Annotated in this window: 124 protein-coding genes and 1 pseudogene (2 of these 125 only partly in view); 11 read left to right on the top strand and 114 right to left on the bottom strand. The window is 43.6% G+C overall.

Features of this window, described 5'->3' with window-relative positions; all coding sequences use genetic code 11:
- From QNO02_RS12290 to QNO02_RS12230, 13 genes are all read right to left on the bottom strand, one after another.
- A protein-coding gene (locus tag QNO02_RS12290; protein WP_289392175.1) for a bifunctional cytochrome P450/NADPH--P450 reductase crosses the window boundary here: on the bottom strand, positions 1–2,078 show its 5' portion. 1,096 nt of this gene lie to the left of the window's left edge; 2,078 of the gene's 3,174 nt are visible here — the first part of the coding sequence; its start codon is at positions 2,076–2,078; its stop codon lies off the left edge, out of view.
- Positions 2,079–2,376: 298 nt separating this feature from the next.
- Positions 2,377–2,931: a glutathione peroxidase gene (locus QNO02_RS12285; RefSeq protein ID WP_289392174.1), complete on the bottom strand. Its 555-nt coding sequence runs from the start codon at positions 2,929–2,931 to the stop codon at positions 2,377–2,379.
- Between the two features lie 214 nt (positions 2,932–3,145).
- A complete protein-coding gene (locus QNO02_RS12280) occupies positions 3,146–3,871 on the bottom strand; it encodes a LutC/YkgG family protein (RefSeq protein ID WP_133384452.1) in 726 nt (241 codons plus the stop codon).
- Positions 3,861–5,381, bottom strand: a complete 1,521-nt coding sequence (locus QNO02_RS12275; RefSeq protein ID WP_249910966.1) for a LutB/LldF family L-lactate oxidation iron-sulfur protein — start codon at positions 5,379–5,381, stop codon at positions 3,861–3,863. Before QNO02_RS12275 ends, QNO02_RS12280 begins: the two co-directional genes overlap by 11 nt.
- Positions 5,378–6,106 carry a (Fe-S)-binding protein gene (locus tag QNO02_RS12270; protein ID WP_091031478.1) on the bottom strand — a complete coding sequence of 243 codons (729 nt, stop codon included), beginning with the start codon at positions 6,104–6,106 and terminating at the stop codon, positions 5,378–5,380. The genes QNO02_RS12275 and QNO02_RS12270 overlap by 4 nt, the downstream gene beginning before the upstream one ends.
- A 113-nt stretch (positions 6,107–6,219) precedes the next feature.
- Positions 6,220–6,981 (bottom strand): DeoR/GlpR family DNA-binding transcription regulator, encoded by a 762-nt coding sequence (locus tag QNO02_RS12265; RefSeq protein WP_249910968.1) that lies wholly within the window; start codon positions 6,979–6,981, stop codon positions 6,220–6,222.
- A 1-nt stretch (position 6,982) separates the two neighbouring features.
- Positions 6,983–8,476, bottom strand: a complete 1,494-nt coding sequence (locus QNO02_RS12260; RefSeq protein ID WP_289392171.1) for a rhamnulokinase — start codon at positions 8,474–8,476, stop codon at positions 6,983–6,985.
- A 236-nt stretch (positions 8,477–8,712) separates the two neighbouring features.
- A complete protein-coding gene (locus QNO02_RS12255) occupies positions 8,713–9,228 on the bottom strand; it encodes a DUF2500 domain-containing protein (protein ID WP_289392170.1) in 516 nt (171 codons plus the stop codon).
- Positions 9,229–9,338: 110 nt separating this feature from the next.
- Positions 9,339–11,141 carry an oligoendopeptidase F gene (gene pepF, locus QNO02_RS12250; protein ID WP_289392169.1) on the bottom strand — a complete coding sequence of 601 codons (1,803 nt, stop codon included), beginning with the start codon at positions 11,139–11,141 and terminating at the stop codon, positions 9,339–9,341.
- Positions 11,142–11,602: 461 nt separating this feature from the next.
- Positions 11,603–11,962 (bottom strand): winged helix-turn-helix transcriptional regulator, encoded by a 360-nt coding sequence (locus tag QNO02_RS12245; protein WP_062833989.1) that lies wholly within the window; start codon positions 11,960–11,962, stop codon positions 11,603–11,605.
- 266 nt (positions 11,963–12,228) lie between these two features.
- Entirely contained in the window at positions 12,229–12,792 is a 564-nt protein-coding gene (gene hxlB / locus QNO02_RS12240) for a 6-phospho-3-hexuloisomerase (RefSeq protein ID WP_047842632.1), read from the bottom strand.
- Between the two features lie 4 nt (positions 12,793–12,796).
- Positions 12,797–13,429: a 3-hexulose-6-phosphate synthase gene (gene hxlA / locus QNO02_RS12235; RefSeq protein ID WP_036670570.1), complete on the bottom strand. Its 633-nt coding sequence runs from the start codon at positions 13,427–13,429 to the stop codon at positions 12,797–12,799.
- 377 nt (positions 13,430–13,806) lie between these two features.
- Complete coding sequence (locus QNO02_RS12230; protein WP_036670568.1) at positions 13,807–14,889, bottom strand: lactonase family protein; 1,083 nt, start codon at positions 14,887–14,889, stop codon at positions 13,807–13,809.
- Between the two features lie 214 nt (positions 14,890–15,103).
- Here QNO02_RS12230 and QNO02_RS12225 point away from each other — a divergent pair, with 214 nt between their 5' ends.
- A complete protein-coding gene (locus tag QNO02_RS12225) occupies positions 15,104–16,033 on the top strand; it encodes an AEC family transporter (protein ID WP_133384446.1) in 930 nt (309 codons plus the stop codon).
- Here QNO02_RS12225 and QNO02_RS12220 read toward each other — a convergent pair.
- The 5 genes from QNO02_RS12220 to QNO02_RS12200 all read right to left on the bottom strand — a co-directional run bounded on the left by QNO02_RS12220 (position 16,011) and on the right by QNO02_RS12200 (position 20,039).
- Positions 16,011–16,601 carry a DUF2062 domain-containing protein gene (locus QNO02_RS12220; RefSeq protein WP_133384445.1) on the bottom strand — a complete coding sequence of 197 codons (591 nt, stop codon included), beginning with the start codon at positions 16,599–16,601 and terminating at the stop codon, positions 16,011–16,013. The two genes, QNO02_RS12225 and QNO02_RS12220, sit on opposite strands and share 23 nt — an antisense overlap.
- Positions 16,602–16,659: 58 nt before the next feature.
- On the bottom strand, positions 16,660–17,118 hold the full coding sequence (locus QNO02_RS12215; RefSeq protein ID WP_076216163.1) for an OsmC family protein: 459 nt from the start codon (positions 17,116–17,118) through the stop codon (positions 16,660–16,662).
- A 20-nt stretch (positions 17,119–17,138) separates the two neighbouring features.
- A complete protein-coding gene (locus tag QNO02_RS12210) occupies positions 17,139–17,906 on the bottom strand; it encodes a DeoR/GlpR family DNA-binding transcription regulator (protein WP_249910972.1) in 768 nt (255 codons plus the stop codon).
- 137 nt (positions 17,907–18,043) lie between these two features.
- Positions 18,044–19,174, bottom strand: a complete 1,131-nt coding sequence (locus QNO02_RS12205; RefSeq protein ID WP_091031500.1) for an NADH-dependent flavin oxidoreductase — start codon at positions 19,172–19,174, stop codon at positions 18,044–18,046.
- Between the two features lie 187 nt (positions 19,175–19,361).
- The gene (locus QNO02_RS12200) at positions 19,362–20,039 is read right to left on the bottom strand and encodes an SOS response-associated peptidase (RefSeq protein ID WP_091016984.1); all 678 of its coding nucleotides are present in this window, start codon (positions 20,037–20,039) and stop codon (positions 19,362–19,364) included.
- A gap of 228 nt (positions 20,040–20,267) precedes the next feature.
- Here QNO02_RS12200 and QNO02_RS12195 point away from each other — a divergent pair, with 228 nt between their 5' ends.
- Together QNO02_RS12195 and QNO02_RS12190 are read left to right on the top strand one after the other, a co-directional pair.
- A complete protein-coding gene (locus QNO02_RS12195; RefSeq protein ID WP_076216169.1) occupies positions 20,268–20,789 on the top strand; it encodes a zinc metalloprotease in 522 nt (173 codons plus the stop codon).
- Positions 20,790–20,833: 44 nt separating this feature from the next.
- Complete coding sequence (locus tag QNO02_RS12190) at positions 20,834–21,505, top strand: hypothetical protein (protein ID WP_249910973.1); 672 nt, start codon at positions 20,834–20,836, stop codon at positions 21,503–21,505.
- A 134-nt stretch (positions 21,506–21,639) separates the two neighbouring features.
- On the opposite strand, the gene QNO02_RS12185 is transcribed toward QNO02_RS12190, so the two are convergent.
- From QNO02_RS12185 to QNO02_RS12140, 10 genes are all read right to left on the bottom strand, one after another.
- Positions 21,640–23,550: an AraC family transcriptional regulator gene (locus tag QNO02_RS12185; protein ID WP_289392164.1), complete on the bottom strand. Its 1,911-nt coding sequence runs from the start codon at positions 23,548–23,550 to the stop codon at positions 21,640–21,642.
- Between the two features lie 236 nt (positions 23,551–23,786).
- On the bottom strand, positions 23,787–24,875 hold the full coding sequence (gene msrB, locus QNO02_RS12180; protein ID WP_249910975.1) for a peptide-methionine (R)-S-oxide reductase MsrB: 1,089 nt from the start codon (positions 24,873–24,875) through the stop codon (positions 23,787–23,789).
- Between the two features lie 16 nt (positions 24,876–24,891).
- Positions 24,892–25,473: a redoxin family protein gene (locus QNO02_RS12175; RefSeq protein ID WP_091031508.1), complete on the bottom strand. Its 582-nt coding sequence runs from the start codon at positions 25,471–25,473 to the stop codon at positions 24,892–24,894.
- An 18-nt stretch (positions 25,474–25,491) separates the two neighbouring features.
- Positions 25,492–26,217 (bottom strand): cytochrome c biogenesis CcdA family protein, encoded by a 726-nt coding sequence (locus tag QNO02_RS12170; protein ID WP_289392760.1) that lies wholly within the window; start codon positions 26,215–26,217, stop codon positions 25,492–25,494.
- A gap of 34 nt (positions 26,218–26,251) precedes the next feature.
- Positions 26,252–27,292 (bottom strand): sensor histidine kinase, encoded by a 1,041-nt coding sequence (locus QNO02_RS12165; RefSeq protein WP_249910977.1) that lies wholly within the window; start codon positions 27,290–27,292, stop codon positions 26,252–26,254.
- Entirely contained in the window at positions 27,289–27,993 is a 705-nt protein-coding gene (locus tag QNO02_RS12160) for a response regulator transcription factor (RefSeq protein WP_017688950.1), read from the bottom strand. The genes QNO02_RS12165 and QNO02_RS12160 overlap by 4 nt, the downstream gene beginning before the upstream one ends.
- Before the next feature lie 77 nt (positions 27,994–28,070).
- Positions 28,071–28,586, bottom strand: a complete 516-nt coding sequence (locus QNO02_RS12155; RefSeq protein WP_249910978.1) for a hypothetical protein — start codon at positions 28,584–28,586, stop codon at positions 28,071–28,073.
- Between the two features lie 167 nt (positions 28,587–28,753).
- Entirely contained in the window at positions 28,754–31,303 is a 2,550-nt protein-coding gene (locus QNO02_RS12150; protein ID WP_249910979.1) for a beta-mannosidase, read from the bottom strand.
- A 247-nt stretch (positions 31,304–31,550) separates the two neighbouring features.
- The gene (locus QNO02_RS12145) at positions 31,551–32,582 is read right to left on the bottom strand and encodes a LacI family DNA-binding transcriptional regulator (protein WP_249910980.1); all 1,032 of its coding nucleotides are present in this window, start codon (positions 32,580–32,582) and stop codon (positions 31,551–31,553) included.
- Between the two features lie 189 nt (positions 32,583–32,771).
- On the bottom strand, positions 32,772–33,719 hold the full coding sequence (locus tag QNO02_RS12140; protein ID WP_289392163.1) for a DMT family transporter: 948 nt from the start codon (positions 33,717–33,719) through the stop codon (positions 32,772–32,774).
- 165 nt (positions 33,720–33,884) lie between these two features.
- On the opposite strand from QNO02_RS12140, the gene QNO02_RS12135 reads away from it, so the two are divergent.
- Complete coding sequence (locus QNO02_RS12135) at positions 33,885–34,760, top strand: LysR family transcriptional regulator (RefSeq protein WP_249910982.1); 876 nt, start codon at positions 33,885–33,887, stop codon at positions 34,758–34,760.
- 45 nt (positions 34,761–34,805) lie between these two features.
- Here the strand turns inward: QNO02_RS12135 and QNO02_RS12130 are convergent, their stop codons facing one another.
- The 5 genes from QNO02_RS12130 to QNO02_RS12110 form a co-directional block, all read right to left on the bottom strand.
- The gene (locus QNO02_RS12130) at positions 34,806–35,003 is read right to left on the bottom strand and encodes a hypothetical protein (RefSeq protein WP_249910983.1); all 198 of its coding nucleotides are present in this window, start codon (positions 35,001–35,003) and stop codon (positions 34,806–34,808) included.
- Between the two features lie 37 nt (positions 35,004–35,040).
- On the bottom strand, positions 35,041–35,523 hold the full coding sequence (locus QNO02_RS12125; RefSeq protein ID WP_091031530.1) for a tetratricopeptide repeat protein: 483 nt from the start codon (positions 35,521–35,523) through the stop codon (positions 35,041–35,043).
- 426 nt (positions 35,524–35,949) lie between these two features.
- Positions 35,950–36,807 carry a heme o synthase gene (cyoE, locus tag QNO02_RS12120; protein ID WP_091031533.1) on the bottom strand — a complete coding sequence of 286 codons (858 nt, stop codon included), beginning with the start codon at positions 36,805–36,807 and terminating at the stop codon, positions 35,950–35,952.
- Between the two features lie 158 nt (positions 36,808–36,965).
- On the bottom strand, positions 36,966–37,532 hold the full coding sequence (locus QNO02_RS12115) for a hypothetical protein (protein WP_091031535.1): 567 nt from the start codon (positions 37,530–37,532) through the stop codon (positions 36,966–36,968).
- Positions 37,533–37,777: 245 nt separating this feature from the next.
- Entirely contained in the window at positions 37,778–38,131 is a 354-nt protein-coding gene (locus QNO02_RS12110; RefSeq protein WP_091031537.1) for a DUF3243 domain-containing protein, read from the bottom strand.
- Between the two features lie 247 nt (positions 38,132–38,378).
- Between QNO02_RS12110 and QNO02_RS12105 the strand changes: the two genes are divergently transcribed.
- On the top strand, positions 38,379–38,588 hold the full coding sequence (locus QNO02_RS12105) for a hypothetical protein (protein ID WP_249910984.1): 210 nt from the start codon (positions 38,379–38,381) through the stop codon (positions 38,586–38,588).
- A gap of 121 nt (positions 38,589–38,709) precedes the next feature.
- On the opposite strand, the gene QNO02_RS12100 is transcribed toward QNO02_RS12105, so the two are convergent.
- The 13 genes from QNO02_RS12100 to QNO02_RS12040 form a co-directional block, all read right to left on the bottom strand.
- Positions 38,710–39,627 (bottom strand): NAD(P)/FAD-dependent oxidoreductase, encoded by a 918-nt coding sequence (locus QNO02_RS12100; protein WP_289392162.1) that lies wholly within the window; start codon positions 39,625–39,627, stop codon positions 38,710–38,712.
- A 348-nt stretch (positions 39,628–39,975) separates the two neighbouring features.
- Positions 39,976–41,607: an S-layer homology domain-containing protein gene (locus QNO02_RS12095; RefSeq protein WP_289392161.1), complete on the bottom strand. Its 1,632-nt coding sequence runs from the start codon at positions 41,605–41,607 to the stop codon at positions 39,976–39,978.
- Between the two features lie 94 nt (positions 41,608–41,701).
- Positions 41,702–42,301, bottom strand: a complete 600-nt coding sequence (locus tag QNO02_RS12090) for a nitroreductase family protein (protein ID WP_036670536.1) — start codon at positions 42,299–42,301, stop codon at positions 41,702–41,704.
- A gap of 148 nt (positions 42,302–42,449) precedes the next feature.
- Complete coding sequence (locus QNO02_RS12085) at positions 42,450–42,704, bottom strand: YczO family protein (protein ID WP_133384427.1); 255 nt, start codon at positions 42,702–42,704, stop codon at positions 42,450–42,452.
- 136 nt (positions 42,705–42,840) lie between these two features.
- Positions 42,841–43,704: an AraC family transcriptional regulator gene (locus QNO02_RS12080; RefSeq protein ID WP_289392160.1), complete on the bottom strand. Its 864-nt coding sequence runs from the start codon at positions 43,702–43,704 to the stop codon at positions 42,841–42,843.
- A gap of 65 nt (positions 43,705–43,769) precedes the next feature.
- On the bottom strand, positions 43,770–44,318 hold the full coding sequence (locus tag QNO02_RS12075; RefSeq protein ID WP_133384425.1) for a glutathione peroxidase: 549 nt from the start codon (positions 44,316–44,318) through the stop codon (positions 43,770–43,772).
- 309 nt (positions 44,319–44,627) lie between these two features.
- Complete coding sequence (locus QNO02_RS12070) at positions 44,628–45,104, bottom strand: GyrI-like domain-containing protein (protein ID WP_289392159.1); 477 nt, start codon at positions 45,102–45,104, stop codon at positions 44,628–44,630.
- 128 nt (positions 45,105–45,232) lie between these two features.
- Positions 45,233–46,129, bottom strand: a complete 897-nt coding sequence (locus QNO02_RS12065) for a carbohydrate ABC transporter permease (protein WP_502921865.1) — start codon at positions 46,127–46,129, stop codon at positions 45,233–45,235.
- Between the two features lie 16 nt (positions 46,130–46,145).
- Complete coding sequence (locus QNO02_RS12060) at positions 46,146–47,027, bottom strand: carbohydrate ABC transporter permease (protein WP_091031550.1); 882 nt, start codon at positions 47,025–47,027, stop codon at positions 46,146–46,148.
- Between the two features lie 266 nt (positions 47,028–47,293).
- Positions 47,294–48,610 (bottom strand): ABC transporter substrate-binding protein, encoded by a 1,317-nt coding sequence (locus QNO02_RS12055; protein WP_289392157.1) that lies wholly within the window; start codon positions 48,608–48,610, stop codon positions 47,294–47,296.
- 168 nt (positions 48,611–48,778) lie between these two features.
- A complete protein-coding gene (locus QNO02_RS12050) occupies positions 48,779–49,630 on the bottom strand; it encodes a response regulator transcription factor (RefSeq protein ID WP_289392156.1) in 852 nt (283 codons plus the stop codon).
- Between the two features lie 184 nt (positions 49,631–49,814).
- Positions 49,815–51,635, bottom strand: a complete 1,821-nt coding sequence (locus QNO02_RS12045; protein ID WP_289392154.1) for a sensor histidine kinase — start codon at positions 51,633–51,635, stop codon at positions 49,815–49,817.
- Positions 51,636–51,850: 215 nt separating this feature from the next.
- Entirely contained in the window at positions 51,851–52,618 is a 768-nt protein-coding gene (locus tag QNO02_RS12040; RefSeq protein WP_289392153.1) for a helix-turn-helix domain-containing protein, read from the bottom strand.
- A 152-nt stretch (positions 52,619–52,770) separates the two neighbouring features.
- On the opposite strand from QNO02_RS12040, the gene QNO02_RS12035 reads away from it, so the two are divergent.
- Complete coding sequence (locus QNO02_RS12035) at positions 52,771–55,020, top strand: FAD-dependent oxidoreductase (protein WP_289392152.1); 2,250 nt, start codon at positions 52,771–52,773, stop codon at positions 55,018–55,020.
- Positions 55,021–55,079: 59 nt separating this feature from the next.
- Here QNO02_RS12035 and bglB read toward each other — a convergent pair whose 3' ends face one another.
- The 33 genes from bglB to QNO02_RS11870 form a co-directional block, all read right to left on the bottom strand.
- Positions 55,080–56,150: a beta-galactosidase BglB gene (gene bglB, locus QNO02_RS12030; RefSeq protein ID WP_289392151.1), complete on the bottom strand. Its 1,071-nt coding sequence runs from the start codon at positions 56,148–56,150 to the stop codon at positions 55,080–55,082.
- Between the two features lie 35 nt (positions 56,151–56,185).
- Entirely contained in the window at positions 56,186–58,741 is a 2,556-nt protein-coding gene (locus QNO02_RS12025; protein ID WP_289392150.1) for a hypothetical protein, read from the bottom strand.
- A 5-nt stretch (positions 58,742–58,746) separates the two neighbouring features.
- Positions 58,747–59,565, bottom strand: a complete 819-nt coding sequence (locus QNO02_RS12020; protein ID WP_434060068.1) for a carbohydrate ABC transporter permease — start codon at positions 59,563–59,565, stop codon at positions 58,747–58,749.
- Positions 59,566–59,570: 5 nt separating this feature from the next.
- Positions 59,571–60,476: a carbohydrate ABC transporter permease gene (locus tag QNO02_RS12015; protein ID WP_105598307.1), complete on the bottom strand. Its 906-nt coding sequence runs from the start codon at positions 60,474–60,476 to the stop codon at positions 59,571–59,573.
- Positions 60,477–60,567: 91 nt separating this feature from the next.
- Complete coding sequence (locus QNO02_RS12010) at positions 60,568–61,839, bottom strand: ABC transporter substrate-binding protein (protein ID WP_289392147.1); 1,272 nt, start codon at positions 61,837–61,839, stop codon at positions 60,568–60,570.
- Positions 61,840–61,861: 22 nt separating this feature from the next.
- Positions 61,862–62,743, bottom strand: coding sequence for an AraC family transcriptional regulator (locus QNO02_RS12005; RefSeq protein ID WP_076216236.1), 882 nt, complete (start codon positions 62,741–62,743; stop codon positions 61,862–61,864).
- A 237-nt stretch (positions 62,744–62,980) separates the two neighbouring features.
- On the bottom strand, positions 62,981–63,781 hold the full coding sequence (locus tag QNO02_RS12000; protein WP_353959109.1) for a phosphotransferase: 801 nt from the start codon (positions 63,779–63,781) through the stop codon (positions 62,981–62,983).
- 11 nt (positions 63,782–63,792) lie between these two features.
- Positions 63,793–64,068 carry a hypothetical protein gene (locus tag QNO02_RS11995; RefSeq protein ID WP_289392145.1) on the bottom strand — a complete coding sequence of 92 codons (276 nt, stop codon included), beginning with the start codon at positions 64,066–64,068 and terminating at the stop codon, positions 63,793–63,795.
- A gap of 175 nt (positions 64,069–64,243) precedes the next feature.
- On the bottom strand, positions 64,244–64,783 hold the full coding sequence (locus tag QNO02_RS11990; protein WP_289392144.1) for a GNAT family N-acetyltransferase: 540 nt from the start codon (positions 64,781–64,783) through the stop codon (positions 64,244–64,246).
- A gap of 205 nt (positions 64,784–64,988) precedes the next feature.
- The gene (locus QNO02_RS11985) at positions 64,989–66,176 is read right to left on the bottom strand and encodes a glycoside hydrolase family 5 protein (protein WP_289392143.1); all 1,188 of its coding nucleotides are present in this window, start codon (positions 66,174–66,176) and stop codon (positions 64,989–64,991) included.
- Positions 66,177–66,383: 207 nt separating this feature from the next.
- Positions 66,384–66,800 carry a hypothetical protein gene (locus tag QNO02_RS11980; protein ID WP_289392141.1) on the bottom strand — a complete coding sequence of 139 codons (417 nt, stop codon included), beginning with the start codon at positions 66,798–66,800 and terminating at the stop codon, positions 66,384–66,386.
- 26 nt (positions 66,801–66,826) lie between these two features.
- Positions 66,827–67,855: an alpha/beta fold hydrolase gene (locus QNO02_RS11975; RefSeq protein WP_289392140.1), complete on the bottom strand. Its 1,029-nt coding sequence runs from the start codon at positions 67,853–67,855 to the stop codon at positions 66,827–66,829.
- A 51-nt stretch (positions 67,856–67,906) separates the two neighbouring features.
- Positions 67,907–68,542, bottom strand: a complete 636-nt coding sequence (locus QNO02_RS11970) for a hypothetical protein (RefSeq protein WP_091031595.1) — start codon at positions 68,540–68,542, stop codon at positions 67,907–67,909.
- Positions 68,539–68,895 (bottom strand): GNAT family N-acetyltransferase, encoded by a 357-nt coding sequence (locus tag QNO02_RS11965; RefSeq protein ID WP_289392139.1) that lies wholly within the window; start codon positions 68,893–68,895, stop codon positions 68,539–68,541. The genes QNO02_RS11970 and QNO02_RS11965 overlap by 4 nt, the downstream gene beginning before the upstream one ends.
- Before the next feature lie 21 nt (positions 68,896–68,916).
- A complete protein-coding gene (locus QNO02_RS11960) occupies positions 68,917–69,072 on the bottom strand; it encodes a hypothetical protein (RefSeq protein WP_289392138.1) in 156 nt (51 codons plus the stop codon).
- Between the two features lie 176 nt (positions 69,073–69,248).
- Complete coding sequence (locus tag QNO02_RS11955; protein ID WP_289392137.1) at positions 69,249–69,716, bottom strand: NUDIX domain-containing protein; 468 nt, start codon at positions 69,714–69,716, stop codon at positions 69,249–69,251.
- A gap of 20 nt (positions 69,717–69,736) precedes the next feature.
- Positions 69,737–70,681 (bottom strand): serine hydrolase domain-containing protein, encoded by a 945-nt coding sequence (locus tag QNO02_RS11950; RefSeq protein ID WP_289392136.1) that lies wholly within the window; start codon positions 70,679–70,681, stop codon positions 69,737–69,739.
- A 46-nt stretch (positions 70,682–70,727) separates the two neighbouring features.
- The gene (locus QNO02_RS11945) at positions 70,728–71,171 is read right to left on the bottom strand and encodes a GNAT family N-acetyltransferase (RefSeq protein ID WP_289392134.1); all 444 of its coding nucleotides are present in this window, start codon (positions 71,169–71,171) and stop codon (positions 70,728–70,730) included.
- A gap of 59 nt (positions 71,172–71,230) precedes the next feature.
- Positions 71,231–71,689: a GNAT family N-acetyltransferase gene (locus tag QNO02_RS11940; protein ID WP_289392133.1), complete on the bottom strand. Its 459-nt coding sequence runs from the start codon at positions 71,687–71,689 to the stop codon at positions 71,231–71,233.
- The gene (locus QNO02_RS11935; RefSeq protein ID WP_289392132.1) at positions 71,686–72,255 is read right to left on the bottom strand and encodes a P-loop NTPase family protein; all 570 of its coding nucleotides are present in this window, start codon (positions 72,253–72,255) and stop codon (positions 71,686–71,688) included. The genes QNO02_RS11940 and QNO02_RS11935 overlap by 4 nt, the downstream gene beginning before the upstream one ends.
- Positions 72,252–72,794, bottom strand: a complete 543-nt coding sequence (locus QNO02_RS11930) for a GNAT family N-acetyltransferase (RefSeq protein ID WP_289392131.1) — start codon at positions 72,792–72,794, stop codon at positions 72,252–72,254. The genes QNO02_RS11935 and QNO02_RS11930 overlap by 4 nt, the downstream gene beginning before the upstream one ends.
- A 2-nt stretch (positions 72,795–72,796) precedes the next feature.
- Positions 72,797–73,294, bottom strand: coding sequence for a GNAT family N-acetyltransferase (locus QNO02_RS11925; RefSeq protein WP_289392129.1), 498 nt, complete (start codon positions 73,292–73,294; stop codon positions 72,797–72,799).
- A gap of 480 nt (positions 73,295–73,774) precedes the next feature.
- Complete coding sequence (locus tag QNO02_RS11920; protein ID WP_289392128.1) at positions 73,775–74,242, bottom strand: DUF2691 family protein; 468 nt, start codon at positions 74,240–74,242, stop codon at positions 73,775–73,777.
- 48 nt (positions 74,243–74,290) lie between these two features.
- Positions 74,291–74,821 (bottom strand): AAA family ATPase, encoded by a 531-nt coding sequence (locus QNO02_RS11915; RefSeq protein ID WP_289392127.1) that lies wholly within the window; start codon positions 74,819–74,821, stop codon positions 74,291–74,293.
- A 12-nt stretch (positions 74,822–74,833) separates the two neighbouring features.
- Positions 74,834–75,319: a GNAT family N-acetyltransferase gene (locus QNO02_RS11910; RefSeq protein ID WP_289392756.1), complete on the bottom strand. Its 486-nt coding sequence runs from the start codon at positions 75,317–75,319 to the stop codon at positions 74,834–74,836.
- A 73-nt stretch (positions 75,320–75,392) separates the two neighbouring features.
- On the bottom strand, positions 75,393–75,743 hold the full coding sequence (locus tag QNO02_RS11905) for a DUF952 domain-containing protein (protein ID WP_289392126.1): 351 nt from the start codon (positions 75,741–75,743) through the stop codon (positions 75,393–75,395).
- Positions 75,744–75,772: 29 nt separating this feature from the next.
- Complete coding sequence (locus QNO02_RS11900) at positions 75,773–76,303, bottom strand: AAA family ATPase (RefSeq protein WP_289392125.1); 531 nt, start codon at positions 76,301–76,303, stop codon at positions 75,773–75,775.
- Positions 76,304–76,496: 193 nt separating this feature from the next.
- Complete coding sequence (locus tag QNO02_RS11895) at positions 76,497–77,561, bottom strand: polysaccharide deacetylase family protein (RefSeq protein WP_249911016.1); 1,065 nt, start codon at positions 77,559–77,561, stop codon at positions 76,497–76,499.
- 218 nt (positions 77,562–77,779) lie between these two features.
- Positions 77,780–78,832 (bottom strand): ABC transporter substrate-binding protein, encoded by a 1,053-nt coding sequence (locus QNO02_RS11890; RefSeq protein WP_289392124.1) that lies wholly within the window; start codon positions 78,830–78,832, stop codon positions 77,780–77,782.
- Between the two features lie 105 nt (positions 78,833–78,937).
- Positions 78,938–79,912 carry a galactofuranose ABC transporter, permease protein YjfF gene (gene yjfF / locus QNO02_RS11885; RefSeq protein ID WP_017689006.1) on the bottom strand — a complete coding sequence of 325 codons (975 nt, stop codon included), beginning with the start codon at positions 79,910–79,912 and terminating at the stop codon, positions 78,938–78,940.
- Positions 79,902–80,945 (bottom strand): ABC transporter permease, encoded by a 1,044-nt coding sequence (locus tag QNO02_RS11880; protein ID WP_289392123.1) that lies wholly within the window; start codon positions 80,943–80,945, stop codon positions 79,902–79,904. The genes yjfF and QNO02_RS11880 overlap by 11 nt, the downstream gene beginning before the upstream one ends.
- A gap of 4 nt (positions 80,946–80,949) precedes the next feature.
- Positions 80,950–82,461 carry a sugar ABC transporter ATP-binding protein gene (locus tag QNO02_RS11875; protein ID WP_289392122.1) on the bottom strand — a complete coding sequence of 504 codons (1,512 nt, stop codon included), beginning with the start codon at positions 82,459–82,461 and terminating at the stop codon, positions 80,950–80,952.
- A gap of 85 nt (positions 82,462–82,546) precedes the next feature.
- The gene (locus QNO02_RS11870; RefSeq protein WP_289392121.1) at positions 82,547–83,569 is read right to left on the bottom strand and encodes an ABC transporter substrate-binding protein; all 1,023 of its coding nucleotides are present in this window, start codon (positions 83,567–83,569) and stop codon (positions 82,547–82,549) included.
- A 243-nt stretch (positions 83,570–83,812) separates the two neighbouring features.
- Here QNO02_RS11870 and QNO02_RS11865 point away from each other — a divergent pair, with 243 nt between their 5' ends.
- From QNO02_RS11865 to QNO02_RS11855, 3 genes are read left to right on the top strand one after another with little or no spacing between them, the layout of a single operon-like run.
- Positions 83,813–85,624: a cache domain-containing sensor histidine kinase gene (locus QNO02_RS11865; protein ID WP_289392120.1), complete on the top strand. Its 1,812-nt coding sequence runs from the start codon at positions 83,813–83,815 to the stop codon at positions 85,622–85,624.
- Positions 85,625–85,629: 5 nt separating this feature from the next.
- On the top strand, positions 85,630–87,219 hold the full coding sequence (locus QNO02_RS11860) for a response regulator (RefSeq protein ID WP_289392755.1): 1,590 nt from the start codon (positions 85,630–85,632) through the stop codon (positions 87,217–87,219).
- On the top strand, positions 87,212–88,177 hold the full coding sequence (locus QNO02_RS11855) for a sugar ABC transporter substrate-binding protein (RefSeq protein ID WP_289392119.1): 966 nt from the start codon (positions 87,212–87,214) through the stop codon (positions 88,175–88,177). Before QNO02_RS11860 ends, QNO02_RS11855 begins: the two co-directional genes overlap by 8 nt.
- Positions 88,178–88,630: 453 nt before the next feature.
- Here the strand turns inward: QNO02_RS11855 and QNO02_RS11850 are convergent, their stop codons facing one another.
- The 6 genes from QNO02_RS11850 to QNO02_RS11825 all read right to left on the bottom strand — a co-directional run bounded on the left by QNO02_RS11850 (position 88,631) and on the right by QNO02_RS11825 (position 92,345).
- Positions 88,631–89,155: a GNAT family N-acetyltransferase gene (locus QNO02_RS11850; RefSeq protein WP_289392118.1), complete on the bottom strand. Its 525-nt coding sequence runs from the start codon at positions 89,153–89,155 to the stop codon at positions 88,631–88,633.
- Positions 89,156–89,193: 38 nt separating this feature from the next.
- The gene (locus QNO02_RS11845; RefSeq protein ID WP_289392117.1) at positions 89,194–89,517 is read right to left on the bottom strand and encodes a hypothetical protein; all 324 of its coding nucleotides are present in this window, start codon (positions 89,515–89,517) and stop codon (positions 89,194–89,196) included.
- 45 nt (positions 89,518–89,562) lie between these two features.
- On the bottom strand, positions 89,563–90,009 hold the full coding sequence (locus QNO02_RS11840) for a GNAT family N-acetyltransferase (protein ID WP_289392116.1): 447 nt from the start codon (positions 90,007–90,009) through the stop codon (positions 89,563–89,565).
- 182 nt (positions 90,010–90,191) lie between these two features.
- A complete protein-coding gene (locus tag QNO02_RS11835; protein ID WP_289392115.1) occupies positions 90,192–91,130 on the bottom strand; it encodes a hypothetical protein in 939 nt (312 codons plus the stop codon).
- Between the two features lie 34 nt (positions 91,131–91,164).
- Positions 91,165–91,992: a methyltransferase domain-containing protein gene (locus tag QNO02_RS11830; RefSeq protein WP_289392114.1), complete on the bottom strand. Its 828-nt coding sequence runs from the start codon at positions 91,990–91,992 to the stop codon at positions 91,165–91,167.
- Positions 91,993–92,069: 77 nt separating this feature from the next.
- Positions 92,070–92,345 carry an rRNA adenine N-6-methyltransferase family protein gene (locus tag QNO02_RS11825; protein WP_289392113.1) on the bottom strand — a complete coding sequence of 92 codons (276 nt, stop codon included), beginning with the start codon at positions 92,343–92,345 and terminating at the stop codon, positions 92,070–92,072.
- A 157-nt stretch (positions 92,346–92,502) separates the two neighbouring features.
- Between QNO02_RS11825 and QNO02_RS11820 the strand changes: the two genes are divergently transcribed.
- Positions 92,503–92,952, top strand: a complete 450-nt coding sequence (locus QNO02_RS11820; protein ID WP_289392112.1) for a DUF1569 domain-containing protein — start codon at positions 92,503–92,505, stop codon at positions 92,950–92,952.
- A gap of 212 nt (positions 92,953–93,164) precedes the next feature.
- Here QNO02_RS11820 and QNO02_RS11815 read toward each other — a convergent pair whose 3' ends face one another.
- The 15 genes from QNO02_RS11815 to QNO02_RS11750 form a co-directional block, all read right to left on the bottom strand.
- Positions 93,165–93,746 (bottom strand): HAD-IA family hydrolase, encoded by a 582-nt coding sequence (locus QNO02_RS11815; protein WP_289392111.1) that lies wholly within the window; start codon positions 93,744–93,746, stop codon positions 93,165–93,167.
- Positions 93,747–93,978: 232 nt separating this feature from the next.
- Complete coding sequence (locus QNO02_RS11810) at positions 93,979–94,458, bottom strand: DinB family protein (RefSeq protein WP_289392110.1); 480 nt, start codon at positions 94,456–94,458, stop codon at positions 93,979–93,981.
- A 35-nt stretch (positions 94,459–94,493) separates the two neighbouring features.
- Positions 94,494–95,297 (bottom strand): AAC(3) family N-acetyltransferase, encoded by an 804-nt coding sequence (locus tag QNO02_RS11805; protein WP_289392109.1) that lies wholly within the window; start codon positions 95,295–95,297, stop codon positions 94,494–94,496.
- Between the two features lie 134 nt (positions 95,298–95,431).
- A complete protein-coding gene (locus tag QNO02_RS11800) occupies positions 95,432–95,890 on the bottom strand; it encodes a DUF5662 family protein (RefSeq protein ID WP_240767979.1) in 459 nt (152 codons plus the stop codon).
- 272 nt (positions 95,891–96,162) lie between these two features.
- Positions 96,163–96,261, bottom strand: coding sequence for a DUF6886 family protein (locus tag QNO02_RS30285; RefSeq protein WP_353959118.1), 99 nt, complete (start codon positions 96,259–96,261; stop codon positions 96,163–96,165).
- Positions 96,262–96,387: 126 nt separating this feature from the next.
- Positions 96,388–96,906 (bottom strand): phosphotransferase-like protein, encoded by a 519-nt coding sequence (locus QNO02_RS11795; protein WP_289392108.1) that lies wholly within the window; start codon positions 96,904–96,906, stop codon positions 96,388–96,390.
- A 53-nt stretch (positions 96,907–96,959) separates the two neighbouring features.
- Positions 96,960–97,442, bottom strand: a complete 483-nt coding sequence (locus QNO02_RS11790) for a DinB family protein (RefSeq protein ID WP_289392107.1) — start codon at positions 97,440–97,442, stop codon at positions 96,960–96,962.
- Between the two features lie 30 nt (positions 97,443–97,472).
- Positions 97,473–98,126, bottom strand: a complete 654-nt coding sequence (locus QNO02_RS11785) for a DUF4367 domain-containing protein (protein ID WP_289392106.1) — start codon at positions 98,124–98,126, stop codon at positions 97,473–97,475.
- 39 nt (positions 98,127–98,165) lie between these two features.
- Positions 98,166–98,720, bottom strand: coding sequence for a helicase (locus tag QNO02_RS11780; RefSeq protein WP_289392105.1), 555 nt, complete (start codon positions 98,718–98,720; stop codon positions 98,166–98,168).
- Between the two features lie 187 nt (positions 98,721–98,907).
- The gene (locus tag QNO02_RS11775; protein WP_289392754.1) at positions 98,908–99,453 is read right to left on the bottom strand and encodes a YfiT family bacillithiol transferase; all 546 of its coding nucleotides are present in this window, start codon (positions 99,451–99,453) and stop codon (positions 98,908–98,910) included.
- A gap of 279 nt (positions 99,454–99,732) precedes the next feature.
- Entirely contained in the window at positions 99,733–100,134 is a 402-nt protein-coding gene (locus tag QNO02_RS11770; protein WP_289392104.1) for an NUDIX hydrolase, read from the bottom strand.
- A gap of 56 nt (positions 100,135–100,190) precedes the next feature.
- Positions 100,191–100,748 (bottom strand): HAD-IIIA family hydrolase, encoded by a 558-nt coding sequence (locus QNO02_RS11765; protein ID WP_289392103.1) that lies wholly within the window; start codon positions 100,746–100,748, stop codon positions 100,191–100,193.
- Between the two features lie 606 nt (positions 100,749–101,354).
- A complete protein-coding gene (locus QNO02_RS11760; RefSeq protein ID WP_289392102.1) occupies positions 101,355–101,855 on the bottom strand; it encodes a hypothetical protein in 501 nt (166 codons plus the stop codon).
- 262 nt (positions 101,856–102,117) lie between these two features.
- Positions 102,118–102,519 (bottom strand): GNAT family N-acetyltransferase, encoded by a 402-nt coding sequence (locus QNO02_RS11755; protein WP_091031691.1) that lies wholly within the window; start codon positions 102,517–102,519, stop codon positions 102,118–102,120.
- Between the two features lie 185 nt (positions 102,520–102,704).
- Complete coding sequence (locus tag QNO02_RS11750) at positions 102,705–102,926, bottom strand: helix-turn-helix domain-containing protein (protein WP_179086413.1); 222 nt, start codon at positions 102,924–102,926, stop codon at positions 102,705–102,707.
- Between the two features lie 153 nt (positions 102,927–103,079).
- Here QNO02_RS11750 and QNO02_RS11745 point away from each other — a divergent pair, with 153 nt between their 5' ends.
- Positions 103,080–103,367, top strand: coding sequence for a hypothetical protein (locus tag QNO02_RS11745; protein WP_036609138.1), 288 nt, complete (start codon positions 103,080–103,082; stop codon positions 103,365–103,367).
- Positions 103,368–103,471: 104 nt separating this feature from the next.
- Here QNO02_RS11745 and QNO02_RS11740 read toward each other — a convergent pair whose 3' ends face one another.
- From QNO02_RS11740 to QNO02_RS11675, 14 genes and pseudogenes are all read right to left on the bottom strand, one after another.
- Positions 103,472–104,068, bottom strand: coding sequence for a lysozyme inhibitor LprI family protein (locus QNO02_RS11740; RefSeq protein WP_133384378.1), 597 nt, complete (start codon positions 104,066–104,068; stop codon positions 103,472–103,474).
- A 238-nt stretch (positions 104,069–104,306) separates the two neighbouring features.
- Positions 104,307–105,290 carry a phosphotransferase gene (locus QNO02_RS11735; protein WP_133384377.1) on the bottom strand — a complete coding sequence of 328 codons (984 nt, stop codon included), beginning with the start codon at positions 105,288–105,290 and terminating at the stop codon, positions 104,307–104,309.
- Positions 105,291–105,516: 226 nt separating this feature from the next.
- Positions 105,517–105,978, bottom strand: a complete 462-nt coding sequence (locus tag QNO02_RS11730; RefSeq protein WP_289392099.1) for an NUDIX hydrolase — start codon at positions 105,976–105,978, stop codon at positions 105,517–105,519.
- Positions 105,979–106,224: 246 nt separating this feature from the next.
- Positions 106,225–107,025, bottom strand: a complete 801-nt coding sequence (locus QNO02_RS11725; protein WP_289392098.1) for an inositol monophosphatase family protein — start codon at positions 107,023–107,025, stop codon at positions 106,225–106,227.
- A 162-nt stretch (positions 107,026–107,187) separates the two neighbouring features.
- Complete coding sequence (locus QNO02_RS11720; protein ID WP_289392097.1) at positions 107,188–107,820, bottom strand: hypothetical protein; 633 nt, start codon at positions 107,818–107,820, stop codon at positions 107,188–107,190.
- Positions 107,821–107,997: 177 nt separating this feature from the next.
- A pseudogene (locus QNO02_RS11715) lies at positions 107,998–108,463 on the bottom strand (VOC family protein).
- Positions 108,464–108,576: 113 nt separating this feature from the next.
- Positions 108,577–109,344, bottom strand: a complete 768-nt coding sequence (locus tag QNO02_RS11710) for a nucleotidyltransferase domain-containing protein (RefSeq protein ID WP_133384373.1) — start codon at positions 109,342–109,344, stop codon at positions 108,577–108,579.
- 202 nt (positions 109,345–109,546) lie between these two features.
- Positions 109,547–110,326 carry a Cof-type HAD-IIB family hydrolase gene (locus tag QNO02_RS11705; protein WP_289392096.1) on the bottom strand — a complete coding sequence of 260 codons (780 nt, stop codon included), beginning with the start codon at positions 110,324–110,326 and terminating at the stop codon, positions 109,547–109,549.
- Between the two features lie 196 nt (positions 110,327–110,522).
- Entirely contained in the window at positions 110,523–111,149 is a 627-nt protein-coding gene (locus QNO02_RS11700; protein WP_249911046.1) for a Type 1 glutamine amidotransferase-like domain-containing protein, read from the bottom strand.
- Positions 111,150–111,368: 219 nt separating this feature from the next.
- On the bottom strand, positions 111,369–111,773 hold the full coding sequence (locus tag QNO02_RS11695) for a DUF4259 domain-containing protein (protein WP_289392094.1): 405 nt from the start codon (positions 111,771–111,773) through the stop codon (positions 111,369–111,371).
- Between the two features lie 216 nt (positions 111,774–111,989).
- Positions 111,990–112,634, bottom strand: a complete 645-nt coding sequence (locus QNO02_RS11690; protein ID WP_289392093.1) for an HAD hydrolase-like protein — start codon at positions 112,632–112,634, stop codon at positions 111,990–111,992.
- A 239-nt stretch (positions 112,635–112,873) separates the two neighbouring features.
- Positions 112,874–113,593, bottom strand: a complete 720-nt coding sequence (locus QNO02_RS11685; protein ID WP_289392092.1) for a ferritin-like domain-containing protein — start codon at positions 113,591–113,593, stop codon at positions 112,874–112,876.
- 149 nt (positions 113,594–113,742) lie between these two features.
- Complete coding sequence (locus QNO02_RS11680; protein WP_289392090.1) at positions 113,743–114,324, bottom strand: class I SAM-dependent methyltransferase; 582 nt, start codon at positions 114,322–114,324, stop codon at positions 113,743–113,745.
- 284 nt (positions 114,325–114,608) lie between these two features.
- On the bottom strand, positions 114,609–115,343 hold the 3' portion of the coding sequence (locus tag QNO02_RS11675) for a Gfo/Idh/MocA family protein (RefSeq protein ID WP_289392087.1). The gene runs 363 nt beyond the window's last position; the window shows 735 of its 1,098 coding nt (coding positions 364–1,098); its start codon lies beyond the right edge, outside the window; it ends in the stop codon at positions 114,609–114,611.

Below are 115,343 nucleotides of genomic sequence, written 5' to 3'. Positions count from 1 at the left end.
ATCTCCAGGTGACGTGTGCTGCGTTCACTGCCCGCGTCGTGAAGCTCCCTGTTCTCGAGTACTTTTGCCACATGGGCATCATACGTATCCGCAAGCGGTGTTACGGCGAGCCCACTGACAAACTGTACAGATAGTGAGCTGCGTTCACTATTGGAGCTTGTGTTTAGCTTCAGTCCCATCGTTCGTGCGAGATCCGGCCATAATTGCTCTGTCCAATCCCCCACCTGTTTCTCGAAATCTCCGCTAGCATCTGACTCACCCAGCGGTGATAACCGCTCTGCTCCTCTGGAAGATAACTGTTCATCTATTAAACGCGGAATACGCTGATAGGTGCTGGCCCAGTTGTGGTCACCGCATCCAAGAACAGCGAAACGCACACCTTTGAATTCATTGGCATCCGCATGTTCGATCCACTCGACAAACATCTTGGCATTACTTGGCGGCTGACCGTTATAGGATGCACTGACAATAATGACGGCACCCTCCTTTGGCAGTTTGCCAACACGATCATCCAGCGCAGCGACCTCACTCCGGAAACCCTGATATCTGGCGGTATCCGCAATTTCACGTGCAATGCCTTCAGCTGTACCCAGATTGGAACCGTACAGAACAAGCATCGGTGTGTGGTGTGCATTTGCTGCATCCGGCTCCGTTCTTTTGGCAACCGGCTTTGGTTCTTCGACCGCTACACCCGGAACGGCCATGACTGGCTGCCCCCCACGCGCACGTACACGAATTGTGAAGTTATCCGGTTTAAGCGTCAGCGTTTCTTTCACCTTTAATTGATAATCCGAATGATCTATGAAGTCAAAATGCTTCAACACCATGCCCAGTACCAGCGTTGCTTCCTGAAGTGCAAACTGCTGACCAATGCAGGCCCGTTGACCATTACCAAAAGGTTTATAGGCATCATGCGGCACTTTGCTCGGATCTTCGAACCGTTCCGGGCGGAATTCCTCTACGTCGTCTCCCCATGCTTCGCGGTCACGATGCAGCTTGGGAATAAGTACACTGACGCTGTCTCCTTTTTGCAAAGGATATTGACCCGCAAGTACCGTGTCCTCTTTAGCATACAGAGAAAATGCCGGGGCCGTCGGCCATAACCGCAATGCTTCATTCAAAACCATACGAACGTACTTCAGATTGCGAACCTGGTTGTACGTTGGAACCGGATCTTTCAGAATCTGATCCACTTCTGCTTGGGCTTTAGCCAGCGTATCCGGATTTTTCATCAGATAATAAACGGCGAAGGATAACAGTCCACTTGTAGTCTCATGTCCAGCGATCAGGAATGTAATAATCTGATAACGGATGTTCTCATCATCCAGTGTTTCTCCCGTTTCCGGGTCCTTGCCGCTGAGCATGTGGGACAACAGATCATCTGCCCCTTCCTGCGGTTTCTCTTTGCGCTCGGCAATAATGTGATCCACCAACGAGAACATGGAACGGATATCCTGTTCAAACTGTTTCTTTTTGGTGATCATCAGCTTGTCTTGCAGACGCAGTCGTTGCAATGAACTCATGGATTCATCCAACGCCCGAACCATGCTTGTAATGAATGGATGTGGTTCTTCCCGGTAGAAGCTGTTAAACCGATAGTTGAACCCACACAGGCCAATCGTGTCGAGCGTAAGACGTGTCATATCATCCGGAACGTTAACCGTCTCATCCGGGTTCAATCGTGACCATTTCTGAACCAACTGCACAGCCAGATCAATCATTTTGTTGTGATATCCCTGCATGGCACGTTGACTGAAACTTGGCAGCAGTACGTTATGGGCTTTTTTCCAATTCGGTTCTTCGGTCCAACTCGTAAACAGTCCATCTCCTGCAAAAGCACGAACCTTCGCAAGGGGTGCCCACACACGTTTGTCGAATTTGGATTCATCCGTTACCTCGGCGACCAGTTCGTGACCGGAAATATACAATTCACTTCGCCCAGGGTACTCCATTCGAAAGATCGGTCCATATTCCTCAGCAAGTTTCACCAAAGATTGTACGGGCTCTTCAAAGTTCAATTGCGGCAAATTGCCCAGTGGGCCAAATGTTTTCGGTTGAGGCACTGAAATTGGTGGCATGACACTCACTCCTTCTTTCCAAGTTAAGAGTTCTACAACTAAAAATAATGACTTGATTTACAGACGCGATTACACTTACTCTTCAGATCAACAGATTCAAGTTATTTTTTGCAGTTTTTCATATTTCATCCAGATAACGATAAAACCATCAAAGAACTAACTGACCGAAATGGTATATTGGTCATTTTTGATTAAAAAAAATGGAGGACTTCGTTATCTTCTTTTACCCTAACATTTCCAGTTCTAATCTTCAACAGTCCCAAAGTCATAGGACCTCAGGACAGGGATTAAGGTATACTTATAATTTCTTTAACAGAATTTGAATAGCCGACTCCATCTCTGATGGAGCAACTGTCGTTTCATAACGGCCATGGACGTTCCCATTGCGGTCAATCAGGAATTTGGTGAAATTCCATTTGATCCCGTCTCCTTGATACAATTCTGGATGCTTCTCCTTCAAAAAGGTGTCCATCCACTGTCCTTCTTGCGTATCCAGATCATAACCTTTAAACGGCGCTTCTTCAATCAGATAACGGAACAAAGGATGCATCGATTGCCCAACAACCTCGACCTTCTCCAATATCGGAAAAGATATCTGAAATTGACTCCTGCAATACTCGGCTACCTCAGCGCTACTGCCAGGTTCTTTCTCGTTAAACTGGTTGCATGGAAACGCCAGAATCTCCAGCCCCTGTTCACCATATTTCTCATACATCTGCTGAAGTTCACTGAATTGCCGGGAGTAGCTACACCGACTTGCTGTATTCACAATAAGCAGAACTTTCCCTTTAAAAGCAGAAAAATCACCTTCGTGGCCACCCATAAACGGAACTTGGTAAGAAAATATACTCATCTGTATTCATCCTCCTCTTTCTCTTTTGTATCTCATATGAATTCTATCTTGAGATGGATTATACACCTCTATTGTTAATAGGTTAAATATATAATTAATATAATCTTAATAGTTTCTGACTATAGTAGACAAATAAAAAACTGCCCTCAGCAGACGAATTCTGCATCTAGGACAGTTATCAAAATCATGATGCGCCATCACGTTCAACACACCGTTAACCCATAATTAAACCATATACAATGCCTGGTCCGTGTACCCCAATGGTTAAATCATTTTCAATATCGGAAGATCGGCTTGGCCCTGAAATAAAGTGGATGCCTGCTGGAAGGTTTTCTCTTCCCGCTTCGTCAAATCGATCCAGCGTCTCACCCAGTCTGGTGTACAGTCGATCTACTGGAATAATGATGATGAGTACCGTAGGCAACAGACTCACTGAACGACCTTTTTCCGGTGAAGAAAGTACAGTGACCGAGCCTGTGTATGCTGTCGCATAATCTGCCATGACCACACCGATATCCGCCTCAGCTGCCCGAGCCTTCCAGTTCTCATCCGCCTGACTATTCCACACTGAGATCTGCACATCCGGAAGCTGCTCTTCCAATCCGAGATCTTGTAACGCCTGTTCATTCTGGCGAATGATATATTTGGCACTCAGCTCATGAGATTTGGTGGCAATAAATCGGGACACTTCTTCCATGTTTTGAACCCGGGCAATGTGTGCGCCTACACTCACAAAGTTATCTGTAAATGCTTGAATACGCTTCTCTTCATCCCATTCCAGCCCAGTCCAAAAGTCGGGTGCTCCCCGAAAGGGTTGGGTCGGCGCATGGCGTTGCCTTGGTCTTCTCAATTTCGAAGCAATGTCATTCATGAACTGCTCCTGTTTCTCCATGGACTTCTTCTCCAATTGCGCGAGCCATTGCTGATGTTCAGTTACCATGCTTAGTACCCTCCCCTTCTTCTCGTTCACGAATAATCTGCTCCATACGGCTGCGAACGGAAGAATCCATGGCGGGTTGCTCCTGGTTCAGTTCCTGATCCAGCTTGTTCCATTGTTGCCGGAAGGATTTCTTGGCGAGACTTGGGGCAACCCGATAATTGTTCCAACCTTTGAGAGGACCCAACTTGAGAGAAATGCCGTTGTTGCGTACAACTGCCTTCTGCCCGATCTGTCCCAGGCGTATGGCCGCACTGAAACGTTTGGAATTGGATACAACAGCGGCAAATCCCTTCATGCCCATGCTTTCCATTTTGTTACCATGGCCGTCTTCCACTTTACGCCTGCGTAAATAAACGAGCATATCATGCAATGGAATTTTGACCGGACATGCTTCATAACAGGCTCCACAAAGACTCGAAGCACCCGCAATATCGTTCCATTCATCAATGTTGCCATTGAGTGCAGGTGTCAGTACCGCGCCAATGGGACCACTGTATGTCCCACCGTAGGCATGACCTCCAATATGACGATATACTGGGCAAGCATTCAGACAAGCACCACAGCGAATACAATTCAGCAACTCCTGGAATTCAGGATCACCGAGCTGAAGAGATCGACCGTTATCCACGATAATAATGTGCATTTCATCGGGTCCATCTCCATCCGCTGTACGACGCGGACCTGTGATGCCTGACATGTACATCGTCAGTTTCTGACCTGTTGCGGAGCGCGGCAACAAGGTTGCCATGACCTCCAGATCCGTCCACGACGGGATGATCCGCTCCATGCCCATCAGTGTAATCTGCGTTTTCGGAACAGTGGATACCATACGGGCATTGCCTTCATTTTCGAACAAAACCATGGAACCTGTCTCTGCAATCGCAAAATTGCAGCCGGTCATGCCGATATCTGCTTCCAAGAATTTCTCGCGTAACTTTTTACGTACAAATCCAGCGAGCACCGTTGTGTCCGGCTCCAGAATTTCACCCGCTTCCTTCGATAACAACTCTGCAATCTGATAGCGGTTCTTATGGATGGCTGGAATGACAATATGAGACGGGGCTTCGCCTGCCAGCTGAATAATGTATTCACCCAAATCAGTCTCAATGGCTTCAATGCCCGCCGACTCCAGCACATGATTCAGATGTACTTCCTCCGACACCATCGATTTGGACTTTACCACCGTAGAAGCCTGCTTGTGAGCCGCAATATCCAGCGCAATCGCCGCTGCTTCCACCGATGTATCTGCAAAATGAATATGAACCCCGTTCGCACGGGCGTTATTCACAAATTCATTCAGATAATAATCCAGATACGCAATCGTATGCAGACGAATCTGACGGCCACGCTCCCGCCATTCATCCCAGTTTCCATGTTCTTCTGAGGCAGATTTCTTCCCGTTACGCAATCGTTCTGTCGTGAATTTGACCGCTTTACGCAGAAAATCATCATTCAAGGCCAGTCCGGCACGTTCTTTGACCGTAGTATCCATAACTCCCGGTTGGCTCATCCTGTTCGCACCCCCTCATACAGTAGTTCCGCCAGATGCATCACACGCACCGGTTCATTCCGATAACGCAGATTACCTGCGATATTCATCAGACAGGCCATGTCCAGACCAACCAGCACTTCAGCTTGTGTCTCTTTGACATGATCAACTTTCTCCGTCACCATCGCTCCCGAAATATCGGACATTTTAATGGCAAACGTACCCCCGAACCCGCAACAATCCTCAGCGAATGGAAGTGGAACCAATTCCAGACCTTTTACTTGAGAGAGCAGCGCCATCGGTTCATCCTTCACACCAAGCAGACGGCTGCCGTGGCAGGATGGATGATAGGTTACTTTGTGCGGAAAATGTGCGCCCAGATCGGTTATCCCGAGTACCTGAACAAGGAATTGAGTAAACTCATAGGCTTTGGCTTCCAATCGTTTTGCCTTTTCCAGCCACACCGGTTCATCCGCGAACAGTTCCGGATAATGATGAATCATATACGTACACGATCCGGATGGACAGACTACAAAATCACTGTCGTCAAACGCTTCAAGAATCGTTTTGGCCGCTACCCGAGTCTCATCCCAGTACCCGCTATTGTAGGAAGGCTGACCGCAGCAGGTCTGAATCGGCGGAAAATCCAGCCGAACGCCATGAGCGGCGAGCAATCTAACCATGGCTTCCCCCACTCGGGGATAGATGGCATCGCTGAGGCAGGTAATGAATAAGGAGACCTTCATAATTACACGCTCCTATTAACTGATTAGTAGATAAATTGACTAAGAATATTTGCACTAAACACTCCGTTTCGTGTAAATGTTTAGTTCAATTTATATAGATAAAATTTAAAAGCTTAAACCGTAATAATCCCTATGTCGTATCCACTCAAACGGTCAGTCTGTTCAGCCTCCAATGGCTGATTGGTAATGATCGTATGGACTGCATTTAACCCGGATACTCGGGCAAAAGCACGGACACCAAATTTACTGGCATCTGCAAGTAAGATGACTTGATCGGATATGCCAACCATCTTCTGCTTTAGCCTTGCCTGGAGTTCATTGGATTCACTGATTCCGCCACCTTCGAGATGTACACCTTTGCACGACATGAACATTTTATCCACGTGATACGTTTCCAGAGAACGCTCCGCGAGCGGCCCAACAAAAGACAACGAGCGAGCTGCCAGCTGGCCCCCTGTTGAGATGACTTCAACCTTGTCACGGCTGCTGAGTTCAGTGGCGATTTGGATCGAGTTGGTTAAAACCGTCAGCGGGAAATCCGGCATGTTCGCTGCCATATAACCTGCCGTTGTGCTCGCATCCAACAGAATGCGATCACCCGGATGAATCATCGCCAGAGCCGCTTGTGCAATGCGCTTTTTCTCTTCCGCATGGGTTGTCTCCCTGATCCGGTAAGGGATCTCCGGTTGATCTTCCTTCACACTCACTGCACCACCGTGAGATCGGCGAAGTCGTCCTGCCTGTTCCAGCCGATCCAGATCCCGCCGGATGGTTTCCTCCGTCACCCGGCAGCGCTCACTAAGCTCGGATACACGCATACTGCCCTTTACGTTCACCATCTCCACAATTCGGTCATATCGCTCGGCTGCCAGCATGTTACACCTCACTCCCCGCTTGTGAATTAGATGAAACCGTCACACGCAGAAATCTGCCGTAAGCATCTTCCCAGATTGACCTGTCCTGCGACTCATACGCAGTTACCGAAAATGAATCACGAATGGCCTTACGTGCCTCCCAGATATCTTTAAAAGCTCCGCTCGCCATCCATTGCACAGCCATATTCCCGATGGCACTTCCCTCTGCCGGACCTGCCCATACCGACTTGCCAATGGAATTTGCAGTCCACTGACATAACAGTCGGTTCTGGATACCTCCACCGACCATATGCAATCCGTTGAACGTCTGTCCCGATAATTGTTCCGTCCATTCCAGGACTCTCCTATACTTCAATGCCAGGCTCTCCAGAATTGCCCGGGCAATAGCCCCCTGATCCTCTGGTACCACTTGCCCTGTATCACGGCAATACTGACGTATTCGGGTCGTCATATCTCCTGCTGGCATGAACAGTTCATCATCCGGATCAAACAAACTGGCAAATGGAGGTGCCTGTTCCGCCTTTGCTAATAACGCATCATAGCTAATTCCCTGCCCTTGGCGGTCCCACTCCCGCATACTTTCCTGCAAAATCCATAAGCCCATAATGTTCTTCAGCAGACGGAATGTTCCACCCGCCCCGCCTTCATTCGTGAAGTTCAAGGCCAGACTCTCGGTACTAATCGCAGGATGATCTATCTCCGTACCCATCAGGGACCAGGTTCCACAGCTCAGATAAGCAAAAGAACGTTCCGTTGCAGGAACAGCCACAACGGCTGAACCCGTATCATGCTCCGCAACAGCGATCACGGGAATCGGAGACAATCCCAGATCGTTACAGATACTGCTTCGCAATTGTCCAACACGGGTGCCTGGCAGCACGGCTTCACCAAACAGTTTCTCCGAAATACGAATATGCGCCAGCAACTCACTATCCCACTGCCCCGCTGATGGATTGTATAATTGTGTTGTGGTTGCATTGGTGAACTCATTCACCGCTTCCCCTGTCAGGAAATAACGTAGCAAATCCGGAATCATGAGAAAACGCTCTGCTTCATGAAGTAACGGGGAACCGCTGCGTTGAAGCGTTGCCAATTGATACAAGGTATTAAAGCTAAGAAACTGAATCCCTGTACGTTCGAAGATTCGCTGAGAGCTCAGCTCTTGGCGTACCTGATCCATCATGCCGTTAAACTGTGTATCACGGTAATGATACGGGTTACCCAGCAACTCACCATTACTGCCAAGCAAACCAAAATCAACGCCCCAGGAATCGATCCCCAGGCTCTCCGGCTTTTCTCCCTGCTGTTTCACAAGGGTAAGCCCTTGCAACAATTCATGATGTAATCGCAGAATATCCCAGTGCATCCGCTCGCCAACCTTCACCGGTTCATTCTTGAACCGATGAATTTCGCTTGTTTCGATCCCACGATCATTTAGATGTCCCAGTAACGCTCTCCCGCTCCCAGCGCCCAAATCATAAGCCAGCACACTCACCGCGCTTCACCAACCTTTCGAACCCATCCTATTTTCCAAACGGCATCTCTTGAATTCAGTCCGTAACCCTGTACTTTATTCTGTATTTATTGTTTGTTTGTTTTTGTTTAATACTGTTTTACTTTATTTTACGAGTATATCACCATTGTAAGCGTTTGAATACCCTTCGGTTTTTCTTTCTTTTGGGCATAGCAAAAACGACTCTCTCCCAGCTGGGAGGAGCCGCAGTTCTTTTTTTACGTATAAAATTGACCTTTGCTTACCCCCGACTGGGGCTGTACATCTCTCTCAAAATGCTTGAATCGTGTCCCCTGATACGTCAGCATTCCTCGATCATTTTCCACCATCATGCCATAATGGTTTCCGCCAACAATCAGTTCAGTGCGCTCCCCATTGTCGAATTCAAATGTAACATAATACCGGGTAGTCGCACTGCTATCGCCGCCTCCACCTGAGACTTCGGTTCGTTTGGCCACCACCGTTGAATGCAGGGTTAACAAGGCCGCTGTGTTATTCGATGACCACGTGCGTACCCCTGAAATAATTACAAAAACAATAACTCCCGCAATGATGAGAAATATGCCGCCAATGAAAATCGAAGCAAATGCATTCATTGTAGCAAACTCATTGAATCCCGAAAAAAAACCACCCTGATTTCCTTCAAAACCTGGTACTCCATTCATGTCGTCAAACACACCAAAGCCGTCTACGCTTAATCGGCCCATCGATGAGGACACGCTCGTTAACGCCATTCATCATCGTTCCTTTCCCCTTGCAAAAATAAGATGCACCGCCCCCACGCAAGGAAGGCGGTGCATGCAGACAACCCGTTCTGCCTTGTCCGTATACTATATGAACCAGATCAGGAATACAGACGTTCAAGTTCGTCGACCAGACTGCCGACATAAGCAACCGCGGAGCGAATCGGCTCAGGTCCGGACATATCCACACCCGCAAGCTTCATTAACTCCTGTGGTGTGAGACTTCCACCAGCTTTGAGTGCATCAAGCCAGCGATCTACCGCAGGCTGTCCTTCTTCCCGAATCTGCTGTGCTGCCGCTGTGGAAGCCGTCAAGCCTGCCGCATAGGTATATGGATAAAGTCCCATATAATAATGAGGTTGTCTCATCCACGTGAGCTTGGCCCCTTCATCAATTACCAGATCAGGTCCCCAGAATTCGGAAAGGATGTCTCCTTTGAGCTGACTTAACGTCTTCGCCGTAATGGGCTCATCTTTGGTTGCGCGTGCATAGACCCTGCGCTGTAATTCACCTTCCAGCAGATGTGTAACAAAGTTATGGTAATACGTATTCAACAGTTGCAAAATGACCCAGCGACGCATTCTCGGATTATCGGAACGTTTCAATAGATGATCTGCCAGCAGCATTTCATTCATGGTCGATGGTGCCTCAATGAAATAAAGAGATGGCCGTGTATTCGTGAGCCGTTGGTAACGTCCCGCAAGCATGAAGTGGCCTGCATGCCCCACTTCATGGGCAAGTGTAAATGCTCCACGCATATTGTTTGCCCATGAAATTAAGATATAGGAGTGTGAACCATATATAGAGGAGCAAAATGCCCCTGTGGATTTGCCTGCATTATCTGCGTAATCCACCCAGCGATCACTGAATGCGCGCTCTACGATCTCGCCATACTCCGGCCCAAGCACATCAAGTGCTTCTCGAATGAGTGTGCACGCCTCATCATATGTAATGGCAGGGCTAAATTCAGGATCAAGCGGCGCCTTCAGATCACAAAACATCAGTTTGTCCAGACCCAGCTCACGTTTCTTGAGAGCCGCCAGTCTGCGCATATGAGGTGCGAGTTCCCGCTGGATAATATCCAGAATATTATTGTACATCTCTTTGCTCACTTGCTGTGGGCTGAGAAGCATATCTGTAACATCGTCGTAACCACGCAGCCTGGATAATACAACCTGTTTCTTCACTTCGGTTGCATAACCTTCTGCGAACGTATTTTTGTAATCATTTAATTTCGAGCTGAATGCAGCATAAGCAGAACGGCGCAGCTTGGTATCAGATGACATCTCATAATTATTTTCATAGAATGACCAGGACAGTGGACGATTATTGTCCTCTCCATCAAGAGCATCGTCAAACGTCATGTCTGCCAGTTTACCGCGCAGATAGATACGGTATGGCGAATCCAGCACCTCTCCAAGTGAAGCGAGTACCTTCTCGGTCTCGGGCGTAAGCCGATGTTCTTTTTCTCGAATCAAACGCTCCAAACTGCGCGCATACGGTTCCAATCCCGGAAGTTCTTCAAGGTAACGTTCAACGGTTCCCTCCGGCAGATCAACGATCTCCGAATTGACAAAAGACAAGGACGACGACAGATTTGATAGGATATCTCCTGCTTTAGCTGAATTCTCAATATTGACCGGATTGGTGCTGTCCTCTGACTGCTTCAAGCGGGCATAAGAAGCCGTCTTGGCGATCCGCTCCTGCAAAGCTTCACGAGCATCCAGACAAGCCAGCAATTGTTCAGCGCCTTCGCCAAGACGTCCTTTGAACGTTTCGATCTGGGCAGCAGCCTGAGGAAGTGATCGAAGCTCCTGCTCCCACTCTACATCGTTTACAAACAAGTCTCTCAGATCCCAAGTGGTTTCTGGGTTTACCTCAGCACGTGTACGTATTTTTTCCATCTGTATATGTCATCCTCCTTGCATTTCCAATATCTCTCATCGTATCATATTCCAGTGCAAGGGAGTATAGATTGGACTAAAGATTATTCACACTTACCACTCCGATGACAGAACAACCTTCCGATCGCTCTTATCCCCAGATTTTTTGATTCCCTTTTTCAAAGGTGAAAATCCGGTGATAAAGGCGACCGCTCCGCTTCTTCAGGTTCTTTCTGTCCTCTACGTTCTCGTGTGAATGTTTAGTTCCATCTATACAAAAGGGGTATCTAAGATAAAGGCCAGTATGTGCTTGCGATGTAGCTTTCTTTCAGAAAGCTTTTAGCTTCGCTTCTTCAAGCTGTTTCTGTCCTCTCCGTTTCGTATAAACTTTTGCTCATGTGACCATGGTTTGAAAGCAACTAAAAAACCGCTGGTTTATGGAAGAATCCATTTACCTAGCGGTCATTCTGAATATAACTTATTTAGCTTTCTTTCCAGATTACATTTTCGCCGTAATTTTTACCCCAGTTATACATCGCGTGCAGGACGGGCATCAGGCTTTGACCGTGATCTGTCAACGTATACTCCACCCGAGGAGGTACCTCTGCATACACCTTGCGCTCAATCAACTTGTCTTCCTCCAGCTCACGTAGCTGATTGGTCAGCATCTTCTGGGTAATATGAGGGATTAGGCGTTTCAGCTCACTGAAACGTTTGGTACCTTCCAGACCCAAATGCCACAAAATAATCAGTTTCCATTTGCCACCGATCACCGCAAGGGTCAATTCCTTCTCACAGTTGATTTCTTTCAGATTAATCCGTTCCTTGACTTCGGCTGCCATGGCTCCGAGCCCCCTCATCTTCAATCTTATATCGCGTATATTACACATATCACGGGGACACTTCACACGAGGTAAGCTTTCCGCTCCATGCATGATGTAATAAGTACATTCATTCAATACAGCTATCTATTAATTCTACTACAGCCTGGTCGGGATGCAAAGTTTAACTGTAAATCACGGATAAAACCTAACAGATGAATGACTATGTATCGCAGAAAAGACCAGAACCCTTCATAATCAAAGGATTCCGGTCTTTCATCTATTCACTATTCCAGGTTCGCGTGGCGGCCAAACATATCCGCTCCGGTCATCCCCTTCATTTCCATCATCGTAAGGATGAGAGCATCCATACCGATTAACAGTCCTTGTTCAAACAACGAGCCCATCGGCTGAATGGTTACTGCCGCTCCGGAAGTTGCTGTGTCCTCTTTGGCTGAAGCCGGGAGACGCACTACCGTAGTCGCCAATTTCCCAATCGTGGACTCTGGCTTAATCGTAATGAGACCTACAGGTGCACCAGCTTGACTAGCCTTTTGAGCCATGGCTACCAGACTGCCTGTCTCTCCTGAGCCAGAGCACAGCAAGAGGAAATCCTTCGAGCTGATCCCAGGTGTTACGGTCTCGCCCACCACATATACACGAAGCCCCATCTGCATCAGTCTCATGGCAAAAGCCTTTCCCATAAGTCCTGACCGGCCTGCTCCTGCTACAAAAATCTGTTCCGCAGCCAAAATGTGTTCAGCCATCGCTTGCATCTCTGCATCATCGATCTGGCTTAACGTACGTTCCAGCTCCTTCAAGATGTCAGCTGCGTACTGTGTTTTGCTCATCTGCTTACCCTTGTTTAACGAGACGTTGCATTTCAGCTGCAACTGCCGCTTTGTCTGCTTGTCCTGTGATACCGCCGCCTACAATAACCAGATCCGGTTGTGCTTTGATTACTTCTGGCAATGTTTCCAGCTTAATTCCACCAGCAACAGCAGTTTTAGCATTTTTCACAGCTGCTTTGATCGTTTGCAGATCTTCGAACGGGCTTTGTCCTTCAGCTTGCAGGTCATAACCTGTGTGTACACAGATGTAATCTACGCCAAGCGCATCAATCTCACGAGCACGTTGTTCAAGGTTAGGCACGTTGATCATGTCCACAAGAACTTGTTTGTTTTGTTTTTTCGCTTCTGCTACTGCACCTTTGATCGTACTGTCATTGGTTGCCCCAAGCACAGTGATCAGATCCGCACCAGCCTCAGCTGCTTTCATGATTTCATAACCACCAGCGTCCATGATTTTAAGGTCTGCAAGAACTTGCAGATTAGGGAATGCTTCTTTCATCGCTTTTACCGCGTGCAAACCTTCATTAATAACGATTGGAGTACCAATCTCAACGATATCAATATATTGTTCAACCTCTTTAACCAGTGCGATACCTTCAGGGATATTTACCAAGTCAAGCGCCAATTGCAATTTCATCATTTATTTCTCCTTTGTTGTTCAAGTATGATTCGTTCCTGTAAAAATAATAATCAGATATTTAGCCTGCACCAATTTGTCTGTTCAGATGCATGCAGTGTTTGTTTTGGCTACTCACTCATTGTAGACCCTGACTATCCATTCAGGAAGTACGCACTTTGAAGTGGGGTAGTTACTTGGGCGATACTATTGATAATTGTTGGTTGTTAGGTGAATCAAATATAGAATTAATCCTCTATTCCAATCCGCCCGCTTACAGCCGAGCAGCAGCCTAATCATCCAATTAGATATTCAATATAAAAAGACCCCGCCACATGGCAGGGTCGTTATCGTTATCATTTTCAATCCAGCCAGGGCTGGTTTAGAAATTTATCATTTTACAGATATACTGGTTTCACGCATACCGGCTTGGATACACCTGTGCTGTGACCTGTGTATTTCAAACGTCCGCTCTCCTGATCTACCGTGAATGTCACGAGGTTGTTTGTATCGCGGTTAGCTGCGATCAGCAATTTGCCGTTAGGTGTCAGAGCAAAGTGACGCGGGTGCTCACCTTCAGCAGATACATGCTCAACCAGTGTCAGGTGACCTTTGTCTGCATCTACTGCAAATACAACGATGCTGTCATGTCCACGGTTAGAACCATATACATAACGTCCATCATTGGAAACAGTGATTTCAGCTGTTGTATTCTCTTTGCCATCATATCCATCAGGCAGTGTAGATACTGTAGACAATTCAGTCAACGTGCCCGCTGCTGCATCATATTTGAACGAAGTAATGGAAGAATCCACTTCATTGATGACATATGCGAATTGACCATTCGGGTGGAACGCCAAGTGACGTGGGCCAGCTCCCGGATGTGTTTTGGTTTCACTGTGCAGCACAAGTTCATTTTTGTCTGCATCAATGGAATAGATCGCGATGTTATCTGCGCCCAGATCCTGTACCATCATGTATTTACCATCCGGGCTGAAGAATGCGGAGTGAACATGTGGCTTGTCCTGACGCTCAGGATGCGCACCTTGTCCTTCATGTTTCTTCTCGTCCAGAAGCGCTCCAACTTCACCGTTATCCGTCAAGGCTTGCAGACCTACCAGACCACCGTGGTAGCTGGAGAGAATCAAGTATTTGCCGGAAGGATCACGCTGGATATGACATGGTGGTGCTGAAATGGAGTCATTCCGGTTCAGCAACGTTAATTTTCCTGTAGAAGGATCAATGCTCAGAGCTACAGCTTCAGACATTTTGTTGCCTTCTGCTGACGCTGTTTCACCAATCGCATACAGTTTGTTTCCTTCAGCATCCACGTTGACAAACGTTGGGTTTTTCACGCCCGCTATGCCGTCAAGCTTGGACAAGCTGCCTGTATCCTCATTCAATTCATATGCATAAATGCCCTCATTTTCCGCTTCGGCGTAAGAGCCGGCCAGTACGAGCAAGCGTTTTGATTCACTCATTACAGTTTCCTCCTCTATGTGTATGTAATCTTGTTGCACCTCTTCTATAATAAATCTGCCATATCAAAATAGCAATCCGCTGTCGCTGCACATCAGGGAAATCCTTAGTTAAGCAAGGCGATTACTACACATCATCATACTGAAATCCATTCATATGAGATGCATCTTCTGCTATGATAAGATAGGTTTTTCATCCAGAAGGGACTGAATTGCATTGCTTCACTCATTTTTACTCACCTTATACCATGTGTTCCTGCCGATATCACTTCCCGTGATTGGAGGTATTCTGTTAAAACGCTTCAAAAATTGGGATACCCGGTCGCTCTCGACCTTTTCCCTTTATATTTTGAGCCCTGCACTCATCTTCAATACATTGCTGCATGCAGAGATTACCTGGACGGACGTCACCAGCACGTTCTGGTTCTCTATTATTAATCTGATTGCTCTGTGGGCACTCGCCGAGCTGTTAAGCCGGGTTTTCCGTCTGGGTGCAAGCGAAAAAGCGGGCCTCACCCTCGTCTCCACGTTTACGAACTGCGTGAATTACGGGCTCCCGCTTGTACTGCTTGCCTTTGGTCAGCTTGGACTGGACAAGGCTTCCGTCTACGTCATTGGACAGATGATCATTGTTAATACGGTAGGTATCTTTTTTGCCGCGCGATCCGAATTCACGGTGAAAGATGCGATTCTGTCCGTTTTCCGCATGCCATCCATCTATGCTGCTGGCATCGCCATTGCGCTGCGTGCGTCCAATCTGAGCCTGCCTGAAGCGCTGGATGGAGGGATTTCCATGCTGGCTGCGGGCTACTCTCCTGTCGTTCTCGCCATTCTGGGAGCACAGATGCTCAGACCAAAAGGTGCAACGGCACCTTGGTTGCCCAATGTACGCCGAGCTTTCTGGACCGGGCTTGTAGTCCGTCTCGCAGCTGCGCCGATCCTGTCCTGGCTGATACTGACCGCGCTTCAGGTCGAAGGTACGTTGTTCAGTGTGCTGCTGATCCTCGCATCGATGCCGACCGCAGTGAACGCCGTTATTTTGGCTGAACAGTTCAATGCTTCTCCGCAGTTTGTATCCCGCTGCATTCTGTGGACCACAGCTGCATCCATGTTGATGCTGCCCATTATGATTGTGATGGCTTCCTGATTAATACCGGAGGTGATACCGAAGCGCTATCCGCTTGTCGGCGTTTCTCCAGCCGGCGTTCATAACGCCGGTTGAGCGCTCTGACGTAGAAGAATTTTACGACAAAGTACGAAACCACACCCAGAATGACACCAAATACGGACATGCCTGCCAGAATATCCAATCCACCAAGCAACAATTCACTCACGGCCGACCAGTTTCCGCGAAACAGCTCCATGAATGCACTCTCATGTACCAGTCCCTGTCCCATGCTGTGAGCAGGCAATATCCATGAGCCAATTTGTTTGGCGAGTGGCATCAGAATAATAGGTAAAAACGTAAGTTTCCCGATCACATTACCAACAATCGCTGCTGGCACCGAACCCCCAGACAGTCGCACAATCGGATAAAATACGAGATATATCAGGGAAGCGGTCGAGATCACGATCAGTTCCAGTCCGAACCCTATAGCAAATCCGGTAGATACTTTATGGGCACCTCCGGGAGCACGTAACAATTTGAGAAAATTCAGCTTCATAGCACGTGTTAAACGTACCCAGCGGTTAGTCTTGCGCTTCTGTGTGTTCATACCGAATTACTCCTTATTTTACACAAATGACAATTTGAATTGTCTATTCTTCAGTATATCACACCGCGTTAGCTCCTGTAGTAACAATGACCGGCTGTGTCTCCATCTGGACATTACCTGCCACCGCTCGGGAGATCATACAGGAGGATTCAGCCTTATGCGCCAAGCGCTCAGCCTTGGTCAGATCCGCCTCTGAAGCATCTTGGCTGAGTACAATCCGGGGTCTATGTACGATCCGTTCGTACGTAAATACGTTATTTGTAACATCTACCGTTGCTTCCGATTCAAGCGTCAATTCATCTGGCGTAATATCCGAACGCTCCAGCATCGCTGCCAGCGTGATCAGGTAACAAGTGGAGGCTGCACCCAGCAGCATCTCGTCCGGGTTAGTTCCCGTACCGGGTCCGCCCATCTCCTGCGGAATCGATATGACCGTTTTTAACCCACCTGCATCGATTGTTCCCTCACTGTTACGCCCACCATTCCATACCGCTTTCAGATGAAAAGGATGTTTCATGACATTCATTCCCTTCTTGTTTACACACGTATACACGTAATATTCTGCTCCATCAATGCGCTAACGTGCTCTTCATCTACGCCCTGATCTGTAATCACTTTGCCCACACTGCTCATCTCAGCAACTCTGGTAAACGCCTGTATGTTAAATTTGCTGGAATCTGCAAGTAAAATGACCTCATCTGCAATATGGATCATTTTCTGCTTCACCAAGGCCTGTAATTCATTGGATTCACTGATGCCTTTGGTCAAATGTACTCCTTTGCAAGACAGAAACACTTTGTCCACATGATAAGCATCCAGCGAACGTTCCGCCAGCGGTCCTACAAAAGACAGTGACTTCGAAGCCAATTGCCCACCTGTGGCAATTACACGAATCTGCTCCTTGTTACTCAGCTCTGCGGCCACTTTAATCGAATTGGTTAGTACCGTCAGTGGAATGTTCGGCAATCCTGCCGCCATATACCACGCGGTTGTACTTGCATCCAGGGCGATTCGGTCACCAGATTCCACCATTTTCACCGCTTCGCTTGCAATTCTGCGCTTCTCTTCGGCATGGGCTACAGCCCGTTCCGGATACGGAATCTCCGACTGTAACTCTTCCTTGTATTTTACGCTGACCGCCCCGCCATGGGACCTTCTGAGCCTGCCCGCCTGTTCGAGCTTGTCCAGATCACGACGAATCGTCTCTTCCGTCACCCCGCAGCGCTCACTAAGTTCGGTCACACGCATGCTGCCTTGCGTATCCACCCATTCCACTATTTTCTCATACCGTTCAGCTACGAGCATATTCCTTCACTCCAAACCGTTGATTATCCAGTTGATCCTGTTCATCCATCATACCACAGAGCGATGACAAGAAGAATCTGGACCATGTGCAAAAAGAGGGAGCTTTCGCCCCCTCCATTCCAGTTCTGAAGTGTATCTTATTTATCTTCTGCCATAGGGAACCAGCCTGGCGTGTGGATGATTGCATTCCACAATCCGTCAGGGATAACCAGACGTTCCTGATCGGATTTGGTCAGAATCGTCTCGATGTCTTCTTCACGTCCGCTCTCGATTTTCTCAACCCAATCCGGTTCAATAATCAACTCACGTCCAATGGCAAGTAGTGGTACTCCCGTTTGAAGTGCCTCAGCAGCCTGATCAGCCGTATGAATTGAACCTACGCCAATTACAGGCAATTTGCCGTTCACACGATCCAAGATGAATTCCATTCTAGAACGTGTATCTGCTTCGCCACGTCTTGGCTTGGACCAGAATTCGTTCAGGGAAACGTGCAGGTAATCCAGATTTTTATCTTTCAATGCATCCACCAGTGCATACGTGTCTTCCATTGTGAGTCCCGGTGTTTCCGGTTCTTCCGGGGAGAAACGGTATCCAATGATGAACGGCAGTTTGGTATGTTCGGCAACCACTTTCTGAATCTCATCCACTACAGCAAGCGGGAATGTCAGACGTTTCTCGACACTTCCGCCCCAACGATCTTCTCGTCGGTTGGAATGAGGGGAGAAGAATTGCTGGATCAGATAACCATTAGCACCGTGAATCTCAACACCATCAAATCCGGCTTCAATGGCACGACGTGTCGCTTCCCCGAAATCTTTGATAATGGAAGTAATCTCGGCATCCGTCAATTCTCTAGGTTCAGGAGATCCTGGACGTTCACTTGCAACCGCACTAGGAGCAACCACTTGACCCGCAGGTACAGCTTGTTCAGGTGTCAGACGGCCCGCATGGAAAATTTGCAACACGGCAACCGAGCCTTGTTGTTTCATGGTGTCAGCCAATCGTTTCAGGCCAGGAATGAAGCGGTCATCATATACGCCAAACTGAGCTGGGAAACCAATGCCATGCTCTGTTACATGCCCTACAGCCGTAAGCGACATGCCAGCACCACCGGTGCGACGTGCATAATAAGCAAGTTCTGCATCGGATATGGTACCATCAGCATTCGAGGACATATGAGTCATGGGAGCGAGCACGATACGGTTTTTCAGTGTAATACCAGTCGGCAGTGAAACTTGTTCAAACATCTGGTTAAACTTTGGATTCATTCGTGGTTCCCTCCTGATTATAAATATCTCTTTTAATAGATATATGGATATGTGCGTTCACTTACTGTAATGATTATAGTTACGTTTCACTGCAATTGCAACTTTTCATTTTCTGAAAGGAAAAAAAGAGCAGAGTGTCTCCAGACTCTCAGCCCTCTTCATCTTCTTCACATCATCCAAAGGATATTCAGAAACTCCGAACGTAAGCCAGCTTCTGATCCATCTCTTCCACGCATTCGTAACAATCGTGTTCATCGTTGGCGACCATTGGGGTGACTGGATACAGATTCATCTCTGTACTGTTATACGATTTTAATAACGGTAGCAACTGAGTCACCCGTGTATTAGCCGGATCAAGCCAGGTGTTGATCTCTTCCTCAGAGAGGATCGCTGGCATTTTACTGCCAAACTCGCGTGTAACCATATTCGCTCCTGTCATAAGCATCGTGCAGGTACGAAGCGGCTCTTTCCGTGTATCTCTCCACACCTCGTATAACCCAGCAATACCGAAGAGACCACGATCCGGCATGACAACACGAACTGCATAACTTTTTTTGCCCTCTTGCCGCCAGTAATATAATCCATTGCAGGGAATGACGCAGCGCTTGGTCTCTACCAGTTTGTAATAGGAAGGATTCTCATGCACCGTCATAAGATTTGCGTTAACGGCATCACGACCCCAGAATGGAATGAACCCCCACCGGAACTCATCCAATACACGCTCACCATCCTGATGTAAAATAATCGGCGTATGCTGGGTTGGGCTGATATTGTATCGGTTTTTGTAATAATACATCACTCGCTGAATCTTGAAATGATCTCTGACTTCGTCCAAATCGGCTGCCAATGAAAAACGGTTGCACATGCTCAAGCACTACCTTTCCCTGTGAGAAGTTGAACGTATTGTTTGTTATTTCAGGGAAATTATGCATGCATATCGAACAGAAAATGACTTATTTTGACACCATTAGGGTCTGATCAAGATATATTTCATGTTTTTCACGACAAAAACAACGACCTCGGACTCATTTCAACTCAAATATTACTTGTTACTATAATAGAGAATAAAATACATTTATTGGAGGTTTTAAGTATGAAAAGGAAGTTTTTGATGAGCATCATGTTGCTCTCAGCGATTGCGATGTTTGGCAGTACCATCTATGCGGCAACCTTTCTGACCTACGGTTATCCCAGCACCACCATTCCCATTCGTACGTATAATTACGCCTCCGCATGGCAGACTCCCATGGACGCTTCCCTTACCAACTGGAACAATGCAGGTGCCAAAGTTAAATTCACCAAAACAAGTAACTCCCCAAACACCATCACCGCAGGAAACTTTAATAATACAGCATATGGTGTCAACTACGCCTCCGTATCCGGCAGTCAAGTCGTAAGCTTCCGCATCGAACTCAATGCATCCACGATCACCCCTGACGCAACCAACTTATCCAACTTCATTCAAAGCGTATTTGTCCACGAACTCGGACACTCCATCTGGCTCGGTGACAACCCAACAACAAGCAGTCCTTCCATTATGTCTTACTCCCGCAACCGCAATTCCATGACCCAACCCCAAACTTTTGATATCAATAACGTAAGATCCAAGTACTAATCCGTTACGAACTTATCCCAAAAATCCAAGGAGGATCCCTATCCATGAACAAAAATCGAGTATTAACGCTGCTTCTCTCTTCCATTTTCATTTTATCTGCTGTTGGATGTTCTTCTGTTACACCTACCGCGTCCACATCCGATGCACCCATGACCATTATTGCTTCTGAAGATTACCCGAGTTATGCCAGCATTGGCGACCTGTCCGAGAGAGCAAATACAATTGTGAAAGGCAGTGTTGTTGAGACTCGTGTGGAAGCTTTAAACGATATTGTACAAGTTACTGATGCTGCAAATGAAAACGAGTTAAACCCCGCGTCCGATCCGGGCGGAGAGCCATCTTCTTTTGACAAAATCTATACGATCCACACGATTCAGGTCGCTGAATCCTATAAAGGCGGTTACACTGCCGGGGAAAAACTTGAAGTGAAGCAACTTGGCGGACAACTAGGCAACACCGAGATTATTAATGATGACAACCTCAAGCTGATTCCTACCAAAGACTATGTACTCTTCCTGGAAACGTATGAAGACACCCCTGCCAGCCTGCTCAACTCCGTTCAAAGTCTCTACGTGATCAAACCTGCCGTCAAGTCGAATCAGCCAGGTCAGCAACAATCACCGTCAGAAGTCATTGTGAGTGCAAATCCCGAGAATGACCTCACACTGCAACTGGAGGATCTGCAAGAAATTCAGAACGAACAAAAGAGCGAATAAACTCTTATACGGTAATCACACTGCTACTTCATCTCCCTGCAGGCAGCTAATCCCCTTCAACTGTTCAGTCCTACATAGAAATATGAAAACCGTGCTGCTCAGCAAACTGGGTAGCACGGTTTTTTTGGAGTATCTTACTTAGACGGTGTATTAAGTCCAATAATCCATTCAGCCAGATCCTGTGTCTGTTTCAACAAGGCGATAGGGTCACGGAACCAGGATTGTTCTTCCGTCCAAATGTACACATTTCCATTTTTGATTGCAGGTAATGAACCCCAGATCGGATCTGCCTGAAGGTCTTTCAACTGAGACTTGCTGGTCAGCACAATGTAATCTCCAGCGTATTTGGAGAGCAGTTCTATGGAGAATTCATGATAGGCGCCCTGCATCAACTCGGATGGAATGTTCTTTGGTGCTTGCAATCCAAGCAATTCGTAGATGTTACGCCCTCCCCGACCCGACTGATTGCCAAATATGAAGACTTGGCGATCATATTCCTGCATAACGGAGAATGTAGCGTCAGCTGGAACAACGCTCTGCACCTCCTGCTTGATTTTGGCAATCTCCTCATCAAAATCAGCCAGCCACTTCTCTGCTTCCGCTTCTTTGCCAAGGACTTTACCGAAATAATTCACTTCGTCCTTGAGTGTTGGAAAAGTGATGGATGCGATCGAAACGGTTGGAGCAATCTTGCTGTATTTCTCATAAGCCGCCTTGTCCGGATTCAATGTAATAATGAGATCAGGTTCCAGCTCCATCAATTGTTCAACGGAATCCCCTATCGTTTCAAGACCATCCATGTGACCTTCCAGGTAAGGACTGTTCATTAGAAATTGGCCTCCACCAATCGGTTTTACACCAAGAGCAAGCACCGTTCCCAGATAATCAATGGCAGCAACTCGCTCCGGATGTGCAGGAATTTCTACCTCACCAAAAGTCGTATTTACCATTTGCGTTTCCACGACTGCCGGTTGTTCGGGTTCAGCCGCAACTTCGGATGTTTCAGCCCCCTGCTGGGCTGTTCCACAAGCACTCAATGTGAGTACAAGCGCAAGCGACATGATCGCTGATTTAAAATGGTTAAACATGTTGATTTCCTCATCTCCCGTATATTGATAATGATTATCATCATCAATTAAAGGATAACGTTCATCCCCTCCTGTTACAATGGATTCATTTGTTTCATTTAATGTACTTTCTGAAACTGATTTCGAGTTATCCTGCTGCTTCAACCGATATTGCCCCGGTGTGATACCGGTCTCTTTTTTGAATATACGATTGAAATAAAACGGGTCCATATAACCCACATACGCGGCAATCTCCTGTAATGAAGCTTCTGTGGAAGCAAGCAGACTCCTTGCCTCACCCATTCGTAACCGAATCACATATTCTGTCGGTGTACATCCCGTCTGTTCCTTGAATTTGCGTGATAAATATTGCGGACTGTAATTCAAGGATTGGGCAAGCGAGTCAAGTGAGATCGTTTCCCGGAAATGAGCTTTGATATATCGCAAAACCTGATCGGTAAGCGAAGGCTGTTGAACTTCGTCAAACATGCGACTCCGCTGTAACAATACAATCTGTACCAGTTGAAAGAAGTACACTTTAACCTGAATTTTGCCCACTCGCTCCTGCCCTGACCAGCATTCATGTATATTCCGCACCAGCTCACGCAGTTCAAGTGCATGATCCGGCGCTGTCGCCCAGGACTCTTCAAACGGATTGTGCTGGTTCAACATTATTCGATACTCCATAAGCACGTTGGAGGGCAAGGTTGATTTGTACAAAATCAGATGTACCTCTGTAACTCCGGTCGCTTCAAGTGTTAGACGCCTTCCTTTTCCCCCGTGCAGCAGCAAGAACTGGCTTGTAGTCCATACCTCTTCATCCAGCCAGACCTGCCCCCTGCCTTGAACATACACAAATGCACTGGTTGGTAACACATAATTGCGTATGAACTCGTGTGTTGCGAGTGATATAAGACGCACATCTAGCACGCGAACCTGTACCTGATCCCACAGCTTGATGTCATTCTGAATTCCCATATAAACTCCCTCTCCTAAGCAATCAAACACACACAATACCTTGGCATTGTGACTAAAAACCCACCTATAATTGATAATGATTATCAATTATAGCAATGATGGAACCATCTTAGAAGCCTACCTCCATTTTTGTTAGATGCCGCGAAATAAAAAACGGTCGAAATCCCTTATAGAGAGATCTCAACCGTTCTAAAATTATGGCCTTACTATGTTTTGATAAAGTCAGCTGCCCTTCTCTACTCGATAAATGACAGTAAATACCCGTATCTTTCTTCCTCCATCTTGTCTAACGGAATAAACCGGATCGATGCACTGTTAATACAGTAACGTTTGCCGCCGCGATCTTCGGGACCATCATCGAACACATGACCGAGGTGGATGTCACCTGCCCGGCTTCGTACCTCCGTGCGATCCATACCAAAGCTCGTATCCGTTGTATAGGTAACAACCTCAGGTACAATCGGTTTTGTAAAACTCGGCCACCCGCAACCGGAATCATACTTATCCCGGCTGGTGAATAACGGCTCTCCCGTTGCAATATCCACATACAGACCGGGCTCCTCATTATCCCAATATTCGTTACTGAACGCATGCTCCGTATCATTGTTTACCGCAACCGCATACTGTTCGTCTGTTAATCGTTCCTTTAATTGTTCATCTGTTGGACGTGGATATTGAGCGGGATCAATTCCAATCTCCAGGTCATCCAGGACAGTCATATCAATGTGACAATATCCGTTCGGATTTTTTTCCAAATAATCCTGATGGTACTCCTCCGCCAAATAATAATTCTGCAGAGGCATTACTTCCGTTACGATGGGTTGGTCATATTTTTCTTGCTCTGCCTCTACAGCTTGCTCAATGATTTTGGCATCTTCAGGCAACGTATAATATATTCCTGTCCGATACTGAATGCCACGATCATTGCCCTGCTTATTCAAGCTGGTAGGATCAATAACTCGAAAATAAGATTCAAGCAATTTCTTCAAAGATACTTGCTGCGGATCATATTTTACATGAACGGTCTCCGCAAACCCCTGGTCCCCGCGAATAACCTCCTCATAGGTTGGATTCTCTCCTTCACCGTTGGCATAACCGGAAGTCACATCCTGGACCCCCGGAATACGAGCCATATATGCCTCCACACCCCAGAAACAGCCTCCTGCCAAGTACAGGTTACTCAGGTTTTCCTCGGAGACACTCGATGCCTTGACAGGTTGAGTGGATATCGAAGATGAAGCTGAATGGCTCTCAACCCTGTTTCCACAAGCAGACACAACTATCGCTATAACAAGGAGGCACAAGCCGAGCAGCGTCCTTTTCATGACACTTCCTCCCTTCTCACAAAATCTCTTGTAATGATTCCATGATCTGTTCATTGGATGCATGCCCTGGCTGCGATTTCGTTAAAATACCATCAGAGCCAATATAAAAAGAACTAGGATACGCTCTTACACCAAATTCCTTGGCCCATACACCTTTCTCATCCAAAAGAACAGTTATGTTATCATATGGCTGTTGGTCAAACCATTCGGTAAACGCTTGGGAGGATTTCTCTCCTTTGTAGTCTGGCGTCACAATCGTAATGACTTGAAAATCATTGTTTTGACCCGCCAGATTGTTCAGGTCTTCCAAACCCGCAAGACAGATGGAACACCAGGAAGCCCAGTATTTCACATACACTTTCTTGCCTTGAACATCAGAAAGTCCAACCGTGTTTCCTTTCAGATCAAGCAATGAAAATTCAGGAGCCGTCTCTCCCTTGTTCATCATGGTTGACGAACTCATATCGGATGTTGATGCTGGGGCTGATGATGACCCCGTTTGTTTTGATTCAGTTTGCTGTGATCCACATCCGCTCAAGATCAACAGGACTCCAGCAAATACGATTACAGATACCACCCATCTCCGTGCAATCTTCATACCGAATTCCTCCAATGATTATTGAAACCAGGTCACCAAGCTGTTTAGTCGGTCTGTCATTAACAATAGTCCCATGACAATAAGAATACAGCCGGAAGTTATTTTGATAACACCCATGTACCTGTATAAACGACGTATCCGCTTCATAACATATTCCGAAAAAATGGACAGAATCAGGAAAGGAATCGCTAACCCAAGGGTATACAGGAACATGAGAAACCCACCATAGAGTGGAGAGCCTTCACCTGCGGCGATACCAAGAATGGCCGCCAGCACGGACCCAATACAAGGCGTCCAGCCGAAACTAAACGTCAGACCCAGCAGGAACGCTCCGACATACCCTCCCCGTCTGGCATGATCGCTTGACAACTTTCTCTCCCGTTCCAGCCAGGATAGTCGAATCAACCCGGTTTGATAAATCCCGAAAAGCACCACGATGGCTCCGCAGATGGCAATAAACACAGGACTTGAGATCATATTCCCAACGATGCCGGAACCAAAACCGAGTAATACAAATACCAGGGACAGCCCAAGAACAAATAAAAATGTCCGCAAAACAAGTGTGGACCGCAACTGAACCGAATTGTTGTCGGACTGCTGCTGATTCGTACCGTTGACCATGCTTCCGGACAGATAAGACACGTATACCGGGATCAGCGGCAGAATACATGGCGCAAAAAACGATAACAATCCTGCACCAAAAACGCCGAAAAGGAATACTAAATCACTGGTCAAGTCATTCACCACCTGAATAAATACTACGTTTGATTAACCAAGGTTAACGACTGACGTAGATTGGAAGCGTGAACCAGAAGCAGCTTCCTTCTCCTTTTGTACTCTGAACCCCGATCTCGCCACCATGGAGTTCCACAATCGATTGAGCGATGGCAAGGCCAAGCCCGCCCCCCCCATTGCTCTTGCTACGTGATTTGTCAATTCGATAAAAACGTTCAAATATACGCGAAGTTTCCTCCGCTTCAATGCCTTCCCCTTCATCCGTAACTGAAATTTGTATAAACGGCCCCTTTTCTTCGGCAGCCAGAATGATTTTTCCATCAACAGGAGAGTATTGAATGGCATTTTGCAGCAAATTGGAAAGGACCCGCTTCATTTGTGCAGGCATCATGACCGCGGCTGGTAATTTATCGGGCAAATCGATTTCAACGTTCAGCGTTTTCTCGGCGAGATGAAACGAAAAACTCTCCAACGTACTGAGCAGCAACTCATCGACGTGACAAGGCTGAGGGTCAAATACCTCCCCTTGCGCTTCCAGGCTGGATAATTCGAACAAATCTTGAATAAGCCCTCCCAAACGCTTCGTCTCAAGTCGTATCGTGTTCAGGTAACGTTGAAAGGTTTCTTTATCCTGAATGACATCATCCTCCAACGCTTCGACGAATGACTGAATGGATGCCAAGGGAGTCCGTAAATCATGGGAAACATTGGCGATCAACTCTCGTCTCGCGGTTTCTGAGTGATGCAGATGATCAAAGCTTTCCTTCAGCTTGGAACTCATTTCATTAAATTGCTGTGCCAGGAGCTTAAATTCCTGCGTACCGATGAGAGGGACTTCCGTATGGAAATCCCCTTCGGCAATTCGTATCGTCTGCTGTGTAATTCGCGCAATTGATTTCTCTAATGGCTTAGTCAGCAGATATTGAAGAATAAACGAAAGTAAGCCTACCCCTGCCGTTATAGCCGATAACCAATACAATTGTTCGATCGTAAGCAGCATTTTGGAATAACTGATGAACAAACAAATTAATAATACGCCAATGCCTGTGAGACTGGACAACACCAAGTATGTGCGAAGTTTCATGAACTGCCACCCGCAAACTTGTAGCCTATACCCCAAACTGTTTTAATATATTTTGGATCAGAAGGGTTCTGTTCGATCTTCTCTCGTAATCTCCGAACATGTACAGTCACCGTTGTTGTATCTCCCTCATAGCTAAAATCCCAAATCTTGCTTAACATCTGGTTACGGGAGAACACCTGACCCGGGTGACTTGCCAGCAAATACAACATCTCAAACTCTGTAACTGTCAATTCAATGGCCTGCCCGCTGATGTGCACTTCCCGCTTGGTAAAATCAATGGTAAGCCCTTCATAATTGATCGTATATTCAGATGTTGTAACAGGTGATGCCTGCGCAATTCGCATTCTCCGCAGGATTGCCTTTACACGTAAGACAAGTTCTCTCGGACTAAAAGGTTTGGTCAGATAATCATCCGCCCCCATCGTCAGTCCCATCAGACGATCCTGTTCCTCACCCCGGGCCGTCAGCATTACAATGGGCACATCCTCAGTTTGCCGAATCTCGTTGCAAACTTCCCAGCCATTCTTATGCGGCATCATCAGGTCGAGCACGATCAAGCTTGGCGTTTGGCTGTGCCACAGCTCTATAGCCTCCAGACCATCCTTGGCCGTCACGACGAGATAACCTTCCCGTTCCAGATACCTGCGACAAACGTCGGTAATATTTGTATCATCATCAGCAACCAGTACACATTCATTCAAACAAACCCACCCCATATTCCAGAAAATACATTTGAGCCAATCATATCATATGGTGATGGCGATGCTTAGCCCTTAAATTACTTCATTCCCATGGCTGGCATCATGTACTGTTTAATTACAGACTCAGCCGCATAAGAATTCCCTTCATGGATGACAGGCATCGATTTCAAGTTAACTTGCATACCGTCTACCATGATTTTTTTCGATCCAATCCACAACTTAATCGTTTTCCTCGCAGGCATCATCGTTTCTTCCATCATCATGTCGTCTTTCATCATCTTATCGTCTTTCATCATCATGTCATCTTCCATCATTTTGTCATCTTTCATCTTCATGCTATCTTCCATCATGTTGTCGTCTTTCATCATCTTGTCGTCCATTTTGCCCATATACATCAAAGTTACAGATCTGTCCTTGCTGTCCCACATAATGCTGTAATCATACATTTTGGCTGCCTGTCTCAATTGAACAAGCTCCATGCCATCCTTTTTAATTGTTTTCATATCTGCAGCACTTGCCAATCCAGAAAAGGCCATAGACATCATCAATACCGCTGCTACCATCGCTTTTTTGCTCTTATTTGTTTTCATCATTCTTATCACTCTCCATTCGTTTATTACTTACATGGATTACAATAAGCAAGATTGCTTACGATTCTCTAAGCGAAGTATTACGAAACCATTACGATATATAAATGAGGTCAGGTCTCAATAAAAAAAACGGTTGAAATCTCTCTTACGAGAGACTCCAACCGTGTCTTCTAGGTCAAACGAATAAAATCAATCATGGATCGAACCTCGATCGGTCCCGGATTTGATATCACATCATTAGACTGCAATCCCTCTCTGGAAGTGAACTGCACCTTCACCGGAATGCCAGGAATCAAGTCGAAGAAGTTATCCGAGAAGACACCCTCCACATCCGAAGATAGCCATACCTGTTTAGCAAGCACGTCACTTTCCAGTACCAGATGAACGCCGTTCTCATCCGCTCCCCCGCTTACATTGATGTTTGCAGGCTGCAGAGCAAGGTCTTTGGACGGTACAAAATAGTGTTCCTGTACGATATTCGCCGCACCTTCCTGTTTCAGATCCAGGCGCAGCAGCGTGTTAGCTGTATCATGACCTTCAAGCCACTCCGCGTTACGTAATGACAGCACTCGTTCACCTGTATTAGGTGCCAGGGTCACGTCATGTGTTTCATCACGATACACCGCTCCATCGAACCCGAGCAAACGAATCTGTAACTGCCCTTTTACAGGTTGTAATTGATCCGAGATGATATATATATCTGTTGTATCTTCTTTTGTTCCATCTACCGATACCAACACATCGCTGAAGCTGCGTTTCGCATAATATTGCAATGCTTTCCAACGACCAAGGTAGTCCATACCTGCCCATGAAGCCACCGGCCAGCAATCATTCATTTGCCAGTAAAGTGTGCCCATGCAGAATGGTTTGCGGCGACGGTGCGCTTCAATGGCCGTCTTCATCGCTTCCGCCTGAAGCACCTGGCTCATATACAGGAACGATGGGAAGTCCTTCGATTCATGCATGTACATATCCATGTACTGTTTGATCAGACGATTGCCTGCCCCATTCTTTTGATGAGCCAGCATGACTTCCGATTCCAGAGCCAGATCCTCTTCTTCTGCGTAAGTGCGTACTGACTTGTACTCCGGGAAAGACTGGAATCCGTATTCACTCATGAAACGACCCACATGCACGTTGTAGTTCTCGAATGGTTCTACATTGTGCCACACGCCCCAGTAGTGGATATCCCCTTCGGCTGTGGATGGGTGCGCATGTTGCGTCTCATCCCCTGTCAGGGATACCAGTGGTGAGGAAGGCCAGTAATCCACACCTGGAGCATACGCTTCAACCACTTCTGGCAGCAGATCATGGAAGATGGCTTCGTAATCGGCCCAGATGCTTTCACGCTGCTCGGCAGTAAATTCCTTTTTCCAACCCCAGCCACCATTCTCAACATAGTGCGCCCACGCCGAATCAATCTCGTTGTTCCCACACCAGAGTGCAATACTTGGATGGTTGCGCAGACGTTTCACATTATCAATGGCTTCATGTCTTACACTGTTCAGGAACGCTTCATCTCCTGGATACATGCTGCAAGCAAACATGAAGTCTTGCCATACCAGGATTCCATATTCATCACATAGTTCGTAGAACACATCCTGCTCATAGATTCCGCCACCCCACACGCGCAGCATATTCATATTAGACTCGGCTGCGGATACGATCTCATGACGATAACGTTCATGAGTAATTTCAGTGATGAAGCTATCATTTGGAATGTGATTGGCCCCTTTGGCAAAGACCGCAACACCGTTTAGTTCAAAATAAAAGGATGCTCCTGCTTCATCTTTGTCACGTACCAAGCGAATGGAACGAAGCCCAGTCTTCACTGTAGTTTCAGCCACAGCTCGTTCACCTTGAAGCACTTCGGTAAGGAAGGTGTACATATGCGGATCACCAAGCCCACGGCTCCACCACAGTTTTGGTTCATCAATGGAGACTTGAATCTCCACAGTCTGAGTTCCTGGTTGTAGCGATACGGATCTTTCCCATCTCTGTCCATCTGCGCCGATACGAATAATCGTATCTACCGCTTGGGATGTCTCGACTTCCACAACAGCAGTTAATGAAGCTGAGGTAGCGCTTACTTCATTTTGCTGGATATACACATCATTGATTCGTACCTGTGTCCAACCTTCAAGACGTGCTTCACGCCAGATCCCACTGGTTACAAAACGCGGACCCCAGTCCCAACCATAGTGATACGGGGCTTTACGTGCAAAAATACTTACTCTTTTATCGCCAAGTCCGCCAACATCGGACTGATCATTCGATGCAGGTAATGCATATCCGAGCTTCTCCAGCTTAGGCAGATCTTCCTGAATCGGTGACCGAAAACGTATTCGGAGAATGTTGCCTTTCCCTTTTAATACTGCCTTCACATCCGCCTTCCATACCCGGAACATATTATCTGCTGATAACACATGCACATCATTCACATACACATCCGCATATGTATCCAGACCATCAAACACCAGTTCCAGATGTTCCTGCGAGAACAACCCTTCGGCAACGTCAAATTCCGTCTGATATTCCCAATCTATCTTATCAATCCATTGTACTTCCTTCTCGTTTGTTCCATAAAAAGGATCTGGGATCTTGCCCAGCTTCAGCAAATCTGTATGCACACAGCCGGGCACCTGAGCCGGCATCCACTCTTGATCTTCGCAAGCCTTGAACGTCCAATTCTGAAAAACATGTGATTGTATTGTGCTCATGACAGCCTCCATTGTTGTTAGAGTTGGTAAACATTATTTTGTTAGGTTTTGTTATTATAAAAACAAATAACTTACAAAACAAAATTAACACGATATGCTTCTTATAGTCAATCTGTTTTGTAATTTAATTTGTTAAACAATCTCTGCATACCAAAAAGACATGAAGCTCTAACCTCTCCATGTCTTTCACCTAATTTCATTTACCCTAATGATCATTGTTAAATTGAGCCCATAAGTTCATATCCCATTACTGTATACTGGCGTTATATTCATCACGAATAATTAATTCCGAATAGATCAGCTTGCGTTCATAAGGTTCATCCAGGTGTTTGATCCGCCACAATAGCTGATCTACTGCTCTTGTTCCCAGATTCTCTTTGTTAATATGTACCGAAGCAAGAATGGGTTCATCCGTCTGGGTATTGTCAAATCCGGTTACGGCACAGCGTTCAGGCACCTTAATGCCTCGACTTTGGAGTGCCTGAATGACAATGACAGCTGTATGGTCATTTGCGCACACGATAACTTCAGGGATATCCTCCAGCTCCATTTCAGCAACGGATCTCCGAATCTGATCATACTCTGGTCCCAGCAAGCCTTCTTGCTGTTCCCCCTCCAACTGCTTCTCTTCCAGCACCGTACGATATCCAAGCCAGCGTTCTCTAAAACTTGCTGCATCGGGCAGTTGCCCGGCAAACTGGAACCTTCTATACCCTTTTCCAATGAGCATGAGAACCAGTTCTTTCATACATTTCATATTGTCCGTAAAAACCGAGTCTGCGTATATGGCAGGGTCTTCATGGTCCACCATGACAAGCGGAATACGCAGTCTGTAAATCTCCAGCAATACCGATGTCGAGATGGTGCCCACGGTAATAACTCCGCTGATTGCTCCGGGATTAAGGACCGAGAACATCCGATCTGAAGAGGGTTCTGTCAGCGTTAAAATATCCATCCCCTTCTCATTCAACCTCTTAGAAATGCCATCAAACACAGGCCCCCAGTATAAGGAAGCTCGATTCTGAGAACGAATGTTGGGAAACAAAATTAATATCGTACCTTGTCGCTCCGCTTCTGGCTTCATCTCCGCTGATATCTGTGTCTCCCCCGGATAACGCTTAGGCTCAGTTCTGAAATACCCAAGCTGCCCCGCCGTTCTGACAATCATCTCGCGTGTATGCTCACTCACACCAGGCTTGCCTGTCAGCGCACGGGAGACTGCGAATTTGGACACCCCCGCAGCATCCGCAATTTGCTGCATCGTTACTCTTTTGGCCATCCTACTCACCCGTTTTTCCTAATTTTCCATTCAGTGTAGCATAAAAAACAAAATTCAACAAAACAAGGTTATGTTATTCTGTTTTTGTTAGGTAGTTGTTTATCTGTTACACAAGGTGTATGACATAACCAAAAAAGGCCCTCTCCCCACCTTCCATAGAAGATGACGAAAGGACCCTTTGTCCGCCAATTATACGCCTGGTGCTCCCTGATCCCCAAGTTCCGACTGTAAAACCGGGCGTTTTCTGCGCCAGAAGATAGGCTGTGGAAGTTTGATCTCTGTGATCAGAACACCGACCAACATCAAAGCTGCTCCTGCATATCCTTGCAACGTTAGCGATTCCCCTTGAAAGGTAAATGCAAATGCTGCTGCAAACAGTGGTTCGAGTGAAAAAATCAGACTTGTTCTTGTAGGAGAGGCATGACGCTGCGCGAGTGTCTGCAGAATATACCCCAAGCCGCTACACAAAACACCTAAGCCGAGAATCGCTGCCCAGGATTCAGCCGTATCGGGCATACGTGGCGTTTCCAGCATAAATGTAGCTGCAATTCCCCACATCGCTGCAACACCCAATTGAACTGTCCCCAATGTTAATGGATCATGTTTCGGTGTGAACTTGCCAGCAATCATTATATAGATGGCATACACAAGTGCTGCTAGTATGCAGAGAATATCCCCCGTGTGCAGACTAAGCTGATGCTGAAGCGTCAGCAAGCCAAGCCCGGTAACTGCAACCAGGATACTGAGCGTCAATCGTTTGTCCGGCATACGACGATGCTGGATGGTCGTCAGGATCGGTACAAAAATAACTGCCAAACTTATCAAGAATCCCGCTTGGGATGTCGTTGTTCGTTGCACACCATAGGTGATGAATACAAATGCAGCGAATAAAGCTGTCCCCATAATAGCTCCTGCCAAAAGTGTTCTGCGATCCATGTTAAACAACCGCCGATGAAAAAGAAGTCCTGCGGCAATAAAGGCAATTCCAAAACGAAATGCGACCAGATTCAATTCTTGCATGGACTCCAGGCCCGATTTCATAAACAGGTAGGATGATCCCCATATAACCGTTGCGAGCAGCATCTGTATGTCCGCTCTTCTTGTTGCCTGACCTTGATTAACATGTACACCATTCATCTTGCTTCAACCTTCATTCTATGTATTCTGAGCTGTGTGATCGTGCGTCAAACTAACTCGCCTTGGCAAGTATAAACGATCTCTATGCATTATTAAAATGAATATTTATAATGTATTATATGAAATAAACTCATACATTAAATGAGGGAAGGAACGGAACCGTTCATGTCACTGATCAAATACGAAATATTGAATACCGTTGTGGAATATGGCAGTCTCACCAAAGCAGCAGAAGCATTAAACATCACCCAATCCGCCGTCAGCCATGCCATCGCCAGTCTGGAGACAGAATGTGGTTTTTCCCTGCTCCATCGCGGCCGCTCCGGGGTGCGGGTTACCACTGAAGGCGAACGTATTCTGGGATACACACGTGAGATTCTGCGCTGGACGGAACTGATGAACCAGGAAATCTCCCTCATTCGCGGCGCGGAGATTGGTACGGTGCGTATTGGCACCTTCGCCAGTGTCTCCACACAATGGTTGCCAGGCATCCTGAAACAATTTCGCCTGCGTCATCCAGGAATTGAGATCAAGCTGTGGGAGGGCGATTATGCTGAGATTGAGGGCTGGCTGGCTGGAGGTGCCATCGATCTCGGATTTCTGTCCCTCGGCGATTCATCACCTTTTGAGACGATCCCATTGCAAAAAGACAGGATGATGTGCATCCTGCCTCTGGACCATCCTCTTGCCTCAGAGGAATCTGTTTCGTTTGATATTCTGCTGGAGCAACCCTTTATTCTGCCTAAATGGGGCGGAGACAACGAGATTGAACGGCTGATCCGGCAGCATGCAGCCAAGCTCAATGTCGTCTATGAAGTCGCAGAAGATCAAGCCATCATGGCGATGGTCCGTAATGGTCTGGGTATCAGCTTGTTGCCGGAAATGGTACTTCAAAATCATACTGATTCGCTCGCGCTCGTACCACTCACTGGAGATCCTTATCGCACTATTGGCATGGCCTGCCCGTCTTTGGTTAATCTATCGCCAGCTACGCGGCGTTTCATTGAAGAGGTGAAACAGTGGCTCAGCCAGGCTATGTAAGTAAATTCGGAGAATCACTACCTTTGTCGGTATGATCCATTCCTCCTATCCGTTACTCACAAATTGGATAACACCAAGAGTCAGCAGCAGTACAAATATAACCGCAATTGTGATACCCAAACCGATCAGGAAGCGCTTGCCAGGTGAGCGTTTGTTCTGCTGGTTGCGTCCCAGGCTATCCAGCTTCTGCTCAATTTGATCTAACCTTTCATTTACCTGTCTCAGATCTTGATTGGAGTTCATTATCCATCTCCCCTTTTCTGCATAATCGGTCTATTGTCTATTCCCACACCCGATCGAGCTGATCTGCGTAGTAACGGATTGCTCTGTTATAGTCATTGATTCTCTTGTCACTTGATGTGTCCGCAAGTTGTACGAGCAGTCTTTGCATCGCTTCTGCATGTTCACCCAGATTATAGAGCACCATGGCATAGAAAACTTCAAATTCCCGGTACGCCGGGAATTCTTTCATCCCTTTTTCAAACCAAACTTTCGCCTGCTCGTACTGTCCAAGCGTTCTATATGTACTGCCTAATCCGAGTATTGCACCTGCTCTGTCCTCCCCAGAAAGTCCAAGACTCAGTGCCTTCTCATAATACGGAACAGCTTCCCGCTCCAATCCAAGCGAATCATGTGCCCAAGCCAGCTGATACCAAACATTCGCATTCTCTGGTTCCTGGACTGTAATCTCTTGCAAAAGTTCAATCGCTTCCTGCACCTTGCCTTCTTGTCTCCATCGTACGGCCTGTTCCAAATCACTCATGATGTCACTTCCCATCTTGCATTATAATTTCCACATATATGATTCAATTGTTTTATTATACCAAAAAAGCACACTGGAGAATATGTTGTAACAACTCAAGGTTGTCCAAACGCTATTCCATCGTGTGCTTTTTCATTCGATGCAGCTTGTTATAAAAAATGGACTAAAGCATATTTCCACTGGACACTTCGATGACAGAACAACCTTCCGATCGCTGTTATCCCCGGATTTTTCGAATCATTTTAACAAAGGTGAAAATCCGGGGATAAGCGTATGCTTTCGATGCAGCTTTCTTTTAGAAAGCTTTTAGGCGAACGCTTTCGCTTCTTCAGGTTTTTTCTGCCCTCTCCGTTTTGTGTAAATGTTTAGTTCAATTTATATAGCATAAGCTGAAATCTCTCTGAAAACGATCTGTTCATCGTCTAATTATGACCATACCGTATTCGCTACCATCACAATAAATACAAGCATAAGGTAATTCACCGAGATCAGAAAGTTTACTTTTGCCCATTTCTCATCATCCTGTGTCTTCAGTCCGCTAAGTGTATGCACGAACCAGATCAGTCCACCGACCAGAGATACAATCAGAAATACCAGACCAACGTAGTCGTAATAATACAACAGAAATACAGCAGGAAGCAGCAGAAAAACATAAGGAATCATCTGAAACTTGGTGCGTTTCACCCCTTTAACCACTGGCAACAACGGGAAGCCAGCAGCACGATACTCCTCTACCCGGCGAATACCCAATGACCAGAAGTGTGGTGGTTGCCACAAGAATAATAGTGCAAACAGCAACCAGGCACCTGCATCAATCTCATTGGTTACAGCCGTATAACCGATGACAGGCGGCATCGCTCCTGCAATACCACCGAGCGACGTGCTCCACGTTGAACTGCGTTTCAACCACATCGTGTAAATCACGATGTAAGCGAACCATCCAAGCAGTGCCATCCAGCCTGATAACGGATTCACCAGGAGATACAGTACTGCTAGTCCCACAATACCAAGGATAATGCCATAGCCAAGTACAAACCCTGGCTTCAGATGGTTAATGTAATCCATCCTTTTTTTGGTGCGCTCCATCTTTTGGTCCAATTCACGATCCCAATAATTGTTGATTACACAAGCTGAAGCAATAACCAAGGTTGATCCTATCACGACCATGAGAAGAGATAACCAGTTGATATCCCATTTTGAAGCTACCCAGAATCCTACCGCCACCGCAAACACATTTAACCTTAGAAGTCCGGGCTTAGTTAATGCAATCATGTCTTTAAGCATGAGGCTCCTCCTGAACTATGTAAAAACGCCATTCCAATAATGATACATGTACCTACCATTAATTACAATCGCTTTCATGAATTTGTCATAACCAAAAAGCATCCCTCACCGTTCCAATGAACAGGAGGAATGCTTGAATGATGAATTTAATCTTATTTTTATGGGATGTATTGTTGTACAATTTTAGTAACTTTTCCGTCCTGCACCGTCAGATGATACGGGAATACGGACAGATCAAGAATACGGGTATTCTCATACAACGATTCGAACTTGGATAATGTTACAGGTTCATTCCACTGAATGTCTGCGCCCTGCATCGTACCATCCCGATCATACAACTGCATCAATACTTCAGCATTGGCACTAACCTCAACTTGTTCCTGCTCTTTGCTATCGTTGACAATATAGTAACCATCTGGAGCACCGTCTATACCTGCTTCCGGATTGCGCTGTGCAAAAATCGCATCGGCTTCTTCACCCTGATACCAGCCAATCTTGTCCACTGTCATAAACAATTTGCCATCTTCTATGTGCATACCTTCAACATAGGCTGTAAACATCTCGGAGTTTGCAACTTGAGCTTCTTTCGCAGAAGGTTGTTGAGCGTCCGTACTACCTTGAGCATTCGCAGGGGTAAGTAAATATGTAGTCAGCACAATCATACCAAGTAAAGCAACAACTGCACCGATCATTCGTAGTTTCCATTGTTTTGTCGCGTTCTTCATAGGTAACATCTCTCCTTAATATGAACGTTACTATTCCTTAACCGGAAGTCTTGCTTCTCAAACGCTCATGTGAACTATCGATTCCAACGTTCTTTCTTTTCCTATCATACTTGTTAGGGAGATTATAAAAGTATCAGCCAGATTAAAAATAGTTACAATGTGCGTCATCACTTCTGTCTGTAGTCTCCGTAAACGGCAATAACCCCTGAAGGCATCGCCATTCAGGGGTTATTAACTTACTAATCTTAATGATTGGGTGTGGAGCTTTGTGCCAAACGAACGAGCATATGAGCCAGCATGTGACGTTCATCTTCCTTGCCGACATTCCACAGCTCCTGAAGCAATTTTTCTTCACGGTTACGGGGTTCTTCGTTAGCAGCCAAATGGTCAGCAACTTTCTCAGCAATTTTGGCCATCTGCTCCTCACTTAGTCCGATTGATTCACCCATCGCAATTCGCTTACCCAGGTATTCTTTGAACGCATCAAAGTTCTGTAGAATCTGTTCTCTTTCTTCCGGCGCAATCTTCTCGATTGCATTGTCCACCTTGTCAGTTGAAACTTGGCCATCTTTATGGATTACATGATTTTCTTCATTCATTTGAATAACCTCCTGCATAATAGTTGTTTATTGGTTTTGAGATTTAATCTTTGATACTCATTGGTTATCTATAATATAAACGTATTGCAGAAGTTTAATCAGTTCGTTCAATTCTGTATATATCTTTTATAAATGAGCAAGTACGCGTTTCAAAAGAACTACAGCGGTTAATCGTTTACATATACGTAACGGTGTTTGGATATGTTAATGAACACCTTATACAATATCGAACCAGGAGGGATTTCCCATGCGTGATAAAACCAAACATGAGAAGACAAACGATGAACTTGAACCAGGAGTGAATACTGTTATCCATCCAGACAAAAATAATCCCGGACCAACCGATATGATCGAAGGCGTGGTTGGCGATATCGTGGACAACATTCGCAAAGATTTCTCTCATGAATCGAAGGACAAGACGTTCTCTTCCAAGTCAAAGGATTCATCAGACAAATAAGCGTAATCTTTTTCTTCCTAACAAAAGATAGCTCAAAAAGTCCTCCTGCCATATGTATGGCTTGGGAGGACTTTTTGGTAATGAACAATTAAATAATCAACCTCATATTTGAAGGTGAAATTCAACGTGAATCCTTTGTCATCTGCTGTAACGCCTTATGAATCCAGATCGCGGCAATGGAACCTTCACCCATCGCAACGGTTGCTTGTTCTGCGTGCAGTCCTAAATCCCCGGCTATCCATACATTATTTGCTGCCTGCAAGCTGCGCGGATCAGCTTCTACATGTTTATTATCTGCGATTACAGCTCCAAGCTGCTCCGCCAGTTCATAGTGTACACGATTGCCTCCAAATGCGATAAATCCACGCTCCGACTCAAAAATCTGTCCATCTTCGGTCAGAACACCGGTGATATGACCATCCTCAATCTGTTGCACTTCCTGGACAGCCGCTTCCAGATAACGAACTCCCGCCTCTTTCATGCTGCGATGCAGCTCTGCAGATATGGGAGCCTGCTCATGATTGATATATAACAGATCATTCGTACGCTGAATTAAAATCATCGCCATATTGGCACCTGCTTCACCAGATCCCAATAGTACCGTACGTTGATCCTGAATCTCATAACCATCGCAATCAGGGCAGACATACACTGTTCGGCCCAGCGTAGGGGTTAGTCCCGGAATGTCCGGAACTCTATCCGTGAGCCCCGTTGCCAATAACACGGTTTTGCTCCTATATTCAGATCCGGAAGTACCGAACAATTGGATCTTCTCTCCATGACGTCCTGCTTTAACAATACGGTCTTTCTCAAAAGATACACCGGTCCGCTCTGCCTGCATCCTGCCTCGTTCTCTAAGCTCTTCACCGGATACCCCATCGGGGAAACCGAGGATATTATGATAAGTCCGGCACAACGTCGATCTGCCTTCTCCCGCGTCGATTACCAACACCTGATGAGCTGAATAACGTCCAAGCTGAATGGCTGCCTGAAGCCCTGCGAGCCCTCCACCAACAATTATGCAATCAACCTCTCGCATGCTCCTTCTCCTCCTGAACTATATATATTGAACTAACAAGTATTTACACCGGTCACTCCGATGACAGAACAACCTTACGATCGCTGTTATCCCCAGATTTTTTTTATATCTTTTACAAAGGTTAAATCCGGTGATAAAGGCGTACGCTTCGCTTCTTCAGCTTCGTTCTGTCCTCTCCGTTTTGTGTAAATGTTTAGTTCAATATATCTATATTTTGTCCTTATATACATTAAACCGTTCAGCCAAGCTTAAACGATTCCTCATATTGCTTATCTTATACCAAAACAAAGAGACCCAAACCATCCGGCAGCATCCCGGTTCGCTTGAGTCTATCAGATTCATGAATATTTAGAAGTTATACGATTCAAATCGCGAAGCATTTGAAATGGCGTTCCATACATCGGCTGTTTCGCCGCCCATATACCAGTAAGCCAGTCCGGCAATCTGCCGTTGCTCACTCATTAACACTTTGGCCGATAAAGAACGACTATCCTCTGCCCATATATATCTTGGCATACCGTTACTGTTGTACCCAATAATATATTGAACCAACCTTGCATCCCATCGTCTTACAGATCCCGTGGCATGGGCACGCGTTCCCTGGTCTGACAGTGTTATGTCCCAAGAACTCGTTGCTGGATTCACTGAAGACCAGTCTCGTGTATATAGCGGAAGGGCCAAAATGGTTTTGGCACGTACCACCTCGGAGAGCATGGTATCCAGTGCCTTTTCCACCCATGGAAGAGACGCCACTGATCCTGCTTTCGGATCACCGTTCCAGTGTTCCTCGTATCCCATCAGCACCATATAATCCGACACAGCGCCCAGTTTGGCATAATCAAATGCATCGGTCCAATCTGTACCCAGGTCTGGTGATACATCCACAGACACAACTGCACCCAGTGCGTGCAACGTAGCCGTCAAGGAGGTCACAAATGCCGTCAGCCCTTCACGATCCGCAGGATCAACATTCTCGAAATCCACATTAATGCCGTCCAGTTTATAGGTTTTGACATAGGCGGCTACCTGTGAGATCACTGCTGCTCGGTTGGCTGAGCTGGATAACATCTGATGCGTAAGTGCCGAATCGGAACGATTCCCAAGCAATGGCCATAACTGCCTGTCTGTGGCGGATGCCCAGGAGATCAATGCCGGGTCCGCGTGATCCGTGACTTTCATACTGCTGTTCAGGAAAAACCAGCGTGGGACAAGCGTATTCACTTCAGACTGTTCCACTTGCTTCTTGAATTCAGCGGTAGTGGAGTTATATTGCCAGCCCAACTGAACGCCGAGTTCATCTCCACGTTGTAACTGTTCAGACCATGTTTTCTTTTGTAAAATGGCATCAAGCATTACGGCTGCTTCTTCTCGCGTTACCTGGTCATGCGGTCGGAACACGCCTCCACTTCCCCGCATCAGTCCAAGCTGGTATACCGTCTGCACATAGGGACGTGCCCAGTCCGAGATATCCGCTGCGTCGAAATACGTTGAAGATAAGAGTGCGGTCTCTACGGGTTGTTGTTTCAACATTCGCACAAGAAGGGCAGCCGCTTCTTCACGTGTAATGGAAGCATTAGGCTGGAACGTTCCCTGACCCTTACCCTCCAGAATAAAAAGATTCGTCATGGCAGCAACGTTGCCGTAATACCAAGCATTCATGCTTATATCCTGATAGGGATTTATATTATTTTTAACGGGCTTCAAACCTAGCAATCTCACCGCAAACGTCGCAAATTCTGCACGAGTAACGGCCTTCTTCGGTTCAAAGGTAGTCTCTGACGTACCTGCAGCAATGCCTTTGTCCACCAGATGTGTAATGGCATCCTTCGCATAACTCGTACGCGTATCCTGAAATTGTTGCTGTACGGTTGCAGCTTGAATGGTATTGCTGTATCCAGCCACCGATCCAAGTGCTAACATTCCGCATAAAGCAATTTTCCATATCCGTTGGTTCGTTATGTCTTTTAATCTATTGTTCACATTAAAAAGCCTCGCTTCATTGGATTACGATCAACTATCATCGTATCAAATTGAAGCGAGGCCGTATGTGGTTAAATGTTGGGAAATGCGAAGCTTACTTGTGTACTTTTACGCGCTCTTCAATTGGTTGGAATTCTTTCTCACCTGGTGCTGCCGTTGGTTTACCAAATGGCATTTGAGCGATCAATCTCCAGTTCTCAGGAATGTTCCATTCTTGCTTCACTTTCTCGTCAATCAACGGGTTGTAGTGCTGCAAAGATGCACCCAGACCTTCTTGTTCCAGAGCAGTCCAGATGACCAGTTGCAACATGCCGTTGGATTGGTTAGCCCAGATTGGGAAGTTATCTGCATAAGCTGCAAAGTTTTGTTGAAGCTGTGCGATCGCATTGTTATCTTCGAAGAAGAGAACCGTACCATATCCGCTGCGGAATCCAGTCATTTTTTCTGCTGTGGATTTGAAGGCTTCTTCATTACCTACTACTTCACGCAAAATTTCTTCTGTGTGATTCCACAATTTATCATGTTGTTCACCGAGCAATACAACGGCACGGGATGTTTGTGAGTTAAAGGAAGTTGGTGTATATTTCACCGCTTCTTCTACGATTTCCTGGATTTTAGCATCCGAAATTGTAGATTCCTTGCTGATTCCATAATAAGATCTTCTGTTTTTCAACGCATCAAAAAAAGTTGTCATTCTTATTCGCCTCCCAAAATTTTTTTTCAATTGCCAACATAGTAACTATAATATAGTAACATACATTAGTCAACAAACTAATTTATTTTCACTAAATATACATTCACCGAAAACATTTCAACAAGTTTGCCCACAACAGCAATTGGAATTATCCTTCGCCCGTCTTTTTGCGATAATCCGCCCGGTATTTCTCTTCCGTAGACGAGTTACTTTTTGTCTGATCTTTATTCTTCTCTTCCTGAGCTTCCATATTCAGATCTTCCATCGGAATTGGATCTACAGTCTGTTCTTCTTCATGTCGGTCAAGCAGACTTTCGTGCTCTGTCTTATATTGTTCAGGATTGTCATGGGATTGTTCCTGATGGGTATCGCTGTTATTCTGATCCGGTGTGCGCTGTTTCATTCATATTCGCCTCCTCTGGGTTCATTACCTTTCTTTACCTGTTCTGCGTGTCCTCTAAACACAGTGGTATGCATTCCTCAAACGAAAATCAACAAAAAAAGCCGACCAGACAAGCTGGTCAGCTCACAGAAGGCTTCTATGATTGGCGATGCAATTGGGTACGGTACAGATCAGGCGAACATCCCACACTTTGTTTGAACATCCGACTAAAATGCGAAAGGCGTTTGAAACCGGACAATCGACTTGCTTCTGTTACGGTGATCTCAGGCTGGAACTGAAACAAAAGCTTCGCCTGATTGATACGGCGGTCATACAGGTATTTGAATATCGTCAAACCTGTCATTTCCTTAAACATGCCAGCCAGATATGGCTTGGACAGATGTAATTCCAGTGCCAGATCATCTAGACCAATGTCCTTCATATAATGGGTATCCACATAACGAATAATGTGTTGGACATGTCGCTCCCTCTCCGATGAGGGAAGTTGTTCTTGGACATCACCCTGGCAGATCTCTGCTACAAAATACAACAGATCACACAGTCTGACATTCATTCGCTCTTGCCTGAAATTGCTCTCACTTTGAGACAGACGATGAAGATCATGCAATAGAGCTTCGAATTCAGAGCGACTATCTCCCTTCAGATTGACCCGGCAATTTCTGAGTTCTTCAAATGGCCTCAAGACCTCAGCCATACGGTCCGGATGCAGGCTGCTGCGAATGGCAGACGGATCAAAATGCAGTGTGCTTCGCTCATAAGCACTGCCTGGCTTCGGATGTGGTCGGTGAAGAGTCAAGCCATGCATTAACACCAGATCACCCGGCTCCAGGTTATATACCCGGTCTCCTATGATATAAGTACATTCTCCATCATGAAAATAATAAATCTCATAATGTGGATGTGAATGGAATCCATCTGACTTGCCTGGGTTAAACGTGCTGGTGGATCGGTAACTATACTCCAGTGAAGCACTAAATTGCATCATGCTCGGCACATTCATGCACCTCCTGTTCGGAAGAGGGGAACGATTTGTGTCATGCCCCTGTAGGATATATGAAAGTGAAATTAAAGAAGCTGTTTAATACTCTCTTGAATCTCGTCGATGGAGTCGATAGGTTCGAAGCGTCTGACTACATGACCCTCTGCATCAATCAGGAATTTTGTGAAATTCCATTTGATCGCATCGCCATGTAACCATTCTGGTGCTTTATCGGTCACCATCAATTTCAATAATTTGGCCTGTATATCTGTTTCATCAAAGCCGGCAAAAGGCCCAGATCTTTTCAAAAAGTCGTAGAGCGGGTGCGCCGCTTCTCCATTCACATCCAGTTTGGAGAACATCGGAAATTTCACACCATAGTTAATCTGGCAGAAGGATTCTGCTTCTGAACTACTTCCAGGCTCCTGCTCTGCAAACTGGTTACACGGGAAACCAATAATCTGAAGCCCTTGATCCTTGTACTGGTCATACAGCTTCTGCATGTCATCAAACTGGTGCGTATATTTACATTTACTTGCCGTGTTTACTATGAGCACAGGTTTTCCTTCATATTGATAGAGTGGGAAACGCTCTCCACTGGTTCTGGTTACGGTAAAGTCGTAGATGGTTGGCATAAGTCTAGTGCACCTCGCGATAGTTATGTAGTCATACAGCATCATATGATTTTATATTATATACGAAGTTTGAACTATTGTATTGGAGAAGATATTGATCGTTCAGATTAGACTCAGAGATATTTGAAAATATATCTATTACTCAACTGCTCTAATACTCATAACATATTTGGTTCTGGGGGATACTTTATTTCCAGTGTTTTATCTCGATTTTCCCATGCGATATCTCAAACAATAAATATGATTATACTCAGCTTCAACAACATCCTCTTCCTTCATTATAAATGTGTCCCATGAATCCCGATAAAATCATTGCAAAGCTACATATATATCAATCTCATTGCTGACACTTTCCGATTGATAACGCTCATCCCAAATTTCAAAATCATAATCTTTGGGTTCATGTCCGTTCTCACCAAGCCACTGTCCATATATATAATCGTATGTATCACCAATCTCTGACTCAATTCCTCGATGCGTGCACGTCACATACTGGTTGTCAGGGACGTCATGACTTATCATCTCTGATGGGACATTCTCCAAACTAGTTACTTCATATCCTATTAGATGTGTGAACTTATCAACCTTTGCGTTAAAATCCTCATGCATCGGATACATCTGCATCAATATGACGTTGTCATTTTTTCTATGTTGAATTTCCTTCTTTCCCTCAACAAGCTTATGAAATTGGCTTTTGCCCAGCCCCGACTCGAACTCTTCTACGGTAGCTACGATTAAATATCCTACAACGTGAAAAGCTGGCAATGTGATGACTTTCACTTCCATGAGAATCGCCTCCAATGGATAAACTCAGATCATGGATTAATTCTCCCTTTTAACAGAAAACCCTTCTGCCGCGAAAATTTCCTCGTTCAGCAAAAGGGTAATATTATTGGATCACAGTGATAGCATCTTTAACCCTTCACGGCACTTCCGGCCACGCCCTGGATAATATAGTGCTGTCCCACCAGGAAAATGATGATCATCGGAATAATGCCTGCCGTGGCAGCGGCCATCATGCCGTTGTAGTCCACATTGTTCTCCAGAATAAAGTTCTGCAGTCCGAGCGGCACGGTGTACAGGTCTTTGTCGATCAGGAACACAAGTGCATTTTCATAGTCATTCCAATGCCAGGAGAAATCAATGATCGCCAGTGTAGCCAGCGCTGGCTTCGCCAAGGGCAGAATCAGCCTGAAGAATATACGCAGGTGACCGGCACCGTCGATGAACGCCGCTTCCGAAATCTCTGAAGGCACCGACAGGAAGAATTGCCGCAGCATAAACACCCCAAAGATCGTGAACATTCCGGGCAGAATCAAAGCCCAGTGGGTATTATATATCCCAACCCACTCAAACATCAGGAACTTTGGTACAAAGAGCACCTGTGGCGGTACCATCATCATCGAGAGATAGATCAGGAACAGTGTCTCCCGTCCTTTGAATTGAATCCGTGCGAAGCCATAGGCTGCAAACGCTGAGAGAAACACAGCTCCGATCGTGCTAATCAGTGATATTTTCAACGAGTTCAGATAATACGTGGCAAAGGTATCCGCTCCGCTCCAGACCTTAATGTGATGCTCCCAGTTCAGGCTGGAGGGTATCCACTGGATGGGATAGGTGAATACGTCCGCAGGAGATTTGAACGACGTGCTGATCATCCAGATGAACGGCATAATCATCAGCAAAGCAAACCCGGACATCAGAAGTGTCAGTATGATTCTCCGCATCTGGGTCAAAGACTCTCTGCGGACTTTCACTTTAGGTGATTGCGGAACTGTAGGCTTCACGTTCGCAGCATTTAATTTATCCATAACGATCCCTCCTCTCTTAGTAGTGAACCCAACGTTTCTGACCAAGCCACTGCAATACAGTGAAGATCATAATAATGGCAAAGAGCGCCCAGCTAATGGCAGCAGCGTATCCCATCTCGTAGTAGCGGAAGGCATTCTGGTAGATAAACAGCGACAGCACGGTTGTACTGTTTCCCGGCCCACCCTGAGTAATCGCTTGAATAATGCCAAAGTTTTTGATGGTCATAATCAGTCCTGTAATCAGCAGCAAAAAGGTCGTTGGGCTCACAAGCGGCCAAATCACGTGGCGTATCGTCTGCCAGGGGCGGGCTCCATCAATCCGTGCTGCCTCAACCAATTCCTCCGGAATTTCCTGCAAAGCGGCCAGATAAATAATCATGTTGTAACCCAACATGAACCAGATCCAGATGATATCAATCGCATACATGGACCATTCGGTTGTTGATAACCAGCCGGGTGGGTTCGTAATACCGATTCCGCGCAAGAAACCATTAATTGGCCCCGATGTTGGCTGAAACAGCAGCATCCAGACAAAGGCGATGGCAACACCGCTGGTGATGTAGGGCATGAAATAGAGAGCACGCAGCGTTTTTTGCCAATACACAGACTTGTTCAGCGCCACCGCCACGATAAAAGCCAACCCCATCGATACCGGAACCGCTAACAGAAATACAAATGTATTTCGCAGCGCCACGCCAAACAGATCATCATTCAACATCCGGCGGATATTGTCCAGCCCGACGAAATTTGTCTCCGGGCTCATGAATTTGTAATCAGTGAACATGAGATAGAACGAATAGACAGCCGGTATAATAAAAAACAACAGCACGCCAATCATATTGGGCCCAATAAACAGATACCCGAGCCTGCTCTGCCGTTTCATCCAGGATTTATGCATATGCTCCCCACTCCTTAACATCTGTTCTGGAATTAAGCATAACAAGATGTCCTCTAACATTTAAGGAACATAACCCTGTACCTGATATCACAGATATATGTATTTCGGCAGTGCCTTTCGGGAGGAAAACAACATGGAATTGTTCTATTTCCTTTAGCCCGGAAAGCCCTAGCTAATGCCATACATCTAATGCTCTATTGTTCTATTGACTTATATAGAAAAACCGTCCCATTGGGGACGGCCTTTGGACTCATTACTTTTGCATTCTATTGATTCTGCTTCAGCCAGTCATTATGGCGTTTGACCATGTTCTGTACCGTAACTTCGGCAGTCTGGTTACCAAGGAAGAACTTTTCATACTCCTGTGCACGCAGATCGACCACTTCCTGTGCAATGCTGCGGACAAACGTAGGTGTCTCGTCACCATACAACACAAATTCCAGTGACTCTTTATCATAAGAATCGGCATAATCGCCCAGCAGATGATCAATGGCATTCTGTTGATCAACCGCATTTGATGAAGGCAAACGTCCACCCGCAGCCATCGGCATCATTCCCCCATCGGCGTACCATTTCAGGAACTCCCATGCGGCTTCTTTGTTTTTCGACTTGGAATTGATCGCGATAAAGTCACCAAGTCCTCCACTCTTCACCATATCTGCTTCTTGTGCAGCCAGTCTCGGTACAGGGGCAAAGGCGATTTTCCAATCCCGCGGAAACTCGGTCATATTGTTTGATGTGCGAATCAGCCATTCGCCGATATTAATCATGGCAGACTCACCGCCAAGGAACATGTTTTCCACCGGCATTTTGGAAGTCAGCTGCTCTCCGAGCGGAGGGGTAGTTGCATCCTCCTTCATCATTCCGTTCAACGTCTCCAGCCATTTAGTGACAAGCGGATCATCGAGGTTAGAAGTACCGTCTGCCTTAACATAGCCGTTCTTCACCAGAACGGAATCGAGCGGGTCTACATAGGAAGCGGTATGCTGCACCAATCCGTACTTGAAGCCAGCCGTCTTCAGTTTGAGTGCATACTCACGGGCTTCATCCCATGTCCAGGCTTTCGGTACACTCAGTCCGGCCTGATCAAGCGCTTTCATATTTAAAGCGAAGAAGGCAGCGTTTTTCTTGGTTGGCATCCCGTAATATTTGCCGTCCACTTTCCAGGAAGCCGCATCTTCACCCATTTTCTCATCAATGTTGTAGTCGGTGAACTCGCCCAGATCCAATGCTGTACCGCCCTTGATGCGTTTATCGAGGTTCGTGAGAGTGTAATTGACATATAAGTCAACGTTCTGCCCGGTGGACAGCGCCGTATCCAGCTTCAGGTTGCCATCATCGTCATTCACAAACCGCACATATTCCACCTGAATATCAGGATGCTCCGCATTCCAGGTATCCACCACTTCCTGTGGACCATTCTCGGGCGGCACCGCGCCCCACATGGTGAGCTTCACTTTTCCCCCTGCCGCTCCACCTCCGTTATCTCCACCGTTCGTCTCATTTTTACCTACACAGCCGGCAAGCAAGCCCAGCATCAGCGCACCTACGATTAATCCCGTTAATCCTTTTTTGATTCTCATCTGGTCACATGACCTCCCTGAATTGAAGTGTACCTTCCGTTACATCGTAGCAGGGACCTTGCTGGGTTCATAAGATACATATCCATGATTCGGATTGAACAAAAATACGGATTTATCCTTGCTTGCCTGAGCCCTCGGTACACATATTCCTTCTACTCCTCCTGTGAGTCACGAGCGATGGCGATACTGGCTGGGCGTGCAACCGGTCCAACGCTTGAATATTTTGATGAAATAATTATCACTTCCGAACCCTACCCGGTAACCAATCTCCTGTACGGGAAGGTCCGTCTCGCGCAAATATTCAGCCGCTTTCTCCATCCGTACCCCATGCAAGTAGTGAATCAGGGTATGGCCGGTTTTCTTTTTGAACAAAGCGCTCACATAATTCTCGCCCATCATCACATATCGTGACATGGATTTGACGGTAATGTCCTGGTCATAATGCTGTCCGATGTACTCAATTATTTTGCTAATCTCCGGATGCTTCACAACCGGCTCACGAACAGGTGTAAATGGAAGATCCGTATCAGACGGGGTCGCAGAAGAGACCGTAAGAGAATTAGGCAAAGCAGGCGTTGATGTGAGAACCGGTGTGGAAGGCGGCACTTCATGTTGATCTGTCTCTGTCCGGGCTTCAGCAGAAGCTCCCAGTTCCGCACTTACTTTACGCAGAGTATCACGCAGTGAATTTACACTCATCGACAGCTTCAGAATATAATTGGAAGCCCCGTATTCCATTGCACGGCGTACATATTCGAACTCCCCCATACAGGTGAGCATGACAAATTTGGTTTTTAACCCGGCCTGACGGGTCTGTTTGAGTAATTCCAGACCATCCATACCTGGCATGACAATATCGGTCAGCACCAGATCGGGTGTATCCTTTATAATCATCGCCAGCGCTTCGGTCCCATTACCGGATTCTCCGATGACCGTGAAGCCCAGCTCTTCCCAGGAAATAATCTCTCGCACTGACTCACGTACAAATACTTCATCTTCTACAAGCAATACCTTCCACATTCCAGATTCCCCTCTCCAGTCGTGTAGGACATGTCTCAAAAACTCGCGAAGTGCATCTTTTACCGCCTTTTCGCCCCATGCTGCGTCACTTCCCCTTGACGTGCCCCGGCACGCCTGCGGAAAACTTCCTTGCTTGGAACGAAAATTCAGCAAAATCTGCTTCTTCGGAGTTTTCAGACACGCCCTAGTCTGACCGCTTCTGTACGTAAGGCGTCGACAATAAAAAAGGAATGCTGAACCTCACTAATGTCCCCGGTTTGGTATCAATCACTTCAAGTTCACTTTGGCCTTTGAACAATAACCGCAATCGTTCCTTAAGGTTAGACAGACCGATCCCCGGACGCGTGCGGGTCATCTGCTGTCGCCGGGATTCCTCCATTCCAATTCCGTTGTCTGCCACCTCCAGCATCAGCATTCCTGTGTCTTGCCTGTAAATTCCAATACGGATCTGACCAAGTTGCTCCAGTGGCCCGACACCGTGATGAATGGCATTCTCCACCAGTGGCTGCAAGCTCAGCTTGGGCACCAGCGCATATTCCAGTTTATCGTCAAATTCACAAGTCACCTCAAAGCTATCGCGGTAACGAATCCGCTGAATATGAAGGTAGGCTTGAACCAACTCAATCTCTTCCTTCAGGTATACCAATTCGACCTGTGAATTCAGGCTGACCTCCAGTAATTTGCCCAAGGAAACACACATCTCGGAGATCTCTTCATTCCCGCTGCGGATCGCACTCCATTTCATTGTATTCAATGTATTCAGGAGAAAGTGCGGATTCATCTGGGCCAGGAGCATATGAAAATGTACCGCTTCCTTCTGGCGTTCCTCCGCCTTGAGTCTGTTGATCATCTGATTGGCATCATCCAGCATCGTATTAAACGTGCGTGTCAGTTCCAGTACTTCCCCACGGCTGCGGCCTTCGGGAATACGAATCTTGAGGTTTTTGCGGACAACCTCCTTCATCTTATTCTGTAAGTGCGACAAAGGGCGCGTAAACGTTGCCGAGATCATAAAAGCCATCACTACAAATGCTCCTGTGAACCCAAAAAAGGTCAGAAAGTAACGCTGTTTAAGCTCGGATATCTCTGTAAACAGGATGGAAAGTGGAATTCGATTTACCATATACCAATCCAGTGATTCGATGTACACGTAGTTAATCAGCGTCTCCGAGGCTGGATCGGTCAGATAAGCCTGTGCCGGATGAAGAGCTATTTCACGCGTAACTTCCGGGGAAAGCGCCGCTGTTTTGGATGAACTGGCTATGGTCTCTCCACTACCTGTAATAAGGTAATATTCCTGGTTACTCTGTGAATCCTTCAGCATGGTTTGGAACCAGTAGGAATAATCGATGCTAATTCGTGCCAGTCCGTATCGCTTGCCGCCGCTATCTTTCATGTAAGCGTACAGCGACAACAGATACGGGCTGGAGGATAACTCTCTAAGCACAGGGTTGGTATCCCGTGCATCCCAGCGATAGAAGAGTTCTTCCGGTTGAAGCGATTGTGATTTCGCACCGCCTTTTGGAATGGTTATTTCCCCCAGCCGCTCACGAAATTGTTCCAGATAGGGGCCATAAGTCAGTGCTTGTTTCGGCAAATACGAAGTGTAAACGCTATCATAAAAATCCAGCAAGGTAAAGTACACCGAAGGATTATATAGAAAAAAACTGTTGTTGATCATCTTGAACTTTTCTTCTACCAGCGACTTGTTCTCAAGCGGCGTACGACTGTCCGGGGAGGTTAGCACATTTCTTACCGCGGAATCCTGTTCCAGAAAAATAAGCGTTTTGAAGGCAATGCTCATCTGGTCCTCCAGAGAGCGGTACATCTGGACGAGCTGCTCATGGCTCTGCTCACTGATTTTCTGCTCGACCAGCGATTCAATCTGCTGATAATTGTAGACATTCAATGCACTGAACGGCAAGAGAATCAACACCACAAACGCACCGAACAGACGGTACCTGAGCCGCTGTGGCAACCAACTTTTCCAATTTGGCTTCTTCATTCCTTAGTGCTCGCTCCCCTACAATTAATGACCCCATTATAGCACCTGCCTGCCATTCACAGCCGGAGTCGAATGATTTGCATGGATTTGTGATATTCGTTGCCTAGATCCATGTGAACTACACAGATATGTTCTATTGGTGTAAGCAAGAAATGAATGAGTGAGTGAATGGATGGATGGATGGATGGATGGCTAGATGGACGAGACCCTTTACCTCATACTTGATGTCGTCTCCGATACTCCGAGGGACTGATTCCTATGGTGGACGAAAATACACGGCTCAGATAAAATCCGTTCTCGTATCCACATCTCTCGGCGATCTGCGTAAGGGTCAGACGACTATCTGCCAGCAAAGCTTTTGCTTTTTTGAGACGAATCGCTTTCAGATAATCGGATGGTGTTTCTTGAAAGGCTTCCCGGAACCTTCGGGTGAGCTGGACAGGACTCAAAGCCAAATGTTCGGCCAACGTTCGGAGACTGACCGCCTCTCCTGCCCACTCCTCCAACAATACCGCCGCTTCAGCCATGAGGGCATCCTCCGTGAACTTCGTTTCCATTAGCATGCTCTGTCTGCGCTCCCATTGATACAGCCGCCACAAATCCAACATCAGATGGGTTTTCCATCCTGTTGTAACTTCATCGTTGTCCTCACTCGCCAGACGCAGGTAGGCATATGTTGAAGCCAGACGCTTTGTATCATTAATGAGAGATTTTCCGATTGGCGGCAGGAGACTCTCACCCTCTGCGGAGTTACAACGGAACAGCATATAGTGAAATGTCAGCGGGGTTACCGTCTCTCTGCGAAAAGGAATGTGGGGCGGACATAACACCAGATCAGCAAAACCCGCCTCTCCGCTCTGCCCGTCAATCTCGTAACGAAATACGCCCTCTTCAACAGCAAAGACCACCCAAGCGTCGTAGATATCTTCTGCTAGAGCAAATTCAGCTTTCTTCTTCCAGTAGATGTGATTAAGGAGGTCCATGACACACCTGCCTTTGTTATGAAATAAAGTATATGCTCGATGATAATATAGTGTATTTGAAAAGTAAATATATAGAACTAATATGAAATTATAGATATGAAATAGGAAATCTGAGCTTAGGCTCATCCATATTCAATGAGAGAGGTGTTCATATGAAGCACGAACTCGTTAAACCGGATATCACCGTCATCGGGGGTGGGCTTGCTGGCGTATGCGCTGCCATATCTGCTGCCCGGCTGGGCCAACAGGTCGCTCTGGTGCAGAATCGTCCTGTGCTCGGCGGCAATTCCAGCAGTGAAGTACGCGTATGGGTCTGCGGCGCTACCGCCCATGGGATTAACCGCTATGCCCGCGAGACAGGCATCATGGGGGAACTGTTTGTAGAGAATCAGTATCGTAATCCAGAGGGCAATCCTTATCTCTGGGACTTGATCATTCTGGAAGCCGTTCGAGCTGAATCCAACATCAGCCTGTACCTGAACACGGATGTACATGAAGTCGAGGCCACTGGGGATGGAGATGAACGCATGATCACCTCCGTTACCGGATGGATGATGGGTTCTGAGCGCAAAATCCGATTCGAAAGTCAGATCTATCTGGACTGTACGGGTGATGGATTGGTTGGCTTTCTGGCTGGAGCCAAGTTTGCACTCGGCCGGGAAGCCCGCAGCGAATATGGTGAAGAATGGGCACCTGAGGTGGCTGATCAGATCACGCTGGGCAGTACACTTCTCTTCTATACCAAGGATGCTGGTGCACCTGTCCGTTATATCCCGCCTTCTTTTGCCAAGGATATTACACAGACCAGCATTCCGATTCGCCGGGTCATTCGCAGCGGGGATTCCGGTTGTCATTACTGGTGGATTGAATGGGGCGGTGAACATGACACTGTTCATGACAATGAGCTGATCCGTGATGAACTGTGGTCCGTGATCTACGGGATCTGGGACTATATCAAGAATTCCGGCAAGTTTGATGCCGACCATATGACGCTGGAGTGGATTGGTTCTCTGCCTGGCAAAAGGGAGTACCGCCGCTTCACGGGTGACTATGTGCTCACCCAGAACGATATTATCAGCCAGCGGGAGTTCCCGGATGCCGTTGCCTTTGGCGGCTGGTCCATCGACCTGCATCCTCCGCAGGGCATGTACGCCGAAGCGAGCGGCTCGAAGCATATGCATGCCGACGGCGTATATCACGTGCCGTTCCGCTCGTTGTATTCCGCAAATGTGCGGAATATGCTCATGGCCGGGCGCGACATCAGCGCATCACATGTCGCCTTCGGCACAACGCGCGTCATGGCAACATGCGCGGTCATCGGCGAAGCCGCTGGTACGGGCGCGGCGCTCTGCGCGGCCATGGAGGTGTCGCCGCGCGAGCTGCACGCGGGGCATCTGGCGTTGCTGCAGCAGACGTTGCTGCGGCAGGACGCTTCCATCATCGGGGTGCGCAGCCACGATGAGCTGGATCTGGCCTGGCGTGCCAAGGCTACAGCCTCCAGCACGCTGACGGGCATCGCCCTTGAGCAGCCTGGCGAGACGTACCCGCTGGGTACGGATGTTGCCCTGCTGCTGCCTGTGCATCCACTGCTCAGCGGCCTGGAGCTGCTGCTGGATGCATCCAGCGATACCGAGCTGACGGTAGAGCTGTGGGATACGGGACGTAAGGAGAACTACGTCCCGCATTCGTTACAAGTTACGGTGACTGTTAACGTTACAACAGGAACTGCGCAGTGGGTGAAGCTTCCGCTCGAATGGCGACCGGAAGAACCGCAGAATGCTTTTATGATCATCCGCTCCAATAAAGCCGTCTCACTCTACCATTCGATAGAAGCACACAGCGGGGTGCTGATCTTCTTCAAAACAGAAGAAAACCACGTGTCCAAAAATCTGGAGGATCATGCCACGGATCAGCCTGTCGTATTATGGTCCATGCAGGGGTTGGCGCGTCAACCGTTCTGCTGTCGTACCCTCTCTGAGACCACGGCCTATTCAGCGGACAACACGATCAACGGTTACCATCGCCCCTTCGGTGGGCCCCAACAGTGGATGTCGCAGCCGATGGAGTCTGGGAAGCCAGAATGGGTACAACTGACATGGGAAGAGCCACAAACCTTGGCTGAATTGCACTTGACGTTTAATGATGATGTAAACGAGGATCTGGTTAACCTCCATCACCATCACACCACATTCCGTGTGATGCCTGAACTTGTGCGTGATTATCGCGTGGATGTACTGACTCCAGCTGGCGAATGGACACAAGTCGCAAGTGTTCAAGAAAACCATAAAAGAAAAGTTATTCATTCCCTGGATGTCCCTGTGTCAGCTCAGGCTCTGAGAATCATAATTGATACCACAAATGGCAGCAGATATGCCGAATTAATCGAGATTCGAGCTTACTAAAACAAAAAGGAGGATACAGGAAACTGTATCCCCCATCCTCCGTACAAGTCCGACTTATTCTATTCGGCGGTTGGAACCCGCAAGCCCTCAATCAGAATAAACAACGTTAGTGCTTGTCCATAACCCATCGGACTGATCGCTATATCTTTATAAAACTGAGCATCCTGCCCCACAGGAGTACCATAGGACACCTGCTGTACAACTCCGTGATCATCAATATGTTTCAAAACCGCTTCAAGCGCTCTCAAGCCATTCTGGCGATAGGATTCATCCAGGTATCCATACCGGATTCCCTTGAGAATGCCGTATCCAATCGCTGCTGTTGCCGAGGTTTCTTTGTAAGAGGTTGGATCATCCAGCACAGTGTGCCACATGCCATCTTCACCCTGAAGCTTGCTCAATGCTCTGACTTGAGCGGTTGCTGTATCCAGCAGATAGTCCTTTAGCCCGTCTTCAATCGGAATGATATTAAGGAAATCCATAACTCCCGCCGTATACCATGCATTGCCTCTTCCCCAATGAACAGCACCATAATTATGATTTTCGTTGAAATCCCAGCCATGATAGAATAATCCGGTTTTCTTATTGTATAGATATTTGATATGCACAAGGAACTGTCGTTTGGCTTCTTCCACCATGTCGGGTTTCTTGAAGTATACCCCTGCCTTGGCCAAAAATAGCACCGTCATAAATAGGGTATCAATCAGAATTTGACCATCATTGGCATCTCCCGTGATCATATGTTGAAACGCACCATCTCCGGTTCGCAGCAGTCCGTCCATGATCCAACTGCTCCACTCCTCACAGACCTGCTCGTACTCCCTGTTTCCGGTCAGCTCGCATAGTGAGATCAAAGTAAGGAGTGGAGCACAGGTGTTCACATTTTTTTCCGGTAACCCTTCCATCAGCCTTGCATTGTACCATGATTCCAGAAATTCCAGCACTTTAGGATCTTTCGTTGCCTCATGGAGCTGAAGCAAGCCATACAGACCGACACCTTGCGGCCATTCCCATAGATGTATGTCGATTAGTCCGATGGGAAACTGTTCATTGATGCTTGTGTTTTTCATAGACTCCATCGCTTGGGATACCTTGCTTATTCTCTCCTGCAGCACCATTTGATTCAGCATGTTGGTTATCACTCCCTTGGTTTCTTGCACACGATTCAGCGCTCCATGTCCATTAACTTCAGTTGTCCCTTCACTCCATGACCTTCGTGTATAATTTCCTCTTCTTGAATATAAAAAGGCTTGTTCATTCCCCATTGGATTGGACCATATACCGGGTCTGTTAGAGTGAGAGTTAAAGCTCGATTATCGAATTGCGGGCTTGAAGAACAAACTTGGTTGATAAAAGCGTCAAATGACCCGAATTGCTGTTCGCTTCCTGCTCTTATAATCCAGGCGTTACGCAAGCCAGGGGAAATAAGCTCACGCTCTCTTGTTACCCCGTTGCTCTCCATACTCGTGCCGTTGGCCGCATATATAGCTGCATAACCCTTATTCAAACGGGCAAAATGCCAGTTCTCATGCTTTACCCATTCCGTGAAGAAGTCAGTAGGAAAATAAGCATGTGTCCAGTCAGAGTTGTTATCCGCAGGAATATCAAACATCATCAAAGCGATCCCCTCATGCTGAACAACGTCGGGTAATATCCCATTCCCAGCCCAGAAGCAAGGCCGACCATCCCCATGCTTGTATATTTCTGCCGGATGATTCACCCAAATCTGCGCCTCAGGTGACAGAGATAAATGCTGGACATGCTCCTGATAACCTGGCTTGCCTGGACGAAAGCGAATGATTGAGGATAAGGAGTATTCCTCAGTCCGACAGTGATAGAGCTTGGCGTAACCTCCCTTGCCCTGCTGATTGGCAAACACCAATTGTTGATTCTCCCCAAGCAACAGATGCTCCTGATATGCTGCTGGAGGACTGTAATCCGATAAACTCAAGGCAACATTGCTTATTGAATAATTGTTTACATTGCCAACGCCATAAGCGATCCAGCACATTGAAGTTGTTCCCGCTGCATAACCACCCAGCAGTTCCTTCTCATAGCTGCGCCCAAACGTTGTGGACAAAACTCCTTGATGCATCTGAACGGTAATATAATAGAATAACAGGTCCATCGCCTTTTTGGCTTGTTGCCTGAGCTGTTCATTATGGGCAAACTCATAGATATGCAATAGCCCAACCGCATCAATTGGAATGTATGCACTTGAATTCCATTCTGCCAATCCTTCATCCAAAAAGCGCTCAAACCATAGTGCAAGCCTTTGCTCTGCTTTTTGACGGTGTACTTCACCGGATTCACCACTGTTGCTGAACGTTTCATCCCCAAACAACTGTCCGGCTAACAGTTCATTGGTATGGAACAATAAGGCATGGTTCTCACTGAAGAACCACATCACATCATCGCCAGGTTCATCAATCCAATATCGATAGCCCAGAATACTTGTTTTCACCCGATCCCAGAACGATTCACTGAACAAACCGCTATTTCGTTCATCTCTCCATAGACGGAACAGCCCCACCAGATAGAAGTCACTGCAATCCTTCCGTTGCTCAATCCCTTCCACACCATTAAGCAAAATGTTCTCTGCTTCTTGCAGATTACCTCCTGTTTTGAGCATGGCGATCGCCTTATGAATATTGGGACTGCCTTTCTCGGCAATGCATCGCAGTGCCAGGGATTTGCGGTCTTCAATATCCACAGCTTGCTGAGCTGCCTCATCATAGCTGGTATCATAGGATTGGCAGCCAAATTTCTTGGTTAGTACAACATTTGATACTGAAATAGTCAGCGTGAAATATACGTAATGATGACCGAGTTGATTCGTATGTGCCAGGACCAGATCCGTTTCCTGTTCGGCGATGTGTATTGTTTTATTTTCGGTGCCATCAAAAAAATTACCATACTGAATATCAACCTCTCTAACGATATCCGGTAAGGGAAGTGGCAGCTTGAGCTTAATCTGCTCACCTCTGAAAAGATCCGAAGGAAAATAAGCCTGTTCGAGGGCTTCCTCTGCGGATTTTACAGACTCCGCCAAATGAGGAGCAATAGGCAGAGAAATCACTAATTCCTCGTCTCCTAGGTACTCCACCGCAAAAGCATACATCGTATCCCGCTCAGCCAGATCCTCCCAGCAGGCATAGATCTCATTGATTCCGGCTACAAGTTCAGCTTTAATAATGATTTCCTGTTCCTTGTTACGCGTGAGTGGTGCAAAGTCCGTCACCATTTCCCCATTCATCCACAACGTCAGACTGCCATAGGTCTTAATCCGCAAAGAGGCGGTATGAGCAGTCGGAGAAATTAGTCTTGTCGCCGCGTAACTGCGCAGATGTGTTGGCACAAACCAAAATCCTGATTGCTCCACCCGTGGATTATTCCAAGGAGAATACAGTGCCCAAGGCATTCCGTTTTCTTCTCCAACGAAGTCGTCTCCCGGGCTAGGAAACTCGCTCCATTGATCAAAAAATCGGTTCAGAGGCTGCGTCCTCCTATGTTCTACAAATTCCTTTCTGCATGGATTCTCATGAATGGCAAAACCGTCGATTAGCCAATCATTAATATCTCCCTCCATCGTTGTTGGAACAAAGGCAACAGGTTTCGTATATATGCCGCTGATCATCCAATGATTAATGACCTGATTGTGACCTAATTTCATAGGTTTATAATTCAAGGTATCCATCCCACTCCGGGTGGTATCTGACATTCAACTCATCCTTTCATTCCTGAAGTAATCATACCGCTGACAAAATATCGCTGGAAAACCATAAAAACAATGAGTACCGGAAGCATCGTGATCACGGACATCGCAAGCAAACTTCCCCAATCCACGTTGTATTCACCAATAAAATTAGAGAGTGCAAGCTGGATCGTATATTTCGATGGATCACTAATTGCAATTAACGGCCATACAAAATCATCCCATCTCCACATGAAGGAGAAAATCGCGAGCACCGCAAGAATTGGCTTCGCTATCGGAAGAATAATGCTCCAGTAAATTTTCCATTCGCCCGCTCCATCCATCCGGGCAGCTTCCAACAGCTCGTCCGGTACGGACAACAAATACTGCCGCATAAGGAATACACCTGTTGGGGTTGCTGCTGGCGGGATAATAATCGCGAGCAGGCTATTATACAACCCCAGTGCACTCAGCACTTTGAATATGGGAATCATGATTACCTCAATCGGAATCATGAGTGTTGAGACAAAACCGATTAATATGATCGTGCTTCCGCGGAAGCGGTACTTCGCGAGTGCAAAACCTGCCATGGAATTAATCAATAACAGCAGCACCGTTGACGACACGGTTACGATCGTACTATTCATAAAATATAAGCCAAAGTCACCTTTCCTAAATGCTTCCTTGAAATGCTCAAAGGTGACTGGCTGCGGCCACAACTTGGGAGGGAAGCTGTACAGATCGCTATTCGTTTTCAGAGAAGAAATCACGACCCACAGGACAGGCAGGAGCCACACCACTGCAGCAACACTTAACATAGTGTAGATGAGGATTTTGACCATAGGCTTCATTACCATTACGTAGCCCCCCCTTTCGATAGACGGAATTGCAGAGCCGAAAATCCACCAATAAGGATAAACAGCATCACCGACATGGCACTGGCCAGGCCAAGCTCCTGTCTGTTAAAGCCAATCTCATAAATATATTGAACAATATAGGTGGTATCTTTGCCCGGTCCACCACCTGTAAGCGCAAACATAAGTGGGAATGCTTTAAACGCGTCAATCAGAGTCAGCATAACAACAAGCAAACTTGTGGGCTTCAAAAGCGGGAGTGTGATATAGCGGAACACCTTCATTCCCGTTGCCCCGTCCAAGCGGGCAGCCTCATAATAATCCGTAGGTATAGCCTGCAAACCCGCGATAAAAATGACCATGAAGAAGCCTGCACGTGACCATACTGTCGCGATGATTACAGCCGTATTAGCCCAAAAGGAAGAAGTTAAAAAACCAACAGGTTCCACACCAACCACGGTTAACAGATGATTCAAAATGCCAAATGAATCTCCGAAAATCCACTTCCAGGTCAATCCTACGATAATGTAAGAAATCATGGTTGGCCAGTAAAATACGGCCCTGAAGAACCCGCGCATTCTAATCTCGCGCGCAAGCAGCAAAGCAATACCTAACGCTGCTGCATATATTAGCGGGACAACAATTGCCGCATAAATCCCCGTTCGTCCGATGGTCGACCAAAATTCCCGATCTCCTATAATTTTGATATAATTATCCAGCCCGTTGAACTTCATTGGGTTCAATCCATCATAGACATGGAAGGAATAATAGAGGCCCAATAAAGAGGGAAATACGATAAAAGTTCCAAAGATCAGGAGGTTGGGAAGTATAAACAGATAAGGAGCAATAACGAGCTTCCTGTTCTGTTTTGCCAGCGTATTCCTGTTTAATCGTTGTCCTTCACTCATCTGCTTGCCCCTTCCTTATGCATTATTCGAAAGGGAGCTTTACAGGTGTCGGTAAGCTCCCGTTATGTGAATTAACCAAATGACTTTACGTTTATTTACTGCCAATAGCCTCGTTAATCAGCTTGGCTGTTCGATCCAAAGCCTCCTGCGGAGTTGCCTTATCGGATAGAACCTCAACAATATTATTTTTCAGGTCCGTTGAAATTTTGGATATAATCGTCTGTCTAGACCAGTCATTAGCTGCAAGAGGCGAACTGTTCTTCAGTTCATCCGCGAAAATTTCAAACATCTCCTTGCCGAATTCATAATTCAATACAGAGCTGTCCTTCCGCGGACTCATAAACAATGATTCCTGGTTATATTTTGAATTCACTTCTTTGGACGTTAAGTATTCAATAAATTCTGCCGCCTCCTGCTCATATCCGCTGCCTTCAAAAGCCATCAGAAACTTCCCGCCTGGTACTGAAGAACGTTGTGTTCCTTTTGGCATATAGGTGACTCCCCATTCAAAATCGGTGATATCCTTGTAATTGCTGATCATCCAGTTGCCAGCCCAGTGGGTAGCCACCGTCCCGGAACGGAACAGGTTGTTCGGATTTTCCCCTCCGAGCCATACGGATTCGGGCATGATCCCTTCTTGATGGAGCTGCTTGAACTGCTCCATGCTACGGATTCCGGCTTCACTGTTAATCGCTGCTGCAGTGCCATCCTCTGTTAAGATGCTTCCGCCATTCTGATACAAAAGAGTGGACCATCTATGCGGTGTGACATCCCATACCATGCCATAACGTGCTCCGCCTTTGTCCATAACCTCTTTTAACGCAGCTGTATATTCATCCCACGTCCATACCTGGTCAGGAGAGGTCGGTACTTTGACGCCCGCTTTATCAAATAAGGTTTTGTTATAAATAAGCCCATTCGCTGTAACATCCATAGGCGCAGCTACCAGCTTGTCATTAATAACATAATAAGGTTTAAGTGAGTTAATAAATTGATCCTTGAATTGGTCCGCATTGTCCACGTAGGGTGTCAGATCAACCGCCTGATTAGCAAATGATCCGGTATCCGTGACCCGGCTCAGGGCAGGTGGCTTTCCACCGGATAACATTGTTTTTAATTTGGTTTGGATATCCTTGAAGCCAACTTCAATCAGGTTGATTTTAACCTTGGTATTGGTCTGCTCATACTCTTTAATGATTTCCTTGATGACTTCTCCTTCTTTTCCGTCAGAGAACCACAAGAAATCCAGAGTTGTTTGTTTTGAATTAGCATTGGTACCTGAATTTCCGCAAGCAGTCAATATGATGAGTAACATGACCAGTACCATGCTAGTGATAAGCTTAAACGTTTTTCTTCTTGTCATATCAACATCTCCTTGGAAGGGTCTAATGAATTTTGGCTTCGTTAAGCAATTCACTTTTACGGAATAACTGTGGTGATACACCCACATATTGTTTAAAGGCCCTGCTAAAATATACAGGTGTATTAAAGCCTAGTGTCTCAGATATGGATAAAATCGGTGCATCCGTAGACAGCAACAATTTTTTGGCCTCTGCAACTCTTTTCCGTATAACATAGTTGCTTATGGTATATCCCGTTGTCTCTTTGAAAGAATGACAAATGTAGTACTTATTCAAATGGAGTGTTTTGGACAGTTCATCCAACGAAACATTCTCCGTGTAGTTCTGGTTTAAATAATGAAGAACCCGGCTTACGCTTGTCTGCTTCTGGGAGGAACATAAGATAGGATTGGCGGATTGCTCACTGGTTGTTTTCCGGTAAATCCGCAGTAGCAATTGGGTAAGACTTAATTTGACCATTGTTTTGTACCCTGTATTTCCTGCCCCCATCTCTTCCTTGATCCCCTTAAATATACCTGTGATATGCTCACGCTCCTCCGGAGGCCAATGCACCAATAACCCATTGGGATGACGGAATATGGACATCAGATTCTCCAACTGACTGACAGCAAGCATGTCCAAAAGCAATAATTCCGTGAAATTGACAAAACTTCGCTTGTACACGATTTCTCTTGAAGGATTGATTCGGTGGGGCACACCTCCTCTGAATATAAACATATCGCCGGGCAGCGGCTTATATATTCGGTCACCGATTAAAAAGGTTGCATCTCCTTGAATAAAATAATGTATCTCATACCCATTATGCGTATGAACAGGCCATTCATCCTGAAAATTATCTGCTTCAGATCGCACATAAACTTCATTTTCCTGCAAAGCAATATTCGTCGGGGTGTGTATGGTTAGCATCAGTAAAGATCTCCCTTCCCAGAATATAAAAAGCAATATAGTTTAATAATTTACAATGATAGCGCTTTACAATGAATTGTATCACAGTTATTTCGTTCTAATCTGAACTATATTGCTGTATTGTTGATCACAATTGTTGAAAATGATTAGAAAGGAATTCATAGGGATTTGAAAGATGAAAACAAAAAAACCGCTGTCCAGCCCGTAGGCTATCACGCGGTCTATTAGCATTACCTCTCAAACCCATTCATCCCAATGGTTTTCAAGAAAAATGACTTCTTTCTCATAGTGGGCCAGATGACCCTCTTCGACCATCTTCATAAAAGCGACATCTCCATCCGCCGCACGATCAGTCAGTGTTTTACACATGAAACGGATACGGGATATGACCCAATCCTTCAAATCTGCTGGAACACTCAGCCCGTACGTAGCCATAAATAAGGCAATCCGTTCTTTTCGAACAGTTCCGTGCGCCTCGCTATCGTATGGCATTACACCCTTTCCGTCCATCTTTGGTGAAAATTCTGCGAGTGGAACGGATGTATACAAGACATAGGCGATATCCCACATTCGCGGACCTGGACCCGCCATATCAAAATCAATAATGCCATGAGGACGGCCATCCTTGTACACCACATTATACGGCGCAAAATCGTTATGACATACAACTTCATCTTCAGTTAGGCCTGGATATCTGTTCGTTGATACTGATGTTGTTGTAAATCCAACGGTCGCATCATGGTAACTTCTCAACAGTTTCGCGACTTCAATCAGAGATTCGTCTGACCACATATACTCTTCTAGATCAGGATAATCATTGCCTGGAACGATGCCTTCGAGGTAAGAGAGCGTTTCTCTCCCCTGTTCATCTATTCCCAGAAATCGAGGGGCATGATCATAACCAACTTTTTCGAGATGTAATAGCAATTCATGCACATATGGATTTGGTTTCGCATGCCGGCGAACCGTCTCACCTATTCGGACAACCTGATTCACATTACCTCCCGATAACACTTCCTCCTGTTTGGCCACTCTCATCCCTCCTTAAGCTAAACTTCCTTGCTATACCCGTGATTACGATTTTTCTTATAACTCCCTGGGAATCCCGCGACCAATAGTGTGAATCCAACGAAGAACATGAAGTATACAAGTAAACCTGTTGGATGCTCGTTCGTCTGAGCGAACTGGGGCACGTTAGTCCCTCCTGAAGCATATCCTGCTTCTACTATAGCGACAGATACTCGTATTGAGATTCGCTCCATTGTCGAAATAAACACACTGCCAAGCATGAGAATTACACCCAATATCTTGTTGATATTGTTCATATTACGCCTCCTACATTAACCGCACACAATACTGCATACGCTTTATCTACTTATGTGACTTTCGATTCTCTATTCCATATTCCTGCATTTATGTCCAAATGTGTTCCATTTTCAATCTCATCATAGCAAATAGCGCCGTCATCTCTGACGCCGCTGTTGACGCTCTCTGAATAAGTTACGTGGCTACCACTTGGTGCAGATCCATACTATTTTCGAAAAAGGCTGACCGTTCAACATGATACAGATCATACATCTGTTCATTCATATTAATCCGTTGATATACATCTGGATACACATCATTCGCTAATTTCACATAAGGCAGTTTTTGTACGGCTTTTCTGGATCTTATATTTTGCTTGCGTATCTTCATAAATACCGTCTCAATCCCATGTTCCAGAAACAATTCAACAAAGAAGGCTGATTTGGCTCTTTGGCTATACCCATTTCCAAAAAACGGTGATCCAATCCATGTGGCTAAAAAACCGGTTTGATGCTCAATGTGATATAGATCTATGGTTCCAATAGGCTGACCTGTTTCATTCAAAATCGTTCGGGAAATCACTGTCTTTTGCTCTTCTTCGGCTATCAATTGTTTCGTGAGGAATAGATATTCTTCATACGATTGGCATTGATAACGAACGTAAGGAGAAACTGCGGGGTCCATCATTAAGCTGTACAGTGAATGGCATTCCTGCAAATCACGTTTTTTTAACATTCTGTCTACCACCTAGTCCTTTTAGTTCGCTATATCAAGCAAATTAAGTATATAAAAGCTATTGTGGGATTTAATGAATTCTGTATGTGGCTTATGTAAAATGCATTGGTAAATGTTGTACGACTTCACCTCGGGTAACACCAAAAAAACGGCATGTCCCTTTTGAAGGAACACACCGTTTGCATTGATACAGATAGACAGTAAATTATTGCATACCTTGCATGATTGCATTAATGATATTTTGCTGCGTCACAGTATTGTTTGAACGGTTAAACAATGCAAATCCATGTTGACCGTTATGCCCGTTATCCCAATAAACAGGAACCATTTTGTATTTTTTAGCTTTTGCGGTAACTGCTTTTGCGTATGCAGCACGATATACATTGTTGCTGGAATCGTAGGACGTTTTATCAATGGAACCGAACTCACCAATCACTACAGGATAGCCCTGAGTCACAAATTTGTCGTACATGGACTTGAACTGCGATTCAAGATAATCCTCTTGTCCCCAAGTAGACTTCTTGGCAGGATTCGTAGAAGTTGCACCCCACTGTGTGATATTACCGTTTTCCTCACCTGCAAAATCCCACGGAGAGTAATAGTGTGCCGAGATCATGATTCTCTTTTGCGAACTAGGAATAGCCGAGGATCTGTAATTATCTGTCGGAAGAGCAAAGCCATAATTACCAACAGTGTAGTCAATATTGGTATTCCAGCCTGGAATCAGCAACCATCTGGCATTGTTGTTACCTCCAGTCTGACGAACCGTATCCACGAAGATTTGATTGTATGCGTTCAGATTGGCGTAATACGCCGAGTTTGGATTGCCATAGTTACCATCGAATACTTCGTTCATGGATTCGAAAATAAGGCGATCATTGTAGTTGCTAAACTTGGTGGCAATCTGCTGCCACACCTTCTTATATTTTTCCTTAATGGCAGTCTGATTGCCACCATTCACGAGCAGCCATCCACCCTGGACGGAATTATACCCATCACCATGGATGTTGATAATAACATACAGACCTTCATTGTACGCGTAGTCCACGACTTGCTGAATTCGATTCAGCCATGCCGCATTGATTGTATAATTGGGAGCGCTTCCAATGTTGTTCAAATAAGAAACGGGAATACGAATGGATTTGAATCCTGCCGCTTTTACCTTTTTGATTAACTCTGGAGTTATTGTAGGATTACCCCAAGCTGTCTCATTCGGTGTACCGTTCACCGCTGCTTCCAGCTGATTGCCGAGATTCCATCCTGCACCCATCTCAGCCACCACTTGCGAAGCGTCTGCTGCTGATGCTTTAGCGCTCCATCCGGTAAAGGCCACGGCAGCGACTAACACAAGCGCCAAGCTGCTGACGCCAAATTTCTTCCATTTTTTGAACATAACCATACCTCCGCTTATTCTATTATTTTTAACAAGCAGTGCAGTTAATCTATCCATACAGATTGAATGATTCGAGAATACGTGCCTCCTCTCCCTATCGATCAAACAAATGAATTTTTCGCCTGACAAAAACATAATAACACATTTATGGAAAATAAAGCGATATCTTTATTGTTTTTTGTGACTATTTACTACAAAATAATCCATCTATCCGTTTAAGTGGATTGCTTGAATTTGTTCTCTATCAAAATCAATCATCATGATGTGATCAAGCAGAATATGATCTCCGCAAGATATTGTTGCGCCGTAGTCGGTTATACTGTTAAATGTAATATCCGCGCGATAGACTTCAATTTCATTAAACCAATTCTGATGTACCTTTTCCTGAAGTTCATTCTCATAATATTCTCGAAAGACAGTCTCACAAATAGAAAACCACTTAATGTAGTCTTCTATTTTATGAACCATTGAATCTAACGGTGTATTTGTGGACACATATATTCGGACGTCATTTAAATCCTCATCCTGTATGAGATGTTTGAATATTTGCACTGTATTTTGCAGAGTGTAACACCGGTAACTTTCATCACTCTCTTCTTCAAGCTCAATGAATTCACTTAACAATATGATCTTGCTCCTTTCAATGCATCTTAGAATAGCTCATTTAACCACTTTACGAATTTTTCTTTCTCCTCAAACTGTGGGTAATGCGCCGACTCGTTGAATACAATGAAGTCTTTGATCGGTGCATCCAATACGTCAAAATAATCACGTGCTGCATTCGCAGTAGTCATATAATCATATTTACCCGTTACAAAATAGGTAGGAATCTCCAGATGATCAACAATATCAGGTAAATTTTGATCAAATGCTTCCTTCAGTAAGATGTCTTGGGAACTGAACATCCCTGTATAAAAGCGAATCATATCCAGCCCATTATATTCGGGATTTAAAAGGAATCCTGAAATATAATCTCTATTCTCGTTGATGAGTCTGGCTGCACCACCGTACTTTTGCAACAAAATTCTAGGCGTAAGTTCCTTTCCTTGCTCGATCGAGCTGCGAATTAGCTCCAGTTTTTTAACATCATCTTCATTGCCGGCTTGTTTTGCTTGCTCGTACGTGTACTCCAAACTTTCCAGTTCGCTCTGAAGTGTATTAGCCATCTGTCCAATGCCTATATAAGCGTGAAACTGAGTGGGTGCTTTAGCCGCAGCTTTCAAACCGATATATGTACCAAATGAATGACCAATTAATATAACCTTCTCTTGATTTAACTCCTTAGATACATAATCCCTTAACGCTAACAAATCATCTACTAATACATCTGTTGTCAGATTCGAGTAATCCTCAAAAAAGTGATAGGACTTCCCACTCCCACGTTGATCGTAATGCACCACCGTGAAGTGTTGCTCAAGCTCTTTCTGATACTTCCTTACGTATGGAATCTCCGAGCATCCCGGCCCGCCATGCACAAAAATCAGGATAGGATTACTCCGGTCAACTCCCCTGATCATGACTTCGTGTCCTGCACCGTTAATTTCGACCTGCTCTAACTTGCTGATACTGTTTTCACCTTTAATTTGTGGTGTCCATGTGGGAAATATCAGAGCTACTATGACCATTAAAATAATACTGAATATGCTGTACTTGAGTGTTTTCCGTATTTTTTTGCGCATGTAATGCTCCTTACGTCATAAGTTTCATTTGTCATTCTACCAACGGTTCATTTATCGTAACGGATACATCAATTCAACGGGTTCTTTCACCAGCTCTTCTTGGAAAATATAATTATGATCGGCTCCTACGATACAGAGGATTCGTTTTTCTGGATGAGCTTCAATTGTATTTTTGACTCTTTGAACCATAATCTGATTACGGACCACCCAGCGAAAGTTCTGTGCCTTCGGATTTACCTCATGCAACCATTCATATTTTTGTCTGGTTACGCGATCGAACTCCTTTGAATTAAAAGGAATCTCGCCAAACCGATACGTCTCCATTTGCTCCGCAAACCAATGATCGTCCCGTTGTTCAAGTTCTTGGCGTTCCTCGCCCGAATAACCGTTGAATGGATCAAAAGCATTCCATACATCTAATTCAAACCAATCAATAGGGACAAATGGGATGTTATGCTTCTCGCATAAAGGGAAGACCAATTCCCAATACTCACTAGCTGGTTCTCCCCAGTATCCTCTATCATGTTTGTCCTTCAGGTACCTCAACCAACTCTGCGGATGAACTTCACCACAAATGAGATCTGGTTTAAACTCAGTGATCACATCCTTGTAAAGAGAAAGGGAACAATGATATCGCTCCCTGAGTTCAGGATTATGAATGGTGCCAAGTATCCCAACCGTTGTCATGTGCCCAGCTCCTTTATCATATGTATATCGTTCGGCTCTTTGTCATAAAGTTCTTGATCAATCTCGCTTGCAATCTGACTGCCCTGACTTTTATAAAAGGATACCGCTGATTTCGTCTCTGTGGAGGAGATATACAGATACTGTGCACCACGTTTCTTAGCCTCTTCACCTAACTCGTTTAGAATACGTTTTCCAATACCTTGTCTTCTGTACCCGCGTGAGACATACATCAAGTCAACTTGTAATTGATTTCGTTCTTTTCCTCTATATTGATGTGCCAGCACACCAAATCCGATTAATTGATCGTCAGCAAACCCGCCATATGCCATGCCACCTTGTTCTAATTCGTACACATATCGATTTTGAATCTCTTTCTAAAGCATCTCATCCCAGTTGGAGCACTCATGATTTTGTTCAAGCTCAACCAATCGGTTCTCTCTCATTTCATAGATGAGATCAATATGTTCCGAGCGATCTATTTCCTGCAGCTGATTCACATCATCAAGGGTCAACGTTCTATACGTTATCATGATTGATCGTTGCCATCTCTCTTTCCACATATTATTTCTAAGACCTATGGTTTTATAGATCGAAGTCTGTATTTATCAAAAACTATTTTATCGTACAAAATAGTGTATTCCTTGTTCTCTTCAATTAGTTTTGACATATCCATTGGAACGGCTACTGTTCGTTCGTGATACTTAAATCAGCTTATTTTAATTTCAGGTAACTCATTCAAATGATTTATTTCGATAGTGTATTTCTTAAACTTATGGTTCTCAAGTCCATCCCATCTGTCTGAGAAATGATAAAACATATCTCCAAAGTTCATCCCTTCTGGTAATACATCCACAAGCTTTATTTCATCAATTTCAGACTGCGGTAAGCTCTCCAGCAATTTAACCTCAGCATAAGAAACCATACCAAAGCTCCCATTCCATTCATATACACCATAAGGTATTAATTCGAAGCGTATTGCCCCTGTCTCTTCATAGAGTTCTCGACTTGCCGTGTGTAAAATTGTTTCCCCTATTTCTTTGTTGCCTCCTGGGATCTCCCAACCTCCTCTTTTCCTATTTTTTATAATGATGAATTTATTATTGTATTTCGCGATCATAACTGCAAATTTGATTAACTTTGGATCAAGTTCATCTAGATCAAACCAGTGGCTCATGTTATCTCTCCCATAAACAACTATTCTGTCAATATATAATTGTTAAACCATTGAAGTGGTAACAAACTATCATCGGATTTAATCGTTGTGAATACCGCAACCAATCCTCGATCTTGGTTAACAAATATGTATTGCCCTCTTCCTCCGCCCATACCCATAGCATAAAACGTTTTATTTTCAGCGTCTTCTTCCTTGATGCTTTTCATTATGCGCCAGTGGTAGCTATATAAGGTTTCGAAAGTGAGAGAAGGCCTTACACTTCTAGCAATCCAGTCAGCAGAGATGAGTTGTTTCGAATTCCACTCCCCATTCTGAGCGTATAACACTCCAAACTTCAGCATATCTTCGATCTTCATTCGCAAACCAAAACCACCGATCGCAATCCCTTGTGTATCCTGATACCAATGGAAATCGTTAATACCTAGAGGTGCAAATAAGTTCTTTCTTGCAAATTCCGAAGTGTTCATACCAGTCGCCTTCTGCAATATGGCGCTAAGTATATGCGAACTCCCGCAACTATATTTCATTTGGATTCCAGGTTCGAATTCAATGGGTTGCTCAAGAACAAATTTCGTCCAATTCCTAGATGGGATCATCGCTTCATTCCCCGGATAGTGCAAGCCCGAGGACATCGTTAATAGATGCTTAATCGTAATCCCCTTTTTGCTGTCATCCAGATCGTTAAAATAATTCACAATTGGGGTATCCTCATTCTCAATGTAACCCTGTTGTATAGCTATTCCCACCAATGCGGAGAGCACACTTTTTGTAATTGAATTCACTTTATGTTGTTTTTCTTTCGTTTTTCGATTCCGATAAAATTCATATTGAATTGCGTTTTCTCGGTATATCATGCAGCTCTCCGCTTTATTTCGTTTTATCTCTCTTTCAAGATCATTAAATTCAGTAATATGTAACCCTCCCTTGTGGCTCGCATACTTTCCGCCATCCTTTTGTTTCTCCATAAAAATTCATCATTCGTTAAATCCAATACTATGTTAGGTACTCGTTTTATAATCTTTTCTTCATAAAATATTGAATGATTCCATCAGGATACTCATCAATTAATCCAAACACTTCATAGCCCATTTTTTGATAGAATTTCGGTGATTGATATGAAAATGTGCTTGTGTGTGCAAGCTTACATCCTAATTCAGAAGCCATGCTTTCTGCTTGCATGATTAAAGACTTCCCATATCCTTTCTTTCTGTGTTCCTCATCTATCCAAAAATTATCAATATATAATGTTTCACAATATGTAGCACAGAAGATCCCACCAACTGCCTTACCTGTCTTGTCCCGTAAAAAAAGATTGATAGTCTTTCCAGGCTTCTTTAATAATCCATTTGTTTCAGAGACGTTATAGTTATATAAGTTATTACAAACTTTTTTGTAGTCTTCTTCATGATCATCAAATACGATTTGTAATTCATCCTTATGATTCTTACTATTCAATGTTTAAGTCACCTCATTTAGAAAATCATCACATGTAATCTTTACACTATTCAAATTTCTTACCTTATTACCAACCTGTAGATCACTTCATCATCTGAATTGGTTCTATTCTCACTGATAAACAACATGCTCTTATACAAGTTCTGTGCTATTTCATTATTCCGTTCAACCGTTAATGAAATAACCTTGCACAACGGATGCTGTTTCGTAATGTAATCTAGAATGGCTCTTAAAGCGAGCCTTCCCATTCCTTTACCTTGATAGGATTTATCGATTTGAAAACCACCAATCCAGTAATTATCTGTACTATCTGGCGTATAACTCAGATAAAAGAAACCAAATACCTTCCCATCGATCTCAAGTACATAAGGATCAAATGCTTCATCCCACGGTTTTACATAGGCGTAAGCGATTCCCTCAATAACGGACGGAACTAATGACGCTTGGTGTTCATACAAAGAGATTTTCAGCGCCTCTTCCCAATTCTCTCGTGTGACTGGTTGTATCTTTATATTCACCACTGTATCTCCTCACTCGACAATCCTTGATTACCTCTAAGATTCTTTTCACTTTCACTTACAACCACTTCCAAATGATGTTCAATCAACTGTATCACTTGTTTTTTATTCTTTGTGATTGTTGCAGTTTTGCGGTTTGTGTTAATTGTACATATAACTTCTTCTATATTATATTGATGGTTCCATTTCACAATCATCTTGCATAAGTTCTTGAATGACTGCTTGTAATTCCACGGTTGCAAGCCCATTCTGGACAATACAAACCTCTTTATAATTCGATAATCTCTAATGAAAACATTTGGAGCTAATACAAAAATCAAATCTGCTTCCTGGATGGACTTAATTGTCCAATCTTTGCACTGTACTCCTTCTATGATCCAAGCCTCTGAACTGACAATAGATTGAACGGATTCATCCCTAACACTTTCAGGATATCTCAGATTTTCGGCGCTTCTGTCCCATATGAGATTGTCTAATTCATAGGAAGGAATACCGTATTTATCCGATAATTCTTTGGCTAATGTTGATTTCCCACTACCGCAAGATCCAATAATTCGTATTTTCATACATATTCTTTCTTCAAAAATGCATAGATGACATTATCAACAAATCGATTTTTCCAAATAAAATTCTCTTTCAATATGCCTTCTTCACTGAACCCAATTCTCTCAAGCAACTTTCTTGATCCCGCGTTCTCTGGCTCTACAAATGCTTCAATTCTGTTTAATTCAAGGTTCTTGAATCCATATTCAACGATTTTCTGAGTTACCTCGGTCATGTAACCCTGCCGCCAGAACTCCGGTGCTAATTCATATCCCATCACAGCTTTATGATGTTGTTTCATCCAACCATGAAATCCACATGTTCCAATAATTCTGTTGTCCGATTTCAAAGCAATTCCCCAACGGATGACCTGACCATTTTTGAATCGTTCATTCCATCTTTGTATGAGTTCTTCTGCTTGTTTTGTATTCGTAAAACTTTCTACATCGTAGAACCTTGTAACTTCATCTGAAGAAAAAATATGAAATATGTCTTGGGAATCACTCTGTTTAATCTCTCTTAACAGCAGTCCTTTGGTTTCAAGTTCAGGAAAAGGAGTCATATTCACTTCACCTCAATCGAGTACACTGCTACATTTTTCCCTATTATGTCTACGTCCTTCTCGTGTTTCATGCCATTCTTTTGCGCGACTTTCATAGAACCCGCATTGCCATGTTGAATTAAAGATATTAATCTTTTCTGCTTCATGTGATCCATGCCATATTCTTTCCACGCTTTTGCTTGTTCATATCCGTAACCCATTCCCCAGTATTGCTCTATGACCCAGTAACCAACTTCAAGCTCATCAGTGCCTTCAATGATTTGAGGAATCAGTCCAGAGGTTCCAATTAACTTGTTATCCTCTTTATTAAATGCGAGAAACAGCCCTTTATCGTCTTTATTCCAGTTGATGAACTTTTCCAGGCTTTGCATGGTTTCTTCCTTCGTCCAGGGTCCTCCATGTCTAATAAATTTCATCATATTTGGCTCACGTGTCATCTCGAAAAGTAAATCAAAATCATTTTTGGTATATTTCCGAAATATAAGTCGTTCTGTCTCCATCTTTCTTTCAACTCCTTCTTCATTCATAAGATGTAATCGTATTCATAAACATTCAAATATCATGGGGAAATGGACCAAAGTGTGTCTTCAAACTCAGGCAAGTAAACGATGGTGGGTGCCAGCTTACCGTCCGAAAATTGCTGAAGTTCAGGGTGACTGATGCTGGCGCATGGTCAGGCGATTTACTAAGGAACACAAGACATCTTATTCGGCCTTCAGGTCCTCTTTTAAAATTGTAAGGAACATGAGACATCTTATTTCCCAAAATCATCTGACAAAAAGGCTACAAAAGGCTATTTTTTCTGATATAGCGTGTCTCAGATTCCTTAGATTTCGAAAGGCGTTTCAAATCCCCGAATAAGACGTGTCAGGTTCGTTAGAGTTAACACCTAACACCTAAACTCAACGCTATGTTAATGTATATCAACGTATGCATGGGATGGTCTATCAAACCTTAGCAGTTAATCCCAATCTCCTTTATCACCAGACCGATAGTATTGTCCTCGTATCATTCTCATCCGTTAAATATTCGAGAGATTCAAATCCCTGTCTATTTATATGATTATATAATTCCTTGACTTTCTCTAGATCTTTACAATAAACCGTGACGTAGATACTATCGATCACAAGAAGAACCATCTGACACTCACTCTCCACATAATCTTCATAGGTGATTACATCTGTTATTTGTCTGCCTTTTGGAAATGCTTTTAAATTCGTAAATATTAAATAATACTCGTTGTTCTCAATAATCTTTTGTAATTCTTCTCCATTCATACCAATAATCATATCCGGAAAAAGATCATCCCCTAACGTATCACCCTCAATGAAATAGGATTCTTCTCCACCAATAAACCAATCAAAATTAGATACCCCCATTGGTTTTAAAATCTCTCCAAGAAAGCGACCATAGGCATTTGGTATTTCAAAACGTATTCCTCTGTTCATCTGTTCACCCTCTTATCATTTTTAATTCGAAGCATAATAACAGTACAGTTATTTCACCCGATATTTCTCATTATTTATAATTTCACTTACTATTTCAGGTAATTGTGCTTCTGTAAAATGACTAGTATACAGCTTGTTATCTACTCTCAGATCCGGATGATTTTCAAACTCATCCAGCAGAATTATACTTCTTTCTTTCATTTGATATTCTTCTGCTCTTAGACGGTCTCTACGAATAATGGTTTGACGATCAACCATTAATACAACATAGATTATGCGAACATGATAGTCTGCCAATTCGGTCATTAACCCATCCATGTCTTCCGGAAAGGCTACGTAGTCCAGAACTACATCGTATTTATAATCCAATAAGTTTTTCACTAGACTAGATATATTTTTCCAAGTTAAATCGTGTGTATCCTTATCAAGCCAGGGTTTACCTCGCCCTTTGACCGGAAAGTGACTAACCGCATCTCCAGAAATATACGCACTTCTCTCTAAAGTCTGAACCAGCAGCTTGGAAGTTGTAGATTTCCCTACTCCAGGGGGGCCAGATATAATATATAGGTTATTACTCATTCTGTATTCTCCTTACAATATCTTTTGGAAACTTCCAATATCCAGTTTTCTATCAAATTTATATCCGATCTCTTTAAACAGAGCACATTGTTCATAACCGTTTCTCTCAAATAATGATTTACTTCTTGTATTCTCCATGCAAATTGTCGCAATTAAGGTATGGAATCCTTGTTCTTTTGCAACCTTCTCAATGAAACCTAGTGCTTGTTTCCCCAAGCCTTTTCCCAAAATATCGTGCTTTAGATATATGGTGACTTCACCACAGATATCATATGCCTGTTTGCTCTTATATTGGGTAATCAGAACATAGCCCATCATTTGATTGTTTTCAAGAATTACATAAGTTTTATACCGTGTATCTTTGTTCATTACAGAGGATTTAATCTGATCAAGATTTAATTCCTCCGTATGAAACGAAATCGTTGTATTCATTACATAATAGTTATAAATCTCTCTAATTTCAGGGAGGTGCTGTTCGGTTACCTCTTCAAAAGTCACAGTCGTCAATTACGATCCATCCTCTTCTGTTCATTTCTTCAACGATACCAGCGTCTATCCAAGAAATCCGACATCACCGCATGTTCTCTAAATCAGGAGGTAGGGAAAATCTCCCTTCTGTATTAGGCTCAAAATCATATGTATGAAATACCGCGTCAAGATTTAACTCACCGTAAATATGAGGATATTCCCTGCCTTCATTATACAGATCTTCCCATATAACTTCTGATTTTATTTTAGATGCATCCAAGCAAAGTAATACTAACCCCTTTGTCCCGGGGTAATTATAATTAGCCACAGCTACGATCTTATCCACAGGTGAGCAATGAATAAAACCTTCCTTTTCTAAAGATGCTGCTCTGTATACCCCATTGATCAACGCGGCTTCCCAATCTTTTCTTGAGAGTACATGTACAATCATCATCCTAAAATCCTCCTTAATAAAAAAGATAATTATTTGGATAGGACCTTCTTCAAAATGAGTTCTATGATTTCACTAGTCTCCAGATGATCGGTAATAATGCGAGTTTGAAATTGTTCATCCTTGAAAGCTTCAACACACTTTGGTGCTTGTTGATATTGCCAGCCTCCATATTCATCTCCACGTTTAGCCAAACGATGATAAATCGTCTCTTCTGTAGCCGTTAAGCAAAAATGATGAATGTTCTGATCGATCTCTTTCAACTCGTTATAAATGTAATTAAAGTTTTCCTCTTTATAGATGGTCATGGGGACAATTAAGTGTTTGTTGTATTTCTGCTTTACTTCTTTAGCTGTCTTTACGGTTAGAATTTTCCATAGATCGATATCTTGAAAATCATCCGTACGTTCCCTTTCCTCTCTACAATTCTCCGGAAGAAGTTTTCTGAGCATATAACCTATTTCTTCAGGATCGTAGATCATGCTGTTTGCAATTAAGGGCTGAAGTGCTTCTGCTGCAGAAGTTTTTCCCGAACCAAACGCTCCGTTAATCATAATGATCATGTGGTCAATCCACTCCTATTCCATAAATAGTTTCAATACAAACCAAATTTTTCCTATCCTCAATTTCATCCATTATAAATGTTTTTCTTCCACTTTTGTGTTACAAAATGGCCAAAAACATGATGAAATCCCATTGGATTAACCCAACGGGATTTCATCATCACGCATTATTTCTCAATTAACCTTGAACTTGTTAATGTATTTCCAAGTAATCAATATAGATATCCCATGTACCGTCATCGGCTGTTACAACCAACTCAATGACCTGATTTCCCGTTCCGTGGCTGATATTATTCAGGGTATAGACCGCTGGAGAGCTCCCGCCAAAGTAAAAGGTTCCCTTCGTCTGTCCACCAATCTTCAAATCAACTCTCGCCATGTTGGCATTGTTTGAAGCTCCACGAAGTGAAAAATTGTGTGTGCTCGTTGCAAAATTCTGAGTATATTTAACCAAATCATTGTTAGCATAAAGGACCACGCCATTGAAAGGAGAACTGATATTGCCGGTGTATTGCCCACCTTTGGTCATATTCTCAGCTTCCACTTTTGTTCCGTTACTTGGCGGATTCGTAGTGCTACTATCGGGTGCAACTGCCCGACCGGTCGTTGATGAGATCATACCGGAGCAAAGGCCGCGATTCTTCAGATTTTGTGCAATCTGTGGAATGGCTTGAAGTGTCGTCTGGTACTGATCATGCATTAGAATGACGTCACCACTTTTCATCGTGTTCACTGCTGCTACAATCTGGGCTGCGCTGGCACCATTCCAGTCTTGGGAATCTACGTTCCACAGTATTTCCTTCAGGCCGTTTTGGCTCACAACGGATTTCAAGGTAGCATTTGTCGCACCGTAAGGAGGTCTGAACAGTTTAGGTGAACTTCCGGTAATGGACTGGATTGTCTGCTGTGTCCGTGTAATCTCTGACGACATCTGAGCGCTGTTTAATGTAGTCATATTCGGATGTGTATACGAATGATTGCCAATCCACATGCCTGCTGCCACCTGTGCAGTAACCAGCGATTGATTATTTTGCGCATTTTGCCCAACATTGAACATCGTTGCCCGTAAACCAGCTTGCTTCAACGCGTTAAGCATGTTTGTTGTATTTCCAGATGGGCCATCATCAAACGTCAGACCTACATAACCATTCGGACAACTTGCATCTGCAGCACGAGCATCGGGCACCGCCGGGATAGAAAATAAGGTACCAAAAAGTGCGAGAGATATTACCGCCTTTGCTAGCTTTACTTTAAACATAAAATTACCTCCTCATAATATATTCACAGCATACTACCTTCTACACTCCCTCTCTTTATCAAACTTTCACCCTCGAAAAAAGCGCTTTCATATACACGTAATCCGCTACGTCCTTTCTCATAGATAAGAGCTTTAGTTCAAGGTGAGTTCAGTATAAACGATAACTTTATTTAAAGTAAATTGAATTTTATCCAAAATGTTCTATTTATTCACGAATTCTAGAATCGCCTGTTGTACATCTCCCGTTTAGCACTCTCCTGTGTAAAAATGTCCTCCGGGGGCACCATGCGCTTTGGGAGTGTACGCCCTGCAATAATTTCTTTTGTAGCCTGCATAAGCTGAGGACCAAGCAGCGGGTTACATTCCACCACAGCGTTGATTTTCCCACTCGCCAGAATTTCAAGTGCTTTGCGGGAGCCGTCCACCGAGACAATGATAATGTCCTCTCCCGGCTTCAGCCCAACTTCTTCTATCGCTTGTATGGCGCCAAACGCCATTTCATCATTATGGGCAAAAAGAACCTGCGGCCGTTTGTCTTCCGGGACCTGAAGGAATTCTTTCATGACTTGTTTCCCGTTGTCCTCCGTAAAATCGGCAGGAGCACTTTGTGAGAAGATGATATCTGCTCTGGTGTCGAAAATGCTTCTAAATCCTTCACCACGCTGGATAGAAGGCGTAGAACCACTCGTGCCTTGCAGTTCGGCAATTCGTATCGATCCCGGATGATTTCGCATCCGATCCTGAACGTACTTTCCGGCCTTCACACCTTCCTCATAAAAGTCCGATCCAATCGTTGTCACAAAAAGTGAAGTGTCTTTGACATCAACTGATCGGTCTACGATGATCACGGGTATACCTGCATCCTTGGCCTCCTGAAGAATACCCTCCCAGCCCGATTCCACGACCGGTGCAATGGCAATGACATCCACCTTTTGTCTGATGAACGACCGAACAGCCTCGAACTGTTTCGTCTGAGACTGTTCTGCATTTTTTATCACAAGGGAGATTCCCGATTCTGCCGCAGCATTTCGAATAGACGTGGAGTTTGCCAGACGCCAGGCACTCTCTCTGCCCAGTTGTGAAAAACCCAAAACAATCGGTTTTATAGAGGTATCCCTTGCTACCGCTGATTCTATCCATTCCTCAACAGAGGGAAGAGTTTCCAAGTTGTTAGACGAGATGGGAGGAGGAACAGATTCAGACTCAGGGGTTGTGCAACCGACAAGCAGCAGTAGAATGAACAAGCACAACCCGTTCACATGTCTTCTCACTCACGCATCCCCCATCTCCATGTTAGTCTCTGCAGCCACCAATGCAGAGCACATCGTGTTATATCATTGTTTGGTATTTGTGTTCAGTTATTTAATTCAATTAACTTAATGCAGTGATTTCGAGGATACTCGCCTTCCGCTAAGAAGTCGCTGGAACAAAATAAAAACAAACAGCATTAGGCCAATCACAATCTTGGTCCACCATGAGCTGAGCGTACCTTCGAAGCTAATTATAGTTTGGATAGCCCCCTGGATCAATACACCAATAAAGGTTCCCGCCACATACCCTACACCACCTGTTAACAAGGTGCCTCCGATCACAACAGCCGCGATGGTATCAAGTTCAAGACCCATGGCGTGTAATCCATAACCGGATAACATATAGAAGGTGAAGACAACACCGGCAAGCGCGGAGCACAAACCGCTGAACGTATACACCAGGATTTTGGTACGTGCAACCGGCAGTCCCATGAGCAGCGCGGATTGCTCGCTTCCGCCGATGGCGTAAACGTTGCGCCCAAACCGGGTGTAATGTGCCAGGTAGATCGCGAGCAGTACAATAACCAGAGCAATAATCACATTAATGGAGACAAAACTGCCCCCTGGCAGGGAAATTTTCGCCTGCGCAACCTGTGTGTAAAATGGATTCGTAATGGTAATGGTGTCGAGACTGATGACATAACACAGCCCCCGCGCCAAAAACATGCCTGCCAGTGTCACGATGAAAGGCTGGATTTTGAAATAGTGGATGATCGCACCCATGACTGTGCCAAACAACGCACCCATGACAAGCACCATAGGTATAACAATCGCAGGCGACCACCCTTGCTTCTCGACCAGACTTGCGCTAATGATGGTCGTCAGCGCAATGACAGAACCTACCGACAGGTCGATTCCTCCCGATACAATCACAAAAGTCATGCCAATCGCCGTGATAATCAGAAAGGCGTTATCAATGAGAAGATTAAGCAGTACCTGAGTGGAGAAGAACCCCGTATAACGGAAAGAGCCTATAGCAAACATCACGGCCAGCAAGCCGAAGGTGACAAAGACCGGGAGATACTTACGATTAAGAAACATGGCGGTTAACCCCCTGTTCGGCTGGAAACTTCCGTTTTTTCCAACGGATCACCATGGAATTGCGGAATGAATCGGATTGAATCAAACAAACGGCCAGTACAACAAAGGCCTTGACAACCAACGTAACTTCTGGCGGGACTCCAATCATATAGATCGTCGTTGTTAAGGTTTGGATAATGAGTGCTCCAACGACGGTACCCATTAGATAGAAATGACCACCATTGAGCGAAGTCCCCCCGATGACTACAGCAAGAATGGCATCAAGTTCATACCACAGACCTGCGTTATTGCCATCCGCACTGGATACATTCGAGCTGAGAATAAGCCCGGCAATGCCGGCACACAGACCACAGAAGACATATACCGTGAGAATAACCGTTTTTGAACGAATACCTGCCAATCGGCTCGCGTTTGCGTTACTTCCGACCGATTCGATAAACAGTCCCAGTGCCGTTTTTCTCGTCAACAATGAGGCAACTATCAGCACAGTTAATACGATGAAGATGGAAAAAGGTAATGCTGCAAGCGAACCTGCCCCGATATAAGCGTAGTTCGCGTTGGATACAGTAATAATCTGTCCACTCGTAATCAATTGCGCAATCCCACGTCCAGCTACCATCAGAATAAGCGTTGCAATAATGGGCTGGATTCGGGCAACCGAAACCAGCGCCCCATTCCATATGCCCAAGATCAGGGAGAGACCTATAGATAATCCAAGTGCACCCAACACAAGCCCGAACGAACTCTGATCTACTCCTCTGCTGATGCTCATACAAGCCACGGCACCGGAGATCGCTACAATGGAGCCCACGGACAAATCAATACCTCCGGTCGCAATCACCAGTGTCATGCCGATCGATACCAGAATTAAAGGCGCTCCAAAATTGAGAATATCAATCAAGCTGCCATACAGATTCCCTTCACGCATGACGAGGGAGAAGAAATCCGGAGAGTACAGCAAATTAAAGATTAAAAGTAAACCAAGCATACATAACGGCCAAAACAAATGATGTTTACGCATCTTGCCCGCCATCTCTTTAACCTCCTGCCATTGCTTTCATGATTTGCTGTTGATGGATCTGATCCCCGCTAAGTTCTTGCACTTTTTTGCGGTCCCGGATTACGGCAATCCGGTGGCTGACACGAATCACTTCTTCCAGCTCGGACGAAATGAACAGCACGGCCATGCCCTGCTTCGACAGAGAGAGCACGAGCTTCTGTATTTCAGTCTTGGCACCGATATCAATTCCACGCGTAGGTTCATCGAGAATCAACAGATCGGGGTTCATCAGCAGCCACCGAGCAAGCAACACCTTTTGCTGATTACCGCCGCTCAGATTTTTAATTAAATGCTCCGGGTTTTTCGGATGGATATTTAACAGGTTGATGTACTTTTCGGCGATCTCATCCTGTTTCTTGCGTGAGATTGGTTTGGACCAGCCTCGTGTCGCTTGTAAAGCCAGAATAATGTTCTCCCGAATGGTCAAATCATCGATTATGCCTTCGGTTTTACGGTTCTCGGAGCAAAAAGCAATATTCTGATCAATTGCATGACGCGGCGACTTAACCGTACTTCCTGTATCTACAACGAGCAATTTGCCTTCATCTGAACGATCTGCACCAAAGAAAAGGCGAGCGATCTCGGTACGACCAGACCCCAATAACCCAGCCAAGCCTACGACTTCTCCTTTGCGAATGTCCAGATCGAACGGCTCAATTGCTCCTTTGCGTCCAAGTGCCTTAGCGGTAATTAACAGTTCTCCCGACTCCGCCTGGGCAGCATCCGCTTCCTTCGGAAGCTCCTCAAGCACCTCAAGCTCCTTGCCGATCATCTTGAGCACCAGTTCCATGCGTGGAAGTTCTGCGGCTATGTACTCTCCTTCCAATTCCCCGTTACGGAGCACCGTGAGACGATCCGACATTTCGTATACCTGATCAAGAAAATGAGTAACAAAAAGAATCGCGAGACCTTCACTCTTTAATTTGTGCATAATACGAAACAGTTGCTGAACCTCGTTTTTGTCCAGACTGGATGTGGGTTCATCCAGTATGAGCACTTTTGCCGAGATGCTGAGTGCTCTTGCAATTGCAATCAGTTGTTGAATCGCCACCGAATAGGTCTGTAAAGGAGCCTTAACATCGATGGACAGATGTAATCTGTCTCGCAGAAGGTTCTCCGCATCTTTGTTCATTTGCTTCCAATTGATTTTGCCAAATCGCATCGGCTCCCGCCCGATGAAAATATTCTCAGCAACCGTTAAGTTTGGACAGAGATTGACCTCTTGGTAAACGGTACTGATTCCCGCCTTTTGCGCTTCAAGCGGACCGGAGATCGAAAGATCCCGGTTATCCATCGTTACCGTTCCTTCGTCAATGGAATAAACGCCGGTCAGAACTTTAATAAGCGTGGACTTCCCTGCTCCGTTCTCACCCATCAAGGCATGAATCTCGCCCGGAAACAAGCGAAAGCTGACGCTGGATAGCGCTTTAACCCCGGGAAATTGTTTGGTGATGCCTGTCATTTGCAAAATGGGTGTTTGCTCGGCCATATAACCCTCTCCTTTGTTATGGAAAAAAGTCATTTAGCGACAGCCTGGTCGAAAAATGACTTTTCGGTGTTATACGAATCTGCTTTTAATATTCGCGTGTTGGCAATGCTTCTTTGGCTTGTTCCGATGTGAACGTTGTCTCGTCCGTTACGATTCGGGCTTCGATGTCTTTTCCGTCCACTACCGCTTGAACCGCTTCCATTAATTGAGGTCCTAACAGCGGATTACATTCAACGATAAAGTTGATTTTGCCATCAGCTGCAGCCTGCATCCCATCCTTCACGGCATCCACAGAGATAATGGTGATATCTACGCCTGGTTTCAGTCCTGCCGCTTCAATGGCCTGAATTGCACCAAGTGCCATATCGTCATTATGTGCATAGAGAACATCTATTTTTTTATGTGCTTTGAGGAAAGCTTGCATGACTTCTTTGCCTTTGGCACGTGTAAAGTCACCCGATTGTGAAGCAATCACTTTAAGCTTCGAATTGGAAGCAATCAATTCCATAAAGCCCTCTTGACGGTCATTCGCTGGTGCGGAGCCTGTTGTACCCTGCAGCTCAACGATATTGATCTCGTCTTGTGTGTCCTTGTATTGGTCACTAAGCCACTGACCTGCTTTGCGTCCTTCTTCTACAAAGTCGGATCCAATAAAGGTTTTGTAGAGGGTTTTATCTGGCGAATCCACAGCGCGGTCCGTCAAAATTACGGGAATGCCTGCATCCTTCGCTTCCTTCAATACGGTATCCCAACCGGATTCTACAACAGGGGAAAAAGCAATCACCGTCACCTTCTGTTGTATGAAGGATCGCAAAGCTTTAATTTGATTTTCCTGCTTCTGCTGCGCATCGGAGAATTTCAAATCATAACCCGCTTCTTTGGCTGAATCCTGAATCGACTTGGTATTCGCCGAACGCCAACCACTCTCCGCACCAACCTGCGAAAAACCAAGCGTAATTGTTTTGGCGCTGGCAGGTGTACTGCCATTCCCACTCGTTGAAGTTTCATTATCGGAGCCTGCTCCTCCATTGGTACTGCTACATGCCGTGCTGACCAGCATCACCATAGCCAATGTTATGGCAAGTCCCCACTTTTTTTTGGTTCGCATGTTGTGATCCTCCCTTTTTTCGTTTCACCTTGTGGTGTGACCACATTATAGAACGCTTTCATTCCGAGCTTATATGGAGTCTCATACTTTATTTATGTAATAATTTAGTAATTTCAAAAAATGGAGTCTAAAAAGTGTAATTTCTTTGTTTAATTGTGTAGTATTTAGCGATTCTCTTACATATTAGAAAATCATGTTATACTAATGATACATTTTTGATCCCTTCAGATGGAGTGGAATACGTTGAAACTCATTCAATGGATTGCTTCAAGCCTCAGGCTTAAATTACTCAGCATGTTTATCATCCTCAGTTCAGTACCACTGATCGTGGTTGGATTGATTTCTTACCACAAATCCTATACGGTCGTATCCAATCATAACAAGGCCTCGACACAGCTGGTTGCCGACCAGCTTGCCAGGAATATTGACATCTTGTTTGAGGATACGGAACGGCTGCTCGAACTGGGCAAGAACCCGCAGGTGCTTCAATACTTGTATTCTCAATCGGAGTCCTACCCGGAAGCCAAAGCCATCCTTCAGACATACAACCTTTATCGGGAAACCTACAAGTATGACAAGGTACTTAATATCTCGTTCGTGAATTTTTATGGAAAAGGCATAAGTGAACGAAAAGGCGTGTTCAAGCTGGAACGAAATCCGCTGCGTAACCCGTACTTCAAGTATCTGATACAGTATCCGGATGCCATTCTGCGCATCCCTCATTCTGCAGCCTATGCCGAATATAACAGGCTGGATGGGTTAGCTTACCCTAAACAGAATGCGCTTTCAATTATAACCACGGTCAAAGAGCGAATTACGCATGAGGTCATTGGGTTCATCGTAATTGATTTGAATGATTCGTTCATTGATGATTTTTTGACGAATACCCCCATTAAGGATTCCGGTTTTTTCTATATTAGTGATCAATACGGAAATACACTTTTCAGGCCGGATGCCACCCCGGCATCCATAACCATGATGGATCAGATCCGATCCATCCCTTTGCATTTACAGCACGACAGCTTTATCCTGTCTGCAGGATCCAAGCCCCAGTTTGTTGTATACAGCACCTCAGAACAGACCGGATGGAAAATGATCGGCATAGCTCCTTATCAGGAAATCATTGCAGAGGCCAATAGCATTCGGCAATTGATCATCATCACGGTGTTGTTAAGTGCGTTCTTTGCAATATCGTTATATTTTTTCCTGAATAATCGACTGATTCTTCCCATTCGGATTCTGATGAACAAGATGCGTAAAGCTGCAAACGGTTACTTGGAAGCCAAAGTCACACCACACGGCTCGGACGAAATTGCTGATCTGGGTAAAAGCTTTAATGTGATGCTCGATAAGCTCAAAACACTAATCGAAAAAAGCATTCGAGAGAATGAACAGGTAAAAATAGCTGAACTACGTACGCTGCAAGCTCAGATCAACCCTCACTTCCTCTATAACACATTAGAATCTATTCTATGGATGGCTGAAGCAGAGAAAAAAGAAAATGTAATTAAACTTGTCCAGGCCCTCTCGAAGTTCTTTCGTTTGAGTCTGAACAAAGGATTCGATTGGGTGTCCATTCAAACCGAGCTTGAACATGCACGGAGTTACTTGGTCATTCAACAGATGAGGTACCACGATATTCTCACCTACGAGATCAGCGTTGACTCTGAGCTTCAGGACTATCCCATTTTAAAAATGACGCTGCAACCCCTGATTGAAAACGCGCTCTATCATGGGATCAAGAACAAACGTGGTCAAGGGCTGATATCCATACACGGATATGTTGAGGACAATAGCATCATTCTCACCGTACAAGACAACGGAATCGGCATGTCTGCGGATCGATTGGCACAATTACGTGAAGAGTTGGAGAAGCCAGCAGGTTCCCGTTCACCCCAAGATGACGAGCAGGAAGGCGGATTTGGTCTGCTCAATGTACATCACCGGATTCGGCTCTATTTCGGACCAGCTTATGGCGTTGAAATGGAAAGTACGTATATGGAAGGCAGCACATTTATGATTCGTATCCCCAAAAGCAAGGAGGTTCACCGTTGAAAAAGGTGATGATTGTGGATGACGAAATTGGAATTCGGGAGAATATACGCAGTTGCATTGATTGGGAAAAGGAAGGTTTTCACTATTGCGGGGATGCACCCGACGGCGAGCTTGCGTTACCTTTAATTCATGAATGGGCTCCGGATATTCTGATTACAGATATCAAAATGCCATTTATGAACGGATTGGAACTGACCTCCATCGTTCGCACTCAACAACCTGATATCAAAATCATTATCATGAGCGGTCATGATGAATTCAGCTATGCCCAGGAGGCCATCCGACTTGGTGTGACCGAGTACTGTCTAAAGCCCATTAGCGCAGCAGAGCTAATCCAAATGCTTCATAAGGTCAGCAAACAAATGGATGAAGAACACCAACGCATGACAAGCCGGACGATCACCAAAGAAAAGCTGTTGGCCGATCTGTGTGGAGGACTCATCGGTACAACCGATGCGATTGAATCAGCCAAACAACTCTCACTTCCTCTCTCAGCCAGGTATTATACCATTGTCATTATCGACGTACGATTAACAGATGACTTCCGGGACTCGGAATCCATGATGAAGAAGCTCATTCCCGTACTGGAGGAAACTCGTGATCCCCACGTAGAACTTCTTCCTTATATTCGAAGCCGGACAGAGCTCGTGCTTCTGCTCAAGTATCACTCCGATGACAGCATATCCGTATATCTGGAGCAGCTTCGCGGGCGGGTTCGTATGGAACTTGAGCATATGTTCAACTGTCATATTATTCTGGGCATTGGCAGTCAACAGGAGCGTCTGCAAGGAATACATGTCTCTTATCTGGAAGCGGAGGAAGATAAATATATTAATCGACTCACCCTTCAGAACAGAGCTTCTCTACGTGAAATTAACCTGGATGAGCAAACAACTCTTTTTCTCGACAGGAATTCGTTTCTTGAATTTCTCAAAATCGGCAGTCTCAATCTGCGTGACCATTTTGTGCAGGAGTTTGCCGCTCCATTACAGTCCTTCGACTGGAAGTCCTCATCGTATGGCTTCTATCTGTTGAATGATCTTACGTTGGAGTCGTTTCGGCTTGCGAATCAGCTGTTCCGCATGAGTGACCATTCGGATGAGAACATTACTTCCCTGCAACAGACGATCCGGAAGATCACGTGCTGGGAGGATTGCACCCAGTATCTGTGTTCCCTGCTTAACCTGTTATGGCAGAGAAGAGCCGCGTGCTCCGGAAAATACAGTGATGTTATTGATCAGGTGAAAGCCTATGTATCCCGTGAATACAATAACGAACAGGTCTCGTTGAAGATGATTTCTGCACACGTCAGAATCAGTCCAAGTCATCTAAGCAAGATTTTCAGTCAGGAAACCGGTCAAACGATAACGGAGTATCTAACTCAGATTCGAATCGGTAAAGCCAAGGAGCTGTTGAAAACAACCAACAACAAAACCTTTGAGATTGCTTACAAAGTTGGTTACAACGATTCTCACTATTTTTCTAATATATTCAAGAAAACAACAGGTTTTACGCCAAGAGAATACCGAACTCAAGGAACCGAGGAATCGCAGGCCAGACCATCAGATATGAGAAAAGAGCAAATGTATGAATAAAGCCAGATTTGCACTTTTACTTACACTAATACTTCTGTTCCCGATGATCATTTCATCCGGTTCGGCACACATTCGGCCACAGCAAATGGCTGCAACACTTCCTGCAACTTCACCTGTAGAGAAATCTGCAGCGAGCAAAACTTTTGGTGTTATCTATCCAATGACGTATCCAACCTATGAGATGATCACGAAGGATGCAACGGAGTATGCAGGGAAACACAATATCACGTTAATTGTAAACGCTCCTGATGAAGCCAATACCGAACAACAGATCCGTATCATGGAGAATATGATTAAACAGCATGTGGACGGAATCGCTATATCTCCTGTGGATGCTGCTGCACTTACACCCGTTATTGATGCAGCCCAAGCTGCGGGTATTCCTGTCATTACATTTGAGTCAGATGTCCCATCCAGTCATCGAATCGCTTATGTGGGCGCCGATAACTATCGTACTGGCCAGCAATTCGCGATGACGACTACAAGACTTCTGCATAATCAAGGCATGATTCTTGTCGAGAATGGCTTGGAGGAGATGCAAGGTTTGCAGCAGCGGCTTAATGGATTCATTGATTATATCCGCAGTGAAACAGACATCGAAATCTTGGAAGTTCGTTATCATCAAGGGAATGAAGATCAAGCCATGTCCGATATGGAGAACATGATTCAAGCTCACCCTCACTTCAATGCGATTATCGGGCTCGATTTTGTTTCTGTCTCTGCCTCTACTCTGATCTGGAAAGCCAAAGGCCTTAACCGGCATTTAATCGCGTTCGGTGACAGCCCGACCAGTGAAAACGGGTTGCTCAACGGTCAATTGTCTGCCGTTATTTCGCAGAATGAAGGAGTCTGGGGTACCAAAATGATGGAGACCCTGTTACTCGCTAGCGACGGAGTGCCTGTGAAGGAATTTATTGATACGGGGATCATTGAAATAAACCAGGAAGGTAGTAATTAAGGGGAGGTCCTCCTGTCATTCTGATGACATGAGAACCTCCCCATTTAAATTTTCGTACACGTAGTTATTACATCCGTTAATCGAAGGGTTTCTCATGAAAGATGACCTTTTTCTGAGAATTGCTCATATCTATCCTTTACGTTTAAGCTTCATAATGAGCCGATCCAGGATGAACCCCACTCCGCCCCAAAAAATCAAATGTAACAAGTATATTAACGGCCTGAACAATGAGTTCGTCTCTGGATTTGTATTTATTTTGGTCAACCAGTCATTCAGCAACGGATTTATAGGATTCGTTAGATAAATCAGAATATTCTTATCATCATTTCCTGATAGATTAATGAAACATACAGTTAGCGAGAAAATAACAAACCAAAAAGTCAGCTTTTTCAGTAGGCTCAGCATGACGAGTGGGAGAACCTCCTCTCAAGTATGATGATCGCTTTTGAGAAGCTATTTTTTCCATTCGTTTTCTAATATGCTCATCTCGATAAGATTCCAGAAGGTATCTTCATATCTTCTCGCATCACGAATAAGTCCTTCTTGTACAAAGCCCGCTTTTTCATAACATCGGATGGCTGAGACATTAAAATCAAATACGCCCAGACTGATCCGGTGTAACTTCTCCTCTTCAAATCCAATTCGAAGTGCCTCATCGATCATTTGCTTTCCATAACCTTTACCCTGATATGGCTTGCCAACAAGCACCTTACCGATACGCCCTGAACGATTATAACGATCGATACCGCCAAGAGAAATATGGCCTACAATCTCATGGGTCGATTCATCCATCACTTTATAAATGAACTTATTTGAAGTGTTCTTATCATTGGCACCCTGCAAATAATCCGATAGCTGTTCTCTGGAAAGTGGATAATGGAATTGAGGGCCGGCCCACTGGAGCAGAAATGCTTCATCCCCACTCCATTCAATCAGTAGTTCAAAATCTTCCGGTTCAAAGTATTGGAATGTAATCATATCAATCTGCCCTTTCTTTTTTTATGTCATATCATAACCTATTTCAGTTCTCTTGTGTCGTCATAATTATCAGTTTCATCAAACGCTTTGTTTCTTATATTCATTTCACGGATGGAGTTCTGAACCCAATTCATTGTACTAATTAAACAGATAACTCCACCCAAAATGCATATCGCGCCTATCCAATAATTCAGTGCAAAATTCACTTGATAATCACTCGGAGTATAACTGCCAGCTGCTGCTGACTGGAATGCTGCATAGCCTAGCTTGGGAATCACCTCTTCAATCATCTTCGAGATCGTAATAATCACAATTCCTAACATGATAAAGAGTAATGAGAAAATAATGTGTAAATGCTTCAAAGACAAGCTACCTCCTTTATAATCCAAATCGCGTATGTTTTAGCACTACTTGCATGTTAGAATCCGAACGACTTCGCCATCAATCAGCCCTTCACTTACTCTCTGAAAACCAAGTGATTCATACAGATTCCCGGCGATACGATTTTCCGGCCTGTGTCCAATCATGATGCTTTTGCAATTAAGCAATTCTTTCATTAGATCAATCAACTTCCTAAGCGCTTCTCTTCCATAACCTCTGCCCTGATATTTTATATCTACCATTAGAGCAAGGAGCCAGTAGTTATCCTCATGATCCGGCTTATCTGAGTACACAGCAAATCCAACCAGATCCGAATCAAAATAGATGGCCATGGGTTGAAAATCGGTCACGACCTTGGATTCAGCAATCCAATATACAACCGGCGCGGGAAAACTTTTTTTCTGTTCTTCCGTTACATTCAGTTGAGTACATGCATACCAGTTATCGACCGACACACGTTTTATATGAATCATAGTTTGAAATTCCTCCTCGTGAAAATTACACAGAGGAATCCCTCGGAACCCTTCCTTGGGTCCTCTGCGCTAGACAAAAACACCTCTGGCAACTTCATTTCTTCTACTCGGATTCGTATTGTTTCTCATACGACATCACTCCTTTCATGTTGTTGTGCAGGCCTCTTGCGACTTAAATCACCTCATGCTACACCTTTGATTTCTGATAATTTAGGAGTATGTTTCACAAGGTCCGCTATTTCATAAGATGCATTATCTGCTAATGCATCTTTAACTGCCTCAGCCCCTCTTGTCTTCCAGATCGAATATATCCATTTGGAAAAACCATATGCATTTATGTGGTGACCCCGTTCCTGTATCTGCATAAACAATTTCACACTTTCCTCATACTTTTCGATATCTGTTAAAATACAGGCCAAATTGTTTAACGCAATGTTGATATCTCTCTGCGAATTTCTAGAGACATTAATATCCTCCCAGCTACCGACCACTTCATCTTTTCTTGAAATAGGCATTGCTCCATCATTGATTTCATCAATCCAGTCCATCGTTTCGTTTACAAGAGCTTCGACTCCCGCAAAATCCCCGGCATGATAAAGCCTAGTCAGACGTTGTTTGTTATATGTAATCCGGGCAAAAAGAATATTGGACCATGACTCATCTTCTTGTATGAGTCGGTTCATATTTTCAAGCACACTGCCCATTTCACTGTATCTCTCCAAAACCCAAAGTGAACCACCCAAAGCCCGATGGCTCTCGAATCGAACACCTCGGTTGGTATCCACCTCCGGGGCATGATCACAAGCATATTGGTACCAATCCATCCAATGATCAAAGTAGTTCCCCAGAGATAATGACAACGCTTGTGTTGAATCCGAAACAATCCAGTGTAACTGCTCCGGAGCGAGATTTTCTTTCCCCCATTCGAAGAATGCCCGGTGATTGGCATAAAGCAGTTCCGGCTCTCTTAAGAAGGCATAACCGTCGGAAACATTCCAGTAGACCCAGCCTCGTTCATTAACAGACAACTTCCTGGATTGTTCGTAGTTTTTCAGTAACTCAATCATACCCTGATGATCCCCTCGAACTACTAATTCCTGAAAAGAATGAACGATATTCATACCCATCCTCCGTCCCTAATTAGTTTCAACCCAGCTATGTCAATGGCTTCGTGCCGCAAGCTGTAATGAAATTCATCATGGCATAGGCTTCCGGCGAATGATTTATCGCTTCAGAAGCTTGTTGCAGCTGAGCAAATTCCTCCGAACTGATCACACCTTTTTCAGCAAAATGTACAAAACGATTAAGATTAAACTGCTGCTTGAACCCTTCAATACCTAACAGATCACTATGTTGAAGGACAGAATCAATGTCAACATCGATGTATCCGTTCCCAGAAAGGAGACGCGGCAGACTTCTGCCAATTAAGCGATTACCGCCGTGTTGTGCCACATAGTCCGAAATTTTCATTAATACCGTATGCAAGGCAGGAACATCAGGATTCACTGCTCCAAAAACGCCGTCATCCACATCAATAATGGCAAGACGGCCGCCAGGCTTCAGTACACGATATATCTCTTGTGCAGCTTCGTCAGGATTGTTCAAGTGAAGGAAGATAAGTCTTGCCACGACAAAATCAAAAGAATCATCAGGCAGATCCATCTGGTAGATGGAAGATTCTACAAATTGCAATCGCTTGGAAGGAATATCTTTCAGCCGTTCTTTGGCTTGTGCTTGCAGTGAACGATCAATCTCAAGCGAGGTAAGCTCGCTGTCCGGCAGACTGTTCAATAGTTGCTCTGTAATGTAACCTGGTCCGCTTCCGACCTCCAATACACGCATTCCATTTTTCAACCCATACCACTCTAGATTTCGGAATTCTTTGGACCACCCCATTACCGCCTGTATCTTTAATCTCTCTAATTCCTCTTGTAAACTTAACACTGCCGTTTGGATACTGTATGTTGAACGCGGATCACTCATATATTCTCTCCTGTTCTTCAGTAGATTAATAAAACATATATCCTTAGACCTTTTTCTTCCCTAGAAAAAGAGCAACCTTATGTTGTTTCTCTATCGTTCCACCTGCAATCTCTATGGAATCTTTGACTCGCTCCAGCCAAGTTGCTGCCTAATTCAATACACGTGATGTTTGTATAATCCTTGCTCACCAATCCGCCTGTGGCCTGCCCCGTTCCGCAGCCAATCTCAAGAATGGAATCCTCTTTATTAAGATTCAGATATGTAAAAATATCATCAAACATTTCACTCGGATAGACGGGTCTATATCGTTCATATTCATTGGTTACGAGATTAGACGTTTCCTTATTTTCCAAGTTCGCATCCTCCGATTTCAATTGTGGTTTTCCCATAATACATTGACTAAACTTACCATATCTTATTATTCTTGATAGTAAGAGGATAAACCTTTCAATAAGAGAATGATGATAGTTTAAGTTCAAATTTTATATCCTAGAGGACTGAGGTGTTCTTGTGAAAAGTATATTTGATACGATAAATGCTGCTGAAATTACAGAGCGAATGGATCAACTTAGTGAAAATTCCATCCCTAAATGGGGCACGATGCAGGTCTCTCAGATGCTGGCTCACTGTTCAGTATTTCATGATATCCCCTTAGGAAATGCTTTTCCACCTAGAGGATTACTTGGGAGACTTATAGGAAGGTTCGCAAAACCAATGTTTTATAATGACAAGCCATTGCCCCATAATATGTCTACGATCCCGACAATCATTATTGATGATCAACGACAGTTTTTGGCAGAAAAAGAAAAGCTAGAGCAGCAGATTAATATCTTTCAACAAGGTGCTTCAGGAAAATTCTCCCGCCACCCCCATCCCTTCTTCGGAAAATTAACAGCCGAGCAATGGGGTAAAGGCATATACAAGCATTTAGATCATCATCTAAAGCAATTTGGAGTTTAGCGGTTATGCGCGGTGTGCCAGTTATCCACTGCGATTCCTTGATTATTAGATTGCGAAGTAAAGCAAGATATTCTTTTGCTTCAATCATACTTCCTTCATCCAGAGCTAAAGGAAAATTGTTCCCGTTCGCATTCCAGAAGGGAGTTTAGATTTCATTCGAAGGTTAGGCTTGTTAATTCCAATGCATAAATAACACGTTCATCCTTTTCATTCTAAATTAGCAATGACTCAACTTCATTAACCCAATCTCCTTCTTCGTCAGCCAGTAAAGTCGTCCAGCCAAGTAGCTTAGCAGAGTGTAAATTTTTCTCTTGATCATCTATTAATAGAACCTCTTCTCCAGCTACCAGGAAGGTTTCGACCCGTTGGTATATTTCAATCTCAGGTTTGCATAAACCCACTTGATTAGAGATGGTTACACTTTTGGTAAATGAGCTTAAACGGCTCAGATTCGGCTCAAGCCATTCCTTACAATGATTGCTGAGCAGATGGATATCGGCGGACTCACTCCATCGCTCAAGGTATTGAGCGGTTGGTAAGGGAACAATTGAATTGTACAAGATGTCTTTCGCTCGGCTTATTGATAATTCGGGATACATCTCCTTCAACGATTGCCAGAACTCTTCTTCCCTCATCATTCCTGTCCAGAGCTTTCGTTTGATTCCTGCAAAATGTACTTTCAAAGATTCTGCCGATAGGTTGGTTTCCTGAATCATATCTTTCCAGCACGTCAACGACATATTACTTAACAAAACACCTGAGATATCTAAAACGATCTGTGGTCTGCCTTTCATTTAATCGACCCCCAAGTTCATCTAATACGACGTATAACAGGCCTCAAGTTACTTAAAGGCATCATGTGGAAGGACAGCATGCACACCCTTTGGTAAATGAACCAATCAGATTTTCCTGAGTTAATTCAATCGTATGTGTACTCACTACAATCCCTCCCTGGTTTGGGATACGTATTATATTCAAAGCAAGCCACATGCTGCATTCCGTGCCGCCTCCTACATGCTAAATCCTTTACGCTTCAAGATTGGCAAGATATTTCTTCAACGGTTCCATATGATGCTGGTCATGCCATATAAAATCTTTAAGGTACTGGGGAATATAAAATACGTTCCCCTCTGCGTCTAAATACGTCTGATGAAGCTGTTCCTCCGCTAACCCTCGAATGTCATTCATAATTTTATGGCGGTACGTGATAGCCTTATTTACGATTTCGGACGTCTCTGTGCGGTTACCAAATTCAATAGCTTTGCGATTAAACTCTTCAAAATTCATATGTTTTAACGTAACTGGCTGCTTCAGAGCAATCTTCTCAATCGCTTGCTTGTAAAAATATCGGTCCCATAACATCACATGGCTGACGATGGATTTTATCGTCCATTTCCCTTCTTCCATGCTGGAATTCCAGGTCTTCTCTTCAAGATGATTCATCGTTTTGACAAACAACGCCCATTCTTCAAAAGTTTGAAGCAAATGTTCAATCTCTTTGGTCATGATTACATTTCCCCCTTCTTTCTTTTTGAGATGATTCACTGCTCTATATGCTCTCTTCTGTTCCGATTCATCCATCCCAAAGCATAATCTACCATATCTCTTTGGGGTATCAGATAACTCACAGCTTCCCCTACCATTCCTTCGGTAACAACGTTAGTCTGGATCTTAAACTCATTAAAAATCAATTCAAAATCATCTGATTCATTGTTAATATCATCGTATGTAGTCCATTTTTCGATTCCATCCACCAGCATTTTTACTCCCCAGACTTTTGGCTTAACAAATGTATTCTGCTGTTTATACTCTGCCAGGTGCAAAGAGGTGTTACTATTTGTAGGCGCACCAAGTAACAGAATGTATCCACTCAAATCATAGATTTTTCCTAACGGAGATTTCTCATTTAATGCATAATGCAAGTTGTGATCTTCCGTTATCCGTTTTGCCTCTTTCCCCCAGGCTGCAAAAGACATGTGCGGGTGTGAGCTTCGAAACACACCATCTTGCCTTCGAAACAACTCAGGAATGATGCCCATATACGAGGTTGGGGTTAAATCAGGATAATAAATAGGCATATTGTCTTTAATGAACTCAATGTCCTCTGACGACAGGTTCGCGTCATGCTCTGAAGGTTCACAAAGATGTTCTGTTTGAGTGGGCATGATAATGGTTCCAATGGTTCCAACGGCTTCTTCCAGAGCTAAAATAACACTTACCGGGCCCCCTATAACCTTACCTATTGCTTTGAAGGAGGAATGTACGATCACCGTCATTCCCTTCTTAACACCTATGCCTATTAAATCATTAATGAGCGTACTTTTTGTAATTCCACCTGATATCATATGAACTTTTCATCCCACTCTGTATTGATAATTCCCCGTCTAACATTCCATTCTTTCAGCATTTTTCGTTTTACGGCAGCCTGCTCTGCTATGGCTAATTCCAAAAACCGCATATCATTTTGGATCATCATTATTCACCTCTCTAATAAGTACTGCATAAGCGCTTCTCTCGTCATTGGATGCAGAATAACATCTTCCGAGTTCATCATACGTTCTGCCAAATTGGAATCTTTGACTCTGCGGCCCCATTTTCTTGAAAAAGATCTCCAGTCACATACCATTTCTATAAAATATTTTTTTGGCATAGGCAAAGCTTCTTTTGTAGTTCTGTTTACAATCCAATACTCCCAATGATGTTTATTATGATTCTGGTGATGTAACCATGCGTTCTTCCATCTTAGTTCTGTATCTTCGTCTTTACGGCCCGCATAAAACTTGATTGCATAAGGGATAAATTCTTGAGGACAAAACTTGGATAAATCATGAAGTAGCCCCTGTACATATAAACCTTCATGCCAGCACTCGATTAAAACATTCAATTTATGTTCAGTTACATATAAAAAGTACCTCCAATATGCAGAAAGCAATGTCATCCCCCTAACCTACTATTTTCGAACCCTACAGCTTCCTGGCATGATTGAACCGGTGTATCCCAAATATCTTGAAATCTTTGTTTAATACAGCCTCCCTTAAAGGATATAAATTCGTTGTAAATCGCAGTTGAACTCCTCTGGCAAAAGCCTTTCTACCAAGTGAACTAATTTCTCTACATAGCTTGGTATAATCACCTGATCAGAAATATAATACCCAGCTGTTTTATTAAAAAGTTGAAAATCAATGCTGCCTGCATCCGTGTGATAAAAAACTACTCATTGTTTTCATCACTGGTCTCAATTGTTCTACTCAATACAATTCGAGGACAATCTCTCGGAAAATAATAGGTAAATTCATGTTGCTCATCGATTGCCTGCTCTGTCTATGGATGATATCGCTTGTCATGAAGAAGCAGTTGTGCCCTAAAAAGCTGGAACATCATGCTATAGACGCCCCAGCTTCTTTTTACATTCTCTTCAATTCATACAGTGAACCTTTATTCACTTTTAAACAGCGTATTGATAATCATCTCGGCACATTCCTCAGGTGTATGCACACTCGTATCCACCGAGTAACTATACTGAATGTCGGAAGCCATGATTTGATGCTGCTCATCCGACTGCTCTTCTCTTCGATCCCCACGTTCGATGTTCCGCTGACGACAGATATCGAGAGGACAATGCAGTTCCACAATATCCAGTGGATACCCTTCAAAAATCTGTTTGACTTGTTCATAATGCGGCGCGAGCTCCGGTCTTTCAACAAGTATGCCATCGATCAGAACATGGTATCCATGGTCTGAAAATACTTTTGCCGTATGATACATCATTACAATCGCTTCACTCAGATACTTCCAGTAATCCGTCTGAAGATGTTTATCTCCGATTGTATTTTCAAAAAGATCATTAGCTACCACATAGAAAAACGGATCATCGTATGATTGCATCGCCTCTACAATCGAAGTTTTACCAGAGCTGGTTACACCGTTCAAAAATATAATTTTGCCTTTTTCCATGATGTTCATCTTCCTTTGCTAAGTATAATTTTATAAATGTAATACAGCGTGTACTACGTGTGTTTCATTGATTTTTTGAGCAGCATGATCTGGCCAATATGATAGGCATTATGAATACATAGATTTGATACAACTCCCCACCATGGCGCGTTGAAATAGGAGGGAATTTCACGAGTCAATTTATGTTCTTCACTATCTTCAAGTGCCCTGTTCCAATCACCAAAGACGTTTTTCAGTCTATGTAATGTCTTGCCCCACTCCACATCATTCAAGTTAGACAGATCTATGTCAAATGTATCCTCATTATTCACTGAATGCTGCCCGTCGACCTGTTCGGCAACATATCTCTCAAGCCACTTCTCATTCCAGAAAATAAGATGATTGACGATCGCCCAAATGGAGTGCTCCCCTTCATTCTTTACATAAGCGGCTTCCGCCGCATTGAGGTCTGTCAAAATATCATGAAGCGGTATAAACCAGCTCTTGTCATGATAACAGGCGTTTAATTGGTCTATGAGAATAGTTTTGTAACTCATCGTTGCACCTCACTCAGATAATATCATCATTTATCCGTTCATTGACTTCGCAATCTTCATCACAAGATCTTCTGACATGTTTCTGCCAATGATCTCGTATTGTAGCGCCTTCCCATGCACATTCTCTTCGATCCATATCAATTGGAAAGTTTCGTTATCGAAAATATAAAATGCTTGGACGCCACGTATGGCTGCTTGCTTAACCGTAGTACCATCATGATCAGGCAATGCGATCCGGCTCTTTGTTGTCCCGAAAATGTTAAGTTTATAACCACCATACTCTTTATATGTGATGCTGATGCCCACAACCTTCTTATTAGGCTTCAGGTCTCGGATCACTACATTTCTGCCTGACCTGTTACTTTCTTCAATCATTTCATCGATTTCTTGCGGAGTTAAATTATCAAATCCATAAAATACATGAATGGCATCTATATCAGAATCAATCGGAAATTTCGGCTGCCATGGAGAATAAAGTCGTTGCAATTGTTCCAAACCGTCATCCCATAGAATAGCTGCATAATTGGTCTGTTGCGTGAATTGGTTCTCTGTAACATCTGCGGTGTATATCGCTTTCCCGTCACCAGGCTTTAAGTCAATGACGATTCGGTCAATCGCATTATCGCGTAAGGATTCAATTTGAATTTTTCCAAGCACATCTCCGCTTTTGTTTTTGATATCCATTGATCTTCACTCCTTTCCTTTCAAAACATCTTCCTGATCCTAATATAATAGAAGCTGAGCCCTGCAAAAGATAAAGCGATCATGAGGGCTCCAAATATGCAAATGGTCCGCAAGATATCCTCGTAACCATAACTTGTCGTTTATTCGTCTGAGATAAAAACCTTTTGGAAAATCATTATCCTCCGTAAGGGCTTCAGATGCTATAGTAATGGAGCCGGACGGAGCTTTGTTACCCTCTGAAATATTGGTAGAACATATCTCAGGCTGATCCAAATATTGCATTCTTAGATAAGGTCCTAACTCAACCGGACAACATTCCAACCCAAGATCATTTGCTCTTCGAAAGAGCTGAAAAGTCGTAGCACCATCCGAAAATCCAAGTTGTTTGACGGTCAACTCAACCGTTTGCAAGCTTTGCTTTCTACTAGAAACTATAAATCTCTCATCATTTAATAACTGTTCTCCATATTTATTCAATGAAATAGAGTATTGATCCAGTTTCTGAATAAGCTGTGGCTTTGTTAAGCCGCCAATGTCTACAGTTCTTATTTCAACTGAACAGTCAGGGTATACGTTCTCATCTTCAATCAACATCCGCATCCCCCTAATCTAGATTCACTTCTATTATTTGACTTTATATATCAAATGCAGTCACTCACCTAGTTCTGAATCCGTTTACATACTAATCCTAGGTAATTGATAACAGCAGACCAAAGCTCCTCAGAAATTCAACTCACAATTACCCATATGTTACCTCCACACTTGAGATGTGTATAAGACCCTACCACCCTTGCGATGTTATACAAGATTTAATTTGAGCAATATGATGCTGCCCATGCCATACAAATCTTTGAATCGCGATATCCAGTGTAATTGTACCTAACACTTCTGTTCGGAGTTTTCGTCTAAACTGATCGGGATGTAAACTATACAACAGCGTGAGAAATCGCTTGTGTAGTATCTCCATCAGCAAAATTGAATCTTCGATGGGCGTATTCCTGTAATCATGTAAAGATGCCCATATATCCTCTCGATATGAGCTTGCCATCGGTTCCTCTTCAGTCAAGGCTCTCTTGAACCTGATATAAGCGTTCATGTCATTGTCCGCAAGGTGGTGCACAATCTGTGTGATTGTCCAACCGCCACCACGATAAGGAGTACAAAGTTGATCATCATTGAGATGTAGTGTAATCTCTCTTAAGGACTTCGTAATTCCGGGAATTTGACGAATGATATGGATTCGGTCCTCACTAGAGAATTTAATACTTGGTTCAAAGTGTCCTATCGGAAAGCGTATTTTTTCATCCAAGGTTGACCACTTCTCCATTTCTCTACTATAGAACCAAATCATATCCAATATAACCCACAATGTTCCATTTGCGAAGTATAAAAGCAAAAAAAAGCGCCCCTATCTTGGGTCGAATGGTGTTTGTCTAGAACATCACCAACCAAGATAGGAACGACTTTAAGGTGGAGTCTACCATAATGCAGAGCTTATGGAGTGTCATAAGGAGTCGTTTTCTCTCAAATTTATTGCGGTCTCGTCTTCGAGCCGAGGAAGTAAGTCCGATACGTGAATTTATTGTGTATCTGATGGATGCCCTTATTATTCTGAAAATTCAATCAAAAAAGGATGGCTTTTCTCATCTAATGCATTATGAATTCTGTTATAGAAATTCCCCCAAGTTATCATTTGCTGAGCTTCTTCTAAAGTAAAGTAGCCCACTTCTTCACTTTCATCACTGGTAGTTAAAGATCCACCAATCGGGTTTCCAGTAAATATATTGTTGCATACGCCTCGCGTTATATTCTGATACAATCCACAAAATTTAATTAATTCAATGTCAATCCCTGTTTCCTCTTTCACTTCTCGAACTGCTGCCTGCCTAATCGTCTCTCCTTCTTCAACACAACCTTGAGGCATTTCCCAACCTCTTCGACCTTTCATGAGTAAAATCTCATTATGCTCATTGAGAACGATTACACTAGCAGACACGATAAATTTCATTTTAATTCCTCCTGTTAAATTTATCTTTTTAAAATATACCTTATCTTAGTTATTTCCTATCTTAGGTCCGCTTCAATCGTTCCTTCCAGACTAATAATATAATTAACTGCTTCTTCGAAATCACGTGCAATAAAATCCGCTTCTGTGTTTGACCATTTATGTCTGTATTTATTTAAAGCTTCATTCCCTGCTCCAGTCAAAACTAATATCTTTTTGCATCCAGCATGATGACCTGCTAAAATATCAGACCATCGATCCCCAATTACAATACATTTACTTAAATCTAAATTGTTTTTCTTAGCAGCGTCAAGTAACATTCCTGGGTTCGGTTTACGGCACTCACATCTCTCAGTATGTTGATGCGGACATATAAAAACATTATCAAAGCCAAATTCTATCATTTCTCTTACAAATGCTTCTTCTGTAGCTTCACCTCTTGAAATACCGGGCTGATTCGTAAATCCGTACAGTTTAATTCCAAGTATTTTTAATTTCTCCAGAGAATTTTTGGTGTATGGAAACAATTCAAATTCCCCCGGGTAAAGGACTTCATCTGAACCACCGATCGTTCCATCACGATCGATAAAAACTGCTTCTACAGTGAATGCTCTCATAATTAACCTCCAATTATCGGATTTTGATCATTTATAAATACACCTTCACTAAGCTTTACGATAACGTTTCTGTAATCACCACTCGAAACCAACATTAAGATTATCTCTTGGAAAACATCTAAGAATTGATTCTAAATCTAGCTAAAGTTTGTCTTCAAACCACTGTTATTCCTCCCTGCTTTTAACATTAGCGATAATCTAACAAAACGTTCCCGTACTCACGACGTTCATTTTTAAATATGTAATCTGGAGCGCTTCCATAAATAACTTATCATCTGGTATACCTTCATTTCCGAATTGAAGCTTTGTATAGCGACCTTCTCAAAAACAACTCCATCTATAATCAATTCTCATTTGATCGGAATCTTTACTGCAAAAGGTTACATGAGCTTTTACCTCAGGACATGCATAGAACTCTATTTCTTTATGATGACGCAGACCTTTTTGTTCATACAATATTAGAACGTGAAATCTATTTACAGGTATTAAGGATACTCTTCAATTACATAATGAATTAAATATATCATCTAATTGAGAGCTAGGTGGATAGAAACGTGAATATTATGTTATGTGGTGCTACTTCTTCTTTGTAATTTTTATCTGCAATTATTTATGGATTTGATCTTTGATTTTAGAAATTTGTTTTCTTATTAAATCGCAAATTTTTTCAATCTTATCTTCTTCAACTCTATTCTTCACTAGTTCAGTTTTAATTTCCTTTTGAAGTTCAGTTAGTGCTTCAAGTTTTAAAGTGATGTACCAGCCTGTCCATTCTGTCACTAGGCTATCGTCAAAACATTCCCCATTGGTATGAAAGAACATTCTATAATAGCCTATTCTTTCATTGATGTAGTAAATATCTAATGTAGATATAACTTGCTGAGAATAGAGGCTATCTGCAATCTGATAATCAGGATGAAAAATAGTTTTATGCTCTATCGTATCTATTGAAGCTTTAATATCTTTTATATTGAATTCATTAAAAAACAAATCAATTTCTTCAGGGGATTCTTTTATGTAGTTATTAAATGCTACCCAAAAACCTTTCAAGGTCCGGTCTATAATTTTGTGTGTATCAATCCAGCCTTTTAGCGCTAAATTATCCATGTAAATTCATCCATTCTATAAAGTTTTATATGATTTTACATTACGTTGTTGTGTTTATGACGTCCTACCACCTTAAAAGAGCATATACAACTGGCTGCGACGCGGTTAGGTGCTAAGGATGTGCCCGATGACTAGGCTTCCTTGCTACTGAAATCTCTCTTCATTTAACTTCTAACTTCTTTCGGACCCAGGGGCCTATGCCCCTGGGTAATAACGTGTTTTCATCTGATTCTACCAACTTCTTTGATAAACTTACAAAACGCTAAACCATATCTGAAATAAACATGGCTTTTGTTCCTTCTTCTGGCTTAAATCCAAATATTCCATAGAATTTTTCTGCACTATCATAAGATATAAGCACTTTTGTTTTTATATTAGAATAACGGCTAAGCATTTGTTCCATCATTCTCTTTCCAATTCCTAATGATTGATATTCTTTGTGTACTAACATGTAATGAAAATATACTGTCATCACTCCGTCAGACAATGCATTTATTAAGCCAACTAATTTGGTATCATCCCATGCTGTAATAACCGTATGCGAGTTGTTTATTGCTTGTCTAAGATCTTCTGGGAAATCTCCTGATTTCCAGTCTACCGAGTGAAACAGTTCTTGAATTGCTTGTGTATCAATGTCTTTTACTTCTTTGAAAATGATTGTCATAATATTGCTCCTATGCTTGTTGTTTGGATTGGGAGTATTGGACAACGTTTCTATATTCAAGAACCCCGAAGGGGATGTTTGCTGAAACTCTTCTCGAAATCCATCCGCAGCCCCAGGCTCCCAAGGAGCAATGTTTGAATATTATGTTATAGGATGGAATCGCTTCTCGAATTGACCTTCACGATTTATTTTTCTCCTGGTACGTATTCAATCAAATCAGATAATTTACAATTAAATGTATCGCATAGCTTGAATAAGGTTTCCAGCTTTGTTGTTTCTATATTTGTTTCCCTATAGAGCTTATTGATCGAATTCCGACTTAAGCCCGATTTTGCCATCAATTCTGTTATATCATCTATTCGATGTTCCGCCATGAGTTCTCGTATATTACACTTGATTATGTTCATCTTTTCCCCTCCATAATTCTATCTTATCTTTCATATTAGCAATCATCAACAGAAAGCAAAGTTTTAACTCTACAAAGTCAAATATTCACCTTGTAATTAACCTCGAGGAGTTATATAATAACTTTATAGAGTTAATTAAAGGAGGAACAACATATGATTAATACAGTAGAATCATTAACAGAACCACTGATAAGAATACGTTTAGATTTGCTCTATACTAAGCTTCTGGAGTGTCATAGGGAGTACACTCAGCTTTCTGCTGAGACAGATGAATATTTTAAAACACTTCGTGATGCTTTGCCCGATCAACTTCAACATACAGTTTTTCTTTACGAAGACGCACAAATCTCACTCCAATCCATCCTAGAAAGAAGTATCTACATACAAGGTTTCAAAGATGCCCTACAACTATTTAGTGAATTGCAGAATTCTAGTATTTAGAGGGTTATATGACCCTCTTTTTCTATTGTTTTTGATTCTGTCGTATAATATACCCGTATTCACGAGCCCTGCGAGGCCTAAAACCTGTAATAAAGATTCCAACTCTATTTTTTACTTTGGTATAAAAACTCAACTTCATCATCTAACAAATATCGATATTCAAATAATTGCATTGTTCTTTCCCTAACTCTCTCACGTATAACCGTGCCTAGGCTTACCGATCCTTGTGATCCTAGGTAACCATTATTAATAAATGTCTTCTCTACAAATTTTGTTTCCCTTAAGTGATACTGTAACCATTCTTTCTGCGATTCAATTAGTGCTTCTCTTGGTTCTTCATCCAACTTAGAAAGAAGTTTTTTATATATTTGATTCAACTCTTTATCCCAAATCTCTGTATATTTGCTTTCCAACGCCCCCCATCCCAATGTTGTAATAATTTCTTTGGAATTTTGAAGTTTATTAAATTCCACCTCATAATCATGATCTATAGGATTTCGAAGCATTTCATCATAAAAATCTCCAGTCAAATCATAGTTCCCAATACTCTTGGATGACACTTCATTGTTAGAAGGATCTGATCGACCTTCAGTTATTTCTTTTGATTTAGTTTCGCTGTTCAAGGTAGTCAATTGACTACTATTTTGGCAAGATGAAAACAATATTGTAATAAAAAATAATAAAAGTATCTTACCTTTCATAAATTATCTCCTTAAATATTATCTTTGATATTTACCGATAATGGGGCATAAAATTCCTGTATCTACGAACCCGAGAGGCTTAAGGTGCATCGTGCCGGGTTCTACGGATTTATCCTCGCAGGGTTGTGCGCTGACTAGTCTTCTTTGCTTAATACTTCTTGCGACCAAGAGCGAATCAAACGGCATATATACGTTGTTATCTTATGCTCTATCCCTTCCTCAAATTAACCTACAATGATTATTTAAAGATAGTTGTGAATATCTCTTCGAGATTCTCCCACTCATTCCCTATCCAAATCATTTCTTCGATAAACCGACTCATTGCTTTATCTTGACTATACTTTTCATGCACCCACTTAAACTCTTTGTACCAAGTTAATTTAATCGATAGTACCAACTGTTCTATCGTAAGATTAGTATGAATTCTATAACCATCAATATAAGCCCTAGTTGACTCTACATTTAATTTTCCGTCACCTAAAAGTGCACCTGAGAGTATTGCGCGAGAAATGTCGAAATCTGAATATACGTAGTGTAGTCTATCAAAATCTAAAATATCTTCTAACCTATCTTCGTGAAATAATAAATTGTCGACATGCATATCCCAATGCGCCCATCCTTTAGCACACTCATTAAATATATCCAAATCTAATTCTTCAAGAATAATTCTTTGATTCTCTATAGCTTCTATGTATCTTTGATTAGTCATTTTTTTCATTTCATTTAGATTTGTTTGTATCTTTTCAAACATCTTTGCCTTTGAAGGCAACTCCCATTGTAAGGATGGTAATTTCGGCATATGTGTTTTCATCCACATATGCATACGACCAGTAGCTTCACCAAGACTATACATCTGATGACTATTTAATTGCCCTGCTTCTATTAAACTTCCTGTGCTAACACCAGAAATCATATATTCCTCGCCGGAAAATGTGGTATGAATATACTCACTGTTGAAACTATATACTGGCTGACAAGGAATTCCATCAAGATGCATAAGATGTTGATACTTTAGTGCTTCTCGAACCCCATCTAATCCACGTCGATACCTTATCTTGCAATATTGTTTAACAAAGATAGGCCCAATGTTAGTTGTCATAATCCATTTTAAATTACCATAACCCAAATAGTTTGGTTCAACTGCATGTACAATCCACCCATATTTTGTTTCGATATCTTTCATAATTTCGTTTTGTACGGATTCAGTATATATAATACTCATCACTTCCCTTCTATCGAATAATTTTTTTTGCGTTGATTTCAGATAATGTTCACGTATTTACGAACCCTAGAGCCTTAAGTTACCGAAGGGAACGGGTCGCCAGACTTAGGCTCACAGGGTTGTCCGGCTGTTCACTTCCGTGCTCATAACTTTGGCCGGGCCTAAGGCGTTAGCACGCAGAGTGAATACGTTGTTATACGCCCCTTCTTCTTCAAGTCCCCTCAAGCTATCGTTTACTTAAGTGTTTAATATATCTTCCATCTGTTCCGTCTTGAAGCAACTCTAGTAACCCATCTGGTACCAGTTTTACTGTCAAATTCCCCTTAAAATAATTTAGTGGTTTCCAAACTGCTTTATAGGATTTACTTCCTTCTATACCATCTATTTCTTCCAAATCGTAAAGTGATCTATTCATAAGTTCAGCCTCATAAATAAAATCATTTTCATGCCCAATTTGATCCTGGTAGTTGAATATATTCTCAATAATACCAATCAAGATAGGTTCTGAAATATCTGCATCAATTTCTTCTTTGACTTCACGAATTACGGTGATTTTACTACTTTCTCCATATTCAACTGTTCCCCCTATAGGTCGATAATAAGTTATGCCTACATCCTCATCAAAAAACTCTTCTAACAGTAGTTCTTCTCCTCTTCGGATAACACAAAGTGCAACTGTTCTAATCATTAATATGTCCTCCCTGCTTCTATGCATTTAGCCCACATAAATATAATTAGATTGTCATATAACGTTCCTGTATCCACGACCCTCCCACCGACTTAAGGCCCCTAAAGAGTCCGGCCACGATGCGGTTAGTCAGGGCGGATGTGGCCGCTGAGTTCACTTCCCTGCTAATCGTTTCTCGCAGACCGAGGAGCTGTCAGGCTCGGAAGCGTGGATATAATGTTAGATGAAGTCAGTTGCTTCTAGGTGTTAACTCAATCCTTCTCTTACAATTTGCAATAATTCTTCTTTGTGGTCTGGGTGACATGCAATTAAATAAGGTTCTTCTTTCATTCCGTTAAACTTATTTCCTTCAAAATCTATAACAAGCCCCCCTGCTTCCTTAACCATTAAGATACCTGAATACAAGTCATCACCTTCAGAATTGTACAGAACAATTCCATCAATATCTCCTTTGGCCAACATACACCATTGAAGCGTTGGAGCCCATAATCTTAACATTCGTTTAAATCTAATATCAATGTGTTGTCTTAGTTTTACAGCTTGTGGGTCGTTTTGTACTCTGTGACCTTGAATCCAACCTATATTTCCTTTGAAAATATTCGGGTTACTCTTAATTTGTATTTGTCGATTATTACAGCTTGTCCCTTCACCAATAACAGATACAAATAGACGTTCTGTTAGAGGTTCATAGACCACTCCAAGAACAGGCTCTCTTTTGTACATTAAGGTAATTGATATCGCAAAAACAGGTAAACCAATTGCAAAATTATTAGTTCCATCTAAAGGATCGATTAACCATAACCAATCGTGCTTAGTTCCGATAAGCCCTGCCTCTTCACTGTGTATCTGATGATTTGGAAATGCGTCTTGTATTTGTTTGATAATGATTTCTTCACAAATATGATCTACTTCAGTAACCACATCCCCAAATTCATCTTTAGATCTCAGTTCAACAAAGTTATCAAACTTCTCTTTAGAGATTAGACCTGCTTCGCGAATAATTCTTATTGCTATCTCTTTTGCGGTTTGAATAATCTTACGATCCATTACGCACCTCATATTGATATTGATTTTGATTTTAACTGATTTCGTCTAACATTTTGTTTTCACGACAACCGGCGTATGCCTGATACGTCTGGCTAAATAAATTCTTCTGCTTATAGCTTCTACCCGACTAAGGAGCACTAGCGACGATGCTTGAACATTTGGTTAGGCGATGTCGTTGCCCTCCATGATTACCCTTACATACTCATCCCAATCCTTACCATCTGTATTGATTTCTATTGTTGGCACTCTTGAGATTTGAGCTTGATGTCTTAAAACATTTTGGATTTTTAATAATTCATTTACCGACGATCTTACATCTTCTTCTGTTTTATAGATCCATCCTTCGGGTTGTCTACTTTTAATTCTTTCTTCTACAACTTCGGGCGAGATTGTAAGCAAAATACACTTGGCGTTTAAAGACTCAAGCTGTTCTTCTATTTTATTTATCTCTTCCAAATCCGAATCTACAAATGCAGCTCTATGATTTAAGTGAAACCTCTCCAGAACATAAAATAGTCCCCTAGATCCTCTAGATGCAGGACCAAGTTGAATTGCCCATTCGTTAAGTTTCTTTAGCATTTCAACCCGCTCTTTAAGTAACTCAATGTGTCCTTCTCGGGTTAGACTTACATATTCTCCATGATTATTATTCAAAATTTGAGAATAATGTTCTCCGAGAATAACTACGCTCCGTTCTGAGGATTCTTCTTGTGATTGATAACGTTTAATTGCTTTTAATACTGAAGTCTTCCCAGCATTTGAGTAACCTTCAAGAATTATTCCTCTAATATGCATTTAAATCTCCTTCCACTAGCAATTATTTCACCTAACGTTTCTATATTCCTACGTTCAACATAGTTGAATGCGTTTTATGAAACGCTTTCATATTGCAGACCAAGACTCCGAAGGAGCCGCAGCGTAAATATTATGTTATCTGATGCTGATACTTCTTTTAAATATCCCAATACATTCTTAGTTTTTATCTTTCAAAAGATCTTCCCATTCTTCGATTGATAATTTATTGGCTATATTCTTTAAGTTTTCAGGGACACTAACAAAACACATTAATTCTAAACTATTTCCATCTGGGTCATTGAAGTAGACCGAAGCATTCCCCTGATTAGGCCTTACAAATGGATTTATTGAATCTCTTTTTCCAAATGGGACAGGCTCTATTTCAATAGTTTGAAGCCATTTCACACTGTCTCTAAGATCTTCATAACTCACTCGAAATGCTATATGCCTTAATGATGGATGATAAGAAGTGAGATACTCTTCCCCTTGCCATAGACCGACCCAACTCTTTTCTTTTTCAATCCAAGAAGAAAGCTGTATCTTCATCTCTCCAGGCCAGCTCTAATCCTAATTTAGAATAAAATTCAATTGATTGATGTAAGTTACTCACTGGTAAATGTGCTTCATACAACCCAAGTATCATGTTTTCTCCTTTCAATCTTGCCAGTTTCAGATAACGTTTTGTATTGACGACGTGCTTAGGGGGCTGGATGTAGTCACTCGCTTCTAAGAGTCATCAGTAGAGTCAATATATTGTTAGCCAAATGAATTTCTGGAAGCAGCCATTGTATTTAAGGCGTTCTCAAAATAGCTATATACTTCATCTGCGATTTCCAGAAACTCTTCAACAGATACATCGCTATCCAAGTAACAAGCATACAGATACTCAACTAAAGCGGAGTCAATCTCACAATAGTTTAATATGGCATTCTTCATCTTAATGATTTCATCTTCCCATACCCCTGTATCTTCTAAAACCAAAGAGTATAATGCACGAATTAATCTCTTAGAGTAACCTTTAATATATCTAGTTTTCATTGAGTGATCAGTAACATTAGAAAGTGAACGATGTACACGATCTACTTCCTCCTTGGTATCTGTATTTAAGTCTAAAATGAATTCTGGAGAAATTATGATCGGGGGTACTTTTTCACCAATGTCCTTCCCATGTATGCAAACACAAATGATCTTAACCCAAAAACCCCAATCATTCGGTCTACTTAATACATCATCAATCGAGCAAATGATCGTATCCATCTTAGTGACGAATGGATATTCTTCCAAAAGCCTGTCTTTGATATTTGACAATCTTTCGTAATCAATATCTTGGGGATTTGCACATACAATAGTAAAGTCTGCATCTGACTTAAAAGGTTGAGCCGTTCCTTTGGGAATCGAGCCACACATATAAATGCTATGAATCTTATCTTTGAATTCGTTAAGGATACGATCCACATACTTATCAACCAAATCCTTATATTCACTTTGTATTGCAATTCTATTTATAACTTTTTCTAATATCATATAGACTCCTCCTAGAATAAGAACTTCTTTCGGCTAAACGTTGTTGTATTCCTGACGTTCAAGCAGCTTACCGTAGGGAACAGGTTAATAGACTTAGCTGATTGAATGTGTCGCCTTAATTAACTTCTCCGATATCCTTCTTGGCGACCGAGGAGCAAGTGCGACGGTGTATGAATCTATTGTTAGATAAAGTAACCTTGAGTTACCCACAAAATCTTTCTAGACTTACAGCAACACCGTTTTCATCATTATTAACGGTTATTTCATCAGCAATTTCCTTTAATTCCCTAATCGCATTCCCCATAGCAATAGAATATCCAGCCTTCTTAAAGAGGCCTACATCATTATGATCGTCACCAAACACAATGACGGAATCCAATTCTACATTATATAATTCACAGAGTTTAGTAATTGCCATTTCCTTAGATGCCAGAAGAGGCATGATTTGTACTAGTTTATTATTATCCGTAATTAGTATATTCACTCTACCCTGGAATTTTTCAATCAATCCAGAACTGTAATTATTGCCAGAAAGGAGTATCTTCGTAGCATCATATTGCTTTAATTCTTTTAAAGGTTTTACTACGGGGTTTGATTGTGTGTTCATTGAGCTAATATAATCAAGCTCTCTTAAACTAAACCACTCATCCTTCACTTCCATAGTCAGCTCAATTTGAGGGTCACACTTCAAACAGTAATCAAGAATTTCTGTAGTTACATGAGCAGGAATTGATTCATTAATTTCTATCTTTGTTTCCTTACATATCACTTGAGCTCCGTTATAATATACAAAAGCCCCGATATCTACTAATCCTTGTGGAAGCAACCAATTAACCGCCCTCGGCGGTCGAGCTGTTGCAAATATTATTCTCATTCCTCTCTGATAACAAGATAAGACCGCATCTATGTTTCTCTTAGATACTTCTTTTTTTGAATTTAATAATGTTCCGTCCAAGTCAAGAACTACAGTTGAATACTTCAATGAATCAACTCCCAATACAAACTTCTTCGTTATTTTATCTACCGTTGTTGTATTCACGACCCGTGAGGCTTAAAGGAGCGACTAAGTCGAAGACTTAGCCTCGCAGGAGTTGTCTGCTCCAAACCCACTGGCAGAACAAAGGGCTTACCCCGCAGCATGAATAAGGTGTTAGCAAGATTTCAGGGGCTTATTCGATTCAATGTGCTTGGTTCATTATGATTGAGATATATTCTTCATCTTTAAGCCTTGTCACTTCACAGTTCTCATTGGATTCAAATTCTACTATTCTCTCTTCAATTGTTTTATTAGTACTATCTTTAAATATGTCCTCTCGATCATAATGAGGAAAAATAAGCTTGTCGGTTACACCTAATGCCTTAAAATCCGTTAAATTCATTGTGTTCATCTGTGGAGTAAAGAAATCGACAATGTTAATATTCGGGCCCAGTAATAACGTTCCTGCACTTACTCCAACTATAATTACATTCTGTGCAGCCAGTGTTTTAATAACTTCATCAGCACCACTTTTCTTCGCGTAATACAATAGTGTAAATGGATTTCCACCATTGATATATATAACATCTCTATGTAAAAGAATTTGCGGGTCATCAAATTCAATATCTACAAAATTGATATGTTGAAATCCCATGTCCTTAAACTCTTGCATTGCTCTTTGTGCATATCTATTAGTTTCTTTTCTAGGGGATGCTGTTGTAATAATTGAGACTTTTAATTGAGAAATATCTCCATCAATAAATTCCAGAAATTGATTTTTAATATCTTCAGTATAAAAACCACAAGAGGTTAGTAACAAGCTACTCATTGAAATCCCCGTCCTTAACTAATGATTTATCTAATCTTTATAATTTAATTAAGCATTCCCCTGATTTGTGCTAACGTTCCTTTATTCATGAACCCCAAAGGGGTTGTCTGCCGAAATTGCCTCATCGGAACCCTTCCAGCAGACCACGGCTCCAACGGAGCCACAGCTTGAATATTTTGTTATGTGAAGTTCCCTCTTCTCGAAAAGCTATCAAGTTCTTTATAATCGATTTTCTAAGTCATTTATTGTATTTAACCAGATCGGGTATTCTTCTGATTCTTCCCACAGCTCTTTTAGTTCTGAATCTTTCTTAATTTTCTTAACTGCTCGTTTAGCTTTTGAAATGAGTTTTTTTCCTTTACCTTTATGTTTATCAATCCAGTCATATAGATCCTCTGTATTACTTTGATTATTCAAAATTTCTGTCCCAGGATTACCTTGTAATGCTACAAGGATCTCAATTGCGCCTAAAGCATTGGAAGCTAAATCTGACTCAATATAATCTTCTTCTAATACTTCTTCAATCGTCTCTTCAATTAATTCGATGTCATCAGAATCAAGTAAATCTGCCTTCCAATCTAATACATTATCGTTCTCGAAAATTCCAGTTCCCCATGCTCCCATCAATTAACCTCCAAAAAGTGTCATTATGTTTTAAAGCTATTATGGACATAGCGTTCCTGTATTGATGAACCCCGAATGGGTTGTCTGCCGAAATCCCTTTTCGAAATCCTTCCTGCAGACCAAGGCTCCATGAGGCGCCGCTACTTGAATATGATGTTATAGGATCTCAGCGTCTTCTTCGAAAATACTTACACTAATATTCCACTTCCCATGATGTTATATATATTTTTTCAATTCAAGTAAATCAGCAATAATATAATCCGCTTGTTTAAGCTCCCATTCTTGGGCAAAGTCAAATCGACAACCGAAAGCCTTCAATCCATTGTTTTTTGCTGCATTGAAATCAGAGATCCTGTCACCAACTACAGCAGCGTTGTTGATGTGATATTTCATAAGGATATATCTAACTAAGTCATCCTTATTCTGAGTCTCTATTTGTTGGATGCTAAAGGTTTCTGTCACCCAATTATTTAACTTGTAACAGTTAACGATAGCATTGAGGTATTCGATTAGTCCATTACTTGCAATAAAAATTAAGCAGCCTTCCTGTTTTAAAAAATCAAAAACTTCTTTGACATGCGGATAAAGCCCACCTTTGCCATAATTAATATTTGCAATTAGCTTCTCTAGGAAGATCTCGTCCACAATTCGTCTGATTTCGTTTGAATGGTTCGGTAGTAGCGTTTCCCAAACTACTGGTAGAGGAACTCCCATAATTTCACGATATTTTTGAGTTGGAGTTTCACTCGACCATTCATTACGAGACCTCAAGACAGAAAACGTTTCTTCTAACGATAACTCTAAGATTTTGTTTGTTTGAAATAGTGTACCATCCATATCGAAAATAACCGCTTCCAGCATGATTTCACTCCTATCAGAGTTTGAATAATTTATTTTGTATTTTTATACACTGATTTCCTATAACGTTACTGTATCCACGACATCCCACCGACTTAAGCCACGTTAGGGGAGGCCCCGATGCGGTTAGTCGGTGCGGATGTGCCGCCCGCCAATTTCCACTTCCCTGCCAATTCCCTCCGGGCTGACCCTGGGAGCGTCAGGACCCATAGCTTGGATATAATGCTATCTGACGTAAACCTCTACAGTGAATTAGCTATAATCTTCTTTGTTAGGTTAAACTCATGACGGCATTCATAGTAATAACTTTTGAGTTTATATCCCCCAGCTTTAAATACAGGCTTATGTTGATACCACACTATAATTAGCGTTCCTTCAAAAAGGATTCTACGAAGGATATAAACTATTCTGTTAAAGAGAACGTTCCTATTTTGAGCAAATTTATGAAGAGCTTCGGATTGAAACTGAACATGTTTCTCCTCATCACTTAAAATCTGATTACATAAATCTATTAATACTTCTGACTTTGTAGATTTTTGCAAAGCTTTATAGTACAACTTAGCAATGATCTCAGCAGTTAATAGAACAATGACTGATTGTTCTAGACTCGCATATTGACGTAATCTTCTAAATACATTGTCCACCCAATGTCTACGAAGGAGTGGGATTCCCTGTAACTTCATAAATCTGCCTAGATCTCTAGCGTGCCTCTGTTCTTCTTTAATGAATTCTATAAGCGCTTCATAGTAATCCTGATCTTGTGTCTGATGTACATATTCTTGCGCACGTTTAATTAGATGTTTACCTTCAGAGTTTTCTCCTAATTGAAACTGTTGAATTGACTTAATGATTATTTCTCTTTCATTAGTTTTTAATTTATAGTTGTCATCCCAATGAATATATTTGAGGTTTTGATTATTTCTTCGATAATATTGCACCCATTTCGAGAAAGTGATATTCATTATTTGCTCCTAAAATGTAATAGTTTTATGTCAGATAACGTTCCTGTATTCACGACCCAGCGTATGCTGGGTGTCCGACGAATGTCAGACCAAGGGCGTATGCCCGCAGCGTGAATATTATGTTATGTGATGCCACTCTCTTCTTCGAACTACTCCGACAATTCTTTGACTGCATCTACGATCAATGATACAAATCTCAATTCATTATTCTTGTTTCTGTGATCGAATTGAAAGGATCTATATATGAAACCATCTTCAGGATTCCAGTCATTAAAATGAAACTCTCCACTTTCGTCACAGTATTCCAGTAATTTAATCTTGAATCCTGCTTCTTCGAACATGCTTGTAATAGTCTTATAGTTATGTACGATTTTATGACTTGCAGCCGGATGCTCTTTTGGACCAGGTCCACCGATCTTAACAATATTCTGGTATTCTTCATTCCTAAAAAAAGCATCCGGAACTGCACATCGAATATATCCTTCTGGTTCAAGAAAATCATAACAAATCCTTGCTGCTTCCACGCCTTCTTCATAGGACAAATGCTCCCATACATGTTCTGCAAGAATAGCTCTAATCTTTCTCGACTTAAAAATTTCTTCCCAATCAGATCGATCCAGTAGATTCAATTCTTCTTCTTGTGTTTGAATCCAGTCTGGATAGGCTTGTGAGGATGCTCCTATTATGATTTTAAGAGGCTTTGTTAATTCATCTTCATTCATTTTTATCATTTGATTATTCCTTTGCTTTCGAGTGGTTTCACATAACATCGTATCTACGAACTTCGTAAATGCCTCTCTTTTTAACGAATATCCGAACTACATATAATATAACCCATATTAATCCATCTGCGAAGTCACAAACATACTCAAAAAAAGCAGCCCCCGTGAACTGTCCCTTATGTTAGCCATAACTAACATGTAGGATGCAGTTTAACATTTGGGCTGCTCTTTCTTCACTCAACTTTACGGATAACCTTTAGTAATCAACCTTTGCTCTCCTTCACCTAAAACATTTACTTCGCCCCGCTACTCCACACCACGCGCTCGCTCATGGCTTTGTGCTGTGCAATCAGACAGAGTTCTGCCGCTTTGAATGCATGTTCTTGTGTCATGGCTGTCTCGGTCCGGTCCAGGCAATCGCGGATGAGCTGACCGAAGAACGGGTAGCCGACCTTGCCTTTTACATTGTAACGGTACTCCCCTTCATGATTCACCAGGTACACCTGATCCCCCTGAGGTTCCCTTGCGATGTCGATATACTTCCGCAGCTCGATATAACCGTCCGTTCCCAGAATAACTGTACGCCCATCGCCCCATGTGCCCAGACCATCTGGTGTAAACCAGTCCACTCGGAAGTAACCGGACGCTCCGTTGTCCCCGATCAGAGAAGCTTCGCCGAAGTCTTCCAGTTCCGGGAACTGTGGGTGATTGAAGTTATGCACACGACTGAACCCTACCTCAGCGTCCGTACATGATGCAAACGTCAGGAATTGTTCGATCTGGTGACTCCCGATATCACATAGAATGCCGCCATACTGCTCATGCTTGAAGAACCAGTCGGGTCTTCCTCCGGCATTTAAGCGATGCGGGCCTGTACCCATAACTTGCACTACTTTGCCGATTGCCCCTTGTTCAATGAGCTGCCCCGCATAGATCGCACTTTCTACATGCAGTCGTTCACTGTAATACACCATATACTTTTTGCCTGTTCGCTTCACTTCTTCTCGTGCAAGCTTTAATTGCTCCAG

Origin of the sequence: Paenibacillus sp. PK1-4R (genome assembly GCF_030369595.1) — a bacterium.
Taxonomy (GTDB): domain Bacteria; phylum Bacillota; class Bacilli; order Paenibacillales; family Paenibacillaceae; genus Paenibacillus.
This window is presented reverse-complemented; position numbering and strand designations above follow the sequence as displayed.

What these genes read in the sequence shown, in the direction of transcription:
- QNO02_RS12285 (WP_289392174.1), bottom strand. Translation starts at nt 2,931, where the DNA reads ATGAGTATATTTTCTTACCAAGTTCCGTTTATGGGTGGCCACGAAGGT.
- QNO02_RS12280 (WP_133384452.1), bottom strand. Translation starts at nt 3,871, where the DNA reads ATGGTAACTGAACATCAGCAATGGCTCGCGCAATTGGAGAAGAAGTCC.
- QNO02_RS12275 (WP_249910966.1), bottom strand. Translation starts at nt 5,381, where the DNA reads ATGAGCCAACCGGGAGTTATGGATACTACGGTCAAAGAACGTGCCGGA.
- QNO02_RS12270 (WP_091031478.1), bottom strand. Translation starts at nt 6,106, where the DNA reads ATGAAGGTCTCCTTATTCATTACCTGCCTCAGCGATGCCATCTATCCC.
- QNO02_RS12265 (WP_249910968.1), bottom strand. Translation starts at nt 6,981, where the DNA reads ATGCTGGCAGCCGAGCGATATGACCGAATTGTGGAGATGGTGAACGTA.
- QNO02_RS12255 (WP_289392170.1), bottom strand. Translation starts at nt 9,228, where the DNA reads ATGGCGTTAACGAGCGTGTCCTCATCGATGGGCCGATTAAGCGTAGAC.
- pepF (WP_289392169.1), bottom strand. Translation starts at nt 11,141, where the DNA reads ATGGAAAAAATACGTACACGTGCTGAGGTAAACCCAGAAACCACTTGG.
- QNO02_RS12245 (WP_062833989.1), bottom strand. Translation starts at nt 11,962, where the DNA reads ATGGCAGCCGAAGTCAAGGAACGGATTAATCTGAAAGAAATCAACTGT.
- hxlB (WP_047842632.1), bottom strand. Translation starts at nt 12,792, where the DNA reads ATGAGCAAAACACAGTACGCAGCTGACATCTTGAAGGAGCTGGAACGT.
- hxlA (WP_036670570.1), bottom strand. Translation starts at nt 13,429, where the DNA reads ATGAAATTGCAATTGGCGCTTGACTTGGTAAATATCCCTGAAGGTATC.
- QNO02_RS12230 (WP_036670568.1), bottom strand. Translation starts at nt 14,889, where the DNA reads ATGAGTGAATCAAAACGCTTGCTCGTACTGGCCGGCTCTTACGCCGAA.
- QNO02_RS12220 (WP_133384445.1), bottom strand. Translation starts at nt 16,601, where the DNA reads ATGAACACACAGAAGCGCAAGACTAACCGCTGGGTACGTTTAACACGT.
- QNO02_RS12215 (WP_076216163.1), bottom strand. Translation starts at nt 17,118, where the DNA reads ATGAAACATCCTTTTCATCTGAAAGCGGTATGGAATGGTGGGCGTAAC.
- QNO02_RS12210 (WP_249910972.1), bottom strand. Translation starts at nt 17,906, where the DNA reads ATGCTCGTAGCTGAACGGTATGAGAAAATAGTGGAATGGGTGGATACG.
- QNO02_RS12205 (WP_091031500.1), bottom strand. Translation starts at nt 19,174, where the DNA reads ATGAATCCAAAGTTTAACCAGATGTTTGAACAAGTTTCACTGCCGACT.
- QNO02_RS12200 (WP_091016984.1), bottom strand. Translation starts at nt 20,039, where the DNA reads ATGTGCAACCGTTTTTCATTGGCAGCCGATTTGGACGAAGTCAGAGAT.
- QNO02_RS12195 (WP_076216169.1), top strand. Translation starts at nt 20,268, where the DNA reads ATGAAAAGGAAGTTTTTGATGAGCATCATGTTGCTCTCAGCGATTGCG.
- QNO02_RS12190 (WP_249910973.1), top strand. Translation starts at nt 20,834, where the DNA reads ATGAACAAAAATCGAGTATTAACGCTGCTTCTCTCTTCCATTTTCATT.
- QNO02_RS12185 (WP_289392164.1), bottom strand. Translation starts at nt 23,550, where the DNA reads ATGGGAATTCAGAATGACATCAAGCTGTGGGATCAGGTACAGGTTCGC.
- msrB (WP_249910975.1), bottom strand. Translation starts at nt 24,875, where the DNA reads ATGAAAAGGACGCTGCTCGGCTTGTGCCTCCTTGTTATAGCGATAGTT.
- QNO02_RS12175 (WP_091031508.1), bottom strand. Translation starts at nt 25,473, where the DNA reads ATGAAGATTGCACGGAGATGGGTGGTATCTGTAATCGTATTTGCTGGA.
- QNO02_RS12165 (WP_249910977.1), bottom strand. Translation starts at nt 27,292, where the DNA reads ATGAAACTTCGCACATACTTGGTGTTGTCCAGTCTCACAGGCATTGGC.
- QNO02_RS12155 (WP_249910978.1), bottom strand. Translation starts at nt 28,586, where the DNA reads ATGATGAAAACAAATAAGAGCAAAAAAGCGATGGTAGCAGCGGTATTG.
- QNO02_RS12150 (WP_249910979.1), bottom strand. Translation starts at nt 31,303, where the DNA reads ATGAGCACAATACAATCACATGTTTTTCAGAATTGGACGTTCAAGGCT.
- QNO02_RS12145 (WP_249910980.1), bottom strand. Translation starts at nt 32,582, where the DNA reads ATGGCCAAAAGAGTAACGATGCAGCAAATTGCGGATGCTGCGGGGGTG.
- QNO02_RS12140 (WP_289392163.1), bottom strand. Translation starts at nt 33,719, where the DNA reads ATGAATGGTGTACATGTTAATCAAGGTCAGGCAACAAGAAGAGCGGAC.
- QNO02_RS12135 (WP_249910982.1), top strand. Translation starts at nt 33,885, where the DNA reads ATGTCACTGATCAAATACGAAATATTGAATACCGTTGTGGAATATGGC.
- QNO02_RS12130 (WP_249910983.1), bottom strand. Translation starts at nt 35,003, where the DNA reads ATGAACTCCAATCAAGATCTGAGACAGGTAAATGAAAGGTTAGATCAA.
- QNO02_RS12125 (WP_091031530.1), bottom strand. Translation starts at nt 35,523, where the DNA reads ATGAGTGATTTGGAACAGGCCGTACGATGGAGACAAGAAGGCAAGGTG.
- cyoE (WP_091031533.1), bottom strand. Translation starts at nt 36,807, where the DNA reads ATGCTTAAAGACATGATTGCATTAACTAAGCCCGGACTTCTAAGGTTA.
- QNO02_RS12115 (WP_091031535.1), bottom strand. Translation starts at nt 37,532, where the DNA reads ATGAAGAACGCGACAAAACAATGGAAACTACGAATGATCGGTGCAGTT.
- QNO02_RS12110 (WP_091031537.1), bottom strand. Translation starts at nt 38,131, where the DNA reads ATGAATGAAGAAAATCATGTAATCCATAAAGATGGCCAAGTTTCAACT.
- QNO02_RS12105 (WP_249910984.1), top strand. Translation starts at nt 38,379, where the DNA reads ATGCGTGATAAAACCAAACATGAGAAGACAAACGATGAACTTGAACCA.
- QNO02_RS12100 (WP_289392162.1), bottom strand. Translation starts at nt 39,627, where the DNA reads ATGCGAGAGGTTGATTGCATAATTGTTGGTGGAGGGCTCGCAGGGCTT.
- QNO02_RS12090 (WP_036670536.1), bottom strand. Translation starts at nt 42,301, where the DNA reads ATGACAACTTTTTTTGATGCGTTGAAAAACAGAAGATCTTATTATGGA.
- QNO02_RS12085 (WP_133384427.1), bottom strand. Translation starts at nt 42,704, where the DNA reads ATGAAACAGCGCACACCGGATCAGAATAACAGCGATACCCATCAGGAA.
- QNO02_RS12080 (WP_289392160.1), bottom strand. Translation starts at nt 43,704, where the DNA reads ATGAATGTGCCGAGCATGATGCAATTTAGTGCTTCACTGGAGTATAGT.
- QNO02_RS12075 (WP_133384425.1), bottom strand. Translation starts at nt 44,318, where the DNA reads ATGCCAACCATCTACGACTTTACCGTAACCAGAACCAGTGGAGAGCGT.
- QNO02_RS12070 (WP_289392159.1), bottom strand. Translation starts at nt 45,104, where the DNA reads ATGGAAGTGAAAGTCATCACATTGCCAGCTTTTCACGTTGTAGGATAT.
- QNO02_RS12065 (WP_502921865.1), bottom strand. Translation starts at nt 46,129, where the DNA reads ATGGATAAATTAAATGCTGCGAACGTGAAGCCTACAGTTCCGCAATCA.
- QNO02_RS12060 (WP_091031550.1), bottom strand. Translation starts at nt 47,027, where the DNA reads ATGCATAAATCCTGGATGAAACGGCAGAGCAGGCTCGGGTATCTGTTT.
- QNO02_RS12055 (WP_289392157.1), bottom strand. Translation starts at nt 48,610, where the DNA reads ATGAGAATCAAAAAAGGATTAACGGGATTAATCGTAGGTGCGCTGATG.
- QNO02_RS12050 (WP_289392156.1), bottom strand. Translation starts at nt 49,630, where the DNA reads ATGTGGAAGGTATTGCTTGTAGAAGATGAAGTATTTGTACGTGAGTCA.
- QNO02_RS12045 (WP_289392154.1), bottom strand. Translation starts at nt 51,635, where the DNA reads ATGAAGAAGCCAAATTGGAAAAGTTGGTTGCCACAGCGGCTCAGGTAC.
- QNO02_RS12040 (WP_289392153.1), bottom strand. Translation starts at nt 52,618, where the DNA reads ATGGACCTCCTTAATCACATCTACTGGAAGAAGAAAGCTGAATTTGCT.
- QNO02_RS12035 (WP_289392152.1), top strand. Translation starts at nt 52,771, where the DNA reads ATGAAGCACGAACTCGTTAAACCGGATATCACCGTCATCGGGGGTGGG.
- bglB (WP_289392151.1), bottom strand. Translation starts at nt 56,150, where the DNA reads ATGCTGAATCAAATGGTGCTGCAGGAGAGAATAAGCAAGGTATCCCAA.
- QNO02_RS12025 (WP_289392150.1), bottom strand. Translation starts at nt 58,741, where the DNA reads ATGTCAGATACCACCCGGAGTGGGATGGATACCTTGAATTATAAACCT.
- QNO02_RS12020 (WP_434060068.1), bottom strand. Translation starts at nt 59,565, where the DNA reads ATGAAGCCTATGGTCAAAATCCTCATCTACACTATGTTAAGTGTTGCT.
- QNO02_RS12015 (WP_105598307.1), bottom strand. Translation starts at nt 60,476, where the DNA reads ATGAGTGAAGGACAACGATTAAACAGGAATACGCTGGCAAAACAGAAC.
- QNO02_RS12010 (WP_289392147.1), bottom strand. Translation starts at nt 61,839, where the DNA reads ATGACAAGAAGAAAAACGTTTAAGCTTATCACTAGCATGGTACTGGTC.
- QNO02_RS12005 (WP_076216236.1), bottom strand. Translation starts at nt 62,743, where the DNA reads ATGCTAACCATACACACCCCGACGAATATTGCTTTGCAGGAAAATGAA.
- QNO02_RS12000 (WP_353959109.1), bottom strand. Translation starts at nt 63,781, where the DNA reads ATGAGAGTGGCCAAACAGGAGGAAGTGTTATCGGGAGGTAATGTGAAT.
- QNO02_RS11995 (WP_289392145.1), bottom strand. Translation starts at nt 64,068, where the DNA reads ATGAACAATATCAACAAGATATTGGGTGTAATTCTCATGCTTGGCAGT.
- QNO02_RS11990 (WP_289392144.1), bottom strand. Translation starts at nt 64,783, where the DNA reads ATGTTAAAAAAACGTGATTTGCAGGAATGCCATTCACTGTACAGCTTA.
- QNO02_RS11985 (WP_289392143.1), bottom strand. Translation starts at nt 66,176, where the DNA reads ATGTTCAAAAAATGGAAGAAATTTGGCGTCAGCAGCTTGGCGCTTGTG.
- QNO02_RS11975 (WP_289392140.1), bottom strand. Translation starts at nt 67,855, where the DNA reads ATGCGCAAAAAAATACGGAAAACACTCAAGTACAGCATATTCAGTATT.
- QNO02_RS11970 (WP_091031595.1), bottom strand. Translation starts at nt 68,542, where the DNA reads ATGACAACGGTTGGGATACTTGGCACCATTCATAATCCTGAACTCAGG.
- QNO02_RS11960 (WP_289392138.1), bottom strand. Translation starts at nt 69,072, where the DNA reads ATGATAACGTATAGAACGTTGACCCTTGATGATGTGAATCAGCTGCAG.
- QNO02_RS11955 (WP_289392137.1), bottom strand. Translation starts at nt 69,716, where the DNA reads ATGAGCCACTGGTTTGATCTAGATGAACTTGATCCAAAGTTAATCAAA.
- QNO02_RS11950 (WP_289392136.1), bottom strand. Translation starts at nt 70,681, where the DNA reads ATGGAGAAACAAAAGGATGGCGGAAAGTATGCGAGCCACAAGGGAGGG.
- QNO02_RS11935 (WP_289392132.1), bottom strand. Translation starts at nt 72,255, where the DNA reads ATGAAAATACGAATTATTGGATCTTGCGGTAGTGGGAAATCAACATTA.
- QNO02_RS11930 (WP_289392131.1), bottom strand. Translation starts at nt 72,794, where the DNA reads ATGACTCCTTTTCCTGAACTTGAAACCAAAGGACTGCTGTTAAGAGAG.
- QNO02_RS11925 (WP_289392129.1), bottom strand. Translation starts at nt 73,294, where the DNA reads ATGGAGACAGAACGACTTATATTTCGGAAATATACCAAAAATGATTTT.
- QNO02_RS11920 (WP_289392128.1), bottom strand. Translation starts at nt 74,242, where the DNA reads ATGAACAGAGGAATACGTTTTGAAATACCAAATGCCTATGGTCGCTTT.
- QNO02_RS11915 (WP_289392127.1), bottom strand. Translation starts at nt 74,821, where the DNA reads ATGAGTAATAACCTATATATTATATCTGGCCCCCCTGGAGTAGGGAAA.
- QNO02_RS11905 (WP_289392126.1), bottom strand. Translation starts at nt 75,743, where the DNA reads ATGATGATTGTACATGTACTCTCAAGAAAAGATTGGGAAGCCGCGTTG.
- QNO02_RS11900 (WP_289392125.1), bottom strand. Translation starts at nt 76,303, where the DNA reads ATGATCATTATGATTAACGGAGCGTTTGGTTCGGGAAAAACTTCTGCA.
- QNO02_RS11895 (WP_249911016.1), bottom strand. Translation starts at nt 77,561, where the DNA reads ATGTTTAAAGTAAAGCTAGCAAAGGCGGTAATATCTCTCGCACTTTTT.
- yjfF (WP_017689006.1), bottom strand. Translation starts at nt 79,912, where the DNA reads ATGTTTCTTAATCGTAAGTATCTCCCGGTCTTTGTCACCTTCGGCTTG.
- QNO02_RS11880 (WP_289392123.1), bottom strand. Translation starts at nt 80,945, where the DNA reads ATGGCGGGCAAGATGCGTAAACATCATTTGTTTTGGCCGTTATGTATG.
- QNO02_RS11875 (WP_289392122.1), bottom strand. Translation starts at nt 82,461, where the DNA reads ATGGCCGAGCAAACACCCATTTTGCAAATGACAGGCATCACCAAACAA.
- QNO02_RS11870 (WP_289392121.1), bottom strand. Translation starts at nt 83,569, where the DNA reads ATGCGAACCAAAAAAAAGTGGGGACTTGCCATAACATTGGCTATGGTG.
- QNO02_RS11855 (WP_289392119.1), top strand. Translation starts at nt 87,212, where the DNA reads ATGAATAAAGCCAGATTTGCACTTTTACTTACACTAATACTTCTGTTC.
- QNO02_RS11850 (WP_289392118.1), bottom strand. Translation starts at nt 89,155, where the DNA reads ATGATTACATTCCAATACTTTGAACCGGAAGATTTTGAACTACTGATT.
- QNO02_RS11840 (WP_289392116.1), bottom strand. Translation starts at nt 90,009, where the DNA reads ATGATTCATATAAAACGTGTGTCGGTCGATAACTGGTATGCATGTACT.
- QNO02_RS11835 (WP_289392115.1), bottom strand. Translation starts at nt 91,130, where the DNA reads ATGAATATCGTTCATTCTTTTCAGGAATTAGTAGTTCGAGGGGATCAT.
- QNO02_RS11830 (WP_289392114.1), bottom strand. Translation starts at nt 91,992, where the DNA reads ATGAGTGATCCGCGTTCAACATACAGTATCCAAACGGCAGTGTTAAGT.
- QNO02_RS11815 (WP_289392111.1), bottom strand. Translation starts at nt 93,746, where the DNA reads ATGAAAGGCAGACCACAGATCGTTTTAGATATCTCAGGTGTTTTGTTA.
- QNO02_RS11810 (WP_289392110.1), bottom strand. Translation starts at nt 94,458, where the DNA reads ATGACCAAAGAGATTGAACATTTGCTTCAAACTTTTGAAGAATGGGCG.
- QNO02_RS11805 (WP_289392109.1), bottom strand. Translation starts at nt 95,297, where the DNA reads ATGATATCAGGTGGAATTACAAAAAGTACGCTCATTAATGATTTAATA.
- QNO02_RS11800 (WP_240767979.1), bottom strand. Translation starts at nt 95,890, where the DNA reads ATGACATTGCTTTCTGCATATTGGAGGTACTTTTTATATGTAACTGAA.
- QNO02_RS11795 (WP_289392108.1), bottom strand. Translation starts at nt 96,906, where the DNA reads ATGGAAAAAGGCAAAATTATATTTTTGAACGGTGTAACCAGCTCTGGT.
- QNO02_RS11790 (WP_289392107.1), bottom strand. Translation starts at nt 97,442, where the DNA reads ATGAGTTACAAAACTATTCTCATAGACCAATTAAACGCCTGTTATCAT.
- QNO02_RS11785 (WP_289392106.1), bottom strand. Translation starts at nt 98,126, where the DNA reads ATGGATATCAAAAACAAAAGCGGAGATGTGCTTGGAAAAATTCAAATT.
- QNO02_RS11780 (WP_289392105.1), bottom strand. Translation starts at nt 98,720, where the DNA reads ATGTTGATTGAAGATGAGAACGTATACCCTGACTGTTCAGTTGAAATA.
- QNO02_RS11775 (WP_289392754.1), bottom strand. Translation starts at nt 99,453, where the DNA reads ATGGAGAAGTGGTCAACCTTGGATGAAAAAATACGCTTTCCGATAGGA.
- QNO02_RS11770 (WP_289392104.1), bottom strand. Translation starts at nt 100,134, where the DNA reads ATGAAATTTATCGTGTCTGCTAGTGTAATCGTTCTCAATGAGCATAAT.
- QNO02_RS11765 (WP_289392103.1), bottom strand. Translation starts at nt 100,748, where the DNA reads ATGAGAGCATTCACTGTAGAAGCAGTTTTTATCGATCGTGATGGAACG.
- QNO02_RS11760 (WP_289392102.1), bottom strand. Translation starts at nt 101,855, where the DNA reads ATGGATAATTTAGCGCTAAAAGGCTGGATTGATACACACAAAATTATA.
- QNO02_RS11755 (WP_091031691.1), bottom strand. Translation starts at nt 102,519, where the DNA reads ATGACAATCATTTTCAAAGAAGTAAAAGACATTGATACACAAGCAATT.
- QNO02_RS11750 (WP_179086413.1), bottom strand. Translation starts at nt 102,926, where the DNA reads ATGAACATAATCAAGTGTAATATACGAGAACTCATGGCGGAACATCGA.
- QNO02_RS11745 (WP_036609138.1), top strand. Translation starts at nt 103,080, where the DNA reads ATGATTAATACAGTAGAATCATTAACAGAACCACTGATAAGAATACGT.
- QNO02_RS11740 (WP_133384378.1), bottom strand. Translation starts at nt 104,068, where the DNA reads ATGAAAGGTAAGATACTTTTATTATTTTTTATTACAATATTGTTTTCA.
- QNO02_RS11735 (WP_133384377.1), bottom strand. Translation starts at nt 105,290, where the DNA reads ATGAGTATTATATATACTGAATCCGTACAAAACGAAATTATGAAAGAT.
- QNO02_RS11730 (WP_289392099.1), bottom strand. Translation starts at nt 105,978, where the DNA reads ATGATTAGAACAGTTGCACTTTGTGTTATCCGAAGAGGAGAAGAACTA.
- QNO02_RS11725 (WP_289392098.1), bottom strand. Translation starts at nt 107,025, where the DNA reads ATGGATCGTAAGATTATTCAAACCGCAAAAGAGATAGCAATAAGAATT.
- QNO02_RS11720 (WP_289392097.1), bottom strand. Translation starts at nt 107,820, where the DNA reads ATGCATATTAGAGGAATAATTCTTGAAGGTTACTCAAATGCTGGGAAG.
- QNO02_RS11710 (WP_133384373.1), bottom strand. Translation starts at nt 109,344, where the DNA reads ATGATATTAGAAAAAGTTATAAATAGAATTGCAATACAAAGTGAATAT.
- QNO02_RS11700 (WP_249911046.1), bottom strand. Translation starts at nt 111,149, where the DNA reads ATGAGTAGCTTGTTACTAACCTCTTGTGGTTTTTATACTGAAGATATT.
- QNO02_RS11695 (WP_289392094.1), bottom strand. Translation starts at nt 111,773, where the DNA reads ATGGGAGCATGGGGAACTGGAATTTTCGAGAACGATAATGTATTAGAT.
- QNO02_RS11690 (WP_289392093.1), bottom strand. Translation starts at nt 112,634, where the DNA reads ATGCTGGAAGCGGTTATTTTCGATATGGATGGTACACTATTTCAAACA.
- QNO02_RS11685 (WP_289392092.1), bottom strand. Translation starts at nt 113,593, where the DNA reads ATGAATATCACTTTCTCGAAATGGGTGCAATATTATCGAAGAAATAAT.
- QNO02_RS11680 (WP_289392090.1), bottom strand. Translation starts at nt 114,324, where the DNA reads ATGATAAAAATGAATGAAGATGAATTAACAAAGCCTCTTAAAATCATA.